Below are 111,329 nucleotides of genomic sequence, written 5' to 3' on the forward strand. Positions count from 1 at the left end.
CTCTAATTTTTTCCCTTCTGCAGTATTTAGGTGGCTGTTTTTAAGATTTTGTTAGTCATTTCAATAAGTTAGTTATCTGCATTTCTTGTCTGGTACCTCTCTTGCTAAGAAATACCAATAAATACAAGAAAGGGGGATGCACTTATGGAACAATCTATGTCTGTTGAAGAATTAGTTTTTAAGCTTCAAGAGGTAAAAACTACAGTAGAAGAAGATCTTCTTCAGAAACTGAATGTTTTGGGTCTTGGTATTGGTTATAAAGAAGTAGGCGGTAAAGAAACTACGGATTTGTGTATCCACATCTATGTTGAGAAAAAAATTCCTCAAAAAGATCTTCCTGCTGAAGCCCTGATTCCGGATAACTTGGAGGGTCTACCTACAGATGTCATTGAGGTAGGTCTCATTGAAGCTCAAAGCTATACGGCTTGTGTGCGGCCGGCCAGGCCGGGATACAGTATCGGCCACTATCGGATTACGGCCGGCACCTTTGGCTGTCTGGTGAAGAGCCGGTGTTGTTCTGGAGTCTATATTCTCTCTAACAATCACGTCCTGGCCAACTCCAATAATGCCCGTCCTGGCGATCCCATTCTGCAACCGGGTCCTTATGATCGTAAGCCATGTGTTCCCCGGATGATTGCTCGTCTTGTGGCCTTTGTGCCCATCCAATTCGGCAAGGGTTCCTATAACTTAGTTGATGCTGCCATCGCTAGACCGGTGGACCACCGCTATGTAATCCCTTATCTACCCAATGGCCAGATTCCCCAGGGCACGACTGTAGCCCGGTTGGGGATGAAGGTCTTCAAATTCGGCCGCACCACCCAATATACCACCGGCCGAATCAGAGGGATCGATGTCACTGTAGGGGTTAGGTATGGAGCAGGAAAGGTTGGCTATTTTCGCAATCAGATCCTAACTACCAATATGTCCAAGGGAGGTGATTCGGGTTCCCTGCTTCTTTCCTCTCAGGGGCAGGCGGTAGGTCTTCTTTTTGCCGGCTCCTCAGCAGTGACCATCCACAACAACATTCACAATGTTTTGATCGCCTTAGGGATCGATATCTTAGGTACTTAAAAAACAATCAGGAAAATTCAAAAGAAGGAGGAGATGATGGAACTGTTTGATAAGACCTTTTTGGATGAAATCTCAGAGAAAGAGGTCTCTGAAGAGATTGCCCAGACCGAAGAGGCCCTGGCCACCAAGAGGGCTCAGGCCCAGGAAACCGAGACTGAGATGATGGAGCTCGTCCGGCATCTTAAGTTCAAACCAGAGGCCATTGAGGCCGAAGTCCAGAAGGAGAAAGAATTTGCCGCGGCCAAGGTCCAGGAGGCTGAAGATACCTTCCAGCTCAGGGGACAGGAGGATATATGTCTTGAGACCGTAGGGGAAGAGGTCCTTGATCAACTCGTCTTGGAGAGCAATCTCGTCGGTGGAGGGGCTCCCGGGCACTATCTAGATGTGACCCCTTATCATTTCTGGTGCAAGGTTTATCCCCACAATGAAGGCGGAGTGACGCGCGGGAGTTGTTCGGGAGACCGGGCGGCCCGGAAGATGTTTCTCTATGCTCAGGCCCAAGGAGACGGCCTAGGTTGGACTGATGACAACGATGTGACCACCTATGGTAAATTTTTCTACGCCTTCTGGCCCCGAAAGATCGGTTCAGTGAGGGTCCTGGTACCGGTAGTCACTAGAGGTTGGTATCGGATTCGTTCCAATGACAAATGGTGGAATTCCAAGGAGGCGGCGGTGGATCTACGGATATCAGTAAGGCTTTTTCAGAACTACTGGGGGCCTAAAGTAGAGAGGCAACTTTTCCGTCAGGCCGACGACAACATAAACGAAAGCGGACGGATTGATCTCTATCAGGCCCTTTATTCGGCCTCTATGGCCGTGGGGGCCAATAAATGGGTCATTGTTGAGGTAAGTTTGAGACTCCGAGTGGAGACCGAGGGCAGTGGTTCCTTGGCCATTTTGAGCTTTCGCCACCCGGATTGTATTTTTATCCCTTCGGTGAGATTTGATTTTGCCTGAACCCTGCGGAGGAGGAGGTGGGTTAGGCGGGAGGGATGAATCCCTCCCGCCTTTTTGTTTTTTTTTAATACAACTAAGAGAGGCAAAGATGAAAAGAGAAGAGATAGAGCTCATCCTTAACCAGTTGATGGAAAAAGGAGAGATCATTGGCTACGAGATCCCTCTTAGAGACAGAGATGTAGGTGTCAGAATCTTAATCCCTAAAGAGAGTCCTGGCCTTAGAGAACGTCTGAAAATCCTTCTGCCTGGGGTCAATTTTAGTCTGGAGATTACCGGTCCCATCGAGGCCCTTTGATCCTTTGTCCTGTTAAGGGAGAGACTTTCCTGGTATCTTGGCTTTGTTCTGGAGGCCAGGATGCTAAGGAATATCTCTTACCTGAAAGCCCAGCTTTCTCGTCTTGATGGTCGGGGATACAAGGCCTATCGGGACCTTGAGGGAGGCTATATCTTGGCCCCTGGCCTTTGTTTTTTTCTTGATCGAGTCCAAGGAGATCCGTTTGCTACCCCCAGTCGAGCCAGGATAAGGCTTGAGATGGCCCGGGCAGCTTTTCCCGAAGGCCTCTGGAAGTCTCGGGTGAGAAGGGTTGCCCTTCAGGACTACCTTCTTCGGGCCTTTGCTCGAGAGTTGGCCCGCCTTTCACGGCCCAGAGGTACCGGAGGAAGTGGTCTTTATCGGGTTGATGCCGGGGCTCAGGAGGTCATCTATCGTTCAGGGTGTCTAATTAACGAGGATTTTGTTGAGATGCGCTTTTTTATGGGACTTCCGGCCGCCGGTCGGAGAATCCTGGGGCAAGTGGCTCTTTCCATGATTTTGGAGGAGATTCCTCAGGCCGCTCGTTGCCTCCGTTACTCCTTCCATGAGGCCTCCGAGGTGGAGAAATTCGTGGATCTCATCGATGATATCGAATATATCCGCAGCCAGTTGGAGGATCTGGGCCTGGTGGCCTTTGTCGGCAACGGAGCAATCCTGCCAAGGCGCTCTGGGGTGGATGATCGTCCCCTTGAGGAAGGGGCCGTGGCCTTCAGAAGTCCGCCTGAACTTGAGATCACCGTTGAGACTAAATATCACGGCTCCCTCTCTGGTATGGGCCTACCTCAAGGGGTTACTCTTATCGTTGGCGGTGGTTTCCACGGCAAGACCACCCTCCTTGAGGCACTTTCTCGAGGAATCTACCCCCATATACCTCAAGATGGCCGTCAGTGGGTAGTCACCCATCCTCGGGCTGTCAAGGTCCGGAGTGAAGACGGCCGCTATATCGCCGGTGTAGATATTTCGCCCTTCATTGTTGAACTGCCTATGGGACGATCAACCACCTTCTTTAGCACTGAAGATGCTTCGGGTTCGACGTCTTTGGCCGCGTCCATTATGGAGGCCTTGGAAATGGGAGCCCGAGTGCTTTTGATAGACGAAGACACCGCTGCGACCAACTTTCTCATCCGGGATGCCCGGATGCAGGCCCTCATCCCTCGGGAAAAAGAGCCGATTATTCCCTTTGTCGATAAGGTCCGTCTGCTTTACCGTGATTATGGAGTCTCCACCATCCTTGTCCTTGGGGGTTCAGGAGACTATCTCGATGTTGCCGATCGGGTCATAGCCCTAGACAACTACAGGGTCTATGATCTTACCACTCGGGCAAAGGAGATAGGGCGTCTCTTCCCCAGTCGGCGTCAGCCAGAGGGAGGAGAGACCTTTGGCACTTTGAGGTTCCGTTCTCCCAGGCCGGAAAGTTTTCGGCCCCGAAGAGGGCGTCGGGAGAGGGTTAAAAGTCGTGGTCTTCGGGAGATCCTCTTTGGGGAGGAGATCATTGATGTTTCTTTGGTGGAGCAACTGGTTGATGATTCTCAGGCCCGAGCGATAGCCGAGATCATCCGTTACTATGGGCGATATTTAGCCAGAGAGGGGTTGAGTCTGAGGGAGGGGCTGGAGACAATCCTGACCCGGATAGAGAAGCAAGGTCTGGACATCCTTACAGGGACTCCAGCCGTAGATCTGGCCCTCCCCCGGGGCTTTGAAGTGGCGGCGGCCATCAACAGATTAAGGAGCCTTAAGGTCCGTCAGCTTACTGACTAAGGCCTCTAAAATTCACGGTTCCGATCTCTTCAAAGGGACGCCGTCTTAGCCGATGGGGTAAGGCCAAGGTTTCAGCCATCTTGATGTCTTCTTCAGTGATTTCTTCTCGTCCATAAAAGGCGGCATGGGCCCGGGCTGCCTTGACTACCGTAAGGTCTGCCCGGTGTCCGTCGACCCCCAGGGTGACGATCCTTCGGGCAATCTCATAAAGGATCTCTTGGGAAGGTTCTATTTTCCTTATAATCTTGCGGGCCGTATGGATTCTTTCTGAAAGGACTTTGTTCTCTGAAGCAAACTGGCGGCAAAAGCCTTCAGGATCGGCCTCAAAGGCAGCCCGACGTTCCATGATCAGAACCCGTTGTTTGGGGTCTTTGAGCCCTTCCACGGTTACGCAAAGGCCAAAACGGTCAAGGAGCTGAGGTCGAAGCTCCCCCTCCTCAGGATTCATAGTCCCCACCAAGACAAATCGGGCCGCGTGGACGAAGCTGATTCCCTCACGTTCGACAAAATTGATTCCCATGGCCGCGGCATCCAGAAGAGTATCAACCAGATGGTCGTCGAGGAGGTTGACCTCGTCCACATAAAGAATGCCCCGGTTAGCTGCAGCCAAAATGCCAGGTTCAAAACGTCTCTGGCCACTTTTCAATGCAGCCTCGATATCCAAAGTTCCGACGACTCGATCTTCTGTGGCCGAAAGGGGGAGATCGACCACCCAGATCTTACGGCGTGTACGGGGCAGTTGCCCTTGGCCTTGAAGCCTCTCCTGGCACTCCTGACAGAGGTGCTCCAGGTCATCGGGATCACACTGGAAAGGGCAACCTTCGACGACTTCTATCTCCGGCAAAATATCGGCTAGGGCCCGGACTACGGTTGATTTTCCGGTTCCCTTCTCCCCTCGGATGAGAACTCCACCGATGGAGGGATCGATAACGTTTAGAATAAGGGCCAATTTCATCTCTTCTTGGCCGACAATGGCTGCAAAGGGATATATGTAACGCTTCATCATGCCTCCCTTTAAACTCAATTCTGTCTGGCTATTCTGGCTATTTCCTCGGCTCTCAAAGCCTCAGGGGTAAAATAGCGTGCTGAAAGGATGGCGGCCAATCTGCGGGCCATCTCTAGGCGGATACTTCCGACTTCGGTGTCGATGACCACGAATTCCACTTGGGGAAAGGTCTGGCTAAGTCTTTGGGCAAGGGTCTCAACCTCAAGGCGGGGATTTTCTCCAGTAAGGCTTACATTTCCCCGACCGTCGGTGATGAGAATCACAGTAATCTTGAGATCTGGATCCTGGCGCAATTTCTGCCGCAGTAGCTCTCCTAATCTGGCCAAGGCAGCCGAAAGAGGGGTCGAACCTCCAACAGGCAGGGTCTCCAGAAGCCGGGCAGCCAGCTCTACCGAGTTTGTCGGGGGCAGCACCAATTGGGCCTCCTGGCCTCGAAAGATCATAAGTCCTACTCGATCACGGTGCTGATAGGCCGACAGAAGAAGGCTCAAGATGGCCCCTTTGGTCTCAGTCATCCTGGCCTCTGCCCCCATGGAACCAGAGCCGTCGAGGCAGAAAAGTAGGAGATGGCCGGTCTTTGTCTTCCGCAACTTCTGGCGAAGGTCTTCCTCCCGGATGATTAGCTTCCCCTGGCCCCTGGAGACCTGTCTGATGGCTGCTGCCCGAACGGTGGCGGCAATGGCCAGATCTCGTACCGGCCCCTTGGGAATTACGGCCCGCACAAAGCGTCCTCGGGGGAGTTTGTTAAGGGTACTTGAACGCCTTCCAGTCCGGGCTACCCGTCTTCTCCGGTCACTTTGATCCCCAAAAGACCTGACCCTGAAGGGGTTCCCGACCTTGAAGACTTGATCCTGGCTATCCTGTCCTTGATGCTCTTTAGGCTCTTGAGGTGGCAGAAAGTGGGGAGCTTCTTCGCCTCTGCCTTCTCCTTCGGCCTCCTTGGGAGGTCTGTCTTGAGAGGCCTCAGGCCTCAGATCTGGGGTTTGGTCTTGCCTTGTCTTTGAAGGCGAGGCCTGGGAAAGGATCTCTTGTTTGTCTTTGGGAGGGGTTGATCTGGCTTCGGCCTCCCGTCGGCGGTGTCTTAAGACCATCTCGGCCACTGCTTCAACGTCTTCGTATTTGACTTCAAGACGCCCCTCAAGGGCGGCTCGGGCAGTAGCTGCTGTCTGGAGGATAAGATCGGCCCTATGTCCAGGGACATTATTCTCCCGGCAGACCTCGGCGATAAAGCTCCGGATGTGCCGAGGGATGGCCACAGAGGGATATAGGTTTCGGGCCTCCCTGATCCTGTTTCGGAGCTCAGCCTCTTTTGATTCATAGGCTTGGCTAAAGGATAAGGGATCTTTTTCAAAAAGAAGCCGGCGCCGGATGATCTCAGACCTCAGGCCTGGATCCTTCTCCCCTTTTACACTTACACAGAGGCCAAAGCGGTCCAGAAACTGCGGAGAGAGTTCCCCTTCCTCCGGGTTCATGGAGCCGATGAGGATGAATCTTGCCGGATGGACAAGGCTTAAAGATTCTCTTTCGACAATATTGATTCCATTTTCGGCAACATTCAAAAGGCCGGCAACTAGGTGATCCTCGAGGAGATTAACCTCATCGATATAGAGAACGCCGTGATTGGCCCGGGCTAAAAGCCCGGGGCGAAGACATTTCCGCCCTTCTTTTAGAGCTTTATCTAAGTCAATGGCTCCAAATAGGGCGTCATCGGTAATAGAAAGGGGCAGATTGACAAAAGGAGCTGGCCGCCAAAATGATCCCTCGGAACGACAATTTGTCGGGACCTTACATAGGTGACATAATGGATCATGGCCGCTGGAGCCAAAGGGACAGCCCTTGATGACCTCTACCTCTGGTAGGATTCTGGCGAGGGCCCTGGCTGCTGTAGACTTCCCTGAACCTTTCTCACCCCGAAGAAGAACCCCAGAGACCGCAGGGGAGACTGCCGCCAACATCAACGCCAGCTTCATCTCTTCTTGGCCGACAATGGCTGAAAAGGGATATGTCTTCTTTAAGATAGCTTTCATCTCGTTGTTGAAACTAAGGCATACTAATTTTTCAAAAATAACATAAAGGTCGCCTCCTGTCTCCGGTCTGCCTTTGAGGAAGAAGAGCTAAAATCTTTTCAAAAATCAATTGGCAGAGGCGCTCTGGGTGTCTAACTTGTCTGAGACAAGAGGTGGAGAAACCAAGTGAAAGGGGGACACAATGAAAGAGTTTTCCATCCTCATTGGAGGGCAGGCCGGAGACGGGATCCGTCAGGCTGGAAACACAGTAGCCAAGCTTTTAAACCGCTTGGGTTATCGTATTTTTTTCTATGATGACTATCCATCCCTTATCCGAGGTGGACATAATTTTTCCATCATCCGGGCCGCCGAGAAAAAAATCTTGGCCCATCGAGAGCGGGTTGACCTTATTGTGGCCCTTAACCAGGAGACCGTGGAGAGACATCGTTGGCGTCTGAAAGAGGGAGGCACCATCCTCTTCGACGCCCAAAAGGTCAAGGCCGAAGGGGTGGGGGTGGATTTTAGGGCCCTGGTTAGGGCCCATCAGGGAGCCCCTATTATGCGTAATACTGCCGCCATTGGGGCCTTGGCCGGGTTTTGGGAGATAGACTGGGAGGTAGTCTCTGGGGTCATAGAAGACACCATCCCTAAGGCCCTGGAGACCAATCTTCAGATTGCCCGAAGCGCTTACGAACAGACCGTTGGCCTGGGGCTCAAGGTTGATCCTCTGAGCGCTTCTCCTGTTCCCCTTCTTACCGGCAATGAAGCCATCGCTTTGGGGGCCGTCCAGGCCGGGCTGAATATCTACATCGCTTACCCAATGACCCCGGCCTCAAGCATCCTCCACTATCTGGCCGCCCATGAGGAGGAGCTTGGAGTGGTCACTGTCCATCCAGAAAGCGAGATTGCTGTGGCCCTCATGGCCCTGGGAGCAGCTTATGCCGGGGCCAAGGTTATGGTGGGCACCTCTGGTGGGGGATTTGCCCTTATGACTGAGGCTGTAAGCCTAGCCGGCCAGGCCGAGATCCCCATCGTCTTTGTAGAATGTCAGCGGGCCGGGCCGAGTACTGGTGTCCCAACCTATACTATGCAGGCAGACCTTTTCTTTGTTCTCCATGCTGGTCATGGGGAGTTTCCTCGGCTGGTGGTGGCTCCGGGGGACCTGGAAGAGGCCTTTTTCCTTACCGGACTGGCCCTCAACTTGGCCTGGAAGTTCCAGATCCCGGCCTTTGTTCTTTCTGACAAACACCTAAGTGAAAGTACCTTTAGCTTTGAGGCTTCTCCAGAGGACCTAAGTCCTGTAGGCCCTCTTATCTCCGAGGAAAGGCGGGGCTATCGTCGCTATCTCCGGACCAAAGATGGTATCTCTCCCCTTCTTTTTCCGGGAACACCAGGGGCGGTAGTCAAGGTGAGCTCTTATGAACACGATGAGTTCGGGATCACTACCGAAGATCCCGAAGAGATTTCGCGGATGCAGGCAAAACGCCTCCAGAAGGCAAGGGCCCTAGTTAAAGAGCTAGAGGGCCATGAACTCCTTAAGGTCTATGGAGACCCCGAGGCTGAGACAGCCATTTTGTGTTGGGGGGCAACCAAGGGAGCCTGCATAGAGATAGCCAAAGACTTGGGGCTTAAGATCATTCAACCCCTTGTCCTTGAGCCCTTTCCTGGGCTCTTACTCAGGGAGGCCCTTAAAGGGACAAAGAAGGTCATTGCTGTTGAGGTCAATGCTACCGGGCAACTGGCCCAGTTAGCAAAGGCCCACGGTCTGGTGGTGGATGAGACGGTTCTCCGTTATGACGCCCGGCCATTTACTATTGAATCCTTAAAAGAGGCCTTGGAGGAGGTGCTCTGATGGAAAGAAAAGACCTCAAAACCTATGCCGTAAACACGTGGTGTCCTGGCTGTGGCAACTTTGGGATCCTAAACGCCCTTTTCCAGGCCTTGGTCGAACTGGCTGAAGAGGATGGGCTTCAACCTCACCGGGTGGTTTTAGCCTCAGGGATAGGTTGCCACGCTAAGATCGTCGATTATGTAAACATAAACAGCTTTTATTCCCTTCATGGCCGAGTGCCACCGACCATCTCCGGGATCAAACTGGCCAATCCCGAGCTAGTGGTTATCGGCCATGCCGGTGATGGTGATGCCTATGGGGAGGGGATTGAACATCTCATCTTTGCTGCCAAGAGAAATATTGATCTTACCTTTATCGTCCATAATAATCGGGTTTATGGTCTGACGACCGGCCAATTTACCCCCACCAGTCCAACCGGTTTTAAGGGGCGCTCCACGCCCAAGGGGAGCCCAGAGGAGCCCTTTAATCCCTTGGAATTGATGCTTTCTGCTGGGGCCACCTTTGTTGCTCGGGCCTATTCGGCCAGAATAAAACACCTTACGGCCCTCATTAAGGCGGCCATAAGACACCCGGGGTTTGCCTTTATTGATGTCCTTCAGCCCTGCTACACCTTCTTTAACACCTATGATTACTACAACGAGAGGGTCTATGAGCTAGGTGAGGAGGAACATAACCCCTTTGATTGGGAGGCGGCCTTTCTTCGGGCCAGGCAGTGGGGTTATGGTCTGGGAGAAAGGATCCCTATCGGCATCTTTTACCGGGTGGAAAAACCAACCTATGAAGAACGTCTGCTCAAAGGAAGAGTTCCCGTAAAGATGACCCCTCATGGGGTCTCGTCCCTCCTTAAAAAACACATCTAGAACAAAAGAGGGGGATACTTCCCCCTCTTTTTAGTTTCTAATCCTACCTTACGACTACGGTAGTCATATCGACCCCGGTGTTTCCTGTAGACGGATCAAAAGCGTAAATGATGAACTGATAGGCTCCGGGTTCGGTAAGAGAGACATCGGCCTGGTAGTAGTTGGTCTTTCCTGAGAACTTGAGGGGCACCGTCCTGTAAGGGTGGCCATTTTTCTTGACGATAGCAGCGACCTCATAGGCCTCAGGATTCCAGAAAGTATTGGGGGACACCGGACAACCACACATCGGGGTCACGGCAGCCACTAGACTGAGGGTCGTCGGGGCCTTTAAAAAGGTGTGGGCCGGCGGATTGGTTACCCGAACGACAAATCCCGGAATCTCAAGGATGATTCCGTCTCCCAGGATGTCTTTCCCTGGGATGACCCAAGTAGTCACCGTGGCTCGGGCCATGGCTTGAGGTTGGCCATAGGGGGCCAGCACCTCGATCTCGATTTTGCGAGGCTCCTCAATATCAAGTACGGCCTCAAAGCCGGCAGTGAGGTCATCCGTAAGCCTCATCCCCCGGACGATGGGTGTAGTCATGAGAAGTTTGGTGTTGCCGGTGGTTCCTTGGATAACACCTTTACTCAAGATTTCTCCGGTGTGGGCGTCTCGAATGGTCACCAAGGCTCCCCCCATAGAGGTACCGATAAACTTTGCATCCTTGGCTCTGGCCCTTATGATTACTTTCGTCTCCTGGGCAAAAAGACTGCTTACCATGATGAGGAGAAGCGCTAGACTCAAAATCATGGCCTTTCGGGGCATGTTCTTCCTCCTTTTGAATTTCTTAAGGTCTGTACTAAGTAAGATCCTCTGAGGAAAAATGCAAGGAATTCTTGTTCCCTGGCATAGAGAGGCTTTGCAGAAAATACTAATATTTGCTAGGAAAGGCCCATGTCGGTGGCTAAAAACCTTCTCTTGATGGTAGCTATCTTGGCCGTCCTCTCGGTAGTCTTCTGGTTTACCAGGGAAAGGCCCCAGGCCCTCAATGTAGTTGTTGTTGGGGAGCTTCGGGAACCGGTGGCCCAAGTCCTAGAAGTCTTTTCAGAGAAGGCCTCCTTAGAGGTTCACCTAGAGGCACTTTCTTTTAAGGAGGCCCTCAAAGAGGCCCAAGAGGGCTCCTTTGATCTTCTCTGGGCCGACAGTCCCCTTTTGGCGATAAGGTTAAAAAGGCTTGATCTTCTGGAACCTTACATCCCTCCTGGCTTTGATGAGCTTGTTGCTCAGGCCCGTGATCCTGAGGGATATTGGTTTGGGGTGGCCGCTGATCTCAAGGTTTTGTTGGTTCATCGAGGGCTCGATCCGGCTCCTTCAGGGATAGAAGACCTTTTGGATAAAAATTGGCCAGCCCGGGTTGCCTTACCAGCCCCGGATCAGCCAGGGGGCAAACTCTTCTGGGAGGCCCTAGGGCTCATACTTGGTCCCAGGACCTTGGAGGAGGGCCTGATTCGACTCAAGAACCAGGGGGCCCTCTTTCTTGACCGCGAAGGAGATATTGCCCGGGCCCTGGTCAGTGATCGGGCCCAGATAGGGCTTTTGGGTCTCAAAGAGGCCTTTGTGGTCCTCCAAAAAGGGGGGCCCTTTCGCCTGATTCTGCCCGATCAGGGGAAACTTTCCCTGGGGGCCTTTGCTGTTTTTTCCACGGTTTCTTTGATTAAGGACACTCCCGCCCTTCCTCTGGCTAGGCAACTTTTGGCTTGGCTTATCTCCGAGGAGGGACAAAGGGAGCTCATTAGGGCCTTTGAGGTCAGACTTCCTACCCGCAAGGGGCTATCAGGCCCTAGGGAGCTAAAGCCCCTTTCTCTTATTGATCTGATGCCAGTTGCCTGGGAGAAGCTGGCTCCCCGTTAGTCTCTTCGCTTTCGTAGGCCTCGATTATTCGCTGAACAAGGGGATGTCGGACCACGTCTTCTTTGCTGAAGTAGATAAAAGAGATACCTTCTACGTTTTTGAGGATCCTTGCGGCCTCTATCAGGCCTGAACGTCGGCTATCAGGAAGATCTATCTGGGTGATGTCCCCAGTAATAACGGCTTTAGAGCTGTAACCCAATCGGGTAAGGAACATTTTCATCTGTTCGCTGGTGGTATTCTGGGCCTCATCCAGGATGATGAAGGCGTCGTTTAAGGTCCGGCCCCGCATGAAGGCCAGGGGGGCCACCTCAATGACCCCCTTCTGGATAAAACGGGAGGCCTTTTCAAAGGGAAGCATATCATAGAGGGCGTCATAAAGGGGCCGCAGGTAAGGGTTAACTTTTTCAGCCAAATCTCCAGGGAGGAATCCCAATTTTTCGCCGGCCTCTACCGCCGGTCGGGCCAAAACAATCCTTGAGACCTCGTTTTTGATCAGGTAGGCAATGGCCATGGCCATGGCCAAATAGGTCTTTCCGGTTCCAGCCGGTCCGATACCGAAAACGATATCATACTGCCGGATGGCATCTATGTATCGTTTTTGGGTAAGGCTTTTAGGAGTGATTACCCGCTTGCCTGAGCTAACAAAGACCGTATCCAGAAAGACGTCTTTGAGGCGGGCCTGAGGATCTGCCGAAATAATCCTTATGGCGTATTCAACATCGTTAGGATAAAGGGGGTAGCCTTCTTTAAGAAGGCCGTAAAGCTCCATACAGGTCCGGCCAGCCAAATCGGCATCAATGGGATCTCCACTAATGGTGACTTTATTCCCCCGGACCTTGATGTTGACATTAAGGGCCTTCTCAATCACCTTAAGGTGGGCGCCCTGTTCGCCATAGAGCCAGCGGGCCAGAGCGTTATCGTCAAGCTCTCTTTCGACAATGGTAGCTTTAGTGTTTTCTCTAAGTTCCATAAACTTTTTGAGGCTCTCTGTGGCCTCCAACCTCCGTTTTTTTTGAGATATTTTTTCGATCTTTTTTTACGTTTTTGTGAATAAATTATAGCCGATCTGCTCTAAAAATAAAGTTAGCGAGCCACTTATTACGGAGGTGGGTATGGAGGGATATGCGGTAATCATGGCCGGGGGCAAGGGGACAAGATTCTGGCCTCGGTCGCGAAGGGGGCTTCCTAAACAGCTTTTGCCCATCGTGGGCTCAAGGAGTATGCTGCGTCAGACGATTGATCGTCTTCTCCCTCTTTTTCCCCCGGAGAGGATTCTCCTTATTACCGGGGTCGATCTGGCCGAGGCCGTGCGGGCCGAAGCCTCGGAGATCCCCTCAGAAAATTTTCTAATAGAGCCCCTGCCACGGTCAACAGCAGCCTGTGCCGGATGGGCTGCGGTCCATATCCTAAACCACTGTGGGGATTTACCTATGGCCCTTTTGCCTTCTGATCATCTCATCGAGAAGGAGGGAATCTTTCGGGAGATTCTAACCAAGGCCCTTCTCTTGGCCCAAGAGACCGACTTTTTGGTTACCTTAGGGATAAAGCCGACCCGGCCAGAGACAGGCTATGGATACATTGAAATGGGCGGGGCCCTGGAGAAAGAAGGAGCCTTTAGGGTTCAGGCTTTCAAAGAAAAGCCTGACCGACAGACGGCTGAGGCCTATCTTTCAACGGGGAATTTCCTCTGGAACAGTGGCATGTTTGTCTGGCGCCCTTCGGTGATTATGGAGGCCATCAGGAACCTTATGCCAGCCCTCTATCAGGAGCTTATGGCTATCAAGAGGGCCTATCAGAGTCCGGATTTTGAAAGTCTTCTGAAGACGGCCTTTTCAGCCATGCCCTCGCAGTCTATCGACTACGGGATTATGGAAAAAGCCTCAAATGTGGCCGTCATCCCGGCCGATATTGGCTGGAACGATCTTGGGAGCTGGGAGGCCCTCTATGAGATCTCGGCCAAGGACGAGGATGGCAATGTCCTCTCCCCGGGCATTGTCGCCCGAGGTGTCCGGGACAGCCTTATCCAGGTGTCCTCTGGGCAGATTGTGGCCGCCATCGGGATTGAGGGGATGGTGGTCGTAGTGGAAGGCGACGCCATTCTTATCTGCCCCCGGGAGAGACTCCAGGAGGTAAGGGGGGTGGTTAAGGAGTTGGAGAAAAGGGGGCTTAAGGAGTTTCTCTAGGGGCAGTTTCTTGCCCTTCTAAGGGTTTTAGGATTAAGGTCGGCAACTTAAAGGCCCTTTTTACCACTCCCAGGATTCCAGAACCGATGGATGTCGGTGGAAGAGGCCAGACATTAGGATCGTTGAGGGGGCCTTCCACCTTTACCGGAATGGAGATAAGGACCTTTTTTTTCCCCGTAAGGACAAAGCCCAGGATGGGGATCTTGCTAACAATGCTATCGATAGTCTTAAGAGGGGCTACCAGGATTTCTAGATCAGCCTGGGAGGTGAGGAGATTTATCTTGCCCTCGGCAAAGATCTTCATTGGGCGACCGTCGATAGCCAGATAATTTATCTTTAAGATTCCGTCTTTAAGTTCAGCCTGCCCATCGATTTTCTCGTAGGCAAATCCTTCTTTTACCAGATCAGGAAGCCCGCCGCGGAAGATCTCCAAAGGGTTCAACAGAGTGAAGAGCTTGGAGAGAAGGCTTAGCCGATAGATTCGGCCTTCAGAGGCAGAGAATTGAAAATTGCCCTGGGATTCTTCGGCCAAGGGGTTTTCTTTTCCGCGAGCCTCTAAGTGGCCGCTAAGATCAAAGCGACCCTCAAAAAGGTGTTGTTCTCCGGCCAGACAAAAGGCCAGCTTTTCAAGGTCGGCCTGGTGGGCCGAAAGGTCAAAGGCCAAGTCAGCCATCTTTGAGGGAAGGATTTTTATCTTCCCCGAAAGAAGAACTCCACAATAGGTAGCCTTCTTGAGCTGGATAAGAATCTCTTGGCCCTCCATAAATTCCAAGGTTCCAGAGACATCGTCAAACACCCGATCCGAATGATAGATAAACTGCGGGGTGGCAAAGCTGATCCGGCCAGCAACCGGTAGCTTCCGTCTCTGACCTGGAGAGCTCAAAAAGCGCCTTTTGAAAGCCGGCCAGTCAAACTTTGGGGTCAAAAAGTCGAAATCGAACCAAAAGATCCCCTCCCGGATCTCCAGCCATCCGCTGGCCTGGAAGCGGTTCTCTGGGGTGGCGGCCACCAGATCTTTAATGGTGATCCGGGATCCACTGGCCTCAAGGGCTAGATGATCTAACCTAAGGGGAACCTTGAGCCCCAGGAGCCGACGAAGCCTATTGAGGTGTATTTCTCCTTCAATGATGCTCTGACCAGGTTCAGAAAGATTGATCCGGGCTTTGAGATCGCCGAAGATAGTTCCATTAAGGATCTGGTTCTTCTCCAAAAAAGTCTCGAGCAATTCTCCGTCAGCCTGACCTGAGAGCCTAAGTTCAAAGAAGGGTTCCCCCCGGTTGAGTCTAAAAGAAAGCTCTATTTCTTTCTGGGGTGAGGAGAGACAGAGGCGGAGGATTTCAAAGACCTTGGGGTCAGATAATAGCCTCAAGTCAAGGATTACTCTTTTTCTGGCTGCCAGAAGGTGGAGTTCGGTTTTGTCGTTAAGGTTTGATACCAGGGAGAAATCCCTAATGCTTAAAGGCGTTCGGGGAAAAATCTCCTTGGGAGCCTTGGAGAGTTTGAAGATCCAGGCAGCCAGAGGGCCTCTGAGGACCCCTTTGCCCGAAAGCCGCAATTCCTTTATGCCTTTTAAGGGCTCAAGGAGGATTCCTTTTACCTGGAGGTCACTTTCTAGAAATTGACCCCGGGCTTTTTTGATAACCAAACGCTGGGGAGAAAAATTAAAGAGTCCCTCTTCTACGTGAAGATCTGCCGGGAGTTTAGCGATATTTATCCTTGTCTGCTCAAGAGTGCCTGAAAGCTCAAACTTAAGGCGATCGGGGTCTTTGAGAGGCCCCCTGATACTGGTCTTTATCCGGGCTTGGCCTTCGGGAAAGCGAATCCTTTGAGCCAGAGGTTTAAAGAGGGGTTCCTTTTGGACCCAGGCGTCAAGCTCTGGGAGGAAGACCTTTGAAGATAGGTTGGCCCTGATCAAGAGCCCTTTAAGCCTGAGGCGCCCTGAACTCTCCTCAACCACACTCTTGCCCAGGGCCCCAGAGACCCCTTCCCACCAGATAATCCCTTCTCGATAGCCAAAAGATCCCTGATCAACCCTGATAGGATAGGGCAGACGGCGATGTCTAACCCTAGCCTTTATCTTTCGGGCCTCAAAGACCGGAATGACCTTTTTCCGCGTACCCCGAAGGCTCAGGGAGACATAAGCCTGGCCCTGGGAGCGGTAGAAGAGATCAAGGTGGTGCCTTAAGGGGCCTTTCTTGACGAAACGATGGACAATATCGTGAACTTCTTCCAGCTGGCAAATTCCTTGAAGCTCGAGATTAAGGGGCCCCCTTGAGTCTTTAAGAGCAATCTCAACCTTGGCCTCAAGGACTCGGCTCCTGCCGATCTGGGCCGAAAGGCCATCAGCCCTGAGAATAGCCTCCCTGAGGTTCAGCTCCCCCTGGCCTTTTTCAATCTTAAGGCCAGAGTGGGGCAGGATTACCTGAGCCTCTTTGAAACTAGTCTGGAGTTTGATCCTGGAGATGTCTTTGAGAGTCTGGAGATCTGGGGCCCTTTCACTGATTTCAAGTTCGGTGGCCATCCCCCCACGGACAATCTCAAAGAGCCTCTTGACACTTCGGTATGACCCCAGAAGATCAAGGGCCACAGTCCTTAAAGTAGAGACGTCTATGTCCTGGCCAGAGAAACGGTAGCCGACTTCTCGGCCTGGTTGATACCAGAACTCTCCCTCTCCCAGCAGGCGGGGATAATCAAGTTTTAAAGAGATGATCCTCAGGCGAAAGAGGTTTTCTTTCCTGGTGGCCCAGCCTTCAAAGTGGCCACAGCGGATGGCATATTCCCTTTGGGGGAGCCGATAACAGGGGATGCTTCCAGAAAAACCGACCTCGAAAGACTTAAGCGATTCCAGGTTTAAGGTCAGCCTGAGATTTAATTCGGCCTCCTTGGGTTGAAAAGGTATCTTTTGAGGGGGGCTTACAGGCAGGAGATGAAGTTTTAGGTTGGAGACCTCTACCCGGCCATCAAGGCCTCCGCTTTCATTGATCCTCAAGGAAGCTTCGGCCCTTTCAAAGAATGAGCCTTGCATCTGGGCCTCAAGCAAGCCTTGGCCCTGTCCGGTCCTTAAGGCCCCAGAGATCGACTTAAGCTGGGCCAGCCTCTTCTTTCCCCGCCAGATGGCAACCTGACCGTCCTTGACCTCAAGGAAGGCAGAGGTGGCCAGGATGCCGGCTAATTCCCTCTGCCAAGGACTTTTTCTTTGACTTTCTTGGAGGAAGATCTCCACCCTGGGAGACTCCAGCTTAATGCTTTCAAAGAGTAACTCTCTTTTAAAAAGTCCCCATAGACTGAGCCTGATAGAAAGACTCTGGATGTCGGCCTTAAAGCGTCCTGACTCTAGGATCAGGGAGGCTATCTTGGCCTGAGGGCGAGGTAAGATTTGAATCTTAAGGCTCCCGATGGCAACTTGGGTTTTAAGCCTTGTTGAGAGCTCCTGGGAGATCCTCCCCCGTATGGGTTTTAGGTCAATGAGATGGGGTAAAACCAGGGCTAGAGCCAAAACAAGACCCACTATTAAGGCAGCTGTGGCCAGAAGCCATCTATTAAGAATCTTCATTTACAAACCTTTTATGTTATGGGGGAGAGCCTTCTTTAAGACGACGTCTTTCAGTATCTCGGCGGATCTCTTCCAGCTTTTCAAGTTCAAACCGAAGCTGTTTGATCCTCTCTTCGAGAGCAATGTTTCTCTTCTTAAGAGAGGAATTGGCCTTTTGGCTATTTTTAAGGCTTTGATGACAGCTTTGGGCCTCTTTCTGAAGACGAAGGTATCTATCTAAGAGGATATTTTCAGCCGGAAGCCTCTGTCTACACGATGTGGAGCGCAGGATATCAAGATAGCGATCCCTGTTTTTTCCTTTAAGGACAAAGAGATAAAAGGCCGCCCGACACCGGTAATCCTCTTTGTTGAGAAGATCCTCTAGGATGGCCTGGGCCTCTTTGAAATTTTTAGAAGAATACTTAGCCTCAAAAAGGGCCCACCCTTTGAGAACTTTAAGACGTGGTTGAATGGCCTGGTTAGACCTAGGGGCGCAGGAGGAGATGATCAGGAATAGGGCAACTCCAGCCAAAAAACGGTACCCTTTCCGGATACAATGGCTACCTTTTCTTCTGGCGGGCTCTCTAGCCAAATCCGGCCTCCTTGGGCGAGGATAAGTTCCCTGGCGATTGCTAGCCCCAGGCCACAGCCGTCTTTATGACGCAGGGCCTGGACCTGGTAGAACTTGTCAAATACCTTTTCTCGCTCTGTGGCCGGGATCCCTAAACCGGCATCAACTACTCCGATCCTCAACCACCTATGCCTATGTTTATCATAATAACTAGTGACAACAATGTTTATTTTTCCTCCTTGCGGGCTGAATTTGATGGCGTTGTGGATAATATTCATCAAGGCACGGAAAGTACGGTCAGCATCGATGAGGGCCTCTTCTAGGTCTTGGGGGGCAATGACCTCAATGGAGATCTCTTTTTCTTTGGCCGCTGGTAAAAGGGTATTGCGGACCTCTCTTATCAGTCGGAGGGGGTTATGGGGGTGTTTTTCCACTGGAATCAATTTGGCTTCCAGCCTCGTCAGGTGAAGGAGGTCATCGATGAAACCATGGAGCCGGGAGATTCCCTCATCGATGATCTCTATCAGCCTTTTTTGTTTGGGATTAAGGGGGGCGACATCCAGGTCAAGGAGAAGACTGGCCGCCTCTTTTATGGAGGTCAGGGGAGTCCTTAATTCATGGCTAACTACAGAGATAAACTCCGACTTAAGAGTATCGAGTTCCTTTAGCCTTCCGGTCATCTTATTGAAGGCCTGGGCTAGTTGCCCCAGTTCGTCTTCAGCCAGCACCGGAATGATATGGTCGAACTGGCCTCGACCGATGGCCTCAGTGCCTTTTTTAAGGGAGTCTATGGGACGCTTGATGTACTTGTAAAGAAACCAAGGGGCCAGGAGGGCAAAGACTAAAGCTACCAGAAAGGTAAAGAAGGTGATCTTCCGGTCTCGGGAGGTTTTCTCAGAGATGCGGGCTGCTTTAGTTCTGATGTCTAGACGTATGGATCTTTCGGTCTCGGCCAGAAAATGGCTCATCTGGCTGACCCGTTCCTTGACCTCTTCTTCTCGTCTGATCTCCTGAGGGCTGAGACTGGCAGGGGGGCTTTTGGGGAGCTCTCTTTTTACCTCTTCGGCTAGGTCCTTTAGACGCTCGAGACTTTCTTCCAGCCTCCGGCAGACCGTCCTTGCTCGAGGGGGCCCTTTGTCTTTTATGATGGTCAGTCTGTCTTTGAAGTCATTGGCCAGAGTAATTAAGGTCTGGTAGGCGTCTTCTTTGTAAAGGGTCACCAGACGTCGGCCTTCGGCCTCGATAGAAGGTAAGAGCCCTTTTAGGTACTCGATGGTAGTGGTCAACTCGACGTCTTCCTGGGCTAAACTTACGGCCAGACCTTCTAGCCTGCTCAGAGAATAAAGAGATACAGCGCAGGGCAAAAAAGTGATAAATAGAAGGATGATATAGCCCAGACAGAGTTTGTGATAAAGGCTTAGGTGTTTGAAGTAAGGTTTCATAATTAATCCCGTCAAAGGCTCTGTGGCTTTAAATTTTTTTAAATGGAGAGATCTATGGCACAAATGTTGCCAATAAAGAGAAGCAAAAACAACTCCAAAAAGAAGAGCCGCAGGATGGAGAAGAAAAGGCGTATCTTATTGGTAGATGATGATCTCAATATCTTAGAGGTCTTGAAGATGCGTTTGGAGTTTAAGGGCTATGAGGTGGTCGCCGTTAGCGATCCCGAAGAGGCCTTAGATCTTTTCCAGGAAGAGGACTTCGATGTTGTTATTACTGATCAGCGAATGGATCGAATGACCGGTTTGGAGTTGATGCTTGAGTGTCAGAAGGTTGATCCAACCATTCAGGTCATTCTTTTTACAGCTTATGGATCAATTGAGCAGGCTGTGGAGACAGTGAAGGCGGGGGCCTTCTCCTATGTGACCAAACCGGTTGACCATCGGGACTTGGCCCTCAAGATAGAAAAAGCCATTGAAAAAAGGGACCTCCTCCGCCAAGTAGCCAATCTCAAGCAGCTGGTGGTAGAGAAGTTTATCTTTGAGGATATGATTGGAGAAAGCCCCAAGATGAAGGCTGTCTTTCGGCAAATTATGGCCGTAGCCCCCACCGAAAGTACGGTGACCATCTACGGAGAATCAGGCACCGGCAAGGAACTAGTGGCCAAGGCCATTCACGTCCATAGTCCCCGAGCCAAAGGTCCTTTTGTGGCCGTTAACTGTGCGGCTATTCCGGAGACTCTTCTTGAGGATGAGCTTTTCGGCCACCTAAAGGGGGCTTATACCGGGGCCGTAGGCTCCAAGGTGGGGCTTTTTGTTCAGGCCCATCGAGGGACCCTTTTTCTCGATGAGGTGGGGGAGATGAGTGAGGCTATGCAGGCCAAGTTGCTCCGGGTGGTAGAGACCGGGGAGGTCAGACCCTTAGGTAGTGATCAGACCAAAAAGGTTGATGTTCGTCTGATTGTGGCTACCAAAAGGGATCTCAAACAGATGGTCGACGAAGGTCGATTCCGGGAGGATCTTTATTATCGGATCCACGTGGTTCCTATTCATCTTCCACCATTGAGAGAAAGGCGTGAAGATATTCCTCTCCTTATGAGGCATTTTTTCGAAAAGTTTTCCCAAAAAATGGGGAAAAGAATTGAGACCATTGAGTCTGAAGTGGTTGATCTTTTTGTCTCCTACCATTGGCCGGGAAATGTCCGCGAACTTGAAAATCTTATTGAATATCTCACGGCCCTGGCTCCAGGGAAGGTGATCAACAAGGCCATGCTGGCTAACACTCCTCTTCTTCAGGAACAGGTTCCGATAGAGCTTAAACCCCTAAGGGAGGCAAAGGATCAGTTCGTCAAAAGGTATTTAGAAGATCTCTTTAGATTAACCAAAGGAAATGTTAGTCGGGCGGCTAGATTAGCGGGATATTATCGGGCCGACTTCTACAAACTTTTCCAAAAATACGGCCTTGATCCCAAAAAATACCGCCATCGCTCTCAGGCTCTAACTGTAGGTAAGGACCTACGTAAAAGCTAAGCCCTGAAGGGATATCCATACAAAAATAAAACATGGACTGGTCTGGAATCTTGGATTCTTTGGAGAGCCTGATTGGTTATTATCAGGCCCTTGGTTTTAGGGACCTCCCTCAGGGGAAGGCCTTAAGGGGTTTTCTGATGGAAGATAAGTCCAGCCTTCCGGGAACTCTGGCAGAGTTGAGGGCTCTTGTTGGGAGATGCCAGCGTTGCGAACTCCATAAGACCCGGACAAACATCGTCTTCGGAGAAGGGAATGAGTCCGCTCGCCTTCTTTTGGTAGGAGAGGCTCCAGGCCGGGATGAGGATCTTCAGGGAAGGCCTTTTGTGGGGGCTGCTGGTCAACTTCTCACCCGGATGCTTAAGGCCATCGAACTTGGAAGACAAGAGGTCTATATCGCCAATGTCCTCAAATGTCGCCCCCCCAGGAATCGTAACCCTCGTCCTGAGGAGATCTCGGCCTGTTTCCCCTATCTTGAGAGGCAGATTGAACTAATCGGCCCTCAGGTGATTGCCTGCCTGGGAACCTTTGCCGCCCAGACTATTCTTAGGGTCAAGGATCCGATCAGTCGCCTTCGCGGTCGGGTGTTTGAGGCCTATGGAGCCAGGGTAATCCCTACCTATCACCCAGCCTTTCTTCTCTATAATCCAAGATTTAAAAAGGCTGCCTGGGAAGATCTAAAGCTCATAAAAAGGCTCCTGGAGGAGCTGGCCTGATACTTCTTCCCTGAAGGCCTCTTTGACCCTATTATATTGATCAATGCGCAAACTCTTTTTGAGAAAAAGAATTAGCGGGTTGGGCCCATCCAGGCTTGTCAAAAGAGGCCGGTTGTGGATAATAGGGTTGTTTTGGCTCTTAGCTGCTCTTGACCCCTTTGGGGCCTGGGCTACTCCCTCGCCCCTTTACCTGATAAAGATCGAGGGGGCCATTGATCCCATAACCAGCGAATTCATCATTTCCGCCATCGAGACCACCTCTGTCTCCGGAGGCCAAGCCCTTATTATTCGCCTGGACACCCCTGGGGGACTTGTTTCCGCCACCAGGGAGATAATTAAGGCCCTTCTTAACAGTCCAGTTCCAGTAATCGTCTATGTGGCTCCCTCTGGGGCCCGGGCTGCCTCTGCCGGAACCCTGATCACCATGGCAGCCCACATCGCCGCCATGGCTCCAGGGACAAACATTGGTGCGGCCCATCCTGTCTCTCTGGGGGGGCCAAAAGAAGATAAAAAAATGGCCGAAAAGGCCGTCAATGACTTGGCGGCCATGGCCCGGGCCATTGCCTCTACCAGAGGGCGAAATGCCAAGTGGGCCGAGGAGGCCGTTCGGAAAAGCGTTTCTATTACTGAAGAGGAGGCCTTAAGACTCAAAGTTATCGACCTGATCGCCAAAGATTTGGGGGACCTTCTGGAGAAAATCAATGGTTGCGAGCTAGAGGTCTCGGGAGGGCGCAGAGTTCGACTGGAGACCAAGGCTGCCACCCTGATCCCCATTCATCAAGGTTTAAGGGAAAGAATTTTAAGGGCCATAGGTGATCCCAATATTGCCTATATCCTAATGATGATTGGTTTGGCGGGTCTTTATTTTGAGCTTTCTAATCCAGGGACTATCTTCCCCGGGGTGGTTGGTGCCTTGGCCTTGGTGCTGGCTTTTTTTGCCTTTAAGGCCTTGCCAGTAAACTATGCCGGACTGATTCTTATTCTCCTGGCCGGGATTTTTTTCTTCTTGGAAATAAAGATCACCAGCTTTGGCCTTCTGGCCCTTGCCGGTTTAATTGCCCTGACCCTGGGCTCCTTGATGCTTTTTTCCAAGGCTCCAGGGGTGGGGATCTCCTGGTCTGTGCTTTGGCCAACTCTTATAGGAGTAGGGGCCTTTCTTTCTATACTTACTTATCTGGCGGCCAAGGCTGTTCGTTCTCCTCCGCAGACCGGAGCCGAATCCCTGTTAGGGGCCGAGGGAAAGGCCCTTTCAGAGATTGGCCCTGAAGGAGGGCAGGTCTTTGTCCACGGAGAGATCTGGCAGGCTGAAAGTGATCATCCTGTTGCTGCTGGAAGTAAGGTCCGGGTCTTGGCAGTAAAGTCACTGACCCTTAAGGTTGAAGAAGTAAAATAAATCCTTAATTAAGGAGGTTTGGATGTCTATCTCCTTTTCTTTCCTTTTGCTTCTGCTGATCCTTTTTCTCTTCAGTGCCATCAGGATCCTTAATGAATATGAACGGGGAGTTGTCTTCCGTCTGGGGCGGGTCATTGGGGCCAAAGGGCCAGGACTGGTGATAATCATCCCGGTAATCGATAAAATGCGCAAAGTCGACCTGCGGACTGTCACCTTGGATGTGCCTCCTCAGGAGGTCATTACCAAGGATAATGTTTCGGTAAAGGTGAGTGCAGTGGTCTATTTTCGAGTCCTGGATGCTAACCGGTCCATCATCGAAGTTGAAGACTACTTTTTTGCTACCAGTCAGCTGGCTCAGACCACTTTGAGAAGTATTTGTGGTCAGGCTGAACTCGATGAACTCCTTTCCGAAAGGGAGAAGCTAAATGCCAAGATACAGTCAATTCTCGACCAGGATACCGAACCCTGGGGTGTTAAGGTTAGCAAGGTAGAGATCAAAGAAATTGATCTCCCTGATGAGATGAAACGGGCGATGGCCAAGCAGGCCGAGGCCGAACGAGAGAGACGCTCCAAAATCATCAACGCTGAAGGCGAACTTCAGGCCGCCCAAAAACTCTCTGAGGCGGCCCGGATCCTCTCTGAGAGTCCGGCCTCTATTCAGTTGCGTTTTCTACAGACCCTAAGGGAGGTAGCTGCCGAAAACAACTCTACCACCTTATTTCCTATTCCTATAGATCTCTTCCGGCCTTTTATTGAAGGTTCAATGAAGGCTTCAGGGACGGAGGTGATGTCAGATGGAGGTAGAGGCACGGAGCAGGCTTCTTCTTGAGCCTGTAGGCCGTCCGTTTGATGATTTCCCCCTGGATGAGTCTCTTAAGAGCAATCTTAAAAAGAGTGGTTTTCTGCGGACGACAGTCTTCCAGGACTTTTGTCTTCCCCATCTTCTAGAAGAGGGAGAGGATCTTCTTGTTGAGGCCCCCCGAGGCAGTGGTAAGGCTACAGCCTACCTTCTGGCTTTAATCCAGCACCTTTTAAAAGAGGGGGGGATAGCCATTGTCCTGGTGGCTTCTGAAGCCCGGGCCTTGGCCCTCCTTAAAGAGGCCGAAAAGCTGGCCCAAGGGACTGGTCTTTTACTAGCTTTCTTCGGCGGGCCTAAGGAGGAACTCTCTCAACAGATGAGACGACTTGAGGCCGGCGTCCATCTCCTTCTCACTACCCCTGCTTGGTTGAAGAAGATCTTTAAGTGGCGTCTCCTGGATCCCTTAGCTGTCAAGGCCTTGGTGATCGATGAGCCAGAGGCCATGTTAGATGATCTGGCCGGACTTATCGGGCGTCTCCCCAAGGTAAAGACTATGGTCTTCCTGAGTCAGGTTTCCTACGAGGCTGTAGCCCTGGCCCATAGATTTCTTAAAGATCCACTGGAGCTTTTCTGGGGGCGGAGACGCCCTGGAGTCCAGGGCCTGCGCCTTCGTCTCTATCATGTCAGCCAGAAAGAAAAATTTGCCCTTCTTTTAAATCTCCTGAAGGAGGAGAGGGGCCAGAGGGTGGTTATCTTTGCCGCCAATGAGCTAGTGGCCAAAGCCTTGGCTGGTGATCTTCAACGTCGAGGCTATAGGACCTTTGTCCTCCTTCCAGATCTTGGCCCACAGCGGCGGTTGGAGATCATTCGTCAGTTTAACTCCCAACGGACAGCTGTTCTGGTTACCACTGATGCCAGTTCCGCTTACATGGAGCTTCTAAAGACTAAGTTTATCATCAATTATGATCTTCCCACTAGCGGCGAGGAGTTTCTCCTTCGTATCGGGGCGTTGGCTGTCGGCTCGCTGGTCATCAGTCTTTGTGACGAAACCGGGGCCTTTAGCCTGGAGGAGATAGAGGCCTCCCTGGGGCGAAAGATGAAGATTGCCTCCGTATTTCCTAAGGAGGGCCGGAGGCGCTCCAGAGCCTCTTCCACATTTCCAAGGCGTCAAGGCCACTTGGATAATAGGCCTTTATCCGCCTGATACTCCTGTAGCCTGCTTGTTTGAAAAGAGCAATAGCCCGGCGATTATTAACACCAGTGTGAAGTCTAAGGGCCAGAAGCTTCTGCTCCCGGGCTCTTTCTTCCAGCTGGCCCAAGAGGATCCTTCCCAGCCCCTGGCCCCTGGCCTCTGGGATCAAAGCGATGGCCATTAATTCGGCCACTGGCAGCCACGGAAACCAGACAAAGGGGCCGAGCATTCCAAAGCCGAGAAACTTCTTGTCCCTTTCCAGAACAAAGGTGGCCACAGTCTTCTGGCCAAACCACTGGCCAACAATGCGTCCATAGGGTCCATATGGGGCAAAAGCCTCTCTGGCAAGTTTCACTATGGCTTCAAGATCCGTTCTTCTAGCCAGACGTAGTCGGAGGGAGCCTTCTTTAGGTTGGGAAACCATTTTAAGTATGCTAACTAAGAAAACCAACCTAATAAAAATTTACTTAAAAACATAAAGTCGGAGATAGGTCCTATGATCCAAAAGCTCTTTGTCCTTTGGGTCCTTGTTTTCCTTTCTCTCCAAAAGGATGTTCAGGCTGCAGGATTTGTCAACCTTCTCCAGGGGGCTGAGGCGGTGGCCCAGGCTAATGCCTTTGTGGCTCAGGCCGATAATGCCTCAGCTGTCTTTTATAATCCGGCTGGGATTGTCTTTATCAAAAGGCCTCAGCTTTATACCGGGGCCTCAGTAGTGGCTTCAAAGATCCAATACGATGGGCCTATCGACGAAGATACGGTAGACCGGATTCAGGTGCCCCCTTTTTTATATTTGAGCAGTCCTATCAACCCGAAGGTGGCCTTTGGAGTGGGATTTTATTCCCTTTATGGTCTCGCCACTGTCTGGGATACTAACTGGCAGGGACGTTACATTACCACCTATTCAAAGCTGACCACCATGGTAGCCAATCCGGCGTTCAGCCTTAAACTGGCCCCCAATCTCTCTATAGGAGCTGGGTTTAACATAATCTATGCTGACTTGACCCTGCGTCGAAAGCTTTGGTTTGGCCAGTTGGGTCTCTCCGACGGAGAACAGTATCTAAATGGCGACGACTGGGGCTATGGTTTTAACCTTGGGCTTCTTTATCGATGGGGAAAGCTCTCCCTGGGGATTGCCTACCGAAGTAAAGTCCATCTTCGTTTTAAACAGGCTGAGGCCCGCTTTGAGACCCCTTCGGCTCTTAAGGCCTATTATCCTGATACCAAGGCCACCGGAGGCCTTACCCTTCCACCGATGCTCACCGGAGGGGTCGCCCTCTATCTGTTCCCCAGGACTATCCTGGAGTTTGACCTTACCTGGACAGGCTGGTCAACCTACGAAGAGATGAAGATCGTCTTCCAAGACCCTCTAGGACCTCCAGGCAAGAGCACCAATGTCTTTGTTCAGCCCAAAGACTGGAGGGATGTTTTCGCCTACCGCTTCGGTTTGAGGCATCAGTGGGGCCATTATACCCTTTTGGCCGGCTACAGTCTTGACCAAGGCCCGGCACCAAGCAAATACCGTGATCCTCAACTTCCGGATTCCAACCGGCGTATTCTGGCCTTCGGGCTCTCAGTCCAGCCCCGGGAAAATTTTCGTCTCTCTCTGGCCTATAATTATATTTTTACCCGTTGGGCCCCTAAAGAAAATGAGATCTTATCAAGGCTTCCCGAATCCCTTAGAGCCAACGGAGATTATCGAATAAGGATTCACCTTTTCACCTTGGCAGTAAGTCTTTATTTCTAGAAAAATTCCTCATTAAGTGGACTGAAACGTAGAAGGGTCTCCATTCTAGGATTTATTCCCAGCCCCGGCTCCTTGGGTACAGGGGCCCGTCCTTGAGGGGCAAAATCAACCCTTTCCTTGATGATATCCTCCTCAAGGAGCCAAGGGCTGTAACTTCCCTCAAGGAAAAGGACTTCATCTAATAAAACGGCCAGATGACGGCCGGCCATGGCCAGAATACCTGTTTCGCCTACGTGGCAACCGATCTGGGCCTTGAGGCCGGAGGCCTTGGCCAGGGACCAGAGGGCCAGGGTTTTTCTTATCCCCCCGCATTTAGAGAGCCTGAGATTGAATACCTGGCAGGCATTTTTTTCAATGAGCTTTAAGGCATCGTCAAGATCAATCAGAGATTCGTCGACGATTACGGGCACCAGTCCGCAGGAAGATACTTTCTGAAGGCCCTCCAGATCCTGGCGGGGGCAAGGCTGTTCGAAGGCGATCACACCATATGGTCGGACCTTTTCTAGAAACTCTAGGGCCTCTTGGCTGCCGAAGGCCCCATTGGCATCAAGTCTTAGACGGCAGTGGGGTAGGCTCTGGTGTACCCGTCTGACCATTTCTTCAGCCCCAGGAGCAACCTTTATCTTTATTTCCTTTATGGCCCATTTGCGAGCGGCCTCTGTAAAAAAGGCGAAGGTCCTCTCGTTGGTAAAGGGGAGGACTAGACTGTAGATGAGTTCCTTGGTCCGAGGGGCCAAGCCAAAGAGTCGCCAGAGGGGATCTCCCCTCTGGCGACTCTTTAGGTCAAGGAGGGCCGTCTCAAAAGCGCAAATTACTGAAGGAAAGTTTTGGAGAGCAAGACTGTTTACAATTTGGTCAAACTCTCCAGGCGAAGAGACCCTTTTTTCAACAATGGCCCTGGCCAGCCGTCGAGCCATTTGATAGGCTTCTTGAGGCTTTTCTCCAGTGACATACTCCCGGGGACAGCCTTCTCCCAAGCCGGTCAGCCCATCTTCTTCCCAGATGACGATCAAGCTTTCTGTGCTTTTTCGGCTGGCCAGGCTATGATCTACCGAAAGCCTAAAGGGTAGATGCAGGCGATAGAGTTTTAGGCGCATAGTAATCGTCCCAACGAATGTAGTCTTTGAGTTCCTCCACGGCCTCAGGCCACTGATACCATTGTTCAGGATATTCCAGAATATATTTTTCTAAGGTGGCCAAGGCCCGGGGGGAGATCTCCACGGCCTCCATCCCATCTGCTAGAGGTTCGAGGCAGAGGGTGTAGCCATCGGGTTCTCTTTTCATCAGGCCCAAGATTACCGGACACCGAGCCCGCCGGTAAAAGATATCTAGAGTCCGATCTTGGGGAACCTGAGCTCCCAAAAAATAGGTGTAGCGATTAGGATAAGGTCTCCAGTGTTCAAATTCATCGCATTCGGTGATCAATATATAGCCCTTCTTGAGGACACCGATGGCCTTGGTGGCCACATTGCCTTCATTGGCGTCGATTATCTTGACTCCCATTCTTTTTGCCCTCTGGCTGAGCGCTCTTTTTAGTTCGGGCCTTTTGAAGCGGCAGATAATAGCTACCTTATAGCCTAGGAGGGCCAGGGAGAGGGGCAGGAACTCGACAGCCCCAAAATGGCCGGTGACGAGGATTACGCCTCGGTGAGAGCCTATGGCCTTATCAAGGAGATGTTTCCTTGAGACCTTAAGCCGGGGCTTAAGGAAGGAAATCATCTCGGACAAGGGACGATAGCCGAGAAGTAACTTTTCGAGATAGTGTTCAAAGATTCCCAGGTAGGTCTTAAGAACATATACGGGTAGAAGCTGGGGCAGAGGTCTGGAGCGGGTAAGGTAGCCTAAGCCCATGATCACGTTGCGCCGGGTCTTCTCTTTTAGGCCAAGGAAGATAAATCCCAAGAGTCGGAGATAAAAGCGGTAGAGCCCCAAGGGCAGGTGCCGGATGAGAAAGACATTTATCGGATGCTGAAAAAAGACACTAATGTTTAGTTTTTTTAAACCAGATACCCACATAACTAAACCTCCTTTGGGGATTTTGCCTGTCGAAGACTTTTGGGTTGAACGACGACCAGATTAGGGGGAAATACTAGGAATTTTTACCTATTTCCCCCTAAAAACACTTTATTATCCACCCTTACGTCTTTATATCGTCTTCTAGAGATTTTTTTTAACGTTTCTTTTGGATTTCTTTGTTGGAATTTTTTGGAGTTTGTTGGGCTTGCCTCTGGTGGAGCGTGTTTCCTTATAAGTGAGATTCTTGGGGATGCATTGCCGTGGTGGGGATTCTATTCACTGTGTTGACAAAGCCTTGACCGCTGATTAAAAAGGATCTGGCCGGGACGTGGCGCAGCCTGGAAGCGCACCTGCTTGGGGTGTAGGGGGTCGGCGGTTCAAATCCGCCCGTCCCGACCATCTAAGTCAGCAAGGGCTCTGGCTGTTTGGGCTTACCAAACAGTTATGAGCCTTAAATTTTGTTTAAAAACCGGGCTTAGGCCTGGGGGGAGGTGAACCATGGCAGTGATGGCTCCTGTCTGTCAGCTTGAAAAGCTACCCACCCAGGAGGCCCATTCGGCCCCCAGTTGTTACATTAGTACCCATCTGCTTATAGAGATGTGGCATTCCCCTTTCCATCTTCTGGCCGATGCTGGCAAGGTTGAATTGGCCCTGCAGTATGCCGGTGGGGAAGATGGAGAGGTTATCAGTTATCAGTTCAATCCCTATGGGGTCTCAGCCAAGGCTACCTTTGCCCAATCCCATATTTTTATCCATACCTGGCCGGAGAATGGCTATGCGGCCATTGATGTTTTTGCCAGCAACGAAGAGGAGGCCTATCAGGTCTTTGAACGGCTCAAAGAGGCCTTCCAGCCCCAATATGTCCATGCCCTGGAGATGAAAAGGGGACAATTAATCGAGTTGGAGGAGACTTGACTGACTTCTGGTGGTCAGAAAAAATTGCGCCGGGTTATCTCCACCGCTACGAGGTTACGCCTCTATACGAAGAACGGACACCCTATCAGCATTTGTTAATCCTCAAAAGCAAGTTTTGGGGGCGTCTCCTCGTTCTGGATGGTGTCGTTCAGCTGACGGAAGGCGACGAATTTATCTATCACGAGATGCTGGTCCACGTCCCCATGACAGCTCTGCCCCATTCTCCTAGTTCGGTGCTCATTATTGGTGGTGGAGACGGAGGTAGCCTGCGAGAGGTCCTCAAGCACCCCTTTGTGGAGCGGGTAGTTCAGATTGAGGTTGATGAGGCGGTCTTTAGGGCCTGCCAGAAGTATCTCCGTGATATCTCTGGGGACTTCGGGGATCCGAGGGTGAGGCTTATCTTCGGAGACGGGGCTGCCTATCTCTCTTCGGACGAGGTCAGGAAAGCCCCTTTTGACGTCATTCTGGTTGATTGTACAGACCCGGTTGGGCCGGCCATGGCCCTCTTTGAAGAGAAATTCTATGAAAGTGTCCGTGAGGCCCTGTCACCTTCAGGCATTATGGTTCAACAGGCCTCTCTTCCTCGGACAATACCTCAGGTAATGCCCATGACTTTCAGGAGGACCAAACGAATCTTTTCCCAGGTAGCCATATATCGGGCTCCTGTGCCCACCTATGGTGACGAGATAGCCTTTGTGATCGCTACCAAATCCGAGGTCAATTTCCGCCTTCCCCAAAGGCAATACCGGGGTCGTTATTATAATCCTCAAGTTCATCAGGCCTCTTTTGCCCTGCCTAGCTGGTGGCAGGACATGCTGGACCGTGATTGACAAGGGGTAGCCTAGATAGGCGAGATGTCTGAAAGTTCCTCTCAGGTGGGGCTCTCCAAGGGCCGAGAAATAGAGTCTCAGAGCTTCTCTATCATTAGAGATCGCCTCCGGAAGGTATTGCCTTCAGGGCCAGAAGGTGAAGTAATCTTGAGGGTTATTCACGCCACGGCCGATTTCGATTTTGCCTCCTCTCTGCGTTTTCATCCTCAGGCCATCTCTTCTGGCCTTCAGGCTCTAAAGACTAGGGCTCCAGTTTTCTGCGATGTTCGGATGGTTGAGGCCGGGATAGCCCCCTCTGCCCGAACCCTAGGGATAAAAACGGCCTGTTTTATCGATGATCTTCAGGTCATTGCCCGGGCCAAGGCCCAAGGGGTTACCCGAGCAGAGGCAGCTGTGGAGGTGGCCTCTGAGAAATCCTGGGGAATATGGATTGTTGGTAACGCACCAACAGCCTTGTTAAAGACGATAGAGCTCATAAAGTCTGGTCGCCTCCGGGTTGATTTGGTGGTAGGAACTCCAGTTGGTTTTGTTGATGCCGCTCGGGCCAAGGCTATCTTGAACCAACAGGATTTCCCTTTTATCACCTCTCTGGGGGAAAAAGGTGGCAGCCCTGTGGCCGTCGCCATTGTAAATGCCCTCATAAGGTTAGCCAGATGAAAGGGCTGGAGGCCGTAGAGATAAGCATCTTTGACCGTCTCTTCTCGGCGGTGGCTGAGGAGATGGGTATTGTTCTGCGCAAAAGCGCCTTTTCAGCCAACATCAAGGAGCGCCGTGATTTTTCTTGCGCCATCTGCGACGTCCAGGGACGTTTGGTGGCCCAGGCAGCCCATATTCCGGTCCATCTAGGGGCCATGCCGGCGACTATGGCCGCTCTTCTTAATTCCCTCCAGTTTGCCCCTGCTGACGTGGTTATCACCAATGATCCCTATGCTGGGGGAACTCATCTTCCTGATATCACCTTGGTCAAGCCGGTCTTCTGGAAGGGAGAAGGTCCGGTCTTTTTTCTCCTCGTTCGGGCCCACCATGCCGATGTTGGAGGTAAAACTCCAGGATCTATGCCTCTGGCCACTCATATTTCTGAAGAAGGGGTCCTTATAAGACCTCAGTATCTTTTAAGACAGGGAAGGCTGAACGAGGGGTTCCTCTCCTGGTTTTTGGGGCAGGTCAGGAACCCTGCCGAACGCCGGGGAGATCTCACTGCCCAACAGGCGGCCTTGAGCAGGGGGGAGATGCGTCTGGAGGAGATGATCCGCCGCTATGGAATCGAGACACTTCTGTCCAGAGTAGAGAGCCTTCTTCACCATGCCCAGACCATTATGGAGGCCACCTTGGCTGATATTCCCGATGGCCATTATTTCTTTGAGGACTGTCTGGATGATGACGGACTTGGGCGAGACCCGGTGAGGATCAAGGCTCGGGTCTCCATTGATGGTTGTCGAGCAGTGGTTGATCTTTCTGATTCTGATCCTGCAGCAAAGACCGGGATTAATGCCGTCTCTAGTGTTACTTCAGCAGCGGTCTACTATGTCTTCTTGTCTCTGGCTCCAGAGGAGATGCCTATAAACGCTGGGGCCCTTAAGCCTATTAGGGTGATTACTCACCCTAATACAGTAGTCGATGCCCAGTATCCCAGCCCTGTGGCCGCCGGCAATGTGGAGACCTCCCAGCGCATTGTGGATGTCATTCTGGGAGCCCTGGCCCAGGCAATCGTTGAGAGGATCCCGGCTGCCAGCTGCGGATCCATGAATAATGTGGCTATGGGCTTTAAAGGGCTTACCTATTATGAAACCATTGGAGGGGGTATGGGGGGGCGTTTTGGGGCTCCAGGACTATCTGGAGTCCACACCCACATGACTAATACCCTTAATACCCCTATTGAGGCCCTGGAGCAGACCTACCCTCTTTTGGTGGAAAGATATCAGTTGAGGGATCGATCCGGGGGGCGGGGCAGGTTTCGGGGAGGGGACGGAATCATTAGGGCCTATCGTTTTCTCCAACCGGCCCAGATAACAGTCCTTTCTGAGAGAAGACGTTTTTCCCCCTACGGTCTAGCCAATGGTGGGTCGGGCAGAAGGGGACGTAATGTCTTTATCCGCCAAGGCAAAAAGAAAATTCTCCCCGGGAAGGTCCATCTTGAGGCCCTTCCCGGAGATATACTTGAAATTCACACCCCTGGAGGAGGGGCCTGGGGGACTAAGACGTAGCTTGTTCAGGGTTTACCGTCAGGACAGGCACCGGTGAGATCTTAAGGACCTTCTCCGTGACACTTCCAAACAGGGCCTTTTCTAGACCCTTGCGCCCATGGGTAGCCATGACAATGAGATCTATATCATGCAGTTTGGCAAAGGTGACGATCTCTCCGGCCGCATCTCCCTTGGCGATATGGGTTTCGTAATTGCTGAAATCCCTGAGGTTGTCTTCGACAAAGCTTTCCATCTTTTTGGCTGCGGCCTCTTCAAGCTCCTTTTCAAAGGAGGCTAGGCTGACATGGGCTACCGGAATACTGGCATAGCGGGAGAGGTCCTCTACTACATAGAGAATGTAGATTTTGGCTCCCAATTTTTCGGCCAGATATAAGGCGTAGGGCAGGACCTTGGCTGAGGCCGAGGTAAAGTCCACCGGGAAAAGAATTTTTTCAATCTTCATGGGAACCTCCTTTCTTGAAATTAGCTTTTTCTCCTGACAGACTGTTATTAACTTTGTTAGTCTATAAAGCTCAAAAAATGCAAGGAGTATTTATGCCAGCTAAAATTGTTGATCTACACACACACTCTACTGCCTCTGATGGAACGTTAAGTCCTGGAGCGCTGATATCAATGGCCAAAGACATAGGTCTTGCGGCCTTGGCCCTCACTGACCACGATACCATAAATGGGCTGGCCGAGGCCGAGGAGAGTGCCCGAAGATTGGGGATAGAGTTTATCCCCGGGGTGGAACTCAGTGCTCTTTATGAACGGGGCACCTTGCACATTCTGGGCTACTTTCTGGATTACAACTCTTCTTCGCTCATCACCCGTCTGCGCAAGCTCCAACAGGCCCGGGCCGAACGCAATCCCAAGATTATCCAAAAACTTCAGGCCCTAGGGATTGACATCACTATGGAAGAAGTAGAGGCTATAGCTAGTAGCCAGATCGGTCGGCCTCATATTGCTAGGCTTCTAGTAGAAAAACGGGTTTGCCGAGACATTAATGAGGCCTTTGATCGCTTTCTTAAGGCCGGAGCAGCGGCCTATGTTCCTAAAGAAAGACTTTCAGCCCCAGAGGCTATCGAACTTATCCATCAGGCGAGGGGGCTGGCGGTTTTGGCCCATCCCATCACCCTCAACATCTCCCGCCCAGAGGCCCTGAAGGCCTTCGTGAAAGGCTTGGTAAAGGCTGGTCTTGACGGTATTGAGAGCTATTATTCTGATCATGATGAGGCCTTCGTGGGCCTCTGTCAGGAGATCGCCGAGGCCTTTGATCTAGTAGAGACCGGGGGGACCGATTTCCATGGGGCCAACAAACCCCATATCAAACTAGGTTTTGGAAGAGGGAGTCTTCGGGTGCCTTATGAGGCCGTAGAGGCCCTCAAAAAATGTTGGCAAAGGCGTTATAGTGGAGAAAGACAATGACGATAAAAGATTAAAAGATGCCAGGGGTAAAGAGTGGCTAGGTATCGTTTCTATCTTTATGAATTTGGTCTTCCTTATGAGTCTCGTCTGAGACGCATATTAAAGGCAGTGGTGGTGGCCTGTGCCATCATCATCTACCTGGGGACGATCTTCCCAGACAGTCGGCTTTCCTGGGTAAGGTATCTTCAAGGGGTAAATTTTACCCGGGCCGGCGCCCCTGTCAGACATGGTCTAGAAGAAATTAACCGTCGGCTGCCCCATTTTGACCTCTCCTCTATCGGGTATCTTCTCCCTTGGCGTCGCTGAAGTTTTTTGATCTGGCTACCATTACTGATGGGCCTCTTTTGTTGACGGGGCCTTTTTTTTCGGGTTAAACAGGAGGGCAAAGGCTTTCCCAGGTGGTCTTCATGCCAGACAAAGAGGCCTTTTTCTCCCCTTTCTCCGCTCTGAAGGAACTGATTGACCGGGATTCACTACCTTCTCTTGATCGTATCCTTCCTAAGCCGGCTCAGGACGAGGTTGAAGATGAGGCTTTTTTTCGGCAGGCCATGGTAGACGTTAAGCCTCTTTCAGTCAAAAAGAAGACTTTTTGGCGGTCTTTGAGGCCTTCTTCAGGGGTCTCTAAAAGAAGTCATCAGTCGGGGCCGATCGATTTTTTTCATGCCGGGCTCAGGGTTGAGGATCTGCCGGAGTATATTGAAGAACTCGTCTACGGGGAACATCCCTTAATTCTGGCCTATCTTCGCCAGGGAGCCTTTTCTCCTCAACGTCATCTCGACCTCCATGGTTTGACCGTGGCCGAGGCCCAAGAGGCCTTAGACGAGTTTTTACACCAGTCTATATCTGTTGGCTGTCGTTGCGTCCTAATTATCCATGGCCGGGGCCTCTCCTCTCCCAGGGGGCCGGTTCTCAAAGGCAAGATCAGACAGTGGCTTACCCGTGGTTTCTGGCGACGTTATGTAATTGCCCTCTCCAGTGCCCGTCCCTGTGATGGGGGGCCGGGAGCCACCTATGTCCTTCTGCGCCGGCGACCAGCCAGTAAAAAAATCCGGCGCCGGAGGCGCCGGAGGTGAGGTTGCCTAAACACGGCCTCAGTCGGGTCTTCTTGGTTGGCCCTCCTTGCTCAGGGAAAACCACGGCCATTAAGGCCTTTCTGCAGGCTTATACTGCCAGGGTCTGGGGTTTTTATACCGAAGAGGTCCGAGGCTCCAAAGGAAGGCTCGGTTTTGACATCGTTACCCTTGATGGTCAGAGATTTCCTTTGGCCCGACGAGGGGCCCCAGGGCCCAAGGTTGGGGCCTACGGTGTCAATATCGAGGCCCTAGAGGCGGTGGTCGTCCCCCTGCTCAGGGGGGCCCCAGAGGGGGTTCTCCTGGTCGTAGACGAGATAGGTAAGATGGAGCTCAAGAGTCAGGCATTTGCAGAGGCCATTGAGGCCATCCTTGAGGCTCAAAGGCCCCTTTTGGCCACCTTGGGTAAGGGAAGGGATCCCCGATTCAAGGTCTGGGCCACTCTGCCCAGGGCCCTTTATGTTGAGGTCAACGAGATGACCAGAGATGTTCTGCCTCGCCGCCTTCTGGCCGAATTCAAACGATCCGGGGTGCTTCTGGCCTTCGAGGGCATTGATGGTTCTGGTAAGAGCACCTTGGCGGCGGCAGTGGCCAATAGGCTAAAAAAAGAGGGGCTGGAAGTTGTTCTTACCAGAGAACCTACTGAAGGCCAGTATGGCCAGCGAATTCGAGATCTTCTCTCCCAGACCAAGCCTTCCCCAGGGGGACTTTTAGAGCTTTTTCTTCTCGATCGCCTAGATCATGTAAAAAACGTTATCCTTCCAGCCCTTGAGGCCGGAAAAGTTGTCATCACCGACCGCTATTATTTCTCCACTCTTGCCTACCAAGGGGCCCAGGGCTTTGATCCTTTTTGGCTTCTTCGGCTCAATCAGGCCCTAGCTCCTTGTCCAGATCGGGTCTTTATCCTGGAGCTTCCCCTGGAGGAGCTATCAAGACGCATCTCTAACAGGGGGGTTCTGGATAGCTTTGAGATGAATCTGCATTTTCTGAGGAAAGTGGCGGTCAACTTTTCTCGTCTGAAAGAGGGGTATATCGTCCACCTTGAAGCCACCCGTTCCGTGGATGATTTGGTGAATCAGGTCCTGAAAGAACTCTACCGAGGGGGCATTTTATGAAGATTTTTGTGACCGGGGGCACGGGCTTTGTGGGCCGGGCCCTTCTTAAGGCTCTTTGCCAGAAAGGTCACTCCATTTTGGCCTTAGTGAGACCTGGCTCGGAGAAGAAGATTATCCCCGGGGTGGAGATAGCCCTTGGCAATGTTCTTGATCCCCCAGCCATTTTGGCCGAAAGGATGGCTGGCTGTGAGGCTATCATCCATTTGGTAGGTATTATTCGGGAATTTCCTGGAAGGGATATCACCTTTTCTGCCCTTCATGTTCGGGCTACAGAACACATTGTTTCCGCTGCCCATCAGGCCGGCATCAAAAGATATCTTCACATGGCCTCCTTAGGGACTAGGCCTGAGGCCACCTCAGCCTATCACCAGAGTAAATGGGCGGCGGAAGAGATTGTTCGCTCCTCGAATCTGGAGTGGACCATCTTTAGACCTTCGGTGATCTTTGGCCCTGAGGATTCTTTTGTCAATTTGCTGGCCGAGATGATTCGCAAGGTTCCCCTGGTGCCCATCATCGGAGATGGAACCTATCGCCTCCAGCCTGTAGCCGTAGAGGTAGTAGCCGAGGCCTTTAGTCTGGCTCTAGAGATGCCGGAGACAGTGGGTAAGGTCTATGAAGTCTGTGGCCCTGAACCTCTTAGCTACAACACAATAGTGGATCACATCGCCCAAGCCATGGGGAAGCGGGTTTTGAAGATCCACCTTCCGGTCTTTTTAATGAGGCTTTTAGCTTCTCTTCTAGGGCGGTTTGCCTTCTTCCCCCTTACGGTGGATCAGATCACCATGCTTCTTGAAGAAAACGTCTGTCAGGATACAGAGGCCTTCTATCAAACCTTTGACCTGCCTAAAGTGACCTTTAAGGAGGGCATTCAAAGGTATGTCAATGGTTAGGCTATTCAGAGTCAAACTCTATGGAGTTGTCGCGGATGATCTCTTTGACGTTTTCAAGGGTGTAGAGGACATCGTGGACCGTTGCCTGGGGGAACTCCTCACAGAACTCATCGATGGTCATCAGAATGCGCTCGGTGAGATCTTCAAACTGCTCTACGGTAAGGCTTTGGGCCGGCTCGTCGGCCAGAAGCCTGTCCAGATCGATTCCGTGGTAGCGAAGAAGCTCTTCTTTGATCTGCTCAAGCCGTCGAGCCCGTCCTCGTTTGACCCTTTCCCTATCGGTGATAGAGATTACCTTAGACATACTATAAATGTAGCCCCTTATTCTGGGGAGGACAAGGGTTAGACCAGGTAGGCCATGACTTCGTCAGCCAAAAGCCGCCCCTTTTTGGTCAGCCGAAGTCGTCCTTTATTGAATTCTAGCAGTCCTACCTCCATAAATTTTTTAATTTCATCTCTGTAGTAAGAGATCGGGTCTATCCCGAAACGGTCTTTAAGGTCTTGCGGTCGAATCCCCTGGGTTAGCCTCAGGCCGAGGATCACGGTCTCACGAAACCGGGCCTCTTTTTCCAGGTGTTCTTTCCTTCGCAGGGGAGGCCTTCCGGAGGCCAGTCTCTGACAATATGAGGTCAGATCCGGAAGATTTTCTTCACGGGTGCCTCCAAGATAAGAAACAGCCCCTGCCCCTAGGCCAAGATAGGGATTATTGCTCCAATAAATCAGATTGTGGCTACAGTAGCGTCCTGGACGGGCATAATTTGAAATCTCATAGTGTTCGAGGCCAAAAGAGGTGAGAAACTCTTCGATCCGAAGGTAAAAGACGGCCACAAGCCCTTCCTTAAGGGGTTGGATCTTTCCTAGGGAGACCTGTCTGGCCAGAGGGGTATTTTTTTCTATGGTTAGTTCGTAACAGGAGATGTGTTCTGGATCGAGGTTTATCAGATCGTTCAGATCGTCCTCAAGATCTTGGAGGTCCTGTCCGGGCCAACCAAAGATGAGATCCAGGTTAAGATTCTTGAATCCAGCCTTTCGGGCGGCCTCAACAGCCTGTAAGGCCTCCTGAGGGCTGTGGATCCGGCCAAGGATCTTAAGCCCTTTGGGCTTCAAGCTTTGGAGGCCGAGGCTGATCCTGTTGATCCCTAGGCTCCAAACCTCCCTAAACCAGATCTCTGATACGGTTCCAGGGTTGGCCTCAATAGTCACTTCGACCGAGGGGGAAAATTTATAGGTTTTATAGAGGGCCGAAAGGATTGATTCCAGTTCTTGGGCCCGGAGAAGGCTCGGAGTTCCGCCACCAATGTAAATAGATCCAAAACAAAGCCCTTGGGGGATATCTTCTCGTCGGAGTCTGATTTCCTCAAGGAGAGCCTGAAGATATTGTCTTCGGCTTACAGGGGACCTCTTTAGAGGTAGGCTAAAGAAGTCGCAGTAGGGACACTTGTGGCTACAGAATGGTATATGTATATAGATTCCAGCTTTTTCGGGGGAGGAATTCTGGGCCATGGTTTCTGATAAAAGACTTATGGAACAGCTTAAGAAAAAAGTCCAGGAGGAGCTAGCCTCTCGAGAGATCCAGGTGACCGAATTCTGGTTGGAAGAACTTAATCGGATCTACGCCAAACGTAACCTCACTCTTGAGGCCCTTCGGGAAGAGATCCGTTTGTTGATCGAGAAGATGAAGAATCGACTTCGGGTCGTCAAAGCGGGCCATCTCTAAGCAGCGGCTTTTTCCAGAAGGTCGGCAAAATTCTCTGGTAAAATCTTGGGCAGTCGTTCCAGAAGAAGTTCTTTAATGGCCTCAGGGGTGGCCAGCCGCAGGGTCTCGCGGGCCAGCTCTTGGCAGTCAGAGACCTTGAGACAACGGATTAGTTTTTTTACCCGGGGGATGGAAAGGGCATTCATCGAAAGTTCGTCCAGCCCCAGGCCCACCAACAGGGGGACATAGAGAAGCTCTCCAGCCATCTCCCCACACATGCCCACCTCTATGCCGCTTTCGTGGCCGACTTCGGTGACCTGTCTGATCATCCGGAGAATACCTGGATGAAGTGGTTCGTAGAGATGGGCTACGTGTTCATTTACCCGGTCAATGGCTAAGCTATACTGGATGAGATCATTAGTACCAATGCTAAAGAAATCCACCTCTCGAGCCAGAATATCGGCAATGGCGACTGCTGTCGGCACTTCAATCATGGCTCCGATGGGAATCTGGGGCAAGGGAAGTCCCTGCTGACGAAGCTCTTCGGCCACCTCAGAAAGTAGTGCTTTGGCCTCCAGGAGTTCTTCCAACCCGGAGACCATGGGGAACATGATCCGGAGTTTCCCATGGATACTGGCCCGGAGAATCGCCCTAAGCTGGCAACGAAAAAGATCTTGTTCCTTAAGGCAGAGCCTTATGGAACGAAGCCCCAGGGCCGGATTGGTCTCTTTGGCCTGGGGAACCCCCTTGGCAAGCTTGTCCCCACCGATGTCGAGGGTCCTGATAGTAACCGGGAAGGGGGCCATTCTTTCAACCACCTCTTTGTAGACCTGATAGAGTTCTTCTTCTCCTGGAGGAGTGATTCGGTTCAAGTAGAGGAACTCGGTTCGGAAAAGGCCCACTCCCTCGGCACCATGTTCAAGGATTACCGGAATCTCTTCCAGGAGTTCTATGTTGGCCTTGACTTTAATTTGCTGACCATCAAGTGTTTCTGCCGGCAGATGGGCAGCCCGGACAATTTCTAAACGAAAGCGTTCAAATTCATCCCGCAGCCCTTCATAGCGGGCAATCTCCTCAGAAGAGGGTTCGATTATTACCAGTCCTTCAAGACCATCTACGATGACAAAACTGCCGCTTGAGACCAAATCGGTGATCCTCTCAAGCCCCACTACTGCTGGTATTCCCAGAGATCGGGCCACAATGGCTGTATGGGAGGTTCGGCTACCCATATCCGTAAGCAGGGCCAGGACTCGGTCAGGTTTCATCTGGATGGTGTCAGCCGGAGAGAGATCGTGGGCGACAACAATAGCTTGATGAGGGATATTGGTCGGATCAGCTGGTTTGGCTCCAGTGAGGATGCCCAGGATACGGTCAACTACATGTTGGACATCCTGATAACGGTTGCGAAAGTACTCGTCTTCAATGCCACTGAAGACTTTTTCGATCTCTCTCAAAGCCATTACCAAGGCCCATTCGGCGTTGATTCTCTCCTGTCGAATAAGGGAGAGGGCCCTATCGATAAGGAGGGGATCATTTAAGATTAGGAGATGGGCATCGATTATTGAAGACTGGCCGAGGATTTCCCCTGGAATTTTGTCTTTTATGGCCTTGAGCTCGTTTAAGGCCTGAGAGATGGCTGTCTTAAGCCTGGCGACCTCAAGTTCAAGTTCCTCCTCATTGCTTAAGGGGCGTTGGACGACCTTTATGCGCCCTCGGTCGATGAGGAAGACCTCTCCGATGGCAATACCTGGAGAGGCTCCGATGCCTTTTAATTTAATGCTCCCTTCTTTCATTATTCCTCACCAAATTTTTGGTCTACCAGGGCCAAAATGGCCTCTACGGCCTCTTGGGCATCCGGCCCTCGGGCTACGACCTCAAGGCTTGTCCCTGGAGGACAGGCCAGGGTGAGGATATCAAGGACGCTTTTCGCATCTGCTTGGTGCCCGTCCCTGACTAGGAATACCTGGGCCCGATAATTACAGGCCAGCTTAGCCAGTTTGGCCGCCGGTCGGGCATGAAGCCCTAGTTTGTTGTTGATAACAAAAGAGCCCCGAACTTCCATACTTTAAGAATTCTTTAGATCTAATCCGATAAGGCACGAAAAGGTTATCCTGGGATGAAATGACATCTCTGGGTGACCTTTGCTACTATTAAGATGTTTTTAACTATTCTACATTACCATTGACTCGACCGGCGGCAATAGGTAACCAATCTTAATATCCTTTGCCAGGAAAGGTTTCTTAATCCAGGGGTTAGGTTCTTAACTTAAAGGGGTGGCTGTGAACATTATCGCGAGGCTGGGCGCTTTTAGTATTAAGGTGGTGGAACACCTCGGGGGTATGGCTATCATGTTGATCCAGGGGCTCCTGTTAACCTTCTCCCCCCCCTTCAGGATCCGGAATTTCTTTAAACAGATGGAGTTCATCGGGGTCAATTCGGTGCTGGTGGTTATTCTTACGGCCCTCTTTTCGGGGATGGTGCTAGCCCTTCAGGGCTATTACGGTTTTCGTAAGTTTGGGGGCGAGAGCCTTCTGGGCGCCACGGTTGCCCTTTCGCTGACCAGGGAGCTAGGGCCAGTACTCACTAGCCTCATGGTCACTGCCCGAGCCGGCTCGGCCATTGCTGCCGAACTTGGTACCATGAGGGTTACCGAGCAGATTGACGCTCTGGAGGCCATGGCCGTCAACCCCCTTCACTATCTGGTAACTCCCCGCCTTTGGGCTGGGTTCCTCATGGTTCCCTTGCTTACGGTAGTGGCCAACGTCGTCGGAATAGCTGGTGGTTATTTGGTGGGAGTAGTGATCCTCAACATTGATCCTGGGGTCTTTGTCAACAAAATGGTCGAACTGGTAGAGCTCTCCGACATTACCAATGGCCTATATAAGGCTACGGTTTTCGGGGGCCTGCTGGCCCTGGTTGGCTGTTATAAGGGGTATCATGCCCGTGGGGGAGCAGAGGGTGTCGGTCGGGCGACCACTGAGGCCGTGGTCATCTCTTCGGTTAGCATCTTGATACTGGATTATATCCTTACCTCGCTCCTGTTTTAGGTGGAATCTATGATCAAGATCGTTAATCTCTGTAAATCCTTCGGCTCCCAGCAGGTCTTAAGAGGACTTAATCTGGAGATTCCCAAGGGCAAGATCACCTTCATTATGGGGCAGAGTGGTCAGGGGAAAAGTGTGCTTCTTAAGCACATAATCGGCCTTATGCGGCCTGATTCCGGAAAGATCCTTATAGATGGTTTAGATATTACCAGCCTTGGCCTCAAAGAGCTTTATAGGGTGAGAAAACGCTTTGGGATGCTCTTTCAGGATGCAGCTCTCTTTGACTCCATGACCGTTGCCGAAAACGTGGCCTTTCCCTTAAGGGAACATACCCGTTTGTCTGAGGGCGAGATCTGGAAGAGGGTTGAGGAGAAACTCTCCCTGGTTGGTCTTCTGGAGGCCGCGGATAAGTTGCCCTCTGAGCTCTCTGGGGGGATGAAAAAGAGGGCCGGTCTGGCTCGGGCCTTGGCCCTTGACCCGGAAATCATCCTCTTCGATGAACCCACTACAGGCCTTGACCCCATTATGACGGCTTCCATCAACCAGCTCATCAAAGAGAGTCAGCAGATCCACCGACTTACCTGTGTAGTTATCAGCCACGATATTCCCAGCGCCCTTAGCATTGCTGATAAGATTGCCATGCTCCACGAAGGGGTTATCATCGAAGAGGGAGATCCCGAGGCCATTAAGCAATCCTCCCACCCCTTTGTGAGACGTTTCTTTGAGGGGTTGCCGGAGGGAGAAGGAGGGGTGTGAAATGACAGCCAGACGTTCAAATAGTGGGGCGGAGATAAAAGTCGGTATTTTTGTCTTGGTGGCCCTTTTATTGTTGGGCTATTTAAGCCTTAAACTTGGTGAAGAGACGGTTTCTCCCAAGAAGGCCTATGAGATAAAAGCCCTTTTTGACGATGTCTCCGGCCTAGTAAAGGGAGCTCGGGTGGAGATGGCCGGGGTAGAGATTGGCCGGGTTCGAGACATCCATCTTAAGGATTCAAAGGCTGAGGTGGTCATGAACATCTACTCTGGGGTCAAGATCAGAGAGGACGCCACGGCTATGGTCCGGACAAAAGGGGCCCTAGGGGACAAATATATTCAGATACGCCAGGGGAGCCCTCAATCCCCGATCCTTCCGCCTGGAGGCCTCATTGCTAAGACCATGTCTACCAAAGATCTTGACCAGATCCTCACCCAGGTTGGTCCGGCCATTGAAGACATCCGTTCCATTACGGCCGGATTAAGGGAATTACTTGGCTCTGAAGAGGGAAAAAGCAACCTTAAGGAACTGGTAGCCAACCTCAAGGATGCCTCTGCGTCCTTTAAAATCATGGGAGAAAAAATCACCAAAGGGGAGGGGACTCTGGGTAAACTCATCGTAGATGATGAACTGTACCAGCGGGCTAATCAACTTATAGCCAGGCTGGATAAAATCGCCGCTGATATTGAGGCTGGTCAGGGCACCTTGGGCAAACTCTTGGCCGATGAGAAACTTTATGATGAGACGACCGAGGCCTTTGCCAATCTCAAGGAGGCTGCTCAGGCCATTCAGGATTTGGCTGCCAAGATTGAATCCGGCCAGGGCACCCTTGGCAAGCTGGTCAGTGATGATTCCCTCTACAACGAGACCCATGATTTGGTGAAAAACCTTAACCAGATTGCCAAAGATCTCCGGGCCGGCCAGGGTACTCTGGGCAAACTCCTCACAGACGATTCCCTCTATTATGAGGCTAAGAAGACTCTGCGTAACGTTAACAAGGCCAGTGCCAACCTCCAGGAACAGATTCCGGTGACCATCCTGGGGACTCTGGTGGGGACGGCGGTGAGATAGTGCGGACAATCCTCTGGATTCTGGTCTTTGTGGCCTTATATCCCTCGGCTCTCTGGGGGCAACCAAAAAAAAGAATCAACTTCTCCCCTCTTTTTTTCTACCAAAAAAATGAAGAAACCGGGGCCGAGGAGACAGAGATTCTGGGGCCCATCTGGTATTCATTTAAAACCAAGACGGTCTCAGGATGGGCCTTAAGGCCGCTTGTGTCCTTTTGGAAGAATCCAGAGAAGATCGAGTGGCACTTTATCTATCCCATCTGTCGTTACTGGAGAACCGAAGAGCGACACCGTTTTATCTTCATCCCTCTCTTTGCCACTGATTTTGATGCCAAAGACAAGGAAGAGTCTGCCCCCAAGCACCGCTCCTTCTTTCCTGTTTTCTGGGGACGTGATGTCCAGGGGAGAGGCTATTGGGGGATCTTTCCCCTCTACGGAAGAATGTATTCTCGGGCTGGCAAAGACGAGATCCTTTTTGTCCTCTGGCCTCTTTATACCCGCTCGGTTGATGAAGGTAACGTCACCACCACTTGGCTTTGGCCGTTCTTTGGTAAAACCGACGGGCCAACAGAGACTGGTCGCCGTCTTTGGCCGGTGTATGGTTACTATGCCCGTCAGGGAGAGTATGAGAAGAGTTTTTTCCTCTGGCCATTTTTCTTCTTTGAGAAACTTGATCTCTATGAGGAGGTGCCTCGGCAACGGCAGATGTTTTTTCCCTTTTATATCCGGGAGCAGACAGCCTCAAGCCGCAAGACTACGGTACTATGGCCCCTTTTTACCTTCTACAACGACAAGGGCCTTGGGTATCGTCAGTGGGATCTTCCTTGGCCATTTTTCCAGTACGCTCAAGGCCCGGACAGGAGTAGCCGTCGTCTTTGGCCCCTCGTCGGCCGAACGGATACCGAAGAAAGTCACAGTCATTTTTTCCTCTGGCCTCTTTATACATATTACTTTGCCGAGGATGAGTCTGGCGGTCGGGAAACAAGGCGCTTCCTGCTCCTTTCTCGCTTTCATCGGGAGTGGGACGATTTTGGCCATTTCCAGCGGGCCAGTAACCGTCTCTGGCCTATCTTTCGTTATGAACGTCGGGCCAACGGTCTTGAGTATCTTTATTTCCCGGCCATATTTCCCTTTGATGATGAAGGATTTGAGCGTAACTGGGGGGCCCTCTTCAGGCTCTTTGAATGGATCAGAGATCCTCAAGGCTACAGCCGGACCAAGATCTTTTGGGGAATTATTCGCTACGACAGTGGCCCTGATTGGAGTTTGACCGAACTTTCCTTCCTCTTCCGTCTAGAAAAGCACCCTCAAGGAAGTCGCTTTTCGATACTTTCAGGTCTTTTTGAGATTGGGCGGGATCAAGGGCGTTTGCACTTGAAACTTTTCTATCTTCCGGTTTTTTAATCCCCTTATGGATGACCTTCTTCCTTTGGTACGCCGGCCCAGCCGTTATCTGGGGACAGAGATCAATGCCTGGCATAAGCCTTGGGATGAGGCCCAGCTTCGGGTCTGTTTGATCTTTCCTGACCTCTACGAACTGGGGATGTCCCATCTGGGTAGCCAAATCCTTTATCTCATCCTCAACAGCCGTAGCGGTTTTCTGGCCGATCGGGCCTATTGCCCCGACCGAGATCTTGAGGGGCTTCTTCTTAAGAGTAAAAGACCTCTTGTTTCCTGGGAACACCGGCGTCCTCTGGCTGAGTTTGACATTCTAGGAATCAGTCTTCCCTACGAACTTTGCTACAGCAATATCCTGACCATCCTTCATCTGGCAGGGATTCCCTTCAGGGCCGCCGATAGGCCTTCACCCTTTCCCCTCATTCTGGGAGGAGGATCGGCGGCGGTCAATCCTGAGCCAGTGGCCGAGTTCTATGATGCCATCATTATTGGCGATGCCGAAGAGGCCATCCTGGAGGTGGCCGAGATCTGTCGAAGGTTCAAGAAAGAAGGAGGCTCCAAGGAGGACCTCCTGGTGGCTCTCTCCACGGTCAAAGGGCTTTATGTTCCCCTACATTTCAGCCCCCTTTATGAAGAGGACAGGTTTCAGGGGGTGATTCCTGCCTTTGAGCCGCAAGTCAAAAGGCGGGTTATTCCCGATCTGGATATCATCTCTTATCCCTATCGGCCCCTGGTCCCTTTTGTAGAGACAGCCCACGACCGTTTGGCCATTGAACCTTCTCGGGGCTGCACCAGGGGGTGTCGTTTCTGTCAGGCTGGGGTCACCTATCGGCCGGTAAGGGAAAGGTCTCCTCGGCGGATAATTGAGCTCATTGAGGAGGGGCTCAAGGCCACTGGCTGGGATGAAGTCTCCTTGCTTTCCCTCTCTACCGGGGATTACAGCTGTCTTGAGCCATTGATCAACTATCTCATGGCCGTCTATTGTCCCCGACGGGTAGCCATCTCTCTCCCCTCCCTTCGGGTAGGGACCCTGTCTGCGGCCATCATGGAGGAGATCCGAAAGGTCCGCAAGACCGGTTTTACCTTAGCCCCTGAAGCTGGTTCAGAAAGGCTTCGCCAGGTGATCAACAAGGACATCCGAGAAGAAGATCTCCTGGCGGCAGCTTCTGAGGCCTTTCGGCTGGGTTGGAGCCATATCAAGCTCTATTTTATGGTGGGGCTTCCCACGGAGACGGAAAAGGATGTTTACGAGATCATTCGTCTGGCCAAGGAGGTACGAAAGGCTGCCCATCGGGGCCGGAGAGGTCAGGTGACGGTCAGTGTGGCCACCTTTGTTCCCAAACCCCATACTCCCTTCCAGTGGGAAGCTCAAATTCTGCCTGATGAGGCCGCGGCTAGGATCAGAATCCTCAAGAGGGAGCTTCGAGGGAAGGGCTTCAGGGTTAAGTGGCACCAGCCGGAAATGAGTTTTCTGGAGGGGGTTTTTTCCCGAGGTGACAGACGACTGTCTGTCCTTGTCGAGGAGGCTTGGAATCTGGGAGCTAGATTGGATGGGTGGAGTGACCATTTTGATCTCACCCTCTGGCAAAAGGCCGCCTCAAGAAGGGGTATTTCTCTGGAGGATTATCTCCGGGCTCGTCACTTAGAAGATCCCCTGGCCTGGGAACATCTAGACATGGGGGTCACCAAGGACTTTCTTCTCCGGGAAAGGGAACAGGCCCTTAAGGCCAGCTATAGTCCTGATTGCCGTTTTGGTCGCTGTCTTAAATGCGGAGTCTGCCAAGGCCAAGTGGGTCTTCGTTTGGATAGGGACTGTCGGCTACCACCGCCTCCGCCGTCTCCACCTAAGACAGAAGGACGTTTTGCCTATATTGTCTATTATCAAAAGCTGGGTCCAGCCCGTTTTTTAAGTCAGCTCGAATTAATGCGGGCCATTCACCGGGCCTTAAGACGGGCCGGGCTACCTCTTTCCTTCACCGAAGGCTTCCATCCTCTTCCGCGTCTTTCCTTTCCCAGGGCCCTTCCGGTAGGTATTGAAAGCCTTAAGGAATGTTTTGTCATGGAGCTGACGGAGCCCTTGGAGGCCCGAGACATCCTCAGGACTTTGGCTCCCCAGTGTCCTAAGGGAATTAACCTCCTGGAGGTTAGGCCCTGGGAGCTAGGACGGCAACCGCCTCAAGAAAAGGAGTTTTTCTTCCGGGTAGAACTCCCCGAAGGTCTTGATCCGCTTCCGGCTATTGAGGCCTTTTCGAATCACAAGACCTTCATGATTGAGAGATCTCGTAAAGGAAAGATCCAGAAGATTGACCTCAAAGAATACGTAAACCTCCTTGAGGTCCGGAATGGGGTGCTCTATTTAAGTCTTCGGACGCCTTCTCAGGGGGGGATCCGGATCGATGAGGCCCTTTCGGCCATCCTGGGGGTAGATCTGGCAGAGGTTATCCTTTTCCGGATTGTCAAGGTTTCTTCTTGGTGATTACAGCTGCTGGTTTTGAGACTAAGTAGCCCCTTTGGGGTCTTCTTTCGGTAAGATGCTCAGAGAGCCTTTTGATGCCGTCGGTCTTTACATATTCTTGGGCTTTGGCCAGAAAACGTCTGGCCTCACCCACTTTGCCATCTCGGAGATATTCCCCAGCTCGCTTTAGGATGCTAGATTCTCGCTGTTTAAGGCTGGCTCCCCGATCGATAAAGACACCAGGGGCAGAGATGAGTTTTTCTACCTTTGGAGACCGGCAAAGGGGGCAACTTGGGAGCCTTTCCCCAAAACGCTGAAGTACCTCGAAGACCTCTCCGCAGGAAAGACAGCAGAACTCATAGATCGGCATGGTCTTTACCCCTGTAGGTCTTTTTTGGGGAAAACTTATTCTCCTTCTCCTATAGCTGCAAGTCCGATCCTTCTTTGCCGAGGTCAAGTAGCTCCAGCCGATAGGGAGCCCGGGGGTGGTCTGGTGAAGGTCCTTGAACGATGACAGCATATCCCTTTCGAGGGCCGTTTTGACGACACCAGGCCTGGGCGTAGGGCCTCCAGTCAGGAGGGCGCTTGGCTACGTGGACAGCAAAGACGCCATAGCTGAACTGGAGATGGCGACAGGTGGCTAGTGAGGGGCTGAAGGCCACAATCCAGACCGGTAACCGGAATCTGGCTACTCTTCGAGCTGTGGCCCCGCTTTCAGTGGGGGTGATGACCAACCTTGTGGGAAGGCGATCAACGGTGAGGTATATGTTCAGGGCGATGACCTCTTCGACTGAGGTCTTCTTCCGGGGCAGGGATTCAAAGTCTCCCCACCAGGCAGAGAGCCTTTTGAGTTCGGCTTCGGCACTTCGGGCGATTCGGGCCATCATCTCTACTGTTTCAACCGGATAAACGCCGGTAGCCGTTTCTTCAGAGAGCATCAAACAGTCTGTACCGTCAAATATAGCATTGGTAACATCTGTGACTTCAGCTCTAGTGGGTCGGCTGTTCTCGGTCATGGATTCAAGCATCTGGGTGGCGGTGATAACCGGTTTAGCCGCTTTTTGGGCCCGATAGATAAGCTTTTTTTGGACGATGGCGATTTCTTCAATGGGGATTTCCACCCCCAGGTCTCCCCTGGCGACCATGATACCGTCAGAGACTGTCAAGATAGAATCTATATTGCGGACCGCCTGGGCCCGTTCGATCTTGGCAATGATGAAAGGACGGTAGCCAAGATTAAGGGCGTGGCTTCGGATAAGGGTAATATCTTCTCCTGTCTCAACAAAGGAGACACTTATGGCCTCAACCCCTTCTTTAAGGACAAAGGAAAGGAGTTCAAGGTCTTTGGAGGTAACGGCCCTGATGCCCAGATCTGCCCCGGGTATATTGAGCCCTTTATGAGAACGCAGACATCCTCCTACCAAGACTTGGCAGATGACTTCTTCTCCTAGGATTTTCTCCACCCGGAGCTGAACAAAACCGTCATTGAGGTAGATAATCTTTCCAGGGGCGACCACTTGGGGGAGGCGGGAGAACTCTATAGGGATGATTTCCCTCGTTCCCAAAATCTTACGGGTGGTCAGGGTAAGCCTTTGTCCTTTTTCCAGCTGTGTGGGCTCTTTTTCCAAACGACCGATTCGGAGCTTGGGGCCGGGAAGATCGGCCAAGATAGTCAGGTCTCGCCCGACGGACTGGGCCGCCTTTCTCAAAACCTTGATGGTCCTTCGGTGAGTTTCTTTATCCCCATGGGCCAGGTTGATTCTGGCGATGTTCATTCCCTTCTGGAGCATCTTCTTTAAGATTTCTTCTTTTTCGGAAGCTGGGCCTATGGTGCAGACTATTTTTGTCTTTTGTCGGGGAAACTTCATCGTTTTCTCCTTGGCAATAATTTTTCTTCTCTGTAAAAGCTTAAACCTAAGTCCTAAAGGTGACCAATGTGTGTCGGAGGAAAGATGAGACTTTTTTTCTTAACGACCCTAATACTTGCCTTCTTGGCTTTCTGGGATGGGGCCCTGGGGCTTGAGTTGTATCTCAGAGGGGGCGATCGATTTACCGGGGAGATCATTGGTATAAAAGGGGAAAACGTCCTCTTTAAGACCCCTTATGGCACGTTGAGTATTCCTCAGACAGAGATCTTAAACACCGAGGTTTTGGGGGCCGAACGTCCCTCTGATGTCCGTTCTTGGAAAGCCCGGTTCTCCTTAGGGGTTGAACTTAACTCCGGAAACACGGATTATCAAAGTTATCGGGCCATGGCTTCTCTTATGAAGAAAGGCCGGAGCTCTCGCCTTGAGGCCGAGGCCCTTTATGAATATGCTCTTTCTGAAGGCTCTACTGATAAGGACCGATTTCGGGGAGATTTTTTCTTTGATCAGGGGCTCACTCCCCGTCTTTTCTTTTTTACCAAGGATCTTCTGGAGATAGATCGTGAGGCCGATCTTGATCTCCGACTTCAGGGAGGAACTGGTCTGAGCTATTATCTCTTTGGTCCTGGAGACAACAGGCTCCAGCTCCTCTTCGGGGCCAGCTTTGATTATGAAGACTATAAGGCCCAAGGGGCCTATCTAGTAACCAGGGCCTTGTTGGGATTTAAGGGGGCCCGGCTTCTGGGGCGTTTGGGCCTTGAAGGTGAGGTTAGCTACCAACCCAAGTTCAGCCAACCAGAGGACTATCAGTTTGATGGACGTCTACGGTTAAGCCTTCCCATCCTTCAATCCCTCCAGTTTTCTCTAAGGCTTGAGGATATCTACCGGAGCCGCGTTCCAGAAGGGACCAAGAGAAACGATCTCAAAATTCTTTCCACTCTGGATTGGCTATTAGAATTCTAGACTTGACAGATGGAGGCTTCGGTCGTCTAGTTTTTATCTATGCCTACGGCTTTGGAAATCTTTAAGACCCTTCCCCGGACAAACTGCAGGGAATGTGGGCAGGCAAGCTGCTTGGCCTTTGCCACAGCGGTGGCCTCTGGGGTGGCGGATCCCAGGGCCTGTCCCTATTTTGAGGTCGAGAAGTTCCCCGATCTCCTTGAAGGAAAAGAGCCCCATGATCAGCTCCTGAAGATTCTTGAATATGTCCGCTCAGAGGTTACTGATCTTGATCTATCCCAGACGGCCTTAAAGGTTGGAGGAACCTTTGATGAGGGTTGGTTGAGTTTTCCTTATCTGGGAGAGGTGGTCCGAATCAGACCCGATCAGATAGAAACGGCTTCTGGCTACAGACTTGATCCTCGGGATCAGATCCTGCTTTATAACTACCTGCGTTTTGCCAAAGGAGACTCTCCTTCTGGGCAATTTGTAGGACTTGAGGCCTTTCCCAATTCGGTGGCCAAAGTGGCCACTCTCAGGCGCTATGCTGAGGACCCCCTGGCTGCGGCCTTCTCCGGGGTCAAGTCATCCTTGGAGCGGGTCTTAAAGAGAATTTATGCTGAAGACTGGCCAGGGGCCCAGGCCGACATCTCCGTCCTGGTGCCCGCCCTTCCTCGGGTGCCGCTGGTTGTGCTTTTTTGGGATAGGGATGAAGAGGAAGGGTTTTCCGCCCGGGCCAAGATCCTCTTTAATCAGACAGCTTCTTCTTATCTGGACCTTGAATCCCTGGTCTTTCTGGCCGAACGGTTGAGCGAACGTCTCAGAGAGTTGGCTTAGTCAAAGATGGCTACCAGAGGGGTGTGATCCGAAGGCTTCTTCCAGCCCCGGGGCTCTTTGTCCACAAAACAGTCCACCAGCCTGTCTGCCAAGGGGGCAGTGATCCAGATATGGTCAAGCCTCAGGCCCCGGTTGGCTTTGAAGGCCTGGAACTGATAATCCCACCAGGTATAGATGCCCCCTTCGGGGTGTTTAAGTCTCAAGGCATCCTTGAATCCCCAATCCTTTAAGACCGTTATGGCGGATCGCTCCCGCGGGTGGAAACATATCTGGCCATCAAGGAGTTCCGGATCATAGACGTCCTTTGCCTCGGGAGCAACGTTGAAGTCTCCAGCCAAGACTAAAGGCTCTGAGGGGTGATGATGAACCTCCAGATACTCCCGAAGTCGATAGATAAACTCCAGTTTGTAGAGAAAATAATCAGAACCTACTTGACCGCCGTTGGGAATATAGACAGAGATAACCCGGATGCCAAAGACTGTGGTGGCGATTATCCTTTCTCGGGCCTCTTCGTCCTCGGACTCCGGCAGACCAATCGCCGTTTCTTGGGGACGATCGCGGCTGACAATGGCCACTCCATTCCTTCCCTTTCCTCCAGCGTGGACGGCCCAATAGCCAGCTTTCTCTAGTTCTCCAAAGGGAAAATCGGGATCCTCAACCTTGGTTTCTTGAAGGCAGACCACCTCTGGCTCCCTGAGCCTGAGCCATCTCAGGAGATGATCCCGTCGCATCCGGATGGAATTGACATTCCAGGTGGCCAGTTTGATCATCCCTATCACCTCACCGATTCAAAACAAAAATAGACTTTTTAGAGGGCAAGGTCAAAGAGTAGAATTTTTCTTTACAAAGATCAATTCTTGACGATAAAATAAAAATCAATTTTTTGTCAGGAAAAAGGGGGGCTACCATGTGTATGGAGGTAAGTCTCAGGTGTCATTGTGGGGCCAAGGAGGCCTCTTTTAATCTTAGAGACAACATCATGACCAGGGAAGTAATCATGAGGCTTTATTGTCCGGCCTGTTCTTCAGAGGTTAATCTAGATCGAGAACGGATGCTCTGGGACAACGGCTGGATCATCGAATACGATATGGATCTGGCTAGGTTTATGGCGGTCTCCAAACTGGGGCTACCACCTGAAGAGATTACCCCAGAGTTTCTCTTTGATCAGGGTTATGCTACCTGGAAGGAGTTTTATCCTGGAGAGCTTGAGGACATCGAAGAAGAAAAGGAGGCCATTGTAGCCCTTCTGAAGGTAGACCCTCAGAGATATTTTCGGGAGATCCGTGATTGGGCCAATGCTCGGATGCGCCGCCTGAGGGCTGAAGGTTGGCGAAAGGCCCAGACCGTTTAATTTTTTCTGGCCCTTAGGACCTCCAGGGGATATGTAAGAAATGAGTTGAGCGAATACGTCCTTATCGGTCTTTCGGCTATTGTTGGTCTGGGAGTGGCCGCACAATGGGTGGCCTGGAGGTTCCGTCTCCCTTCTATCCTTTTGCTCCTTGTCCTGGGGCTCCTGGCCGGTCCGGTCTTTGGTTTTCTGGATCCTCAAGGACTTTTGGGAGAGGCCCTCTTACCCCTGGTCTCCCTTTCGGTGGCCATTATCCTTTTTGAAGGAGGCCTAAGTCTCAGATTATCTGAGATCAGACATACCGCTCAGACTATAGGGCGTCTGGTTACCCTGGGAGCCATAATCTCCTGGTCACTGACCTTTGTCGCCGCCCGTTTCATCCTCGGTCTCTCCTGGTCAGTAGCCCTGCTTTTGGGGGCTATTCTGGTAGTCACCGGTCCTACGGTCATCCAGCCTCTACTTAAACACATTCGTCCCACCGGTAGGGTGGCCTCGGTTCTTAAGTGGGAAGGAATTGTTATTGATCCCCTGGGGGCCATGTTGGCTGTTCTCGTCTTCCAGGCCATAACCGCCGCCGAGGCCTCTCAAGTCCCCTGGGGGGCCCTGTTAGGGGCCCTCAAGACCTTTTTTTTGGGGGGATCGGTAGGAGCGGGTTGTGCGGCTGCCTTGGTCCTCATCCTTCGTCGCTATTGGATCCCTGACTTCCTTGAAAACGCCCTTATCCTGATGATGGTCATCGGGGCCTTTACTTTCTCCAACCAACTTCAACCAGAATCTGGTCTTCTAGCAGTGACCATCATGGGGATATTTCTGGCCAATCAAGGGGCAGTAAGTATCAGGCATGTGGTTGAATTTAAGGAAAATCTCCGTACTCTGCTTATCTCCAGCCTGTTTATCATTCTGGCGGCCCGTCTTCGCCTAGAAGAACTTCTTCAAATCTCCCGGGCCAATGTCTTCTTTTTGTCCACAGTCGTTGTTTTGGTCCGTCCTCTTTCGGTACTGGCGGCCACTTTTTTCTCAGAACTGAATTGGCGGGAACGGGCCTTTCTCTCCTTTATGGCTCCGCGAGGCATTGTTGCTGCTGCCGTAGCCTCGATCTTCTCCCTTGAGCTTTCAAAGAGTGGTTTTGTCGACGGAAGGTATTTGGTGCCTATAGTCTTTCAGGTAATTGCGGTCACAGTGGCCCTCTATGGCCTTTTCTCCCCCCTTGTGGCTAGGCTTCTAAAGGTGGCCCAGCCGGATCCTCAAGGGGTGCTCTTTGTCGGGGCCCATGCCTTTTCCCGACATCTGGCCGCTGCCCTGGAGGAAGAGGGGATCAAATGTCTTTTGGTCGACACCAACTGGGTCAATATAGTGGAGGCCCGACAGATGGGGCTCTCTACCTTCTACAGTAGCATTCTTTCCGGCTGTGTTCTGGATGAGATCGGTCTTGAGGGTCTGGGGCGACTCTTTGCCATGACCTCAAACGATGAGGTCAATTCTCTGGCGGTAATCCATTTTGTCGATGTCTTTGGGCGGGCCGAGGTCTATCAACTCCCTCCGGGAGGCTATGGTTTTGGTTGTCCTGAGCCGGTATCTCTTCACCTTCGAGGGCGCCTTCTCTTCAATAAAGAGGCCACCTATTTTCGAGTAATGTCCAGGTTGGCCCAGGGGGCCCGGATAAAGAAGGGCCGGGTAGAAAAGGCCTTTAAACTTCCCAAAGGAGCCTGGCCCTTGGCGATCATCACCAGGGCCGGAAAACTTCAAGTCTTTACCGTTGACAGCCGTCCGGAACCAAAACTCGGACAAGTTCTCATTTGGCTTGAGGATTAGGAGTAGAATTCCTGAAGGATCCTTTCTGCAACCTTAAAGGTCTGGAGATGGAGCTCAACCACGGTGTCTGCTGGCCGGCTGTAGCCCCCTCCCAGGGTAATAGCCACGGGGATCCCGGCCATGGCCAGCTCCTCCAGAACAAGTTCATCCCGTCTTCGGAGTCCCTCTTCACTTAGGGCTAGGTCCCCCAAGGGATCATCCAGATAGGGATCTACTCCAGCCTGATAGAGGACTAGCTCAGGGTCATGTTCAAGGACACGACCAAGCCCTGATTCAAGGATCAGGAGATATTCTTCGTCTGTCGTTCCAGCCTCCAGTCCAATGTCAAGGTCGCTCTTTTCCTTAGGCCAGGGATAAAGCCTTTCCTGATGGATGGAAAAGGTGAAAACCGAGGGATCATTGCTGAAGAAAAAGGCAGTTCCATTTCCCTGGTGAAGATCAAGATCTACAACAGCCGCCCGCTTGATGAGCCCCTCTTTTTTTAGACAGGCCACAGCAAAGGCCAGATCGTTTAGATAGCAAAAACCCTCAGCATGATCGGGATAGGCATGGTGGAGCCCACCGCCAAGATGAAATCCCAAGCCCTCCTCAAGGGCCAGTTTGGCGGTCAATAAGGTCCCACCGCACATAATTCGGCTTCCCTCAACCATGGAGACGTTAAGAGGAATCTCTGAGAAGGCCGTTCGGGGGCTTAAGCGAAGTGTTTTTAAGTCTTCTAGATAGGCCGGATCATGGACTAGGGAAAGATCCTCCCAGGAAGGTGCCTTCGGTTCCAAGACCACCAGCCCTTTTCTTTCCTCTTGGAGACGCCTGAAGAGGAGAGGATATTTTTCCGCCGGGAAGACATGTTCCCCCCAGTCCATGGCATAGAAGGGAGAGTAGACTACTTTTAGCATGGCCTCAAGCTAGCGCCTCTTAGGTCTTAAACCGGTCGACCGCTCTAAAGAGGGCCTTAGCCAGTTCGTTTAGTTGATTGGCTGCCTCCCTGGTCTCCTCTGCTATTTGGGAGGCCATGTTCACTGCCTCACTCATAGATTGGGCATTCTCTTTGACCTCTGCACTGGCTTCAGCGGTGTCTCGGATGTTCTGGGTGATTTCATTGATGGTGACGCTCTGTTCTTCAGCAGCTCCGGCAATAGAGTTGGAGATATCGTCAATCTCTGTAACCGTCTGGCTGATGCGTCCAATGGCCTCTACGGCTGCTTGGGTATCGGCCTGGATGTTGGAGACAATTTCGGCAATCTCTTCGGTGGCCTTGGCCGTCTGCCGGGCCAGTTCCTTGACCTCGTTGGCCACCACTGCAAAGCCTTTTCCAGCCTCTCCGGCCCGGGCAGCCTCGATGGTAGCATTTAGGGCCAGAAGATTGGTCTGTTCGGATATCTCGTTAATGACCCTAACTACCTCGCCAATCCTCTGGCTACCTTCCCCTAAACGGTTGATAACCTCTTGGGTCTCCTCAGCCTTGTTCCGGGCCTCCCGGGTGATTTCTGTGGTTTTGAGGATATTTCTAGTGACCTCCTGGACGGCCTCACTCATCTGTTCAGCGGCACCGGCAATTTCTTCTACCCGTTGGGCGATGTTTTCAATGCTGTTGACCATGTTGGTCGTCTTGGCGTTCATCTCTTGGGCCCGCTGGCTCAAGAGGCCACCCCGGTCTTTAAAATTTTGAGCCTCTTCATTGATAGAATTCGTCTCCTGACGAATGAGGCCGATCAGATCCCTTAACCCTTCTTTCATCTTTTGTAGGGCCTGGGCCAGACGTCCTATTTCGTCTTTGTTTTCCTTACGAAGAAAATCGGTCCGGAGATCACCAGAGGCGATCTTTTCTGCTGCCTGGATAAACTGCTCTATGGGACGGCCAGCTATTCGAAAGATTATCTGATGAACGAGAAGGGCAATTATTATTAAGGCCAGAAGGGAGCCGCCGGCCATAATTAAGGCATTTTTCCTCAAGGCAGCTAAAGCCTCATCCAGAAAATATATAATTTCAAAGGCTCCGTGAACCTCTCCAGCTCTCCAACCTTCCATCCTTGCTCCGGTAAGGTCAAGACCTTTTCTGTTGCCCCAAAGTTCATAGGATCTTTGAGGGTCACCATGACATATAAGGCAGTCTTCCGTGAGCCGGATGGGACGGAAGTAACGAAGGGCCGGGCGGAGGCGACCGGTGGTCGGATCCGGGTAGTGACCCCGGACAACGATCTCTTCTTTATTAGAACTCATCAGCTCTTTGAGTACTTTGGCCTCAAGCTCATCGGGGGCATTCTTAGGGTTTCGAGGTTCAAACTTGGGAACCCTGAGGATATAGCCTCCGTCTTTAGCCCCTTGATCCAAGACCTTAATAGCATTTAAGACCGGCACAACCTCGACAAAGCGTTGGCGTATCTCTTTGAGTTTTAGAAAGTCTCCACTTTTTTGGGCCATTAAGGCCTCGGACTTAAGGCGTTCTAGATAATCTTTATAGACTCCCTTCTCATGGGTTTTGGCTACGTGTTTGCGGACGTTTTCAGCCTGGATGACTAATTGCCTGGCCGAAAGGCGATATCCGTCAAGGATGGTTCGCCAATGCTGATATGACGAAAAGGCCACGATAAATCCCACCAGAATAGCTATCGCCATCAGGATACTGAGGAGCAGTTTGGCCGTGAGAGAAAGGCCTCTCTTGAATTTCATCTCTAAGACCTCCCGGGTTTGTCTTCCTTTATTTTTCGGTCAATTGACCTTAAAAGAGAAGATCGACAAATATGTCGAGATGTTCGACAAAAAAGTAGAAGAGATGTTGGCCTAAGACCTATTTGGGCCTTTAAGCAATGGTTTTTTCCCCCTTGGGGCCCAGGGACTAAAAGGCACGGAAGTTGCTCTATCCATCAAAGATGGTCCGGACCATGGTAATCAAATAATCCCTGTAAGGAGGTTTGAGGATGAAGAGATGGTTTCTCGTTTTCTTGGTGGGAATGTTGGCCTTGGGGAGTCTTGTCTGGGCTTCAGGGGTGAAGTCTTTTCCGCCGGATGGTCAGTACAGTTGGTCTCCGGCCAATGCCCCGCAAGGGGGAGAGACCTCGATTAAGGGGCAAGTGTTGGAAATAACCCCGCCAGTGGCTAAAGTCCAGACGGATCAGGGGCAAAGTTATAATGTCCGGCTGGGGCCTGTCTGGTTTTGGAGGAAGAACAATTACCGACTCAACGTCGGGGATCAGGTAGAGATAGTCGGCTACAGGCAGGGGAACTTGATCTTTCCTCAGACGATTAAAGTGGGGGATCAGGAGATCAGGCTTCGTGACGCCAGAGGCCTTCCCCTTTGGCGTCATGGAGGCTGGGGGCCATGCCGCTGCGGTCATGGTCCTTGTCAATCCTCGGCCAACTAATCATTCCCTGAGGTATGGGATTCCTTCCCAAACCTCGTTTTTGGCTAGGGTTGAGTCTAGGAGTCCTTGTCCTCTCAACCCTGGCCTATCTTTGGGTCCTGCGTCACGATCTTGAAGTTCATCAGCGTCTTGACGCCCGGGCCATTCATCAGCTGATTACCAATCGTCTCCTTGGGCACCTTGAACTAGCGAACATGTTACCTCCTTCGGCCCCCTCCTACCTTCGGAGCCTGACTTGGCTCACAGATGAGCTCCAAGGCCAACCCTTTTTGTACGGGGTAATGGTTTGGGGTGATAAGGGGATCTTTTTCAACAGTTTTCCCGGGGGCAGGGGACCTTTTGACCAGAGACCAGAATGTCCCTTTGAGCGTGAGGTGGGCGGAATCTTTTATCTTTGCCAATCAATAACCCTCTGGCCGGACAAAGAGCTCTTTGTTCTCGTGGGGGTAGAACAGTCTTTCAAGCAAGAGGTCTGGCGGGAGGGGCTCGTTCATGGAGGCATTATCCTGGGAGGGGGAATCTTAGTTCTGTTAGGTGTAGGTCTGTATTTAGAGAGACTCCAGCGCCGCAGTGAGTTGTTAGAGGCCAGACTGGCAGAGAACCAAAAGCTGGCTACAGTGGGCAAAATGGCCTCCCTTTTGGCCCATGAGATTCGCAACCCCCTTAACACCTTGAGTATGGGGATCCAGATGCTTCGGGAACTGGGGGGAGTCCGGCCGGAGATCCTTGAGCGGATGGATCGGGAAGTCAGACGCTTGGAGACCTTGGCTGGAGAGTTTCTATCTCTGGCCCGGGGGATCAGGGTTAGGCCTTGCTTGGTCCGTCTCAAGGATCTTCTGGCCTCCTTTCTTCCAGCTTTGATCCTTTTGGCAGAAATGAAGAGGATTAAGCTCAGGGTCTATTTGCCTGATGGAGAAGGGGCCTTGGAGGCCGATCCTCGTTGGTTGTCTCGGGCCCTGGAGAATCTCCTTCGCAATGCCCTTGAGGCCACTCCTGAAGGGGGTGAGGTCAGTCTCCGGATCTACTTAGAGGCAGAAGATATGGTTTTTATGATTCAGGATAACGGTCCGGGGATCGCTCCCGAGGATAGAAAGCGCATATTTGATCCGTTTTTCAGTCGCAAGCCGGATGGTTTTGGCCTGGGGCTTTTTATCGTTGAGCGCGTCATTCAGGCCCACGGCGGCAGTATAGATCTAGAGAGTCAACCAGGCCGAGGGGCCCTCTTCAGGGTTAGAATCCCCAGAAAGGGATCAGGCAATGGTTAAGATACTTCTCATTGAGGACGATCGAGATCAGCGCCAGATGCTGGCCGACTATCTCTCTTTAAAAGGCTACGAGATCAAAGAGGCTGGTTGTGCCCAGGAAGGATTGGATCTTCTTGAGTGGGATCCAGACGTTGTCCTTCTTGACTATCTCCTTCCCGACAAAGATGGACTTAGCCTCCTTGAGGATATCAAGGTCAAGAATCCATTAAGTCAGGTCATTGTCATTACGGCCTTTGGCTCCATTGAGAAGGCGGTTTTGGCCATGCGTCGGGGAGCCTTTCACTATCTCACTAAGCCTGTCAACCTTGAAGAACTCCTTCTGTTAATAGATCGAGCTCTTAAAGAGATCCGTCTGGTGCGGGAGGTAGAGCTTCTAAGGCAAAGGCTTAAGGAACTAGCTGTTCCTGAGATACCGGGAATTGTGGCTGAGAGTCAAGCCATGAAGGAGGTACTCCGTTTGGTCTCCAAAGTGGCGGCCACCGAGGCCACTGTTCTCATCCTCGGGGAATCTGGTACCGGCAAAGAGATTGTTGCAGGGCTTCTCCACCGGCTTTCTCCCCGTTCAAAGGGGCCTTTGGTGAAGATAAACTGTGCGGCCATCCCTGAAGGACTCCTTGAGAGTGAGCTCTTCGGCTACGAGAAGGGGGCTTTCACTGGGGCCAGCCGGAGTAAGCCCGGTTTTTTCGAACTTGCCCATCAAGGGACCATCTTTCTTGATGAAATTGGCGAGCTTCCTCCTGCTCTTCAGGCCAAACTCCTCCGAGTCCTCCAAGAAAAAACCTTTTCTAGGATCGGGGGCCTTAAGGAGATTAGCGTCGATGTTCGGGTAGTTGCCGCTACTAATCAGGATCTGCAGAGGATGGTCAATGAAGGTCGATTCCGGGAGGATCTTTTCTGGCGCCTTAATGTCTTTGCCATCAGATTACCTCCCCTGCGGCAAAGAAAGGAAGATATCGTGCCGTTGGCTCGGCATTTCCTTAGAAGTTTTGCCCAAAAATATGGCAAAGATCTTCGGGATCTCAGCCGAGAAGCCCTGGAGGTTCTTTTGGTCTACGAGTTTCCCGGCAATGTCCGGGAGCTTGAAAACATTATCGAGCGGGCCGTTATCTTAGCCGAAGGTCCTGTAGTTACCCTTCAGGATCTCCCCCACCACCTAGCCAAGGGCCAAGTCCCCAAGGGGTTAGATCGCTCCCTCTGGGAGCTCCCCCTGCCTCTGGCCGTAGAACACCTGGAGCGCCAAAGGATCAAGGAGGCCCTCAGCCTGGCCAAAGGGGTCAAGACCAAGGCAGCGGAGATCTTGGGGATCTCAGAGCGAGTCCTCCGTTATAAACTGGAGAAATACGGCCTCAGCTAGCACCAGTATATCGGGGATGTCCCTTGAAACCTTGGCAGAGATAGATCCGAAAGATCCTCTGGCGGCCAAGACCAAGATCTATACGGATTTCCTTAAGAAAGGCTATCTCTCTGAAGACTTCTTTTAGATCTTCGGGGACTTGGTCTTGTTCTCTTAAGACCAGTAGGGCATTACGGTCGATTAGCTCCCTAGGCCAGGGCCAAAGTTCGTACTGGCTCCTAACAGAGCGCTCCTTTCCGGCCCAGCGATAGACTACTGGTTGCCCTTCCATGTAAAAAGCAAGTTCACTGACGATTTGTCTTTTAAGAGAAAGGACGAAGGCCTGGGGATGGCCATCTTTGATCCGGCTCATCTCTTCTCCCAGTTCCTTCCAACCCTTAAGCTTCAAGGTTGGGTCAAGGTGGGCCCAACCTTGAGGCAGTTGCCTGATGACCTCGGGTAGGTAGTAGGTCAGGCCGCAGAGTAAGGCGCCGAGGATAAGCCCCAGAAAATAAAGACGCCTTATCCTTCCTGCCTGCCGACGCCATCTGGTCCTTAAGGCGAGCACACTGAGGATTACCAGGGATGAAAGGTAAAAAGGGCCTGGCCAATTGGCATTTATCTCCCGAAGTATTGACAGGCCAGTGACTCCCCCCAGAGGCAAAAGGGAAAAGAGCCCCAGGTACCGCAGACGGGGATCCCGCCAGAGAATTCCTTTCTTGAGGGCGGCGATAGCGGTGTAGATAAGGAGGCCAAAGATGATCGGGCTGATGACCAATGCCTGCCCTCCGACGAACTCTAAAAAACTTTTGGGAAACTCAACCCCTTTGACCTCAAAATGATGGGCTGTATGGAAAAAGGTTACCCAGTTGTGTCTGGCGTTCCAAAGGAGGTTGGGCAGAATAAGGACTCCGGCCACAAGACCTGTGGCATAGGGGCCGGGGTGGCCAAGAAGGTGTCTTTTTTCGGGAGACAGATAAAGATAAAGAAGCAGTAAGGGATAGAAACCGACCATAGTTTGCTTGGAGAGTAGCCCTCCTCCGAGGATAATCCCCAGAAACACAAACCAAAGAAGGCGCTCTCTTTCGATGGAAATCCAGCCCACAAGGAGAGCCAAGGCCCAGAAGAAGAAAAGTGGCGGATCAATGGTCATGAGGAAGGAATAAACGGCAAAAAGGGGAATGGCCGCGGCGACAAAGGTGGTGTAAAGGGCTAGACGTCGGTCTTGGGGAAATAGACTCAGGGAGAGGAAGTAAAGAGAGACGATCACTCCTGTTCCTAGGTAGACGGCCGGAAGCCTTACTGCATAGGCCGTAGATCCCAGGTATTTGGTGGCCACAGCCATAAGCCAGGCCACCATGGGGGGTTTGCTATAATAGCCCCAGGCCAAATGTCGAGACCAGTCCCAATAATAGGCCTCATCAGGAGAAAGGTCAAAAGGAGCATGGCGTAGGTAAGTAAGCCTGAAGGTGAAAATAACGAGGACAAAAAGCCCAAAAGGAGTGAAGAGCTCGTCGAGAAGCCGCTTCATTTCTTCCTCCTCAGCCAGAAGAACCTGCTCAGGCCCCAGACTGCCAGGGCCAGCCCACCGCCCAGAAGGTAGCCGGCAAGGACATCAAGAGGATAATGATGGCCACCGTATATTCGGGAATAGCCGGTAAGCAAGGGAACCATAAGGCTTAAAGGGGCTATCCGGGGAAAGACCAGGGCCAGATAAAGGCCGGCTGCAGCGGTATTGGTGGCATGACAGGAGGGAAAGGCATAACGGCCTGGTCGCTCGATAGGGGCCTTAATAAATCGCCAGTCTCCCCCTTTGCGGAGGTAGAGGTGATCCAGGGTACAGTAGGGACGAGGACGTTTAAAGAAGGGCTTGGCTACTTGGCCACAGATAAAGTCGGCTCCGGCCACCAGGACCACGGCCACCAGAGCCGCAAGGATGGCCCGACGTCCGTAAAATAGGGTCGCCAAGGCTGATATGGCCACAAAGGCGGCGATGATAAAGGTCTGGCTGGAGAAAAGCGGCATCAGGTGATCCAGAAGCCAGTGGCGGGAACCGTTTATTAGGTAAAAGAATTCGATATCTATCGACATGATTCCTTGTGTATCTTAAGGGCCTCTTTGCCCCTTTCGTGTTGACCGAAGAGATAGACGATTCCTCCAATCGCCCCAACTACCAATGAGACCCCGAAGGCAAGAATCCCCAAGGCCACCCCCAAGGCTGGGTTCTCCCCCAGGTGTTTGAGGAAAAAGGCAAAGCCGCCTTCGCGTATTCCGATACCACTTATCGAAAGTGGCAGGCTACTGGCTACAGAGATAAGGGGGACGACGACCAGGTAAAAACCGAAGCCATAAGGGAGCCCCAGCCCTTTGCCCAACATCCAGTGGAAGGTGATCACCAGCAGCTGGACAAGAACACTGAGGAGATAGGCCTCAAGGAAGACCAGTCGATTCCGCCAGAAGGCAAATATGTCTTCTGGGAAGCTGGGGAAGAGACGGCGGATTATCGAACTTAGGAGGGGAGCTGCCAGAAAGATCAGATTGCCTCCAGCCAGAACCAAAAAAAGGGGCCAACGTCCAGCGGCGGGGACGATGTCTGGCTTCAGTAAAAAACCGCCAAGAGAAAGCCCCAGTATGGCTCCAAGGCCAAACCCCCGGTCTCCGACAATGCTGTAGCTGATGCGTAACTTGCCTTCCTGTCCTTTTGAAAGCAGATAGGCCTTGATAACGTCTCCTCCGATAGCCCCAGGCATAAGGAGATTGAAATAGGAACCAACGAAATAGTAGCGCAAAAGGAGTCCATAAGGAGCCCTTATCCGAAGTGAGCTGGCTAGGACTTGCCACCTTCTGGTAGAGAGGACTTGGGCTAGGATAAAAACCAACGCCGCTAAGGCAAAAAGATGAGGGGGAAATCCCTTTAGGGCCCGACCCAGGGTCCGAAGATCTATCTGGTGGATGAGCCAGACAACGGTTCCTAGACTGACCAGGGTTCGGAAGATGAGTCCAGCTCTCAGCTTCACTCGATAACCTCGCGGACAGTATAGATGGGTTTGCCTTGACTTTCGTGATATGTCCGGATGAGGAGCTCAGCCAGAAGGCCGGTACCAAAAAGATTAACCCCGGTAATGATGAGAAGGATACCCAAAAGAAGTAGAGGTCTACCACCGATATCTTCGCCGAAGAAAAGCTTTCTGAAGGTCAGATAGGCTTCAATAAGTCCTCCGGTAAGGATCATGCCTCCGCCCATAAGGCCAAAGATGTGGAGCGGTCGGGTGGCAAATCTTTTAAAGAAGAGCATCAGCAGAAGGTCTAGAATTACTCGATAGGTGCGGGAGATTCCGTATTTGCTTCGGCCAAGCCGTCGAGGATGGTGTCTGACCGGGACCTCAACAATTCTTGCTCCATAGAAACTGGCCAACACGGGAATAAAACGGTGAAGCTCTCCGTAAAGGGAGATGTTTTTAACCACCTCCCGTCGGTAGGCCTTAAGGGAGCAACCGTAATCATGGAGCCTTACCCCCGTGGCCCGACCGATGATCCAATTGGCAACAAATGAGGGTAGCTTCCGGGAGAAGAAGGGATCTTGACGATCCTTGCGCCAGCCAGAGACTACGTCGTAACCTTCTTCAAGGCGGGTAATAAGCATGGGGATATCAGCTGGATCATTCTGGAGGTCTCCGTCCATGGAGACGACAATCCTGCCCCGGGCGTAGTCAAAACCTGCCGCCATGGCTGCACTTTGGCCAAAGTTGCGCCTAAAGATGATCACCCTTAAGAAGGGGTACGATTTTTTAAGATCCTTTAAGATCTTAACGGTTTTATCGGTGGAGCCATCGTCAACGCAGATGACCTCAAAACTTCTTCCTAGTGGTTCTAAGGCCTCTTTGATGCGGGCCAGGAGCAGGGCAACGTTGTCTTCCTCGTTGTAGAGGGGAATGACCACAGAGATGTCTATCTCTTCAGTCATGGATAAAGGTCCTCCTAGCGCCGTGGCTTCTGGGCCGTAGGTGGAAGTAGCCCCGCTTTGACAGCAATCTCAAGCTCTTCTTCTTCCCGGATGACCTTGAAGATTACCGTATCTCCTGGCCTTTTGTTGGTCATAGCCTCGACTATATCCAGGATGCGAGAGACCGGGCGTCCGTCTATCCCGACGATAACATCTCCGCCGAGGATGACCTCCTCGTTGCCGAATTTGATCAACCTCTCTCCCCCGCGGAGTCCGGCCCGGGCAGCAGGGGATCCCTGGATGACCCTTTCTATCATTACTCCTTTGGATACTTTAAGACCGAAGAGATTGGCTAGGCGGGTTGAAAGCTCTATTCCGAAGAATCCCAGCCAAGGTCTGACAGCAAACCCCTGGGATATAAGCTGGGGGATGATCCGTTTGGCCACATTGGCCGGTATGGCAAAACCGATGTTTTCCGCCCCTCGACCGAGCATGGCCGTGTTTATTCCGATTACTCGACCGCTAGAGTCAAGGAGAGGGCCACCGCTTGACCCGGGGTTTATGGCGGCATCTGTCTGGATGATGTTGTGGGAGAGCTCCAGAGTGGGGCTGGGGAGAGATCGATTTAGGGCACTGATCACCCCTACGGTAAGGGTATTGTCAAGTCCATAAGGATTACCAATGGCCAGTACTTTCTGGCCAATGATGAGTTGATCCGAATCTCCGAACTCAAGGGGGGCAATATCTTCCTTAGGCTTTATCTTGAGGACAGCCAAGTCGGTTTCTGGATCTGTGCCGACGATCTGGGCCTGGTAGCGATTTCCGGCCCAATCAATGACATTGATGACAAAGGCAGCATCAATGACATGAAAGTTAGTGATGATATGGCCATCTTTGTCCAGAAAAAATCCTGATCCTAAAGTCCTGAGGGGGCCCTTGCCCCCTGTTTTGTCTGGATCCTTAAGACAATCGATGTGGACCACTCCCCGGGTGGCCTGTCTGTAAACAGAAATGGTATTTTCTTCGTAAGGGGTCAGGGACCAGGCTCGGGAGACAATAGAGAGAAAAATCAGCATCAAGACATAAACTTTTTTGCCCATAGGGTTATCCTTGTTTTTTTTTGAAAGGGGAAAATTCTGCCTCAGACTTACCCCAGCCCTCAAGCGCTGTAAACCCTGAGCCTCTGGGCATATCTTTTAAGGCGACTAACCTCTTCCCAGTCTATGGGATTGAGGCAGGGGAGAAGAGAGTTGTTCTGGAAGAGGGGTTCCTCATCTATAGGGTATCGGGCCCGGGCAAGGGCCTCTTCCCAGAGGGCTGTCCCCGGGATGGGGGAATATTCGGCCAAATAGGGGGCAGCCCCACAGGAGGCCACGAACTCGAGTGACCTTCGGACCTCATCTAGAGGCTGGCCGGGAAGCCCCCAGAGGATATAGACCCCGATTTGGTGGCCATGAAAGCCGGCCTTCTTAAGAGCCTCTATGGCCCGGGGAAGATCAGCCGTGTTTACCTTACCATCTAGAGCCTCGTGCCTTCGGTCTTCGACCGTCTCAAACCCCATCCTCAGGGTAACAAAGCCGGCTTTCTTGAGAAGATTGGCCACCTCCTGATTGACCAGACGGACATGGAAGGCATTAGGGGTATGGAACCGGACCTTAAGACCCAAGCGACATATGTACTCTAGAAGTGGCCCCAGATGTGTCTCAAAATCTACCAAGAGGGCATCGTCGTAGAAGGCAAAATCTTGGACTCCAAACCGTCTATGCCAATAGAGGATCTCTTCGAGTACATCTTCTGGCTGGCGGCGTTCAAACCTGGGGAAAAGAAGCCTTGAAGCACAGTACTGGCACCGAAAGGGGCAACCTCGAGTGGTCAATAGACATACATAATCAAGTCGGGGGAGGAGATCAAAAGAGGGATAAGAGGGAATGAATTCTTTCTGAGAGCTCGGGGGGCCGATGAGATCAATAACCAGTCTCTCAAGCCTCCCTTCAGCCGGACCGCTGATGACAAAATCTGCCCCTGAGACTCTGGCGTGTTCCGGCATGAGGCTGGCATAAATCCCCCCCAAGACGATGGGTACTCTGGGATAGAGGCTCTTGATAAGGGAGATAGTTTCCCAGACTCCAGGATACCAGTAGGTCATAAGGCTGGTGACCAGGACAAGGTCTGGAGCCCCAGCAGAGAGGAACATCTTCTGGGCTAGGTGATAAGGGAGCCCGTAGCGGGCAAAGCTTCGGGGGACATCGGTCAATGGAACCGGTTTAGGAAGAGGGGTGCGGAAATAATGTCCGGTACCGAATCTTTTCCGTTTGGGGCGCATAGGAAGACCTGGATGGCTATAGTCAAGGAGATCAAAAAATCTCACCCGATATCCCTGGCGCCTCAGTTTGGTGGCCAAAATGAGGAGCCCTAAAGGTTTGGCCCAAAGATCAAAGGCCGCAAAATCGTAGATCCAGGGATTTATCAGCCAGATTTGGGGATCTTCGGGGATCAATACCTTCATTAGGGGCGTAAAATATTCGGTTTTCTTTGATCTTGCCGTAGCTGGGGCTTTTAGCTAACATGATGCCACATTTTATCCCATGATTAGAAAGTTTTCTCTAGAGTAATAGCTTATTAAGGCGGAGAGGCCATGAAGATAGTTGCCATTATTCCGGCAAGGTTTGCTTCTACCCGCTTTCCCGGAAAGCCGTTGGCCGAACTGGCCGGCAAACCAATGATCCAGCATGTCTATGAAAGGGTTCTGGACAGCCCGGTGGTCTCCCGGGTGGTAGTGGCCACCGATGATGAACGGATAGCCGAAGGAGTGCGCTCCTTTGGAGGAACGGTGGTCATGACCGACCAGAAGCATCGCTGTGGCACCGAAAGGATTGCCGAAGCGGCCAATCTCCTGCGTCTTGACCCCCAGGACATCGTGGTTAACATCCAGGGCGATCAACCTCTTCTGGCTCCTCCAGTGGTTGAAGAGCTGGTCAAACCTCTTCTGCTTGACGGAGATCTGCCTATGGCCACTGTGGCTACTGTCTTCAAGCGGGAAGAGGATGTCTTTGATCCTAACCGGGTCAAGGTGGTCCTTGATCGACAGTCGCGGGCCATTTATTTTTCCCGATCCCCTATACCCTATTTTCGAGCCCCAGGGAGCCGGCCCCGTTATCTCCGACATATAGGCATCTATGCCTATCGACGCTGGGCTCTAGAGGACTTTGTCGCCCTTCCGGAGGGGGAGCTTGAGGCCTCGGAGAAATTAGAACAACTCCGGGCCCTTGAAAATGGCTGGAAGCTGGCCGTGGTCATTACCCGTTACGAATGCCCAGAGGTTGATACCCCTGAGGATTTGGCCTACGTGGAAAGACTCCTTAAGGAAGCTACTCCCATTCGATAGTGGCCGGTGGTTTGGAGGAGATATCATAGACCACCCGGTTGACCCCCTTGACCTCATTGATGATTCGATTAGAGAGTCGGGCCAAAAGATCATAGGGTAGTTTGGTCCAATCGGCAGTCATGGCATCAAGGCTATCGACTACCCTTAGAGCAATTACGTATTCGTAGGTTCGTTCATCACCCATGACCCCGACGGTCTTTATGGGGAGGAGGACAGCAAAGGACTGCCAGACCTTATAGTACCAGCCAGAGCTCTTCATCTCCTCGGTGACGATGGCGTCGGCCTGACGCAGGATCTTCAGACGTTCCTTGGTAACCTCTCCGATGATCCGAATAGCTAGCCCTGGCCCTGGGAAGGGTTGTCGCCAGATGAGTTCATAAGGCATTCCTAGTTCTTTGCCCAGCTCTCGGACCTCATCTTTGAAGAGCTCTTTTAGAGGCTCGATGAGTTTAAGCCTCATGCGTTCCGGGAGGCCGCCTACGTTGTGATGGCTCTTGATAGTGGCTGAGGGCCCCCGGTAAGAGATGCTCTCGATCACGTCAGGATAAAGGGTCCCCTGGGCCAGATAACCTACGGCACCGATCTTCTGGGCTTCGGCCTCAAAGACCTCAATGAAGGTGTGGCCAATGATCCGCCTTTTTTCTTCCGGATCAGTTATCCCAGAGAGCCGAGAGAGGAAAAAATCTGAGGCGTCAACATAGCGGACTTCAAGTTGAGAGCCCCGGAAGAAGTTAAGTACCGTCTCGACTTCACCTTGGCGCAACAGTCCATTATTGACGAAGATACAAACCAGCCGGTTCCCTAAGGCCCTGTGGACCAAAAGAGCAGTCACTGAGGAATCAACCCCTCCGGACAGGGCACAGATGACCCTCTCTTCTGGCCCTACGGTTTGCCTAATCTGCTCCACGGCCTCCTGAACAAAGGAGGCCATGGTCCAGGTAGGCTGGCAGGCGCAGACTTTGAAGACGAAGTTGGAAAGGATATCACGGCCGATCTCTGTGTGGGCCACCTCAGGATGAAACTGGACTCCAAAGAGCCGCCGGGACTCATCACCCATGGCCGCAATCGGCGAGTTTTCACTTTCGGCCATCCGAATGAAGCCAGGAGGCATTTCCTCAATGCGGTCTCCATGACTCATCCAGACCTGGTAAGTCTTTTCAGGCGAAAGACCGGCAAAAATATCCCTGGCCTCAAGGATCTTTAGTCTGGCCGGACCGTATTCCCTCTTTTGGCTGCGTTCTACCCGCCCACCAAGGAGGTGGGTCATCAGTTGCATCCCATAGCATATCCCCAAGATTGGGATCCCCAGTTCAAAGAGGGCTTGGTCTGTCTGGGGGGCCCCTTCGTCGTAGACACTGGCCGGCCCCCCAGAGAGGATAATACCCTTGGGAGCAAAGGCCTTTATCTCCTCAAGGGAGATATTACAGGCCCTGATCTCCGAGTAGACGCGGAGCTCTCTTACCCGTCGGGCAATGAGCTGGGTGGTCTGGGAGCCAAAGTCAAGGACGAGGATCTTGTCGCCTGTGGCCATCTTTACTCCTATCTTCCTAGAGATCTAGCCATCTCTACCAGACGACGGACCCGGTCTTCAATAGGGGGATGGGTAGAAAAAAGCCTCATCAGGGCCTCTCCGGAGAGCGGGTTAACGATAAACATCTGGGCCTGGGCCGGATTGACGTGCATGGGAACCCGACGATTCCATTCCTCAAGCTTCTTCAAGGCACTGGCCAAGGCCATGGGACAACGGCAAATCTTGGCCCCGGTGGCATCGGCCAGATACTCCCGGCTTCTGGAGATGGCAAACTGGATCAGGGCAGCAGCGATGGGAGCAATGATCATCATCGCCAGGGCCCCAATAGTTCCTCCCATATCGTCTTCTTCGTCCCGACGGAAGCCTCCGAAGATCAGGGCCCACTGGGCCATCTGGGCTAGATAACTTATGGCTCCGGCGATAACCGCCGCGATGCTGCTGATAAGGATATCGCGATTTTTAATGTGGGCCAGCTCATGGGCCAGAACCCCTTCGAGCTCATCCCAATTGAGGATCTGAAGGATGCCCTCGGTTACAGCTACTGCCGCATGGGACGGATTGCGTCCTGTAGCAAAGGCGTTTGGGGTCTGGGTCGGGATAATATAGACCCTGGGTTTAGGGATCCCGGCTGACCGGGCCAACTTTTCTACGATGGCGTGAAGCTCCGGGGCCTGGGTCGCTGAGACCGGCCGGGCACCACTCATTGCCAAGGCCAGCTTGTCACTGAACCAGTAGGCAAAAAAGTTCATCAGGCCGGCAAACACCAAGGCGATCATTGCCCCTTGGCGCCCCCCGATGGCCTGGCCAACGACCAGGAAAAGACCGGTCAGGGCCGCTAGAAGAATAAAGGTCTTAAATATGTTGCTCAGACCGCTCATAAGGATCCCTCCTGTCTTTTGGGTTTGCGACGACCATAAATTTATGGTCTTCTGTTTCAGATTGCAACAAATATCGGCTTTAAAAAGGCTAGCTTTCGAGGGGGTGGAGATCAAGAAGAAGGGTGCCGTCGTCCCGTTGGCGGAGGAGGATGGGGCTGGCATTGGCTACTTTGACCTTCCGGTAGTCCGAAAGAGGCCTTCTCTGGTAGTGGAGGACGAGGCATCGAATAGTTGCCAGGTGACTAACCAAGAGGACGCTTTCTTGCCTGTGATAGGAGGCAATTTTTTCTACGCTAACCACAGCCCGCCTTTGAAGATCCTTCAGGCTTTCGGCTCCTTTAAGCCTGAAGAGATGGGGGGTCTTTTTCCAGAGAGGATAACCAAGCTCAGGCCGCCCTTTAAGGTAGGTTTTAGACTTTCCATCCCACATAGGAATTCTGATCTCCCCCAGGCCTTCTTCTATTTTAAGAGGGACTTGAGGGAAGAAACTCTGGATTATTTTGGCTGTCTCTATGGCCCTGGCTACCGGGCTGGTGTATATAGCCACAATTTCTTCCCCGGCCAGCCGTTCAGCAGCCTCCTGGGCCTGAAGCCTTCCCTCTTCGGTCAGAGGTTCGTCTGTCCAGCCGGCAAAGATCCCCTCCTCATTGGCCCGGGTCAGACCGTGTCTTAAGAGCCAGATCTTGGCCATCTTTTTATTTATTACTTTAAGAAGGTTAACAGTAAAAAACAACAATTAATATACTTAAAATTTTATTAATGATAAACTACTCGGAATCTCTCCTCCGGTCAAGATCCATTAGACCAAAAGATTGTGCCAGAAGATAACGATCTATGTCATAGAAATTTCCTATTTTGCTTGATCTTCAAGGTTTCGTTTTTAAGCGCAATAGCTGACTGATAGCTATCTTTGCGTTTCAAATGAGAACAAAAAAGAAACCTGTGGAGTATATAATAATGAAATTAAAATATTATAACCTGGCAATAGATCGCATAAAATTCAAGTGAAAAAAAGTACTAGACTTTTTAGGATGCTAATATTATAAGAAAAATCCAAGCTTTAGCCTTGTTTCTATCAAAAAACTTTAAGGAGGTAGCTGTATGTTTAAAAAGGTCTGTCTTACGTTGTTTTTCTTGCTCTTGTTTCCGGCAATGGTCTGGTCCGTAGAGGTCTATCGAGAAGGAGACATGTCCTTCCACGTGGGCTTCTGGGGACAGGCCTGGTATCAGTATGTCGATGATTATCGTGATACCAACAATGACGGTAAGGGTGATGAGTCTCTCAACGATTTCATGACCCGTCGGGCCTATTTCTACGTCAAAGGGATTATTAATCCTTGGTTCAGTTTCTTCCTTCATTATGCCGGCGATCGTCTTGGGCAGGACGGGCTAGATAACCCCAGCGTTGGCCTTGGCTCAGGCCTAGCCCTGAGGGATGGTTGGATTACGGTCAAGCTTGCCGGTGATGCTCTCATGCTTCAAGCTGGCCGTATGTATGTCCCCTTCACCCGCAATTATGGAACCACCTCCACCAAAACTCTTCTGACCACTGATCTTGACTGGGGTCAGGGTGGGGTGCGTAGCGGCATTTTTTATCCTAGCAAGGTCGGTCGGGATGATAGTGTCACCCTCTGGGGAAATCTCTCTGGGGGTAAGTTTCAGTATCGCCTGATGATTGGCGAAGGGGTTGAGAGCAGCTCCTTAAATCCTGAGGATAACCTCCGCTTTGCCGGTCGGGTCTCAGTTTCGCTTTTTGATCCCGAGACTGGCTGGTTCAACAAAGGCACCTATCTGGGCAAAAAGCGGGTCCTGTCCATCGGAGCCGGCTTTGACTATCAAGAGGATATCAATTTTTCAGCAACCAAGATCGATGACTATTCTGCCTGGACGGTGGATCTTTTCTGGGATCAGCCTCTTGGAGCTGGGGCCATTACGCTTGAGGCCGCCTATATTGATATTGACAACTCGGCCAATGGTGTGACCTATACCTACCTCAGTTCCGGTGATGATGCTTCTATTGTCTCTCTAAAGGCCGGCTATCTCCTACCCGGTAAGGTGGGAATTGGTCAATTCCAGCCCTTTGTCCACTATCAGAACTTTGATGTCGATAAAGAAGACGATACCGACGTCTATGGATTCGGTTTTAACTACTATATTAAGGGGCTAGCCAACAAGATCAGTGTGGACTTTACTTTTGTCGACCAGGATAGCGAATCTGGATCTGTCCAGGATCACTTCATCTTTACCTTCCAGATAGCCGCCGGTTTTTAGACCGGGGATAGGGAGAGCCAAAAGGGGGGTTTGAGGGGGCCAACGGCCCCCCCTTTTTTATTAGCGGATTTCTATTTCGGCCGGGGTTATGATTTGCTCTTTTTCTTCGGATAAAGGAGGACTTTTAATCTCTAGATACCGCCAGCCTCTATGACGCAAAATACCCTTGAAGGGAGGCTTACCCTGGACGTTTCCAGTGAGCCTTATGGCCGAGGGGTCAAAACCCTCTTCTACGGTTACCTCGGCTCCCTCCTGTCCCTCGACTACTGGGGCCAGATGGACCATTTCGGACAAGGCAGATTTGAGCCCCCTGTGGATCACCCTTACTGCTGCTCCGATCTGGGCATCATCATAACGGTCAAGGTCTTCGCTTAAAAAATCAAGGAGCCGTCCCTCCCTTTGGAAGGTAGCCAAGACTTGAGCAATCACAGCCTCTGGAGATGGCCCGACGGCTTGGGGGCTAACTGTGTCCTGAGGCGGTGAAGGTTTGGGCTCCTGACTTGGGGGAGGTGGTTCTTTGGTTGCCTTCGGTGGGGAGGAGCGCACAAGACCGTAAAGAAGACAACCCGTGGCCGGAGGGGTGGCCACGATAAGAACCAGAGCCCAAGGAGGAAGTAGTTCTTTAAAATAATAACCGAGCCCTGCCATAACGGCCGTAAGGAGGGCAAAGGCCACAAAGATCTTGAACCCCAAAGCACTGTTGTGATGATTCATTCGGATATCCCTGGATAGTTTTTTTGAACCTCTAAGTTTTCCTAGCGGGTCAATATATACCTTCTCGGGGGCTCAAGTCAAAGCTTGCCAAGGGCCGGCTTACTCGGTATATAGCAGGCGCGTTTTGGGGATATTTGTTTAAAGAATTGGTCCTAAAACTTCGGGGAGGAGAATATGAGAGTCTGCGAGATCTGCGGCAAGAGACCTAGAACTGGTTGTAACGTCAGCCACTCCAACCGTCACACTGGTCGCTGGTGGTATCCGAATCTCCAGCGGGTGCGGGCCGTGGTTAATGGAAGAACTAAGCGGATTCGGGTCTGTACCAGGTGTCTCAAGGCCGGCAAGGTGGTTAAAGCCGTCCGCTAGGAAAAACGCCTCTCTGCCTTGAGGACTCCACTTACCTGCCGGACATTAGATAAGACCTGATTGAGGTGATCTCGGCCGGTGACCTCGACCACAAAGATAAAACGGGCCTTTTTGTCTGGAGTAGTGGTCACTTCGGCCTTGACTATATTGGCCTCAGAGGAGCTGATAGCGTTGGAGACCGAGGCCAGCATTCCTTTCTGATCCACAGTGATGACTGATATCTTGGCCGGGTGAACACCATCGGTACCCTGGATGTCCCAAGAAACATCGATCTTTCTCTCTGAGTCAACATGCTGGAGATTGGGGCAATCTACCCGATGGACAGTGACTCCCCGGCCCCGGGTAATGTAACCAATAATCTCATCTCCGGGAACAGGTTGGCAACATCGAGCCAGCTTGATCAGCAGATCTCCAGTACCCCTGACCAGAATACCCCCCTTGCCTTGCCGTTTAGATGGTTTTTCGAGAATGGGCCTCTCCTTTTCCCTCTCTTGGCGGGCCAAGATCTTGCCCACTACCTGAGAGGCCGAGACCTTGCCAAAACCTACCCCGATAATTAAGTCCTGAAAGCTTTTGAAGGAGAACTCCCTGGCGATATTTTCGGCCTCGGGAGAGTCAGCAAACTGGCTGAAGTCCAGACGGTGTTTCCGAAACTCCCTCTCGCACAGCTCCCGGCCCAGGGCCAGACTCCGGGCCTCCTCTTCTTTTTTCAAGAAGTGTCTGATTCGGGCACGGGCCCGGCTGGTCTTGACGTATTTGAGCCAGTCTCGGCTTGGACGAGCCTGGGCACTGGTGAGGATCTCGACCATGTCTCCGGTTTGGAGTTTATAGCGGAGGGAGACAATCTGGCCATTGACCTTGGCCCCGATGCAATGGTGACCTACTTCGGTGTGGATGGCATAGGCAAAGTCAATGGGGGTGGCTCCTTGGGGGAAGACCTTGACCTCTCCCTTGGGGGTAAAGACATAGACCTCATCGGGGAAGAGATCCAGACGGACAGATTCTAAAAACTCCTTCGGGTTCTGGAGTTCCTTTTGGAGTTCTACCAGGCGCTTTAACCATTCGAACTGGCCAGACTTACCAGAAAGGATCTTTCCCTCCTTGTAGAGCCAATGGGAGGCAATCCCTTCGTTGGCGATCCGGTCCATCTCTTCGGTCCGGATCTGGATCTCCATCCGTTCCCCATAAGGTCCGATGACTGTGGTATGAAGTGATTGGTACATATTGGGTTTGGGAAGGCTGATATAGTCCTTAAAGCGGCCGGGGATGGGTTTCCAGAGGGAGTGGACCACTCCCAGGGCCTCATAGCATTCCTTAACCTCTTTGAGGATTATCCGGAAGCCGATGATGTCGTATATCTGATCAAGCTGATCGATGGTCAGCCCCTGACGTTCAAGTTTGCGCCAGATGCTGTAAAGATGCTTGCGGCGGCCCAGGATTCGTCCTTTGAGTCCATGAAGAGCCAAGGTGTGTTCGAGGATCTCTTTGACCTCCTCTACAAATGACTGACGTTCAGTAATCATCTGCTCTACGGCATCGCGGAGTTGGCGGTATTCATCGGGATAAAGATGACAGAAAGACAGATCTTCGAGTTCTCTTTTCATCCAGTCTATTCCTAAGCGAGCGGCCAGGGGAGCGTAGATGTCTAAGGTCTCCCGAGAGATCTGGGCCCTTTTGCCCTCCTTCTGGTACTCAAGGGTGCGCATGTTGTGGAGTCGATCGGCCAGCTTGACTAGGATAACTCGGATGTCCTTGGCCATGGCCAGAAGCATCTTCCGGAGGTTCTCGGCTTGTTTCTCTAACTTGCTGGCCAAGGGCATAGCCGAGATCTTGGTCACCCCGTCAACGATACCCGCAACCTCTTCTCCAAATAAACGTCCGATTTCCTCCAGGCTGGCACAGGTGTCTTCCACGGTGTCGTGAAGAAGGCCGGCAGCAATAGTGGGAAGGTCAAGCCTCATCTTGGCCAAGGTATAGGCCACGGCCAGGGGATGGGAGAGATAGGGTTCTCCGGAGAGCCTGGTCTGGCCCTGGTGGACCTTGGCCGAATAGACATAGGCCTTCTCTACCAAGGTGGTCTCTGCCTTGGGAAGATAAGTGTGGATCTGATCAAGGATATCCGAAAAACGGATCATACAGAAAAGTTAACCCCAATTGGCCAAAGAGTAAAAGGGCTCTTAGCCAAGAAATGATATTTTACCTCTGGAGAGGTCTATCTAGTCTTGTCTGCTTTGAGGGCTTCTTCAGACAGAGGGAGTTTCTTCATTAAGTAAAGTTCTTATCCTGGAGGCTGCCTCTGAGACAGACACCAGCTGAGTCTCTCCTGTGGCCCGTTTTTTGATCTCTACTAGGCCTTCTTTGAGCTTCTTGCCGATGGTCACCCTCAATGGGACTCCAATGAGGTCTGCATCTTTGAATTTGACCCCCGGGCGTTCATCTCGGTCATCAAGGAGGGTGGGAACACTGTTCTGGAGCTCCTGATAGAGGTTTTGGGCAGTTTTAGAAATCTGATCGTCTTTTATGTTTACCGGAACGACGATAACCTTAAAAGGAGCAATGGGAACGGGAAAAATAATGCCATTTTCGTCGTGGTTTTGTTCAATAGCGGCAGCTACTGTTCTGCCTACGCCGATTCCGTAACACCCCATGATCAGGGGCCTTTGCCGACCTTGGGCATCAAGAAAGGTTGCCCCCATGGCCTGGCTGTATTGGGTTCCCAGTTTGAAGATATGGCCGACTTCAATTCCCCGAATGATCTCAAGGCCTTCTCCGCATTGGGGGCAGGGGTCACCGGGGACGACGTTTCTCAGGTCTGCAAAGGTCGGAGTGGGGAAATCCCGACCGAGGTTGACGTTCAGATAGTGAAAATCGGCCTCATTGGCCCCAGTGACAAAATTTTTAAGCCCGGCTATTGCCTTATCAGCAATCATTTCGATCTCCAGGCCTACGGGCCCAGCAAAACCAACAGGTGCCTTGGTGACCTTTTCGACTACTTCTACTGGAGCCATCTCTAGGACTTCGGCCTTTAAGGCCTTTTTAAGTTTAACCTCATTTAGTTCATGGTCTCCCCTGATGAGGACGGCCACCGGACGGCCATCGGCGAGGTAAATCAAGGTCTTGACAATCTCCTGGGGAGTTTTTCCAAGGAATTCAGCTACCTCTTCTGCTCGATGGGCCCCAGGAGTGTGGACTTTTTCCAGCGGAGCCTTTTTGCCTTTGGGGGCATGAGGAGTGGCGATCGCCTCGGCAAGCTCGATATTGGCTGCGTAGTCACACCGGGAGCAGACAGCGATCAGATCTTCACCGGTGTCTGCCAGGACCATAAATTCATGGGAGGCATGGCCTCCAATGGCTCCAGTATCGGCGGCCACAGCCCGAAATTTGAGTCCACAACGCTTGAAGATCCTCTGGTAGGCTTCATACATGGCCTCATAACTGGCCTCGGCTCCGGCCTCATCGGCATCAAAACTGTAGGCATCCTTCATAATAAATTCCCGGCCACGCATAAGGCCAAACCGGGGCCTTATCTCATCGCGGAACTTTGTCTGGATCTGATAAAGGGTGAGGGGGAGTTGACGATAAGAGCGTACCTCCCGGCGGACTAAATCCGTGATGACCTCTTCGGCCGTGGGAGCCAGACAAAAATCATGTTCCTTGCGGTCCTTGAAGCGCAGAAGTTCTCGGCCATATTTTTCCCACCGTCCGGTCTCTTGCCAGAGTTCCGCTGGCTGGACCATAGGGAGCAAGACCTCTTGGGCCCCGGCACGATTCATCTCCTCACGGATGATGGTCTCCACGTTACGTAGGGCCGCAAGGCCATAGGGCAGATAGGAGTAAATCCCCGAGGCCAGCTTGCGAATCATGCCCGCCCGGAGCATCAAACGATGACTGACAACCTCGGCTTCGGCCGGATCTTCGCGAAGAGTAGGCAGAAAATAGCCGCTAAGACGCATGGGAACCTCCTCTCTTTTCCTCAAGGAGCTTATCCACTTCATCAAAAAAAGCCTGTAGTATCTCGGCCTCTTTGACCTTTCGGATGACCCTCCCCCGCCGGAAGATTATCCCTACCCCTCGGCCCCCGGCCAGCCCGATATCGGCCTCTCGGGCCTCTCCTGGACCATTGACCACGCAGCCCATGACGGCTAACTTAAGGGGAGTATCTACCCTGGCGGCCCAGCGTTCTACCTCTTCCGCAATGGCGAAAAGGTTTATTTCGCACCGGCCGCAGGTGGGGCAGGAGATGATCTCTGGCCCTCTTTCCCTGAGTCTGAGGCTGCGAAGGATCTCATAGGCTACCCGGACTTCCTCTGTCGGATCCCTGGTAAGGGAGACCCGGATGGTATCTCCTATGCCTTCGGCCAGAAGTATTCCCAGAGCCACCGAGCTTTTTACAGTCCCAGCGATGAGCCCCCCGGCCTCGGTAACCCCTAGGTGAAGTGGAAAGTCACTTTTTTGGGAAAAAAGTCTATAGGCAGAGATGGTTGTCCAGACATCAGAGGATTTCAGGGAGACCTTGAGGTTTTCATAGCCAAGATCCCCGACAACAAAGTCAAGATGCCGCAGGGCACTTTCAACCAGGGCCTCAGCCGTCGGTCCACCGTAAGCCTTAAGGAGATCCTTCTCCAAAGAGCCGGCATTTACCCCTATCCGGATGCAGACTCCTTGATCTTTGGCTACGGCGATAATTCGGGCCACTTTCTCGGGGCCCTTGATGTTCCCAGGGTTTATCCTTAGACCTTGGACTCCGGATTCTATGGCCGCTATGGCCAGACGCCAGTCGAAGTGGATATCTGCAATGATTGGCAGAGGAGACCGGGAGGAGATCTCTTTCAGGGTCTGGGCCGCCCTCTCGTCAGGGACAGCAACCCTCACTATCTCACAACCCACCTGAGCTAAGTGTTCTATTTGTTTAAGGGTGGCTGAAGGGTCACGGGTATCGGTATTAGTCATCGACTGAACGACAATTGGAGCCCCTCCTCCAATCTTGACAGGCCCTAAGGTTATCTGGCGGGTTTTTCTCCTTTTAACCATATCTTCGGATAATACTGGTCCGCTGGGGGCTGTCAACACGATCCAGGAGTGGGCTTGTAGAGAATGCCCTTCTCGGATAATACTGGTAAAATTTTATAAATTGTGGCTACAGCTTAAAGCATTTGCCATAGAGGAAGTAAAAGGGTATCCAATGGCCCTGGAGGATAGAACATGCATCCTAAAGAAAGACTTAAAGAAATTATCCGTCTGCTTCCCAGGTTTTTGGCTCTTATTGTTTCCCTTATGAGGGATCCCCGGGTCTCAAAGGCCGATAAGGCCATTTTGGGGGCAACGGTGGTCTATCTGCTTAATCCTGTAGATCTGATCCCAGATGCCATTCCCTTTGTCGGCTTGGTGGATGATATTTATCTGGTAGCTCTTGCCCTCTTGCGCCTTCTCAACCGGACCGACGAATCTGTCTTGCGGGAACACTGGCAGGGGGAACCTGATATCATTCCCCTGGTCAAGAAGGCGGCAGATCTGGCCGTCTGGTTTCTTCCTTCCCGGGTACGTCAAGCACTTCTGGCCAAAATTGAGGTGACTTAGTGTTGGATCTCCGGCAACTTCAGGTCTTTGCCAAGGTTTACGAGAAAAAGAGTTTTTCCCGGGCGGCAGAAGAGGTCTTCCTTACCCAGCCTACGGTCTCTGGTCACATCAAGGCTTTGGAAGAGTTCTTGGGAGTACGTCTCTTTGACCGACTGGGACGTGAAGTCCTGCCGACTAAGGCCGGTGAGATCCTCTATCCTTTTGCCAAAAGGGTCCTTTCATTGGTCAGTGAAGCCGAAAGAGAGATCCGCCTCTTTCTGGGGGTGGACAAGGGCCGTCTGGAAATAGGCGGAAGTACCATTCCCGGCCAGTATATCCTTCCTGGCCTAGTGGGGGCCTTTAAGAAGAGCTATCCGGGTCTGGAACTAAAGCTCCTTATAGGAGATACTCGTTCAGTGGCCGAGGCTGTTGCCGGAGGGGCGATTGAGTTGGGGATAGTCGGGGCCAAACTCTCTGCCCTGGAGGAGCTCTCTTTTGAGCCTTGCTGTGAGGATGAGCTGGTTCTGGCTGCCTCATCTTCCTTCAAACTTAATGAGCCCCTTGAGACCGAAGACCTTCCGCAGCTTCCCCTGATAATCAGAGAGGCCGGCTCAGGGACTAGACTTACGGCAGAAGAGGCCCTTAAGGAAAAGGGGCTTTCTCTGGCCCAGTTTAAGATCGTAGCCGAAATGGGATCCACCGAGGCGGTTAAACAGGCCCTTAAGGCCGGTCTAGGGGTAAGCTTTATCTCCCGGCGGGCCATAGAGGAAGACCTCCACTCCGGGAGACTAAAGATAGTCTCGGTCAACGGGCTTTATGTTCGCCGGAAATTTTATCTCATCAGACATCGGGCCCGCAGCCTTTCTCCGGCAGCCGAGGCCTTTATTGAGTTTTTGAGAAAGGAGCAGCCAAATGTCCAAAGGGCTTGAGCTTGATCTGCCCTGTGGGATTCGCTTTGAGATTGAAAATCTGGTCCTGGATCTAAATGGAACCCTTTCTCTCGATGGTCAGTTTCTCCCCGGGGTGCCTGAACGCCTCAAAAGGCTGGCTGAGATCCTCAATGTCTTCATCCTTACGGCGGATACTAACCAAACTGCCGGGCAGATGTCTCCAGAGGAGTTGGGGGTGATGGTTCGAGTACTTGAGCCTGGACGGGGCGATATCCAGAAACTTCGTTTTATCGAGGAGTTGGGCCGGGAGAAGACAGCAGCTATCGGTAACGGTTACAACGACATTCTTATGCTTCGAGAGGCAGCTCTGGGGATCTGCATCATTGGTCAGGAAGGGGCCTGCAAAGAGGCTCTCCTGGCCAGCGATGCCGTCTTTCGCGATATCAGGGATGCCCTTGATCTCTTTTTGAATCCCCAGCGCCTGGTGGCCACCTTTAGACGATGAAGAGATTGACTGCTAAAGTCCGGGCCTCTGGTTGAGCGGCCAAGCTTGGTCCGGGGGACCTGGCCGAAATACTGGCTGATCTGCCTCTTCAGACCCATCCGGACCTTCTGGTGGGCCTGGAGAAGGCCTCTGATGCCGGGATCTTCCGGCTAAGGGATGATCTGGCCCTTGTTCTGACCCTTGATTTTTTTACCCCTATTGTGGATGATCCTTATCTTTTTGGCCAGATTGCCGCAGCCAACGCCCTCTCTGACATCTACGCCATGGGAGGCCAGCCTCTTTGTGCCTTAAACATTGTCTGTTTCCCTAAAGAAGAAGATAAGGCCGTCTTGAAAGAGATCCTTAAGGGAGGGTTAGATAAGATCCACGAGGCTGGGGCCTTTTTGGTTGGGGGCCACAGTGTCGATGATCCCGAGATCAAGTACGGCCTTTCGGTAACCGGGGTAGTTCATCCGCAACGCTATCTGAGCAACGCTAGGGCCAAGCCCGGGGATGTCCTCTTTCTAACCAAACCGTTGGGCACCGGCATCGTTGTCACGGCCATTAAGGCCGGAATGGCTTCGGAGGCCGCCATCTTGCAGACCACAGAGGTTATGAGGGCCCTAAACAAGGCTGCCTCTGAGGCTATGGTGGAATTTTCCCTGGAGGCGGCCACGGACATAACCGGCTTTGGTCTGGCTGGCCATGCCTTGGAGATGGCCGAGGCCAGCGGGGTAACCATTGTTCTCTACGCCCAGAAGGTGCCCATAATTCAGGCCGCCCTGGAATATCTCCATCTAGGCCTAATCCCTGAAGGGGATTATGCCATCCGTCGTTTCTGTGAGAAAAAGGTAGAAATAGACCGGGCAGTACCAAGGGAACGGCTTGATCTCCTCTTTGATGCCCAGACCTCCGGGGGGCTCTTGGTCGCCTGTCCCAGAGAAAAGGCCGAGTCTTTTCTTGTTCGTCTTCTAGAGAAGGGAATCTTTGAGGCCAGTATGGTGGGCGAGGTGGTTGATGGCCCACCTCGCCTTATTATCCGGCCCTAATCTAGGGAGATTCAGAGGGGAGGAGGGGTTTGATGTCCCTTTCTAGCTGGGATTCGGGAATAAATCCCAGATACTTCTTGACGATACACCCCTGGCCATCAATAAGAAAGCTTGTCGGTAGCTGATAGACATTGTCGTATTCGGCAATGGTCTTCTCATCGGCGATGACCACCGGATAGGTAATCCCGGCAAAGCGGACAAAATCTGGCAGGATTCGATAGGGTCGAGTATCGACGGAGACCCCGATGACGATAAAACCTTGCTCTTTGTACTTTTCATAGACGTCCACAAAGCCAGGGATCTCCATACGGCAGGGGGGGCAATAGGTAGCAAAGAAATTGACCAAAATGACCTTGCCTTTGAATTGGGAAAGGCTTACCTGATTGCCATCTATGGCTTGGAGGCGAAAATCATAGGCCTTACGGCAACCAACTGATCCTTGTACCAGAGAATAAGAGAGAAGAAGGGCCAAAGTGACCCCGAAGACTAATTTGGCGAAAGACTTCATCTGTTAAACCTCCTAGATAGACTCAAGCTTTTGGATCTCTTGAAGCAAGATTTTTACCAGACGATCAAAAAGCCTCTTCCCTTTATTTGAAGAAGCCTTGGATGGATCCCCCCAGACCCCACCCGGCCAATAGCGCCGCTTGTCCCTCACCAGGAGAAGACCTGGTAGAGTCGGATACTCGGCTGGGCTACTTCCCTTTACCCAGTCAGGACGTAGCAGGGCCATAAGAGAGGTCTCGAATTCACCAGCATGGGAATCATCTGGGGTCTCAAGCAGGTCTTTGGCACCGGCACTTATGAGGTCAATGATGGTGGCCACAAGGATTCTGGACTCCGGATGTTCTTCCTGAAAGACCTCGGCAGCATCAAGAATAAAGGCCTTGTGGGTCTTGCCGGCGTGACCAGAGACAAGGGCAAAGAAACGCAATCCCTGATCATAAAAGGAAGAAAGCAGATCATGGGTGATCTGCCAAAGCGTCTGCCCCTTGATGGTTACCGTTCCAGGATGGTCTTTGGTAGAGCGACACAGACCGTAGTACACTGGTGGGGCCACGAAAAGGGGGTACTCTTGGGCCACACCCTTGGCGATCTCATAGATCTGGATGGTATCTGTCCCTAAGGGAAGATGCTGGCCGTGTTCCTCAAGAGAACCAAAGGGAATGATTACCGTCCTGGTCTGTTTAAGACCTTCTTCAAATTCGATCATAGTGAGGCCTTCAAGGAGCATGGCCTAAGGTTACTTTTGGTGTCCTGGGCTGTCAATGAGGGGCTAAATATTGCCTGGACCGATGCAAAAATTTCTCCTTATTGGTCCCGGTTATTGGACTCCAGCTCTTTGGGCCGGTAATTTTCCCAAAAATCTGGACCCTCTACAATGAAGGAGGCATTTATGACCAAACTCATTGACTGTCGAGGTTTGGCCTGTCCTCAGCCGGTTATCAGGACCAAAGCCGCCCTGGAGGAGATTCCGGCAGGAGAAATTGTCGTTTTGGTCGACAATGAGGCCAGCCGAACCAACGTCTTGCGCTTTGCTGAGGGCCAGGGCCATGAGGTGGAGATCTCCGAGAAGGCTCCCGGTCTCTGGGCCCTACGGATTATTAAGCGGCCAGGGGAGGGGTATCCGATCCCGGATGAGGAGATTCGCTGCGAGCCACAGAGCCCTTCGACCTACGTCGTAGCCCTGACCTCGGATGTCATGGGGGCTGGAGATGAGGTCTTAGGACGTATTCTTATCCAGGCCTTTATTAAAACCTTACCTGAGGTCTCTCCTCCACCCCAGGCGGTGATCTTTTACAACCGAGGGGTATTTTTGGCCTGTGAAGGCTCAGAGGCCCTGCCAGCCCTTAAGTCCTTAGCAGAAAAAGGGGTGGAGATGATTGCCTGTGGCACCTGTCTCGATTATTTTGGCCTCAAAGACAGATTGGCTGTTGGCCGGGTGGGGAATATGTTTGAGATCATCTCTCTTTTCAGCCAGAATCGGGTCATCCGTCCATGAGGCAGGTTGTCTACGCGGACAATGCGGCCACTTCCTGGCCCAAACCTGATGTCGTAGTTGAGGCCACGGCCAAATTCCTACGGACTTGTTCGGCCAGTCCCGGTCGGGCCGGTCATCAGATGGCCTTAAAGGCCAGCCGGGTCATCTTCGAGGCCCGGGAGGAATTGGCCGCACTTATCGGGGCTCCTTCCTCTGAGCAGGTCATCTTTACTAAAAATGCCACCGAGGCCCTAAACCTAGCCTTGTTTGGACTGCTTCGTCCTGGGGATTTGGTCATTACCACCTCCATAGAGCACAATGCCGTAGCCAGGCCTCTTTACTATCTTCAACAGACCCGCGGGATCAAGCTCCTTAGGTGTCGGTGCCATGAAGATGGCTCTCTGGATTTTGGGCATCTCCGGGATCTTGTCTCTTCCTGGTCTCCTCGACTGATTGTCATCAATCATGCCTCAAATGTTACGGGGACTATTCTGTCGGTGGCCGAGGTGGCTGAGCTGAAAGGTGAAGCTCTGCTCCTGGTTGATGCTGCTCAGACCGCTGGGGTCCTGGACATCGATGTCTCCTCCATGGGAATAGACCTTTTGGCCCTCACCGGTCACAAATCCCTCTTGGGGCCTACGGGAACTGGGGCCCTCTACCTGGCCTCTGGCCTGGAAGAAAATCTTGAACCCCTAGGGCTTGGGGGGACAGGTAGCCGTTCAGAATCCCTGGAGCAGCCCCTTTTCCTCCCCGACCGCTTTGAAAGTGGGACTCCCAATACCGTAGGGATTGCCGGATTGCTGGCCGGTCTTAAATTCCTCAAACAGGAGGGTTTGGCCCGGATAAGGACCCATGAACAAGGCCTCACAGGCCTTTTTCTTGAGCGTCTTTCGCCCATCTCCGGGATTACTATCTATGGACCCTGTGATCCCCAACTTCAAACAGCCGTGGTTTCTATTAATGTTGCCGGAATGGATCCTGCTGAGGTGGCCTTGAGGCTGGATAGAGACTATGGGATAGCTGTCCGGGCCGGGCTTCAGTGTGCCCCCTGGGCCCACCAGACCATTGGCACCTATCCCCAGGGTACAGTGCGCTTCTCTTGGGGCTATTTCAACGAACTTTCAGATGTGGAGGCCGCAGTGCAGGCCCTGGCAGAGATAGCTAAAAAGAGATGAAGTTTGCGGCTGTTTTTCCCTCTATTCACCATGTTTTAAAGGCCGAAAAAGTTCTTAAATCCCAGGGAATTCCTGTAGAGCTAGTTCCTATTCCTCGGGAGATAAGTTCAGACTGCGGTATGGCTCTCTCTTTTGAGGGGGATCCGTCTTTGATCCATCCTCTGCTTCGAGAGGCTGGCCTTAAAGAGATGAGCTTCTTCCGTCGTTACCAAGAGGTTTGGCATCCGGTTTTGTTTAACACTTCTAAACAAAAATAAGGTTGCTTTTTCTCTGAAAGACCTTATTTTTTGGGCCGTGGCCGAGAAGATAGTCTGCCAGAATAGAAAAGCCCGGCATACTTACAACATTGAAGAAACCTTTGAGGCCGGGATCTCGCTCTTGGGGACAGAGGTTAAGAGCCTTCGGGACGGTCGGGCTAACATCAATGAGGCCTTTGCCCGCATTGTAAATGGTGAAGTTTACTTGTATAATGCTCATATCAGTCCTTATCCTCATGCTCATGAGGCTGCTTTTCTGGATCCTACGCGGACGAGGAAATTGTTGCTCCACCGTCATGAGATCAGGCGCCTGTTAGGCAAGGTTAAGGAAAAGGGCTACACTTTGGTGCCGCTGAAGATATATTTTAATCGGCGGGGCTTGGCTAAGGTGGAGTTGGCTTTGGCAAAGGGCAAGAAGATCCATGATCGACGGGAAACAATCAGACGGCGAGAGGAAGAGAGGGAACTCCGCCGTCGTTACAAGGGTAAGATTAAGTAATCTGCTCTTTTAAAACAAATTTTTGGTCCTCGCCGGCTCCTTTTGGTAGGGGGCGATGTGGGCTCGACGGGGGTGTCGAGGTCTAGGCTGGCGTGCCGGGGACCTGCCGCCTCGTTAAAAAAGGCAGGGAAAAAATAAGTGCCGACTACGACTACGCTCTGGCTGCCTAAAGAATAAGGCAGCCCGTCCTTCCAGGGTTTGCCCGCGTCCCTGGAAGCGACGTCGGTGAGCGGGCTGGCCAAAAGGGATGCCTGCTCCCTTTTGGTGAGAGTCTTGCAGGCTAGGTGGTCGGTCGGCCCGCCTGGGGGAGGCTGGCCACTGAATTTCAAACCCAGGCTACGCACGTAGAGGTCTAGGCTGAAGCACTCTCGGACGGGGGTTCGATTCCCCCCGCCTCCACCAAACTTCCCCTTAACCCCCTTTTAAAAACTCAAAAAATAACCCTCAAGAGTTTCCCTTTTTGAGGGGTATTTTTGTTTCCTCTTTTCAAGAATTCCCGACCTTAAAGGTCAAATTTTTCTTTACAATCTTTTAACGGTTTTTTAACCGAAAATCTTCTTTATCTAATAGAAATTTCAGTAAAATTAAATATTGACTTTTCTGGTTCTTAAGGGGGCTTTGGTGTCAAAAGAGGCCGATCTCCAGGACATCCGTCTAGAAGGAGAACAGAGATTTATCAGGGCAGAGGTCTTTGATGTCCTTCCTGAGATGGTCCTGGTGGTTGACCAAGACCGGCGGGTTCTGGCGGCCAACCGGGCTGCCCAGGTAATCGTTGGAGCAGCTTTGAAGCTTGGTTCTGTGCGCACGGGAGAGCTTCTTGCCTGCCTTAATGCCAAAGGCCCCGGAGGATGTGGCTACAACTCCTTTTGTTCCTTCTGTCTAATCAAAAATGCCCTTGAGGAATGTCTGGAGACTGGCGAGCCCATCATCAACCGCGAGGGGATGATGATCCTTGAGGAGCAGGCAGAGATCAAGATACAAAATTTCCTTCTTAACTGCCTACCTTTTGATCTGGCCGGCAAAAAGGTGGCCGTATTGAGTCTTTCGGACATCACGGAACTCAAGACCATGGAGGCCCAACGTTACGAACAATTAGAAAGGCTCTCTCTCATTGGCTCCATGGCTGCCAGCCTTGTCCACGATCTTAAGAATCCCCTAACCGGGATCTCCGGATTTGTGGAACTGCTGAAGAGCCGATGTTCAGATGAAAGGCTTCAGAATCTCTGCCAGAAGATAGAATTGGCCTTGGGTAAGGTCTTTGAGGTCATTGATAATATTCTTCTGGTGGCCTCTGGTCGCAAGGAAATTCCCCTTAATCTCAATGAGGTAGAACTTGCTTGTTTTCTTGAGGCCCTTGTGGCCGACTCCAGACTCTCCCATCCCGTCTACCTGATCCTCAATTATCAGGGCCCAATCCTGATAGATGAAGACAAGATGCGTCAGGTCCTCTGGAACCTTCTTAAAAACGCCGACGAAGCCCTGCAGGGAAGGCCAGAGGGACGGATTGATATTTTTTCTTGGCCCAGCGGTGAGGACCTTATCCTCTGTGTGGCCGACAATGGTCCGGGTATCTCCCCGGAAATAAAAGGCAAGATCTTTCTTCCCGGGCAGACCTATGGCAAGGTCAATGGCCGCGGCTTTGGCCTCTTTGGAAGCAAAAAGATTGTTGAGGCCCACGGGGGGCAGATGTGGTTTGAGACTTACATCGGTAAGGGAACTAAATTTTTTATTAAGCTCCCCATTAGAGGCCATCCTTCCTCTTAAGCCGAGGCCTCTCTGTCAGAATTCCTTTTAGAAGCTGGTTGCAAAGGGCTTTATCGTAGAGATACATGATATGTCCTTTACCTTCTCCAGCCAGCCTCTTCAAAAGACCGCTTTGCAGAAGCCCGATGTTCATGGCGTCCATGAGGGCTTCGTCGTCTTTGAGGACTTCAGGGGCCTGGGAGTAGGCCATGGCCCAGGGTGGAATTATGGCTCCCATGGAATTAAGGGTGGTGAGTAAAAAGGAGATAGTCATCATGGCCCCGGTATCTTTACCTACGGCAATGGCTGAGGCTACCTTCCCTTCCAGGTAGCTGTATCCTTCAATATGGGCCATGTTTTCCAGAGAGGTCATTCGGTCAAGGAGATTTTTCATCGGGCCCGAGACATTGTACCAATATATGGGACTGGCAAGGATGAGTCCATCGGCCTCTCGAATCTTGAGGAGAACCTCTTTACCAAAGTCTTCAAAGATACAGGGAAAGCGGCAGGACCTTACGTCATCAGAGACACAGCCAGCGCAGGGCTTGATCTCCCCATCATATAGCCAGATGAGCTCCGTCTGACATCCTTCGTATCTGGCAGCCTCAAGAGCTAGCCTTAATAAAAGCTGGGTGTCTCCGTAGGGACGAGGGGAGCCGAGTATCCCTAAGATCTTGGCCATGTTCTCCTCCTGGTGAGCTTTTCATCTGATCCGAAAGGCAAAAATAAGCATCCATGGCCTTTTCTCAACATTTTTCTCCTCTCAGCCGAAAAAAGATGCGTGCTAGCCAAAGTTATCACGGCCACGGTTTTAGGAATTGAGGCTCTGCCAGTAGAGGTGGAGGTAGATCTTTCTCCCGGACTTCCGGCCTTTAGCATTGTTGGCCTTCCCGACGGGGCTGTAAGAGAGAGTCGAGAGCGGGTTAAGGCAGCTATTAAGAACTCAGGTTATCCTTTCCCTAGTCAGAGGATAACCGTCAACTTGGCCCCGGCTGACCTCAAAAAGGATGGAACCGGGTTTGATCTTCCCATTGCAGTGGGACTTTTGGCTGCTCAAGGGCTTCTCCCCCAGGAGGGACTCAAGGATTGTCTCCTGGTAGGTGAACTTTCCCTGGATGGCGGACTTAAGGGGGCCCGAGGATTGTTGCCGATGGCCTTTTTGGTAAGAGACAAGGGGCTCTCGGCCTTGGTGGCCCCGGAGGCCAATGCTTCTGAGGCTGCCGTCCTTAAAGAGATTCGGGCCTACTCAGGGGCAAGTCTTGCCGCGGTAGTGGAACACTTCTCCGGCCAGAGGTCTCTGCCTCTGGCCAAGCCCAAGAGGGCACTAGAGGAAGGCTTTGAGGAAGATTTTGCCGAGATTATCGGCCAGCTTCCCGCCAAGCGGGCCCTGGAGGTAGCCGCAGCCGGGGGCCACAACGTGCTCATGATTGGTCCGCCGGGCTCTGGCAAGACAATGCTCTCCCGAAGGCTCCCCGGGATTCTCCCCCCACTGACCGAGGAAGAATCTCTGGAGACCAGTCGCATCTATAGTGTCGCCGGACTCCTTGAAGAAGGAGCCCTGATTCGGACTCGTCCTTTCCGTAGCCCCCATCACACTATCTCTGACGCTGGTCTGGTCGGCGGTGGAACCATCCCCCGGCCAGGGGAGCTTTCTTTGGCCCACAATGGGGTTTTGTACCTTGATGAGTTGCCGGAGTTTCACCGACATGTCCTTGAGGCCCTAAGGCAACCCCTTGAAGAGGGGCGAGTGACTATTTCCAGGGCCTCCATCTCGGTAACCTATCCGGCCCGGATCCAACTTCTGGCCAGCATGAACCCCTGTCCTTGTGGACATCTAGGAGACAGGCGGCATCCTTGTACCTGTAGTCCCAGAGAGATTGCCAGATACCGATCTCGGATATCTGGTCCTCTGCTTGATCGTATTGACATTCACCTCGAGGTTCCGGCAATCCCGGTGGAGGACCTCTCTAGAGGCCTAGGGGCCGAGTCTTCAGAGGTCATAAGGCAGAGGGTGCTTGAGGCCAGAGAACGTCAAAAAAGGCGACTTAAGACCTGTGGTCTTATGCTCAACTCTCAGATGGGCCCGCGGGAGATGGCCAAGTTCTGCCAACTCAAGGCCGAGGCCCAAGGTCTCCTTGATAAGGCCGCCCGGCATCTGGGGCTTTCGGCCCGGGCCTATCATCGGATCATCAAAATCGCCCGGACCGTGGCCGACCTGACCGGGGAGGAGAAAATTGACACTGTCCATATCGCTGAAGCCATTCAGTACCGCAGTCTGGACCGCCGTCTCAGCGGTCTCCAACCTTAGAAGGTCAACGAGAATAAAGAACGGGATGGATCTTTTTCTCCCACCAGACCGCTACCTGATAGGCCCACGGCCGGGGCACCCCTAATCTCCTTAGTTTACAGAAGACGTGGAGGCTGTTTAGATGATGGCAAAGAAGGCTATGGATTCGGCGTCCCATGGCTTTTACCCCCTTCCCTGGGAGTCCTTCCTTATATCTTTTATCGGCATAATTTGGTTCCAATCTTCTTTTAAAAAAAATTTCTTGCAAAAACTCGGCCAATATCTCAAGCTATATCCATGCTTCTGGCAATAGATATTGGCAATACCAACATCGTGGCTGGTCTTTTTGAAGGTGAAAGGTTGGTAGTTGATTTTCGTTTGCGCACAGAGCATGATCTTACCGCCGATGAAATTGCCCTTTCCCTCAAGGGCCTGATGTCTTTAAGGGACCTTGATCTGGCCTGTGTTACGGCCATGGTTATTGCCTGTGTCGTTCCTCCTTTGGTCTGGCCCTTCAGGGAATTTGGGAGGCGTTATCTAGGGTGCCCGGTTTTGGTGGTAGGGGAGGACGGTCAGCCGGGGATTGCTGTTCTCTATGATAGCCCTTCAGAGATCGGGGCCGACAGGCTTATAAATGCTCTGGCTGCCTGGAGGCAATACCGTTGTGCCCTTATCGTCGTTGATTATGGAACGGCGACCACCTTTGACTGTGTCTCTGAGGCTGGAGAGTACCTCGGAGGGGCTATTTCTCCGGGGCTGGCCCCGGCAGCTGAGGCCCTCTTTGTCAAGGCGGCCCGACTCCCCAAAGTGGAACTTTTCTCCTATCCTCATCGGGCCATTGGTAAAAACACTATGGAAAGCATGAGGGCTGGGTTGATCCTGGGATTTGCTGCCCTTACAGACGGCCTTATCGAGAGGCTGGAGGCCGAGATGGGGCAACGAGCCAAGATTATCGCCACCGGAGGCCTGGCTCCGATTATGGCCCAGTATAGCCGGCGGATTGAGATTGTCCGTCCCCATCTGACCTTGGAAGGGTTAAGACTCTTTTATGAATACAATCGGTCCTCTTAGATCCAGGGAACCCCTTGGGATCTTCTTTCCTTCTAGCGCTCCTCCTCAACGGGGATTTCTGAGCGGCCTGAGATTGTTGGAAACATTGGGTAACCCTTTGGTATTGCCCCCTCCGATTCGTCCTTGTCGTTACTTGGCTGGTTCTGATAAGGATCGTCTGGCCCAGATAGACTATCTTCTTAAAGAAGGCCTGCGGATCTTCTGGGCCGCCAGAGGGGGCTACGGAGCCATAAGACTCCTCGGTCAGATTCCCTGGGAAAGGCTGGCTAAAAGGCAGGTCTTGATTATTGGCTTCAGCGATACCACCGCCCTTCTGAACGCTGCCTTGGCTCGGATCGGACTTCTCGGGCTTCATGCCCCGGTGGTGGCCACTCTGAACTTGACCTCTCTTGAGGCCCTGAGGGCCTTAGGTCAGGTCCTTCTTTCCGGTATCTTGCCAAGCCTTTCAGGTTATCCCCTGCGGGGTGGCCAAGCTGAAGGGACGCTTATTGGCGGTAACCTGACAACTTTTGTCAGCCTGATCGGAACCCCCTTTCTGCCCCAGACCAAGGGGGCTCTCCTTTTCCTGGAGGAGATCGGCGAGGCCCCTTATCGGGTGGACCGTTTCTTTAACCAGCTTCGCCTTTCCGGGATCCTTGAAGAGATATCGGCCCTTCTTCTGGGGAATTTTGCCTTCTGTGGAGAGATAGCCTGGGACCTTATCTTGGAGATTGTCCCTTCGGGATTGCCGATTATTGCCGGCCTTCCGGTAGGCCATGGGGCTGAAAACTTTCCCCTTCTTATCGGGGGGAGATATCGGGTTGTGGTCAAGGAAACTGAGGCCCGCCTGGAGCCCCTGTAGAGTTTTTGGGTTAGAGGGCCTAAAGTCTACCGATAGTAGTCCAAGAGGGGCGGATTCCGCCCCTCTTGGTGAGGCGTTGGTTTGTTGTTCTTACTGGTTGAGGAGAGGTTTTCCCTCGTAGGTGATAGACTTGATTATCCTTTCTGCCTTTTTAACCACCATCTCCGGAAGGCGTCCGTAGAGCAGGGGTTCGTTGTATTCCTGGGCCTCATGGATACACCACCAGAGGAGATTTACTAAGGCCTTGGCCTTTTCGTAGGAGTGGCCTTTGTAGGCCTGTTCCTGATAGACAAGCAGCCAGGTCATGGCCGAGATGGGATAGCCTTGAGGGGCCTCGGTGTTGGTCAGGGAGCAACGGGTATCGTCCGGGATGTCATCAATATTGGCGGCAGCACTTATAGCAGAAAGGGTGGGTTTGATAAAGTTTCCAGCCTTGTTTTTGATGGCCGCTACGGCCATGTGACTCTGTTCAGCATAGGAGACCTCGACATAGCCGATGGTCCCCGGGATCTGGAGAACAATGCCAGCCACCCCCTGGTTACCCTTACCTCCGATCCCTGTAGGCCAATTAACAGCCTTGCCCCGGCCGACCCTTTTGGCCCATTCGGGGCTTACCTTGCTCAGATAGTCCGTAAAGACGTAGGTTGTTCCCGAACCATCTGAGCGGTGGGCAACCATAATGGAGAGTTTGGGGAGCTTAACCCCAGGATTTAGGGCCACGATGGCCGGATCGTTCCATTTTTTTATTCTTCCCAGGAAGATGTTGACGAGGACCTCGGGGGTAAGCTTAAGCTCCTTGACCCCGGGAACGTTAAAGACCACGGCCACTGCCCCCAAGGCTGTGGGGATGTGGACGATCTTACCCGGGGCCTTGGCCAGCTCCTCCTCGCTCATGGGAGCGTCAGAGGCCCCGAAATCCACGGTCCGGTTGATAATCTGACGGATCCCTCCTCCGGAGCCAATGGCCTGATAGTTGATCTTTATGCCGGTTTTTTTGTGATAGACGTCAAACCACTTGGAATAAAGAGGATAGGGAAAGGTGGCCCCTGCACCAAGGAGTTCGACCTTCTTGGCCTCGGCTTGAGGGCTGACTAAGGCTAGAAGCATAAGTGTTGCCCAAAGGATCAGAAACAATCTCTTCATGGAAACAACCTCCTCCTGTTGAACTTGCCTATAAGCTAGTTTTAATGCCCCGTTTTTTCCAGCCTCCTTGATTTCTTAAAAGGGCGGGGGTGGCCGGGGCGGGAGCCACCCCCTTTTTGAGGAGAGCCAGGAGGCGAGGGTCCCTTAGAAGCTTACCTGGTAGACCACCTGAATGCGGTAGTCATTATCAAGGCCATTGTTCAATTTTGGAAGTTTTTTCAGGCCACCGTTGTTGCGTTCATAATTTACCCATTCGTTAACCAGAAGGATCATATTCTTCTTGTAGACTTGATAGGCCAAGCCAATCATGTAGAGATCATACTCGTCGTCTCCCCGGCCAGCGGTCCAGAGGTCGTCATCATCAGGGTCAAAATTGTCATAGCGACCGAAGAGATGGAGCTTTTCCTTGAAGACTGGCAGGGTCACATCGGCAAAGATGGACCAGAGCTTGGTATCTAGGGCATTGCCATTTGGATCTACCCATTTGCCGGAGTTGTTGCCCTCAGAAGTACTGTACTCGGCGGTAATAACAAACCAGGTGTGCTGATAGGAGACCATGAAGAAATCTACGTTGTAGTCAGGGTATTCTTGGTTCCAGCTCCTAAGACTGGTATTGGCGCTGACAGCTCCGGAATTATATCCACTGGAGTAGTTTTGCGCTGGGGTATTGTTTCCCTCACCCCGGATAAAAAAGTAGCTGAACTGAAGGCCGGCCAGAGGCAGAGGCCCCTGGGTAAAATCTCCAAAGGGGCGGATGGTAATCCGGCCCTCAATGGCCTTGTTCTGGTTGTTCTCTTTGGCGTGGTAGCCCCCACCGTTCATAACCGAGAACCACCAGGATCCATACCGACCATCGTAGTGATCGAAGACGGGGTAGTGGGTAGAAAGCTCCCGGACGTAGTTTTTATCAAGCCGGCCACCGAAATAGCCTCCCACTGATACTCCTACATCGGCGGAGTTAAAAGTCCCGGCTCGTTCCCGGGGCATGGTTCCCTGGGCCCGATAAGGATTGATGTGTTCCTGGAAGTCAAGCCAAGGGAAGTGGCCCTGGCCGGCCTCCATCTTGATATCGGTGAGAAAGCCTATCGAGGGGAGCTTAAAGCCAGCATAGGCATATTTTATGCGGACGTTAAGATCACCGTTGTCATCCAGATGAACGTCTGGAGTCATTCGAAAGCTGAGCCAGTCGTTGATCTTCTTTTTAAAGTTCAGGTAACCTCTGGTGATGGCGAACTTGTTGTAAGACTCACCACCTTTTTCTCCGGCCGAATAGTCGATGTAGGTCAAGGTTCCCAATTTGACCCCTCTGAGCCCTTTAGGCAGGGAGACTTTGGTCGATTCTTTCTGGGCTACCTTCTTGGCGATCTCTCTAGTTTTCTGCTCCTGAAGGATCTTTTCCTTCCGGGCCTCTTGAAGGATCTCCAGGGCTTCTTCCTGGGAGAGTATTCCCTTGTTGACCAGGATTCTCAACAAGGGATCATCAAGCTGGTAGGCCCAGGCCGGGCTACTGAGGATCAGAGCTAAAAAAAGGACCAACAGCACTCTCATGGAAGCACCTCCTCCTGTTTTGAAGTTTTTTTGACGACTGCTTGAACGGCCAAGTTCAAGACTGGGCCCAATCTAGAGGAGGGCTGTGGCAGAATAGTGGAGAAAGATTGACAAAATGGTGACAAATCCTTTTCAGGACCGGGGCAGGATTATATGGAATGCTGCTCCCCCCGAAGGACGGTTTTCGGCCCAGACCTGGCCTCTGTGGGCCTTGATGATCTGGCGGACAATGGCCAACCCCAGACCGGTTCCCCGGCGGCGGTCTCGTTCGGCCTGATAAAAGCGTTCAAAGATCCTCTCCAGGGCCTGGGGAGGGATCCCTGGCCCCTGATCAAGGACACTTATTTGGAAGAAGCTCCCTTTTTCTCTGAGATGGATCTCTATCCGGGAGCCTGCGGGGGAAAACTTTAGGGCGTTGTCCAGGATGTTAACCAGAGCCTGGATAAGGAGATCCTCTTGGCCTTCAAGGCGGCCTTCGGTCTCCATTTTAGAGACAAGAACGATATCTTTGACCTCAGCTTTAGCTGAGACCGTCTCTAAGGCCTGCTCAACGATTTCTCTTAAGATGAGAGGCCTTTTGTTGCGAACCCCTTGGCTCTCAAGGCTTGAAAGGGTGAGCAGGTCTTTTACTAGTTTGCTTAAATGTTGGGTGTGTTTGAGGATGATTTTTGCTGAATGGGCGATGAGCTTGTCCTCAGAGTCGGCCTCGATGATGGTCTCGGCGTAGCCGGCAATGGCGGTCAGGGGTGTTTTTAGCTCGTGGGAGACGTTGGCCACAAAGTCCTTGTGGATGGTCTCAAGTTTTTTGAGCTGGGTAATGTCCTCAAGGGTGAGAATTCCCAGGTCCTGCTCATGAATCAGTCTGGCCAAAAGATGGCCTCGTCCGGTCCAGCTTGGATCAAGCTGGAAATTACGGCTTTCCCTCTGACCCAAGGCGGAGACAAATTCCGGCTTCCGGATAATCTCTCGGATATTGCGCCCCTGGATATCAGGGGCAGGAAGGAGCCGGGAGAAGGCCCGATTGGCGTAGAGGATTTTGCCCGAGTGGTCAAGGATGGCCAGGCCTTGGCTGAGGTGTTCGGCAGCCTTGACAAGGCTGGCTTCGGTCTTCCCTTCGGTAGAGGGCTGAGGTGGAGGCTTGTGTTGAGAGGATCTAGGGCCTTTTCCCTTTTTAAGGAGCAAAAGGCCGGCTCCGACTCCCAAGGCTAGACCCAACAGAAATTCAATCCCGGAAACGATAACCTACCCCCCAGACAGTTTCGATCAGCTCGGCCGAAGGGCCAAGCTTCTTCCTCAGTCTTCTAATATGGGTGTCCACAGTCCGGGCGTAGCCCTCAAAGTGGTAGCCCCAGACTTTATCAAGGAGGACCTCCCTGGTCATGACTCGGCCTCGGGCCCGGGCCAGAGTGGAGAGAAGACGGAATTCGGTGGCCGTGAGTTTTATTGGGCGGCCCTCAACCAAGACCTGATGCCTGGTCTCATCGATGGTCAGCCCCTCCAGGTGGATAATTCCCTCTGAGGTTTCAGGGAGTCGGGCCCTTTTTAAAACGGCCTTAACCCTTAAGACCAATTCTCGGGGGCTAAAGGGTTTGACAACATAGTCATCGGCTCCGAGCTCAAGCCCTAAGACCCGGTCCATCTCTTCTCCTTTAGCCGTGACCACGATGATGGGCAGGCTCTGGTGTTCTGGCCGGAGTTTGAGACGTTTGATAATCTCCAGGCCGTCGATGTCCGGAAGCATTAGATCAAGGAGGAGAAGGTCAAAGGGGCCTTGATCCAGAGCCTCTAAGGCGGCCTGGCCGGTCTCACTGATGAGGGTCTCCAGACCGGCCTTGTGGAGGTGGAGGGCCATGAGATCAGCGATGTCCTTTTCGTCTTCAACAATGAGGATCCTGGGCATAGCAGCCTCCCTGTTTTAAGGTGGCCAAGGTAGTGGCTCCTCCGGGCTAAGCCAGAAATCATAAAGGTGTCGGGCTCGGATTTCTGGCAGAGAATACCTGAGGCCAATGAGGCAGGCCGTGCAGTTGGTCAGAACCAGACAGCCCTCAGGAAGGCTGTCCCGTCGTTCTTGGGCCAAACTGCAGGTAAGATCTGGCTTTAAAAGCGGCACGAGGCCTCCGTGGCCGCAACAGAGACTTTTGCTGGGAATGAAGGAGGCCCCAAAGGCCTGGCGGATCCTTTGGACAAAGGTCTTCTCGCCTCTCGGGCTAAAGCGCAGATGGCAGGGCAGGTGGATGGTAAAAAGGGGGACCGATTCTCCTTGGGGGGGCGGAAGGAGTTCAGTAGGGTCAATGATTCGGCTGGCCAGCCCTCTGGCGACTTCTCGTTCTCCTGGGGGGAGGAGGTCGGGATACTCTTTAAGGGTGGCCGCACAAGAGACACAAGGAGTGATGATCAGCTTGGCCCCTGAGAGGGCCTTTATGTTCCTTCTAGCCAGCTCTCGGGCCTGCTCTTTTAGCCCAGCTGAAAGGAATGGGAGGCCGCAACAGGTCTGATCCGAGGGCAAAAAGGCCCGAGGACGAAGAAGCTCAAGGAGTCCGTAGCCAGCCTGGGGGTAGAGATAGTTCCCACCACAGCCGGAAAAGATGGCAATTTCTTGGGGAGAGTTGGCCCCTTTTTCTTGAGCCCACTGAATCAGAGGAGGATGTTTGATCTCCGGAGGGCTAAGACCGGTCAGCCTAAGGACCAAGCCAGATCCTTTGTTAAGCAGTTCAAGAAGTCCTTCCTTGGCCGCATCGTTTACAAGGAGACTGAAGACAAAGGCCAGGGTCTCTTTAGCCAGAGTCTCTTTGCGTACTAGACGAACGACTTCTGGGGGGTTTGTTCCGCTGGGGCACCTAGTCTTGCAGGCCCCACACAGAAGGCAGGTCATAAATGGCTCTTCAGGAGGGGCGGACATAAAGCGGACAAGGGCCATTCGGCCTCTAGCCACCCAGGTCTCCCGGCCTGTTCGGCGATACACCGGACAGACGGCTTCGCAGGCTCCACAGAGGCTACAGAGCTCGGCCAAATTCTCAGGGCTATTGGGGTAAAAGTCCTTCTTCTCGGAGCCAAGTGGCAGTTTCTTCATCTTCTGGATATTCCTTTGCCCGAAGAAGATAGAGCCTATGGCTTATAGCCTCAAGCTCCTTTTGATGAAAGGTAAGAGTGATGATTCCTACAGACTTTCCCTTGGGATGAGGCCTGAAGATGAAGGTCTTCTCGACTTCCTCAGGGCGATAGAGCTGGATTCCCGGGCCACTGTCTAAGATAAGACTGATTCCCGGGATCTCATCGGCCAGGTCCTCGTCTCCATCTTCACCAAGGTTGGCCAGACAGACAATGAGATTAGCCCCTTCTTTTTGGAGACTGGCTACCGCTTGGCGGGCGGTCTTCAGGGGGTCAAGGGCCCGGAGGCCTTCTTTTTGAACTGGGGCAGTAAGGGCAAAGAAGCCGATTTTTATCCCTTCAATCTCAACGATCTTAGTCCGGCGGAAAAGGATCTGACCTGATTCATTGGCAAGATTGGCCGAAAGGAGGGGAACCTTGATGGCTATATTTTTAAGCTCTTCCAGCGGAATTCCCAAATCCCGACGCCCGAGGCCAATGGCCACATAACCCAGTTGTCGATAAATTTGGGCCAGGGCCCAGGCCTTCCTCCGAGCCATGCCCAATTGGAGGGGGCTTAAGGTCGGCCAGAAGGCCAGGCTGTCTCCGGCATCAACAAGAATGACATTTTTCCTGGTGGTCTTGATCTTCTTGATGAAGGCGACCCGCCGGGCCAAACCACCTACTAAAACCCCCTTTCAGGTGTAACAGGGGGCCACCTCTCCCCAGGTCTTACCGGTATAGACCAAGGTGATCTCCGTGGCCCTTGAGGGGTCAGAGGAACCGAGACAGATGAGGGCCAGGATCAGTCCCAAAAGTACATTTTTCACCCTTCGTCACCTCTTTCTACGAATTTATCAAGCCACCAACTAGCCCAATCCGTCTCACAGATGGCCTCGGCTAGGCGGCGGCCCTCTGGGGTCTTGATCCTTCGGCGGACGAATTTGATCCAGCGGGGGGCATAAGGGTTGCCTAGATCCTGTTGTTCTTTGAGGGAAAGGAGCATGTCTAGTTGATCGGCATCATGGGCTAAGAGAGCCTCTTTGGTCTGGGATTCCTGATACTCGGTGAGCAATTCCTTGAGCTTGTTCCCAAAGGGCAGCTCCCGGGTGAGATCATCGGTTGCGGCTCTCTCGTCAACCTGGCCATAGAGTTTATTGAGGGCGTTTAGATCTCCGACCCGGGCCTCAAGGAGATCATGGAGGAGGCAAAGGGTGATCAGCCGGCAGGGGTCAACCTCCGGGGTCATCTCCGAGAGGACCAATCCAATAATGGCTGTGCTGTAGCTGTGGGCGGCGACGTTTTCTTCCCCGGTTCCCAGATACTGGTAACCAGTCCTTGGGGTCCGTTTAAGCATGGCGGCCTCAAAGAGAAATTTGGCCAGCCGGTGGTCAAGACTCATCTTGCCCTTCCTCCTACCTTTTGGGCCCAGATTACCACGAAATTCTCGAGCCTCAGGTGCCCGAGGGATGACAGCCCTTTGAGGGCCAGATCGGTCTCTGGAAGGAGAAGATAAACCTCTGTCAGGCTGTCCAAATCCTGGCCTCGGGCCTGCTCCAGAAGACGATAAAGGGCATAGGGATGAAGGCCCTTAAGATCCGGGAATCCTTCCAGATTTTTTTTGAGGGCCGGGAAGACCTCTTTGACAAATACCGGATAGCTACCGAGGGGAGGCCTAAGCAGACCTTCTTGAAGGAGACAAGCGGCCTGGATGAGGCGCCTCAGGTAGGTGGCCAGGGCGGCCAAGATCTTAAGGGGGGGGAGCCCTCCGCGTTCGAGGAGGCGAGAAATAGTCTTGAGGGCCTCTTCGAGGCGTCCGGCACAGATGGCCTCGCCTACTCCCAGGAGCGACTCCTCCTTGATGATCGGAGTGAGTTCATCGACTAGGTCCCTGGAGATGGTCTGGGAGTCGGTAGCCAGGGCCAGCTTTTCCATCTCGGTGCTGAGGGCAAAAAGATCCTCTCCGATCCTCTGATAGAGGAGTTCCAAGGCCTCGGGTTCGATGGTCTTCCCCAAGGAGGTGGCTATTCGGAGAGCTTCCTCTCTCCAGAGGAGCCTCTGGTCCGGACGTCGGCCTCTTCTGGGGGCAGAGAGGGATATTAGGGCTCCCTTTTTTTCGGCGGCCTTGAGGAGAGAGGCTTCAGGGTCTTGGAGGTAGATGATCAGAGACTTGTCCTGGCCTGCCCCGGCAAGGATCATTTGCCCTAGTTGCCTCTGGGCCTCAGGGCTTAAAGGAAACTCCAGACGCAAAAGATGCTTGAGGCCCAGAAGAGAGCCTGCTGAAAACTCGGCCCAGAGATCTTCCTCCTGGGTGATCTCTTTGAAGGTAAGACCCTGGCCCAAAAGCTGACGGGAAAGCTCCCTCTGCCTCAGGCGGCAAAGGGCTTCATCCCCGGTGAAGAGATAAACCGGGGCAATACGTCCCTGACGGGCCAGCTCCAGCAGACGCCCCCATCTTTCCCCTTTAAAGGTGGGCATTAGTGCTCCTCGGAAAGTATCCTAATCCCTTTGTAGACATAGTGAAGGCCGGAACAGATGGTCGCTGTGGCCGTAAGATAGACAAAGTATCTTAATCCCGGTCCCCCGCCATTATAAAGGGCTAAGGCCACGGTGGCTATTTGAAGACAGGTAGTGGCCTTGCTGATAAGAGAGGGCTTTATTTCCACCTGGCTGCGAAAGATAAAGATAATCACCACTCCAAGCATGATGAGAACATCTCGGGAGATCACTAGCACTGCCAGCCAATCCGGAAGAAAGCCGGTTACAGCCAGGGTGACGTAGGAGGTCGAAAGGAGAAGCTTGTCGGCTAAAGGGTCCAGGACGGCTCCCAAGATGGTCTGCTGCTTGAGACTTCGGGCCAGGAGCCCATCAAGACCATCACTTATCCCAGCGGCCACAAAGACCCCCAGAGCCTCCTCCCTATAGCCCCGGAGGAGGAAGATGACAAAGACCGGAACCAGGAGGATCCTCAAAAGGGTGATCAGATTAGGGATGTTCACATTCTAAGAACCTCCGGGCCATTTCTATAGCTGTTCGGACCTTGGTCGGAGATAACCATTTGATTTCTCGGTCGGCCTTAAACCAGGTAATCTGCCTTTTGGCATAACGTTTGGTTTCTTTGGTGATCTCAGCCACGGCCTCCTCAAGGCCTATTTCCCCCTGGAGATGGGCTATTATCTGGCGGTAGCCAATGGATCTAAGCGGTTTCAATTCGGGAGAGAAACCTCGGGCCAGAAGTCTTCTTACCTCTTCGACCAGCCCCTCGTCGATCATCTTTCTGGTCCGTTCTTCGATACGCCGGTAGAGCTCTTCTCTTGGAAGGATGAGACCGATCTTTAGAGCTCGATAACGGGCGGAGGTGAAACCGTGTTCTTCCCAGATTTGGCTGGCCGGTCGTCCAGTAAGTTCGTAGATCTCCAGAGCCCTTAGGATGCGGATGCGGTCTGACGGAGAGATCCTAGCTGCCGCCTCGGGGTCAAGATTCCTTAGACGCTCATAAAGGTTGGCCAGGCCCTGGATTCGACATTCTCGTTCGAGTTTCTTTCTTACCGGATCTACTTCTCCTTCAAGGGGGGCCAAGCCATAGAGGAGGGCCTTGATATAGAGACCAGTGCCCCCGACCACGAGAGGAACACGGCTCCTTGAGGTTATTTCGAAGATGGCCTTTTGGGCCAGTTCGGCAAACATGGCGGCATTAAAGGGCTCATGAGGTTCAAGAATGTCTACCAGGTGGTGGGGAACCTGAGTCCGCTCTTCGAGGGTCGGTTTGGCGGTTCCGATATCAAGATGGCGGTAAACCTGGAGAGAGTCAGCTCCAATGATCTCCGCCGGGATGGCCTGGGCCAGCCTGATGGAAAAAGAGGTTTTTCCTACTCCTGTAGGGCCGCAGATGACAATGATTCTAATCATTTCCGTCTAAAAAGACGCTCTAGATCTTCTTTGCCGAGCCGGGCCATTGTGGGGCGACCGTGGGGACAGTAATCAGAAGGATATTGTTCGCTTTGGCGAAGGAGTTCTTCCATCTCGGCGAGGCTCAGCCGATCTCCGGCCTTGATAGCCGAACGGCAGGCCAGAAGGGAGAGGATTTCGTGAAGCAGAGAGTCCTCTTCCGGGAGTCCATCCTGAGAAAGTCTTTCCAGGATCTCTACGGTGGTCTGGGAGAGGGTCTCTCGGAGAAAACCCCGTGGCCAGGCAGAGATGGCTATTTCGGCTGGTCCATAGGCCCGGGCCTCTATGCCTAGGCGGGCCAGAAAATCGCGTCCCTCTTCGAGGGCCTCGATAAGTCTTGCCGGGGCCTCAAAGATGATCGGAAAGAGGAGAGGCTCTGCTGGAAGCCCTTCGGTTTTTAGCCCCTGGCGGAGTCTCTCATATAGAATTCTTTCATGGAGGGCATGCTGATCAAAGATAAGGAGTCCTTTTTCGTCTTCACAAAGGATATAAGTGGCCAGGATCTGGCCCAGGGGGTGGGGCTTAGGTGGGGTCTGGTAGTCAAAAAGACCCTCGGCGACAAGGGGCTTGGCCAACCGGCTGGATGATGTTTTCGGGGCCTCAAGGGGGATGTCTGCTTCTTGAGTCTCGGGGGGAGAGAGGCCCCCTTTGGGGTGGTGGTCAGGGTCTATCTTTAGGAGGCGATGACGGATTGCCTGGTGGATGAGGCCAAAGACCTCTCTTTCTTTCCGAAAACGGACCTCGAGTTTGGCCGGATGGACATTAACGTCAACCAGCTCCGGAGGTAGATCAATAAAGAGGGCCCCCGCTGGATAAAGACCGGCCATAAAAAAGCCTTTGGTAGCCTCCATAAGAGCTCTGGAAAGTAAGGCTGCCTTAACCGGTCGCATTAAGACGAAGAAATAAAAGGCCCGGAGATCTCGGCGGGCCTTCTCTGGCCGGCTGAGGTATCCCCAAATCTGGAAAGGGCCTTGCTGGGCCTCAAAGTCTAGGAAATCCTTTTCGGCCAGACCAACCAAGCGGGCCAGCCGGCGGACAAGAGGTTCTTTGTTGAGGGCAAGAAGCTTCCGCCCCCCGCTTTCTACCCGGAAACCTACTTCCTCGTGGGCCAAAGCTAGGGCTCGTATGGTCTCAAGGACGTGGGCAGTCTCAGCCCGGTCACTTTTAAGAAAACGCCTTCTGGCCGGAAGGTTGGCAAAGATATCGGCGACTTCAACCGTAGTTCCTTCCGGGGCCCCGGCTTCAAGAAGAGGACCTTTCTGACCGAACCGGACTTCTATTCTGCCCCCCAAGGAGAATCCTCTGGGGCGAGAGACAATAGTCAGTCGGGAGACAGAGCCGATTGCGGCCAAGGCCTCTCCTCGGAAACCCAGCGTTCTTACTCTTTCCAAGTCTTCATCAGAGCTTACCTTGCTGGTGGCATGGCGTTCTACTGCCAGGGGAAGGTCCTCGGGCTCAATACCTTCACCATCGTCGCTGACTCTAATCAGGGCCTTTCCCCCCTTCTCAAGGCAGATGTCTATCCTTCTGGCCTGGGCGTCAAGGGAGTTTTCGACAAGCTCCTTGACTACTGAAGCCGGCCGTTCCACCACCTCTCCGGCAGCAATCTTTCGGGCCACTTCCTCCGAAAGGAGCCTAATTCTCCCCATAGAGGCCCTGGAGTTTGCTTTCGATGTGGACGTCTATCCAGTGAGGATCCCACCATTCCTTTGGGTCAACGAAGATCCCCTGGATAAGCATGGCATAGTGGAGGTGATCACCTCCAGCCAGACCGGTCATCCCGGTCTGGCCGATAATCTCTCCCTTTTTGACTTTTTGCCCTGGCGAGACTCTCATACTGCTTAGATGGGAATACATAGAGAAAATTCCCTGGCCATGGTCGATGATTACCGTGTTCCCATAGATGCCCAAATAGTTGGCAAAGACCACCCGACCGGTATTGGCCGCTGGTACTGGGGCGTGGGCCACTGAGGCCAGATCGATGCCCAAGTGGTATTGCTCGTCGATCTTCCGGCCTTTGTAATAGTAATAGCGGTGGTCGGCAAAGGTAGACCTGGTGGCTGAACGAGGCAACCTTAAAAACGTTCCTTCCCAGAGCCTTTGGGGAAGGGAATCCTGGCAGATTTTTTTGATCTGCTGGTTGTTTTCTGCCCGTAGGTCGCGGTTGATCTTCAGAAAGACCTCGATCAGGCTTTGAGCCGAGAACTGGGGATAACGATTGAGGAATTCGGGCATCTTCCGGGAGAGAAACCGATCACTGATGTTGATGCGGTCCCGTTTGAATTTCGTCGGTCGGGCCCGGAAGTTGAGGGGAATTTCGGTCTCATTGCCAGCCAGATCTCGGGCCCGGATAGCCAGCTTCCCCGGATTGCGCATGTTGTAAGGAAGGGCAATATAGCTGACGTAGAGCCCGTCTTTGTCCGCATAGCCCTTAAAGAAAAGCTTTCCTAGGACCACTCCCTGGAGGCTTACGGGTTCTTCTAGTTTGTAGACCACAAGATTTGCCCCTCCTTGCCGGATATTATGAGTAAATGAAAGAGGGATAATTCGGGGAGGGGTGAGGTCTATCTGGATCTTTTGACTCAGCTGGGCCACGTTTCCTTTGAAACCTCCGCTCCAGGAGCCATCCCAGACAAGGATGGTTATCTCTGCTTGGCCTTCCCTGAGGCCTAATTTTTCAGCCGACAGCCGAAGGTGGTAGGTTTTCTCCTTAACGATTCCTCCCTTGAGGGCTGAGACTGGATAGGTCTCCGAGAAGATGTTCTTTTGGCGTTTGCCCTGACTGATGAGCACTGTCACCTTACGCAGGCCGTTCTTGTCATCTTGGACGGTAAACTGGAGCTCAAGTTGGCGACCGACCACTTCGGGGATCTCGGCCCTTACCTTCGGGGGGCTGCCTTCAAATTTCATGAAGAAGAGGGCCGTCGTGCCGCCAATGACTATAAGGAGTACAACTATGACCAAAAAACCCAATACCTTTTTCACCCTGAAGCCCTCCTCATTCTGAAAAAAAGCCTTATCTCCTCTAAAGAGGCAGACATAATAACAGAAAATACCACTTTTGGCCTCGGTAAGAACAGACTTTGCCCTTAGAGCCGGGGAGATTTTTTCCGAAAAAGATAATCATGGAAAAGACCATCAAGGCCCTGGTCCTTATTCTTATCTTGGGCCTGACAGTGGCCTTTAAGGTCCCTGAGATTCCCAGGGTTGGCCCTTTTAAGAAAGAGGCCTATCCTTCGAAGCTTCTTTCTAAAGTCCAAGAGGCCATTGTCGAGGCCTTTGTGGCTGGAGCAACCCGCTATAGCCGAGAGTCTTATGAACAGGCCATCTATTTTTGGTCCCGAGCCCAAGAATACCTTAAAAATAAAAATTATTCCCAGGCCAGGAGATATCTCCAGAAGTCTCAAAGTTGGGCCCAGAAGGCCTATCAGGAGGCTATAAACAAAAGAAAGGAGCTTCTTGAGCCCTGTCTGAAAGAGGCCCTTCGTCTCCGAGAAGATCTGGCCAATCGTCGACTTCCAAAGGCTGAACGACTGGAACTCCTTCTTAAGATCTCTGACCTTGAGGCCGCCTGTCGGCTGGAAGCCTTTGATGAGGCCCACGATCTGGCCCAGAAGATTGCCCAGAAGCTCAACCAAAGTTCCTGACAAATCTGACCTTTGTCCCGCGGTCGGCCTCTTTTTCGACCCAGAAATAAGCAGGAACCATCTCCCGAAAGGCCTCAAGGTGAGTGATAAGACCGACGATTCGTCCCTCCTCCAACATGCGCTCAAGGACCTTGGCTACCTGTTGCTGGAGATCGCTATCCAGGCTTCCAAAGCCTTCATCCACAAAGAAAAAATTGATGGGCCGGGCCTTCTGGGCCTGGATATAGCCGGATAGCCCCAGGGCCAGACTGAAGGAGACCAGAAATCTCTCCCCTCCAGAGAGGGTTTTTACCGAGCGGGTAATTCCTGAGGCCAGATCATGGATGGTCAGGTTGAGATCCTCATCCGGGGCAGCCAGGAATAGGCGGCCAGAGGACAGATCTTCAAGAAGCCGATTGGCTAACGAGACGATCTGGGCCAAGTAGAACCGGGCCGCAAACTTAACCAGGGCTTTGCCCTGGATGAGCTTTTTGAGTTCCTGGGCCAGTTCAGCCTCTTTAAGGGTCTTTTTTTCCTGGAGCAAAAGGGCCTTTTTTTCTTCTATTTCCTGGAGGAGACGCCGGCGTTCGGCCCGGATTTCCCCTTCCCAACGGCTGATCCTTGTCAGGGCAGCCTCGATCATTTTGAGCCGCCTCTCTGTGATCAGGGGTTCACCGGGAGGAAGCCTCTGGCCTAGATGCCCGAGGCGGGGCTCGGTCTCCCGGAGTCTCTCCGTGACCCAAGAGAACTCTTCCTCGAATGATCTTATTTTAGCTTCGATCTTTTCGACCTCCTCTGCTCGCAGGATAAGTTTGAGAAGTTCTTGGGCCGGGCGGCGGTATCTGACCTCAAGAGCTTTGATTTCCTCTTCAAGGATTCCCTTTTCCCTGACCAGGGCCTCAATCTTTTCGGTTGTGCGGGCCAGTTTGACCTCCAGGGCCTGGACTTCTTCCCGCAGACCTTGGACTTCTTTTTCGTAGGCTTCGTGTCGCCTTTTAAGGCTCTGCCGCTGGTTCTCAAGCCTCTTCAGAGCCAGGTCCGGATCTTCCCCCTGGGTAAGCTCGTTTATTTCTTCCTTGAGGCCCTGAAGCTCTTGTTCGAGAGCCTCAAGACGTCCATCTAGGGCTTTAAGCCTTCCAGACAGCTCAGCTTCTTTCTTTCGGAGTCCATCCATCCGTTGCTGATGCTGGTTCTGTTGGCCCAGGACTTTGGTGAGTTCTTCCCTTAGATCCCTTTCTTCCTGTTCCCGTCGCTGGAGGGTATTCCTCTCCCGGTTGAGGTCAGCCGTGGAGATCAGAGGGGGAAGACCGGCCCTTTCGGAAAGAGCGACCTTTAGTTTGGCTAGTTCCTCCTTTAGGGAGCGGCCCTCTTCAATTAGGACTGACAGCTGGGCCTCTTTTTGCTTAAGTTTATCAACCCTTAGGAGGGCCTTCTTGAGTTGGTCTTCTTTGGTCCTGAGTTCTTTAAGTTTACGCCTTAAGTCCCAGAGAACCCCTTCAGCTTCCTCCGGGCTAGCCGGTTGGGGGTGTTCTCGGGAGCCGCAGATTGGGCATGGTCTTCCTGGACGGAGTCCTTGAGATAGTTCCCCGATCAACTGGGCCGTCTTTATATCAAGATTCAGTTGTTCTCTTTGTTTTTGGAGCTCTTCAATCCTTTGGCGGACCTTCTCATCGAGATCCCGGATCCCATTGAAGGTCAGCCTCAGGGTCTGGGCCAGCTCCTTGGCCTCCTCACGGATGGCCTCCTGGAGCTCTTTTCCGTTTTTTCTCTTTTCCTTTAGCTTTTCTTCTATAGTCAGGGCCCGATCAAGTAGGCCAGACCTGAGGTCTTCAAGGAGTTTCCTTTCGGCTTCCTTAAGACCTTTGTGGGCCAGAAGGCCTTTAAGATGATTACGTTTTTCCTCAAGGGCTTCGATGGTAACTAAGGCCTCCTTTAGCTCCTTCTGTATAGCCCCCAAGGAGTTTTGGACCATCTTCAGAGATTCTTGGGTTCTGTGGGCCTCTTTGGCCTTTTCTTGAAGACGTCTCTTGAGGTCCTGGGCCCGCTTAAGACGCTCATAGACAGAGCTTATCTCCTCAAGAGCCTGCTGATACCCTTTCCTGAACCGTTCGAATTCTGCTTCAAGACTCCGAAGTTGATCTTTAAGTTTGGCAAGCTTTTCTTGAAGGGCTTTTTTTTCCTCTTCGGTCTGCCTCCACTCCGGGTCGATTTCAAGCCACCTGCGGAGAGATTTTTCGGCCGGAGCTAACTCCCGGGCTAGCTGCAGACGTCTTCTGAGGCCTTCTATCTCTGGGATCCTTTTACTTAAGTCCTCAAGCTGTTCTCTAAACCCTTGGGCCTCAGTGAGCAGGCGAGAGAGCTCCTTTAGCCTTTGGAGTCGGTCGTTGAGGGAGTCCTTCTGGGCCTTGAGTTTTTTTCTTCCATGGGCCCAGGCCGCCTCCCGACGTTTAAGCCTCTCCAGAGCCACCTCGGTAGCTCCGGCCAGGGCCTCAAGACGAGATCTTATGATCTCAAGGGCCTTTGAATGTCTCAAACACTCTTCTTTGACCCGTTCAAAAAGGGGCTCCCCGAGCCGTTCCAGATCGAGAATACGGCCCAGCATCCGGGCCCTCTCCTCCGGCCTCAAGAAGAGAAACTGGTCAAATTTTCCCTGGGGTAGGACGACCATCCGGGTAAAGTCCTCAAAAGTCATCCCCAGAATTTCTCCCAGCCTCTGGCTGACTTCTTGATCCTTTTCGGCCGTCTCTTGGAATTGACCCCCGAGGAGTTCCATCAGCAGAACCCGGGAGCGCCCCTGGCGGGGGATGGTCCGGGAGATCCGGAATTGTTCTCCTGAGACCTCAAAGGTAAGCTCTACAGAGATAGCCTCAGAGAAGGGGTTGATGGCCTCCTTTAAGGAACGCCCCAGGCGGTCGATGCGTCCGAAGAGGGCCAGGGTAATGGCATCAAGGATGGTTGATTTGCCTCCTCCGGTGCGTCCAAAGATGCCGAATATCTGGGCCTCTATGGCCGGGGTAAAGTCCAGAACCACCTTTTGACGATAGCTGTGGAGTCCGGAGATGACCAGTTTAAGAGGTTTCATTGGCCGTCCAGGATAACCATCATTCTTATTGCCCGAATATTCTCCCTTACCGCCATTTTGATCAGAACGCTACCTGGCAAGGGGTGAATTACGGTGAGGGTCTCAAGGAGCTGGTGGTTTTTGACCGGTTGATACGCCAAGGCGGCTTTGTAGCCCCCCCCTTCAAGTTCGGCCAGGGTTTTATCCTCGGGGACGGACGGATGAGCGATAATAGGTATCTCTTTGGCCCTCCGGATGGCCTCTTTTAGGCTAAGGTCTAGGGGGAGGGCGGCCAGAGTCATTCTCGGTCTGGCCACGGTGGTCAGAAGGGCTGAGGGCCGGCGTCTGCTAGGGGGCGGAGTGCTTTCTGCCTCTGGGGAGGCGGGGCCTATGACCTTACTGATAGGCTCAAATCCCATAACTCCGCCTTCTATGTTTTTGCCCTTAAGGAGAGAATTTATTTCGCCTCGGCCGGTCCCATCAGGGGCAATGACTACTGCCTGGGGGACAAGGATATAGCAGTCAACCGCCGGGAAACGACCAAATCCGTGTCTGATAGTCGTCTGCCACTTGTTCTGGGCTGAAAGATATATAAGATGAATTTGGTGAGTTCTCTCAAGCCTTATAACCCTTTGAGAAAGACTGTCCAGTTTTCTCTTAATGGCACCTAGATCCTCTTTGAGTGTTTCTTTAAGTCTGGCGACCTCTTCTTTAAGGGCCTCAAAGGCCCGGCTCAGCCGTTCAGTCTCTTCGGCTATCTCTGGAAGGGAGGCCACCATTGGAGGGGAGAAAGACTGGTCTTTCTGCCATCTTCCCCCCTGTTCTTTGAGAGCCACAAGAGGAACCAGGCCTTCCCAGATAAGATCCTGCCAGCCGGCTTCGTCCTGGGGGATAGGGGTCAAAATGAATTCGTAGACTTCGCGGACCCGATTGTTAGGACATTCCTGGGGATCGCAGGCCGAAGGCGTCGGTTCCTCAGGGCAGTCTTTGATCCGAACAAAAAGCCCCAGATGTTTAGCCCCCTGGGGCAAGGTAAGGTTGACGACCAAGGAGTCATCATCGCTCTGGACGATAATCTCCCGACCCTGGGCATCGAGGGCCAGTCCGGGGCTTATCTTGAAGCGCATCGTTCCCTCCACGACTCTGAAGTCCCGGACCTCAAGGCCCCAGACTATCCCCAGGCCGTGGAGGCTATGGTGGCAGAGCTGATGTTTGGCCCGGAAATAGCGTTGTTCGGTGATAAAATCCCTTACCGTAAGAAGTTTGCCGTAAAAATAGGCATTTCTTTCGAGCCCTCGGGGAAAGGCCTCCAAGATTTCCGGAAATCTTTTTTCTCTGGCCATAGGGAAACCTCCTCTAACTTAGGTAGCTGTCGAGCCCGAGCCAGGCCCGTTCTTCAAGGCGGCCTCCGGGCTCGCGATCTTCAAGACCTCCAGTAAGACCCAGGGCACTTTTGCCAATCACCGGCCCCTCAGAGGCCAAGATGGTGTTAAGACCAAGAATCAAGGGCTGGCCGAGGAGAAGAGATGGCCGAAGATGATAGATCTTGGCCTTTACCGCCAGGGGGCTCCAGTCCCTGATCAGGGACTGGAGGGTTTCGAACTCCTCGTGGCTGACCCGATGGTCGACAAGAACCACAAAACTTGCCATCTCTCGTCCGAAAAGCTCCACCCAGTTAGGGGCTTCAAAGTCCTCTTGGGAGACCTCCAGCCATTGGAAGGCCTCGATCAGAAAGGCCCTCTCCGGGACCATCTTGGCCAGAGTCTCTTCAATGGCCGTTCGGGTACCCCTTAAGGGATAGAGCCTGGGGACAAGAGTCAGGGCCCTTTGGATATCTTCTGGGGATTCGGGAGAGATGTTGAGCAACCCGGCCAGATAGAAGAGTATCTCGGGCTCATCGGTATCTGGGGAAAGCCTTTCTGGCCAGGATTCAATGGTCTTTAGGAACTGGCTATAGATGACCTTAAAGGGGCCAAGAAGATCCTTAAGGAATTGATATGTCTCTGGATCTTCGCCATAGATGGCTGGAAGATATTCCAGCCATTCGGCCGCCGAGGGGATAAGAAGGATTTCTTTTATCTGTGAGGACGAGGCCTCAATGGGATCAAGGTAGAGCCTAAGCTCAAGGCGCCCCTTGATCCCTTCGGGTATAGGTAGACAAGGCCCTAGGACCGAGGTTTTCTTAAACCCTTTTCCCATTTCATCAAAAAGCTCGTATTCCAGTCGGAGACCCTTGGGAGCCACCCGACCTCTGACAAAAATTATCTTTCCTGCAAGCTCTCGGGCTTGAAAGACCTTGCTAGCCATACCAGAACAATATTGGGCCTGAGCCTTTAGTCTGAAGAGCTCCTGGCCTTTAAGGAGATAGATTTCATCTTTCAGGCCAAGGAGTTTAGGGCTGTCTCCAGGGGGAGTTAAAAGGGGATAGGCCCGGTCGGCGATCCAGATCTTTCCTTCTTTGAGAAGGATTTTTTCTTCTCCGACCGTCAAGGATCGAAGACCGGGAACGGACTCTTCCTTAAGGAAGGCTCCGTCTTCCAGACGATAAGAGAGGAGTTTTTCCTCCTCAAGGCTGAAGACAAAAAGCCTTGTCCGCCAGATAAAGGCTTGGTGGGCACGGGCCCTGAGGGGAGCTTGCCAGCGGAGCTGGTAGGTGTCTCGGCAAAGACACCGGATCGTTCTATCCTCAAGGAGATAAAAGGCCCTTTCATCGGCACAAATGGTCCGGGCTCCCCTGAAGAAAGAGGCACCAGGGAGGGGGAGCTCTTCGGCCTCAGGAAGACTTAAGACAGAGAGCCCTTCGGCTCTGAGAACAAGAAGTCTCCGGCAGGGCAACATAAAGGCATCGATTACCCCTTCGAGCCTAAGGAGCGGTTCTTCCTTAAAGGCCGTCTTTTTCTCTAGGCAAAGACCACCTGATTCTAGTACCAGGCCGCTAAGTTTGAAGTCTTTTAAGGGAATATGGGTTATTTTTCCCACCAACAGACCTCCTCTCTGCCTCTCATCCTGATGAGCCGGAGTTCTGAGAGCCTAAAGAAGGCCCCGGGGGCTGGCAGGATTCGGGCCTCTTCCTTTCGGCCCGTGGGATCGGGGCGTAGCCGAATGGTGCCGACTCCGTCTATGCCCGAGGTATCTTCCAGGATGGCCACGGCTTCGGAGTAACAGAGAGCCCTTCCTGGGGGCCAGCCTTGGCCCTTAAGGCCTCTTGACGGGGAGAGATATTCAGAGAATCTCTCTACGGCCTCCTTCTCGATGGCCTTAAGGCGGGAGCCTTCTTTTAGGACTATCCGGGCCTCAATGCTGAGCCCAGTGTAGCGTGGGGGCTCTACTTTAAGCCTCAGGGTTATGGGTCTTAGAGGCTCAAGGGCCCGGGTCAGGCTTCGGGCCAGATCTTCAGAGAGCTCGCCCTTTTTCAAAATGGGGATGGCTGAGACCAGACGCCTGTCAGGATCGGTGAAGAGGTGGACCCTGAGGACCTCCTCCTTCCCTTTGGTCTCGATCTCAAGAAGACGGCCAACTAAGGTCTTAAGATCTTCGGGGACTACCCCGCTTTGGGCGGCGAA

General features: G+C 52.3%; 106 protein-coding genes, 1 tRNA gene and 1 other RNA gene (1 of these 108 running past the window's edge). 54 read left to right on the forward strand and 54 right to left on the reverse strand.

What is annotated here, in order from left to right; genetic code table 11:
* Positions 1–144 precede the first annotated feature (144 nt).
* The 4 genes from ACXJJX_RS09880 to ACXJJX_RS09895 all read left to right on the forward strand — a co-directional run bounded on the left by ACXJJX_RS09880 (position 145) and on the right by ACXJJX_RS09895 (position 4,099).
* Complete coding sequence (locus tag ACXJJX_RS09880) at positions 145–1,071, forward strand: trypsin-like peptidase domain-containing protein (protein ID WP_456434431.1); 927 nt, start codon at positions 145–147, stop codon at positions 1,069–1,071.
* A 33-nt stretch (positions 1,072–1,104) separates the two neighbouring features.
* On the forward strand, positions 1,105–2,028 hold the full coding sequence (locus ACXJJX_RS09885; RefSeq protein ID WP_456434432.1) for a hypothetical protein: 924 nt from the start codon (positions 1,105–1,107) through the stop codon (positions 2,026–2,028).
* An 88-nt stretch (positions 2,029–2,116) separates the two neighbouring features.
* Positions 2,117–2,323, forward strand: a complete 207-nt coding sequence (locus ACXJJX_RS09890; RefSeq protein ID WP_456434433.1) for a hypothetical protein — start codon at positions 2,117–2,119, stop codon at positions 2,321–2,323.
* Positions 2,324–2,383: 60 nt separating this feature from the next.
* Positions 2,384–4,099, forward strand: coding sequence for an ABC-ATPase domain-containing protein (locus ACXJJX_RS09895; protein ID WP_456434434.1), 1,716 nt, complete (start codon positions 2,384–2,386; stop codon positions 4,097–4,099).
* Here the strand turns inward: ACXJJX_RS09895 and ACXJJX_RS09900 are convergent.
* Both ACXJJX_RS09900 and ACXJJX_RS09905 read right to left on the reverse strand, forming a co-directional pair.
* The gene (locus tag ACXJJX_RS09900) at positions 4,089–5,102 is read right to left on the reverse strand and encodes a magnesium chelatase ATPase subunit I (protein WP_456434435.1); all 1,014 of its coding nucleotides are present in this window, start codon (positions 5,100–5,102) and stop codon (positions 4,089–4,091) included. The two genes, ACXJJX_RS09895 and ACXJJX_RS09900, sit on opposite strands and share 11 nt — an antisense overlap.
* A 17-nt stretch (positions 5,103–5,119) precedes the next feature.
* Complete coding sequence (locus ACXJJX_RS09905; protein ID WP_456434436.1) at positions 5,120–7,132, reverse strand: ATP-binding protein; 2,013 nt, start codon at positions 7,130–7,132, stop codon at positions 5,120–5,122.
* 181 nt (positions 7,133–7,313) lie between these two features.
* Here ACXJJX_RS09905 and ACXJJX_RS09910 point away from each other — a divergent pair, with 181 nt between their 5' ends.
* Positions 7,314–8,963 (forward strand): 2-oxoacid:acceptor oxidoreductase subunit alpha, encoded by a 1,650-nt coding sequence (locus ACXJJX_RS09910; protein WP_456434437.1) that lies wholly within the window; start codon positions 7,314–7,316, stop codon positions 8,961–8,963.
* Positions 8,963–9,823, forward strand: a complete 861-nt coding sequence (locus ACXJJX_RS09915; protein WP_456434438.1) for a thiamine pyrophosphate-dependent enzyme — start codon at positions 8,963–8,965, stop codon at positions 9,821–9,823. Before ACXJJX_RS09910 ends, ACXJJX_RS09915 begins: the two co-directional genes overlap by 1 nt.
* A gap of 43 nt (positions 9,824–9,866) precedes the next feature.
* Here ACXJJX_RS09915 and ACXJJX_RS09920 read toward each other — a convergent pair whose 3' ends face one another.
* Positions 9,867–10,628 (reverse strand): hypothetical protein, encoded by a 762-nt coding sequence (locus ACXJJX_RS09920; RefSeq protein ID WP_456434439.1) that lies wholly within the window; start codon positions 10,626–10,628, stop codon positions 9,867–9,869.
* 129 nt (positions 10,629–10,757) lie between these two features.
* Here ACXJJX_RS09920 and ACXJJX_RS09925 point away from each other — a divergent pair, with 129 nt between their 5' ends.
* Positions 10,758–11,714 (forward strand): ABC transporter substrate-binding protein, encoded by a 957-nt coding sequence (locus tag ACXJJX_RS09925; RefSeq protein WP_456434440.1) that lies wholly within the window; start codon positions 10,758–10,760, stop codon positions 11,712–11,714.
* Here the strand turns inward: ACXJJX_RS09925 and ACXJJX_RS09930 are convergent.
* On the reverse strand, positions 11,668–12,684 hold the full coding sequence (locus ACXJJX_RS09930) for a PhoH family protein (protein WP_456434569.1): 1,017 nt from the start codon (positions 12,682–12,684) through the stop codon (positions 11,668–11,670). The two genes, ACXJJX_RS09925 and ACXJJX_RS09930, sit on opposite strands and share 47 nt — an antisense overlap.
* A gap of 142 nt (positions 12,685–12,826) precedes the next feature.
* Here ACXJJX_RS09930 and ACXJJX_RS09935 point away from each other — a divergent pair, with 142 nt between their 5' ends.
* Positions 12,827–13,897, forward strand: a complete 1,071-nt coding sequence (locus tag ACXJJX_RS09935) for a mannose-1-phosphate guanylyltransferase (RefSeq protein ID WP_456434441.1) — start codon at positions 12,827–12,829, stop codon at positions 13,895–13,897.
* On the opposite strand, the gene ACXJJX_RS09940 is transcribed toward ACXJJX_RS09935, so the two are convergent.
* The 3 genes from ACXJJX_RS09940 to ACXJJX_RS09950 are packed head-to-tail and all read right to left on the reverse strand — an operon-like array spanning position 13,881 to position 19,442.
* Complete coding sequence (locus ACXJJX_RS09940) at positions 13,881–17,450, reverse strand: YhdP family protein (protein WP_456434442.1); 3,570 nt, start codon at positions 17,448–17,450, stop codon at positions 13,881–13,883. The two genes, ACXJJX_RS09935 and ACXJJX_RS09940, sit on opposite strands and share 17 nt — an antisense overlap.
* A 16-nt stretch (positions 17,451–17,466) precedes the next feature.
* The gene (locus ACXJJX_RS09945; RefSeq protein ID WP_456434443.1) at positions 17,467–17,961 is read right to left on the reverse strand and encodes a hypothetical protein; all 495 of its coding nucleotides are present in this window, start codon (positions 17,959–17,961) and stop codon (positions 17,467–17,469) included.
* A complete protein-coding gene (locus ACXJJX_RS09950; protein WP_456434444.1) occupies positions 17,937–19,442 on the reverse strand; it encodes a HAMP domain-containing sensor histidine kinase in 1,506 nt (501 codons plus the stop codon). Before ACXJJX_RS09950 ends, ACXJJX_RS09945 begins: the two co-directional genes overlap by 25 nt.
* Before the next feature lie 114 nt (positions 19,443–19,556).
* On the opposite strand from ACXJJX_RS09950, the gene ACXJJX_RS09955 reads away from it, so the two are divergent.
* The 5 genes from ACXJJX_RS09955 (at position 19,557) to ACXJJX_RS09975 (ending at position 25,078) form a co-directional block, all read left to right on the forward strand.
* Entirely contained in the window at positions 19,557–20,969 is a 1,413-nt protein-coding gene (locus tag ACXJJX_RS09955) for a sigma-54-dependent transcriptional regulator (protein WP_456434445.1), read from the forward strand.
* Between the two features lie 137 nt (positions 20,970–21,106).
* The gene (locus ACXJJX_RS09960; protein WP_456434446.1) at positions 21,107–21,682 is read left to right on the forward strand and encodes a uracil-DNA glycosylase; all 576 of its coding nucleotides are present in this window, start codon (positions 21,107–21,109) and stop codon (positions 21,680–21,682) included.
* Positions 21,683–21,809: 127 nt separating this feature from the next.
* On the forward strand, positions 21,810–23,075 hold the full coding sequence (locus tag ACXJJX_RS09965) for an NfeD family protein (protein ID WP_456434447.1): 1,266 nt from the start codon (positions 21,810–21,812) through the stop codon (positions 23,073–23,075).
* 22 nt (positions 23,076–23,097) lie between these two features.
* Entirely contained in the window at positions 23,098–23,904 is an 807-nt protein-coding gene (locus tag ACXJJX_RS09970) for a slipin family protein (RefSeq protein ID WP_456434448.1), read from the forward strand.
* Positions 23,870–25,078, forward strand: a complete 1,209-nt coding sequence (locus tag ACXJJX_RS09975; protein ID WP_456434449.1) for a DEAD/DEAH box helicase — start codon at positions 23,870–23,872, stop codon at positions 25,076–25,078. Before ACXJJX_RS09970 ends, ACXJJX_RS09975 begins: the two co-directional genes overlap by 35 nt.
* Here ACXJJX_RS09975 and ACXJJX_RS09980 read toward each other — a convergent pair.
* The gene (locus ACXJJX_RS09980; protein WP_456434450.1) at positions 24,993–25,490 is read right to left on the reverse strand and encodes a GNAT family N-acetyltransferase; all 498 of its coding nucleotides are present in this window, start codon (positions 25,488–25,490) and stop codon (positions 24,993–24,995) included. The two genes, ACXJJX_RS09975 and ACXJJX_RS09980, sit on opposite strands and share 86 nt — an antisense overlap.
* 72 nt (positions 25,491–25,562) lie before the next feature.
* Between ACXJJX_RS09980 and ACXJJX_RS09985 the strand changes: the two genes are divergently transcribed.
* A complete protein-coding gene (locus ACXJJX_RS09985; protein WP_456434451.1) occupies positions 25,563–26,810 on the forward strand; it encodes an OmpP1/FadL family transporter in 1,248 nt (415 codons plus the stop codon).
* On the opposite strand, the gene ACXJJX_RS09990 is transcribed toward ACXJJX_RS09985, so the two are convergent.
* On the reverse strand, positions 26,807–27,907 hold the full coding sequence (locus ACXJJX_RS09990) for a mandelate racemase/muconate lactonizing enzyme family protein (protein ID WP_456434452.1): 1,101 nt from the start codon (positions 27,905–27,907) through the stop codon (positions 26,807–26,809). The genes ACXJJX_RS09985 and ACXJJX_RS09990 overlap by 4 nt on opposite strands.
* Positions 27,870–28,826: a lysophospholipid acyltransferase family protein gene (locus tag ACXJJX_RS09995; protein WP_456434453.1), complete on the reverse strand. Its 957-nt coding sequence runs from the start codon at positions 28,824–28,826 to the stop codon at positions 27,870–27,872. Before ACXJJX_RS09995 ends, ACXJJX_RS09990 begins: the two co-directional genes overlap by 38 nt.
* 322 nt (positions 28,827–29,148) lie before the next feature.
* On the opposite strand from ACXJJX_RS09995, the gene ACXJJX_RS10000 reads away from it, so the two are divergent.
* The 5 genes from ACXJJX_RS10000 to ACXJJX_RS10020 all read left to right on the forward strand — a co-directional run bounded on the left by ACXJJX_RS10000 (position 29,149) and on the right by ACXJJX_RS10020 (position 32,775).
* Positions 29,149–29,225 (forward strand) — tRNA-Pro (locus ACXJJX_RS10000).
* A 99-nt stretch (positions 29,226–29,324) separates the two neighbouring features.
* Positions 29,325–29,741 carry an adenosylmethionine decarboxylase gene (gene speD, locus ACXJJX_RS10005; RefSeq protein ID WP_456434454.1) on the forward strand — a complete coding sequence of 139 codons (417 nt, stop codon included), beginning with the start codon at positions 29,325–29,327 and terminating at the stop codon, positions 29,739–29,741.
* Entirely contained in the window at positions 29,738–30,571 is an 834-nt protein-coding gene (gene speE, locus ACXJJX_RS10010) for a polyamine aminopropyltransferase (protein WP_456434455.1), read from the forward strand. The genes speD and speE overlap by 4 nt, the downstream gene beginning before the upstream one ends.
* Before the next feature lie 24 nt (positions 30,572–30,595).
* Positions 30,596–31,228: a precorrin-8X methylmutase gene (locus tag ACXJJX_RS10015; protein WP_456434456.1), complete on the forward strand. Its 633-nt coding sequence runs from the start codon at positions 30,596–30,598 to the stop codon at positions 31,226–31,228.
* Positions 31,225–32,775: a hydantoinase B/oxoprolinase family protein gene (locus ACXJJX_RS10020; RefSeq protein WP_456434457.1), complete on the forward strand. Its 1,551-nt coding sequence runs from the start codon at positions 31,225–31,227 to the stop codon at positions 32,773–32,775. Before ACXJJX_RS10015 ends, ACXJJX_RS10020 begins: the two co-directional genes overlap by 4 nt.
* Here ACXJJX_RS10020 and ACXJJX_RS10025 read toward each other — a convergent pair.
* A complete protein-coding gene (locus ACXJJX_RS10025) occupies positions 32,765–33,217 on the reverse strand; it encodes a universal stress protein (protein WP_456434458.1) in 453 nt (150 codons plus the stop codon). The two genes, ACXJJX_RS10020 and ACXJJX_RS10025, sit on opposite strands and share 11 nt — an antisense overlap.
* Positions 33,218–33,309: 92 nt before the next feature.
* Between ACXJJX_RS10025 and ACXJJX_RS10030 the strand changes: the two genes are divergently transcribed.
* From ACXJJX_RS10030 to ACXJJX_RS10050, 5 genes are all read left to right on the forward strand, one after another.
* Complete coding sequence (locus ACXJJX_RS10030) at positions 33,310–34,182, forward strand: PHP domain-containing protein (RefSeq protein ID WP_456434459.1); 873 nt, start codon at positions 33,310–33,312, stop codon at positions 34,180–34,182.
* Positions 34,183–34,215: 33 nt separating this feature from the next.
* The gene (locus ACXJJX_RS10035) at positions 34,216–34,488 is read left to right on the forward strand and encodes a hypothetical protein (protein ID WP_456434460.1); all 273 of its coding nucleotides are present in this window, start codon (positions 34,216–34,218) and stop codon (positions 34,486–34,488) included.
* Positions 34,489–34,589: 101 nt separating this feature from the next.
* Entirely contained in the window at positions 34,590–35,255 is a 666-nt protein-coding gene (locus tag ACXJJX_RS10040) for a Smr/MutS family protein (protein WP_456434461.1), read from the forward strand.
* A complete protein-coding gene (gene tmk / locus ACXJJX_RS10045) occupies positions 35,252–36,367 on the forward strand; it encodes a dTMP kinase (RefSeq protein WP_456434462.1) in 1,116 nt (371 codons plus the stop codon). Before ACXJJX_RS10040 ends, tmk begins: the two co-directional genes overlap by 4 nt.
* Positions 36,364–37,257: a complex I NDUFA9 subunit family protein gene (locus ACXJJX_RS10050; protein WP_456434463.1), complete on the forward strand. Its 894-nt coding sequence runs from the start codon at positions 36,364–36,366 to the stop codon at positions 37,255–37,257. Before tmk ends, ACXJJX_RS10050 begins: the two co-directional genes overlap by 4 nt.
* Position 37,258: 1 nt before the next feature.
* Here the strand turns inward: ACXJJX_RS10050 and ACXJJX_RS10055 are convergent, their stop codons facing one another.
* Together ACXJJX_RS10055 and hemW are read right to left on the reverse strand one after the other, a co-directional pair.
* The gene (locus ACXJJX_RS10055) at positions 37,259–37,561 is read right to left on the reverse strand and encodes a hypothetical protein (RefSeq protein ID WP_456434464.1); all 303 of its coding nucleotides are present in this window, start codon (positions 37,559–37,561) and stop codon (positions 37,259–37,261) included.
* Positions 37,562–37,599: 38 nt separating this feature from the next.
* Positions 37,600–38,760: a radical SAM family heme chaperone HemW gene (gene hemW / locus ACXJJX_RS10060; RefSeq protein WP_456434465.1), complete on the reverse strand. Its 1,161-nt coding sequence runs from the start codon at positions 38,758–38,760 to the stop codon at positions 37,600–37,602.
* Here hemW and ACXJJX_RS10065 point away from each other — a divergent pair.
* A complete protein-coding gene (locus ACXJJX_RS10065) occupies positions 38,759–38,974 on the forward strand; it encodes a hypothetical protein (protein WP_456434466.1) in 216 nt (71 codons plus the stop codon). The two genes, hemW and ACXJJX_RS10065, sit on opposite strands and share 2 nt — an antisense overlap.
* Here the strand turns inward: ACXJJX_RS10065 and ptsP are convergent.
* Both ptsP and ACXJJX_RS10075 read right to left on the reverse strand, forming a co-directional pair.
* Complete coding sequence (gene ptsP / locus ACXJJX_RS10070; protein WP_456434467.1) at positions 38,971–40,746, reverse strand: phosphoenolpyruvate--protein phosphotransferase; 1,776 nt, start codon at positions 40,744–40,746, stop codon at positions 38,971–38,973. The genes ACXJJX_RS10065 and ptsP overlap by 4 nt on opposite strands.
* Positions 40,746–41,015, reverse strand: a complete 270-nt coding sequence (locus ACXJJX_RS10075; protein WP_456434468.1) for an HPr family phosphocarrier protein — start codon at positions 41,013–41,015, stop codon at positions 40,746–40,748. Before ACXJJX_RS10075 ends, ptsP begins: the two co-directional genes overlap by 1 nt.
* 217 nt (positions 41,016–41,232) lie before the next feature.
* Between ACXJJX_RS10075 and ACXJJX_RS10080 the strand changes: the two genes are divergently transcribed.
* From ACXJJX_RS10080 to ACXJJX_RS10100, 5 genes are read left to right on the forward strand one after another with little or no spacing between them, the layout of a single operon-like run.
* Positions 41,233–42,000, forward strand: a complete 768-nt coding sequence (locus ACXJJX_RS10080) for an MlaE family ABC transporter permease (protein WP_456434469.1) — start codon at positions 41,233–41,235, stop codon at positions 41,998–42,000.
* A 9-nt stretch (positions 42,001–42,009) separates the two neighbouring features.
* Positions 42,010–42,753: an ABC transporter ATP-binding protein gene (locus tag ACXJJX_RS10085; protein ID WP_456434470.1), complete on the forward strand. Its 744-nt coding sequence runs from the start codon at positions 42,010–42,012 to the stop codon at positions 42,751–42,753.
* Between the two features lies 1 nt (position 42,754).
* The gene (locus tag ACXJJX_RS10090; protein ID WP_456434471.1) at positions 42,755–43,822 is read left to right on the forward strand and encodes an MlaD family protein; all 1,068 of its coding nucleotides are present in this window, start codon (positions 42,755–42,757) and stop codon (positions 43,820–43,822) included.
* Positions 43,822–45,222 (forward strand): hypothetical protein, encoded by a 1,401-nt coding sequence (locus ACXJJX_RS10095; RefSeq protein ID WP_456434472.1) that lies wholly within the window; start codon positions 43,822–43,824, stop codon positions 45,220–45,222. Before ACXJJX_RS10090 ends, ACXJJX_RS10095 begins: the two co-directional genes overlap by 1 nt.
* 7 nt (positions 45,223–45,229) lie before the next feature.
* Positions 45,230–47,692, forward strand: a complete 2,463-nt coding sequence (locus tag ACXJJX_RS10100) for a TIGR03960 family B12-binding radical SAM protein (protein ID WP_456434473.1) — start codon at positions 45,230–45,232, stop codon at positions 47,690–47,692.
* On the opposite strand, the gene ACXJJX_RS10105 is transcribed toward ACXJJX_RS10100, so the two are convergent.
* Positions 47,673–48,041: an FmdB family zinc ribbon protein gene (locus ACXJJX_RS10105; protein WP_456434474.1), complete on the reverse strand. Its 369-nt coding sequence runs from the start codon at positions 48,039–48,041 to the stop codon at positions 47,673–47,675. The genes ACXJJX_RS10100 and ACXJJX_RS10105 overlap by 20 nt on opposite strands.
* Positions 48,042–48,090: 49 nt before the next feature.
* Complete coding sequence (pyk, locus tag ACXJJX_RS10110; RefSeq protein ID WP_456434475.1) at positions 48,091–49,539, reverse strand: pyruvate kinase; 1,449 nt, start codon at positions 49,537–49,539, stop codon at positions 48,091–48,093.
* An 84-nt stretch (positions 49,540–49,623) separates the two neighbouring features.
* Between pyk and ACXJJX_RS10115 the strand changes: the two genes are divergently transcribed.
* Positions 49,624–50,499, forward strand: coding sequence for a DUF481 domain-containing protein (locus ACXJJX_RS10115; RefSeq protein ID WP_456434476.1), 876 nt, complete (start codon positions 49,624–49,626; stop codon positions 50,497–50,499).
* 39 nt (positions 50,500–50,538) lie between these two features.
* Positions 50,539–51,312 (forward strand): DUF3786 domain-containing protein, encoded by a 774-nt coding sequence (locus tag ACXJJX_RS10120; RefSeq protein ID WP_456434477.1) that lies wholly within the window; start codon positions 50,539–50,541, stop codon positions 51,310–51,312.
* Here the strand turns inward: ACXJJX_RS10120 and xth are convergent.
* On the reverse strand, positions 51,309–52,082 hold the full coding sequence (gene xth, locus ACXJJX_RS10125; protein ID WP_456434478.1) for an exodeoxyribonuclease III: 774 nt from the start codon (positions 52,080–52,082) through the stop codon (positions 51,309–51,311). The genes ACXJJX_RS10120 and xth overlap by 4 nt on opposite strands.
* 137 nt (positions 52,083–52,219) lie before the next feature.
* Here xth and ACXJJX_RS10130 point away from each other — a divergent pair, with 137 nt between their 5' ends.
* Together ACXJJX_RS10130 and ACXJJX_RS10135 are read left to right on the forward strand one after the other, a co-directional pair.
* Positions 52,220–52,663 carry a hypothetical protein gene (locus tag ACXJJX_RS10130; protein WP_456434479.1) on the forward strand — a complete coding sequence of 148 codons (444 nt, stop codon included), beginning with the start codon at positions 52,220–52,222 and terminating at the stop codon, positions 52,661–52,663.
* Between the two features lie 45 nt (positions 52,664–52,708).
* Complete coding sequence (locus tag ACXJJX_RS10135; protein ID WP_456434480.1) at positions 52,709–54,472, forward strand: cation:proton antiporter; 1,764 nt, start codon at positions 52,709–52,711, stop codon at positions 54,470–54,472.
* Here the strand turns inward: ACXJJX_RS10135 and ACXJJX_RS10140 are convergent.
* Together ACXJJX_RS10140 and ACXJJX_RS10145 are read right to left on the reverse strand one after the other, a co-directional pair.
* On the reverse strand, positions 54,469–55,368 hold the full coding sequence (locus ACXJJX_RS10140) for a histone deacetylase family protein (RefSeq protein WP_456434481.1): 900 nt from the start codon (positions 55,366–55,368) through the stop codon (positions 54,469–54,471). The genes ACXJJX_RS10135 and ACXJJX_RS10140 overlap by 4 nt on opposite strands.
* A 19-nt stretch (positions 55,369–55,387) precedes the next feature.
* Positions 55,388–57,142 (reverse strand): methyl-accepting chemotaxis protein, encoded by a 1,755-nt coding sequence (locus tag ACXJJX_RS10145; protein WP_456434482.1) that lies wholly within the window; start codon positions 57,140–57,142, stop codon positions 55,388–55,390.
* Positions 57,143–57,390: 248 nt separating this feature from the next.
* On the opposite strand from ACXJJX_RS10145, the gene ACXJJX_RS10150 reads away from it, so the two are divergent.
* Genes ACXJJX_RS10150 through ACXJJX_RS10160 form a run of 3 tightly spaced genes read left to right on the forward strand, consistent with a single transcriptional unit; the run spans position 57,391 to position 60,453 of the window.
* A complete protein-coding gene (locus ACXJJX_RS10150; protein WP_456434483.1) occupies positions 57,391–57,834 on the forward strand; it encodes a MamS/MamX family magnetosome protein in 444 nt (147 codons plus the stop codon).
* Between the two features lie 14 nt (positions 57,835–57,848).
* Positions 57,849–59,099, forward strand: a complete 1,251-nt coding sequence (locus ACXJJX_RS10155; RefSeq protein ID WP_456434484.1) for a sensor histidine kinase — start codon at positions 57,849–57,851, stop codon at positions 59,097–59,099.
* On the forward strand, positions 59,092–60,453 hold the full coding sequence (locus ACXJJX_RS10160; RefSeq protein WP_456434485.1) for a sigma-54-dependent transcriptional regulator: 1,362 nt from the start codon (positions 59,092–59,094) through the stop codon (positions 60,451–60,453). The genes ACXJJX_RS10155 and ACXJJX_RS10160 overlap by 8 nt, the downstream gene beginning before the upstream one ends.
* Here ACXJJX_RS10160 and ACXJJX_RS10165 read toward each other — a convergent pair.
* From ACXJJX_RS10165 to ACXJJX_RS10190, 6 genes are read right to left on the reverse strand one after another with little or no spacing between them, the layout of a single operon-like run.
* Entirely contained in the window at positions 60,446–61,963 is a 1,518-nt protein-coding gene (locus ACXJJX_RS10165) for an ArnT family glycosyltransferase (protein WP_456434486.1), read from the reverse strand. The genes ACXJJX_RS10160 and ACXJJX_RS10165 overlap by 8 nt on opposite strands.
* Positions 61,960–62,523: a phosphatase PAP2 family protein gene (locus tag ACXJJX_RS10170; protein WP_456434487.1), complete on the reverse strand. Its 564-nt coding sequence runs from the start codon at positions 62,521–62,523 to the stop codon at positions 61,960–61,962. The genes ACXJJX_RS10165 and ACXJJX_RS10170 overlap by 4 nt, the downstream gene beginning before the upstream one ends.
* On the reverse strand, positions 62,514–63,449 hold the full coding sequence (locus tag ACXJJX_RS10175) for a lysylphosphatidylglycerol synthase transmembrane domain-containing protein (RefSeq protein WP_456434488.1): 936 nt from the start codon (positions 63,447–63,449) through the stop codon (positions 62,514–62,516). Before ACXJJX_RS10175 ends, ACXJJX_RS10170 begins: the two co-directional genes overlap by 10 nt.
* A complete protein-coding gene (locus ACXJJX_RS10180) occupies positions 63,446–64,396 on the reverse strand; it encodes a glycosyltransferase family 2 protein (RefSeq protein ID WP_456434489.1) in 951 nt (316 codons plus the stop codon). Before ACXJJX_RS10180 ends, ACXJJX_RS10175 begins: the two co-directional genes overlap by 4 nt.
* 14 nt (positions 64,397–64,410) lie before the next feature.
* Complete coding sequence (locus ACXJJX_RS10185; protein ID WP_456434490.1) at positions 64,411–65,475, reverse strand: S1C family serine protease; 1,065 nt, start codon at positions 65,473–65,475, stop codon at positions 64,411–64,413.
* A gap of 59 nt (positions 65,476–65,534) precedes the next feature.
* The gene (locus ACXJJX_RS10190; protein WP_456434491.1) at positions 65,535–66,881 is read right to left on the reverse strand and encodes a B12-binding domain-containing radical SAM protein; all 1,347 of its coding nucleotides are present in this window, start codon (positions 66,879–66,881) and stop codon (positions 65,535–65,537) included.
* A gap of 129 nt (positions 66,882–67,010) precedes the next feature.
* Here ACXJJX_RS10190 and kdsB point away from each other — a divergent pair, with 129 nt between their 5' ends.
* Positions 67,011–67,760: a 3-deoxy-manno-octulosonate cytidylyltransferase gene (gene kdsB / locus ACXJJX_RS10195; RefSeq protein ID WP_456434492.1), complete on the forward strand. Its 750-nt coding sequence runs from the start codon at positions 67,011–67,013 to the stop codon at positions 67,758–67,760.
* On the opposite strand, the gene guaA is transcribed toward kdsB, so the two are convergent.
* From guaA to ACXJJX_RS10210, 3 genes are all read right to left on the reverse strand, one after another.
* A complete protein-coding gene (gene guaA, locus ACXJJX_RS10200; protein ID WP_456434493.1) occupies positions 67,744–69,291 on the reverse strand; it encodes a glutamine-hydrolyzing GMP synthase in 1,548 nt (515 codons plus the stop codon). The two genes, kdsB and guaA, sit on opposite strands and share 17 nt — an antisense overlap.
* 8 nt (positions 69,292–69,299) lie before the next feature.
* On the reverse strand, positions 69,300–70,169 hold the full coding sequence (gene htpX, locus ACXJJX_RS10205) for a zinc metalloprotease HtpX (protein WP_456434494.1): 870 nt from the start codon (positions 70,167–70,169) through the stop codon (positions 69,300–69,302).
* Between the two features lie 88 nt (positions 70,170–70,257).
* Positions 70,258–70,860, reverse strand: coding sequence for a histidine phosphatase family protein (locus ACXJJX_RS10210; RefSeq protein WP_456434495.1), 603 nt, complete (start codon positions 70,858–70,860; stop codon positions 70,258–70,260).
* 410 nt (positions 70,861–71,270) lie between these two features.
* Here ACXJJX_RS10210 and extI point away from each other — a divergent pair, with 410 nt between their 5' ends.
* Positions 71,271–72,440, forward strand: coding sequence for a selenite/tellurite reduction operon porin ExtI (extI, locus tag ACXJJX_RS10215; protein WP_456434496.1), 1,170 nt, complete (start codon positions 71,271–71,273; stop codon positions 72,438–72,440).
* Between the two features lie 60 nt (positions 72,441–72,500).
* Here the strand turns inward: extI and ACXJJX_RS10220 are convergent, their stop codons facing one another.
* Positions 72,501–73,154, reverse strand: coding sequence for a DUF2760 domain-containing protein (locus ACXJJX_RS10220; RefSeq protein WP_456434497.1), 654 nt, complete (start codon positions 73,152–73,154; stop codon positions 72,501–72,503).
* Between the two features lie 174 nt (positions 73,155–73,328).
* Between ACXJJX_RS10220 and rpmB the strand changes: the two genes are divergently transcribed.
* The gene (rpmB, locus tag ACXJJX_RS10225) at positions 73,329–73,520 is read left to right on the forward strand and encodes a 50S ribosomal protein L28 (protein WP_456434498.1); all 192 of its coding nucleotides are present in this window, start codon (positions 73,329–73,331) and stop codon (positions 73,518–73,520) included.
* On the opposite strand, the gene ACXJJX_RS10230 is transcribed toward rpmB, so the two are convergent.
* The 3 genes from ACXJJX_RS10230 to ispG all read right to left on the reverse strand — a co-directional run bounded on the left by ACXJJX_RS10230 (position 73,517) and on the right by ispG (position 78,551).
* Positions 73,517–75,655: a RelA/SpoT family protein gene (locus tag ACXJJX_RS10230; protein ID WP_456434499.1), complete on the reverse strand. Its 2,139-nt coding sequence runs from the start codon at positions 75,653–75,655 to the stop codon at positions 73,517–73,519. The two genes, rpmB and ACXJJX_RS10230, sit on opposite strands and share 4 nt — an antisense overlap.
* A gap of 108 nt (positions 75,656–75,763) precedes the next feature.
* On the reverse strand, positions 75,764–77,473 hold the full coding sequence (locus tag ACXJJX_RS10235; protein WP_456434500.1) for a proline--tRNA ligase: 1,710 nt from the start codon (positions 77,471–77,473) through the stop codon (positions 75,764–75,766).
* On the reverse strand, positions 77,463–78,551 hold the full coding sequence (gene ispG / locus ACXJJX_RS10240) for a flavodoxin-dependent (E)-4-hydroxy-3-methylbut-2-enyl-diphosphate synthase (RefSeq protein ID WP_456434501.1): 1,089 nt from the start codon (positions 78,549–78,551) through the stop codon (positions 77,463–77,465). Before ispG ends, ACXJJX_RS10235 begins: the two co-directional genes overlap by 11 nt.
* 171 nt (positions 78,552–78,722) lie before the next feature.
* On the opposite strand from ispG, the gene ACXJJX_RS10245 reads away from it, so the two are divergent.
* The 4 genes from ACXJJX_RS10245 to selD are packed head-to-tail and all read left to right on the forward strand — an operon-like array spanning position 78,723 to position 81,499.
* Positions 78,723–79,097: a YkvA family protein gene (locus tag ACXJJX_RS10245; RefSeq protein ID WP_456434502.1), complete on the forward strand. Its 375-nt coding sequence runs from the start codon at positions 78,723–78,725 to the stop codon at positions 79,095–79,097.
* Positions 79,097–80,005, forward strand: coding sequence for a selenium metabolism-associated LysR family transcriptional regulator (locus ACXJJX_RS10250; protein WP_456434503.1), 909 nt, complete (start codon positions 79,097–79,099; stop codon positions 80,003–80,005). Before ACXJJX_RS10245 ends, ACXJJX_RS10250 begins: the two co-directional genes overlap by 1 nt.
* Positions 79,989–80,471, forward strand: a complete 483-nt coding sequence (locus tag ACXJJX_RS10255; protein WP_456434504.1) for an HAD family hydrolase — start codon at positions 79,989–79,991, stop codon at positions 80,469–80,471. The genes ACXJJX_RS10250 and ACXJJX_RS10255 overlap by 17 nt, the downstream gene beginning before the upstream one ends.
* Positions 80,468–81,499, forward strand: coding sequence for a selenide, water dikinase SelD (selD, locus tag ACXJJX_RS10260; protein ID WP_456434505.1), 1,032 nt, complete (start codon positions 80,468–80,470; stop codon positions 81,497–81,499). The genes ACXJJX_RS10255 and selD overlap by 4 nt, the downstream gene beginning before the upstream one ends.
* A gap of 1 nt (position 81,500) precedes the next feature.
* Here selD and ACXJJX_RS10265 read toward each other — a convergent pair whose 3' ends face one another.
* On the reverse strand, positions 81,501–82,007 hold the full coding sequence (locus ACXJJX_RS10265) for a TlpA family protein disulfide reductase (protein ID WP_456434506.1): 507 nt from the start codon (positions 82,005–82,007) through the stop codon (positions 81,501–81,503).
* A gap of 12 nt (positions 82,008–82,019) precedes the next feature.
* Complete coding sequence (locus ACXJJX_RS10270) at positions 82,020–82,712, reverse strand: creatininase family protein (RefSeq protein ID WP_456434507.1); 693 nt, start codon at positions 82,710–82,712, stop codon at positions 82,020–82,022.
* A 183-nt stretch (positions 82,713–82,895) separates the two neighbouring features.
* Here ACXJJX_RS10270 and yedF point away from each other — a divergent pair, with 183 nt between their 5' ends.
* The 6 genes from yedF (at position 82,896) to ACXJJX_RS10300 (ending at position 87,175) form a co-directional block, all read left to right on the forward strand.
* Positions 82,896–83,501, forward strand: coding sequence for a sulfurtransferase-like selenium metabolism protein YedF (yedF, locus tag ACXJJX_RS10275; protein WP_456434508.1), 606 nt, complete (start codon positions 82,896–82,898; stop codon positions 83,499–83,501).
* Positions 83,498–84,655 (forward strand): aminotransferase class V-fold PLP-dependent enzyme, encoded by a 1,158-nt coding sequence (locus ACXJJX_RS10280; protein ID WP_456434509.1) that lies wholly within the window; start codon positions 83,498–83,500, stop codon positions 84,653–84,655. Before yedF ends, ACXJJX_RS10280 begins: the two co-directional genes overlap by 4 nt.
* On the forward strand, positions 84,652–84,912 hold the full coding sequence (locus tag ACXJJX_RS10285) for a putative Se/S carrier protein (RefSeq protein ID WP_456434510.1): 261 nt from the start codon (positions 84,652–84,654) through the stop codon (positions 84,910–84,912). Before ACXJJX_RS10280 ends, ACXJJX_RS10285 begins: the two co-directional genes overlap by 4 nt.
* A gap of 37 nt (positions 84,913–84,949) precedes the next feature.
* Positions 84,950–85,411 (forward strand): SsrA-binding protein SmpB, encoded by a 462-nt coding sequence (gene smpB / locus ACXJJX_RS10290; RefSeq protein WP_456434511.1) that lies wholly within the window; start codon positions 84,950–84,952, stop codon positions 85,409–85,411.
* Positions 85,412–85,459: 48 nt separating this feature from the next.
* Positions 85,460–85,813: a transfer-messenger RNA gene (ssrA, locus tag ACXJJX_RS10295) on the forward strand.
* A 219-nt stretch (positions 85,814–86,032) separates the two neighbouring features.
* On the forward strand, positions 86,033–87,175 hold the full coding sequence (locus ACXJJX_RS10300; RefSeq protein WP_456434512.1) for a two-component system sensor histidine kinase NtrB: 1,143 nt from the start codon (positions 86,033–86,035) through the stop codon (positions 87,173–87,175).
* On the opposite strand, the gene ACXJJX_RS10305 is transcribed toward ACXJJX_RS10300, so the two are convergent.
* Entirely contained in the window at positions 87,153–87,836 is a 684-nt protein-coding gene (locus ACXJJX_RS10305; RefSeq protein WP_456434513.1) for a flavodoxin family protein, read from the reverse strand. The two genes, ACXJJX_RS10300 and ACXJJX_RS10305, sit on opposite strands and share 23 nt — an antisense overlap.
* 99 nt (positions 87,837–87,935) lie before the next feature.
* On the opposite strand from ACXJJX_RS10305, the gene ACXJJX_RS10310 reads away from it, so the two are divergent.
* A complete protein-coding gene (locus ACXJJX_RS10310; RefSeq protein ID WP_456434514.1) occupies positions 87,936–89,462 on the forward strand; it encodes a YifB family Mg chelatase-like AAA ATPase in 1,527 nt (508 codons plus the stop codon).
* 4 nt (positions 89,463–89,466) lie between these two features.
* On the opposite strand, the gene ACXJJX_RS10315 is transcribed toward ACXJJX_RS10310, so the two are convergent.
* Positions 89,467–89,619 carry a hypothetical protein gene (locus tag ACXJJX_RS10315; RefSeq protein ID WP_456434515.1) on the reverse strand — a complete coding sequence of 51 codons (153 nt, stop codon included), beginning with the start codon at positions 89,617–89,619 and terminating at the stop codon, positions 89,467–89,469.
* 119 nt (positions 89,620–89,738) lie between these two features.
* Between ACXJJX_RS10315 and ACXJJX_RS10320 the strand changes: the two genes are divergently transcribed.
* Positions 89,739–90,512 (forward strand): type III pantothenate kinase, encoded by a 774-nt coding sequence (locus tag ACXJJX_RS10320; RefSeq protein ID WP_456434516.1) that lies wholly within the window; start codon positions 89,739–89,741, stop codon positions 90,510–90,512.
* Positions 90,490–91,353: a S66 peptidase family protein gene (locus tag ACXJJX_RS10325; RefSeq protein ID WP_456434517.1), complete on the forward strand. Its 864-nt coding sequence runs from the start codon at positions 90,490–90,492 to the stop codon at positions 91,351–91,353. The genes ACXJJX_RS10320 and ACXJJX_RS10325 overlap by 23 nt, the downstream gene beginning before the upstream one ends.
* Positions 91,354–91,443: 90 nt before the next feature.
* Here the strand turns inward: ACXJJX_RS10325 and pstS are convergent, their stop codons facing one another.
* From pstS to ACXJJX_RS10390, 13 genes are all read right to left on the reverse strand, one after another.
* Positions 91,444–92,496, reverse strand: coding sequence for a phosphate ABC transporter substrate-binding protein PstS (gene pstS / locus ACXJJX_RS10330; protein ID WP_456434518.1), 1,053 nt, complete (start codon positions 92,494–92,496; stop codon positions 91,444–91,446).
* 144 nt (positions 92,497–92,640) lie between these two features.
* Complete coding sequence (locus ACXJJX_RS10335; RefSeq protein WP_456434519.1) at positions 92,641–94,044, reverse strand: putative porin; 1,404 nt, start codon at positions 94,042–94,044, stop codon at positions 92,641–92,643.
* 132 nt (positions 94,045–94,176) lie between these two features.
* Positions 94,177–95,226: a sensor histidine kinase gene (locus ACXJJX_RS10340; RefSeq protein ID WP_456434520.1), complete on the reverse strand. Its 1,050-nt coding sequence runs from the start codon at positions 95,224–95,226 to the stop codon at positions 94,177–94,179.
* Between the two features lie 40 nt (positions 95,227–95,266).
* Positions 95,267–95,944: a winged helix-turn-helix domain-containing protein gene (locus ACXJJX_RS10345; RefSeq protein ID WP_456434521.1), complete on the reverse strand. Its 678-nt coding sequence runs from the start codon at positions 95,942–95,944 to the stop codon at positions 95,267–95,269.
* A 15-nt stretch (positions 95,945–95,959) separates the two neighbouring features.
* Positions 95,960–97,114 (reverse strand): (Fe-S)-binding protein, encoded by a 1,155-nt coding sequence (locus ACXJJX_RS10350; RefSeq protein ID WP_456434522.1) that lies wholly within the window; start codon positions 97,112–97,114, stop codon positions 95,960–95,962.
* Complete coding sequence (locus ACXJJX_RS10355; RefSeq protein WP_456434523.1) at positions 97,065–97,808, reverse strand: bifunctional UDP-sugar hydrolase/5'-nucleotidase; 744 nt, start codon at positions 97,806–97,808, stop codon at positions 97,065–97,067. Before ACXJJX_RS10355 ends, ACXJJX_RS10350 begins: the two co-directional genes overlap by 50 nt.
* Positions 97,809–97,829: 21 nt before the next feature.
* Entirely contained in the window at positions 97,830–97,961 is a 132-nt protein-coding gene (locus ACXJJX_RS10360) for a hypothetical protein (protein WP_456434524.1), read from the reverse strand.
* Complete coding sequence (locus ACXJJX_RS10365) at positions 97,958–98,533, reverse strand: HD domain-containing protein (RefSeq protein WP_456434525.1); 576 nt, start codon at positions 98,531–98,533, stop codon at positions 97,958–97,960. The genes ACXJJX_RS10360 and ACXJJX_RS10365 overlap by 4 nt, the downstream gene beginning before the upstream one ends.
* A complete protein-coding gene (gene holA / locus ACXJJX_RS10370; protein WP_456434526.1) occupies positions 98,530–99,609 on the reverse strand; it encodes a DNA polymerase III subunit delta in 1,080 nt (359 codons plus the stop codon). The genes ACXJJX_RS10365 and holA overlap by 4 nt, the downstream gene beginning before the upstream one ends.
* Positions 99,609–100,130 (reverse strand): CDP-alcohol phosphatidyltransferase family protein, encoded by a 522-nt coding sequence (locus ACXJJX_RS10375; protein WP_456434527.1) that lies wholly within the window; start codon positions 100,128–100,130, stop codon positions 99,609–99,611. Before ACXJJX_RS10375 ends, holA begins: the two co-directional genes overlap by 1 nt.
* Entirely contained in the window at positions 100,117–101,040 is a 924-nt protein-coding gene (gene miaA, locus ACXJJX_RS10380) for a tRNA (adenosine(37)-N6)-dimethylallyltransferase MiaA (RefSeq protein WP_456434528.1), read from the reverse strand. Before miaA ends, ACXJJX_RS10375 begins: the two co-directional genes overlap by 14 nt.
* Positions 101,037–102,728, reverse strand: a complete 1,692-nt coding sequence (mutL, locus tag ACXJJX_RS10385; RefSeq protein ID WP_456434529.1) for a DNA mismatch repair endonuclease MutL — start codon at positions 102,726–102,728, stop codon at positions 101,037–101,039. The genes miaA and mutL overlap by 4 nt, the downstream gene beginning before the upstream one ends.
* Positions 102,715–104,064 (reverse strand): M23 family metallopeptidase, encoded by a 1,350-nt coding sequence (locus ACXJJX_RS10390; protein WP_456434530.1) that lies wholly within the window; start codon positions 104,062–104,064, stop codon positions 102,715–102,717. Before ACXJJX_RS10390 ends, mutL begins: the two co-directional genes overlap by 14 nt.
* 140 nt (positions 104,065–104,204) lie before the next feature.
* Between ACXJJX_RS10390 and ACXJJX_RS10395 the strand changes: the two genes are divergently transcribed.
* Positions 104,205–104,726 (forward strand): hypothetical protein, encoded by a 522-nt coding sequence (locus ACXJJX_RS10395; protein ID WP_456434531.1) that lies wholly within the window; start codon positions 104,205–104,207, stop codon positions 104,724–104,726.
* Here the strand turns inward: ACXJJX_RS10395 and ACXJJX_RS10400 are convergent.
* The 4 genes in view from ACXJJX_RS10400 to ACXJJX_RS10415 are tightly spaced (at most 13 nt apart) and all read right to left on the reverse strand, a layout consistent with a single transcriptional unit that may run on beyond the window.
* Complete coding sequence (locus ACXJJX_RS10400) at positions 104,710–107,787, reverse strand: SbcC/MukB-like Walker B domain-containing protein (protein ID WP_456434532.1); 3,078 nt, start codon at positions 107,785–107,787, stop codon at positions 104,710–104,712. The two genes, ACXJJX_RS10395 and ACXJJX_RS10400, sit on opposite strands and share 17 nt — an antisense overlap.
* The gene (locus tag ACXJJX_RS10405) at positions 107,784–109,109 is read right to left on the reverse strand and encodes a hypothetical protein (protein WP_456434533.1); all 1,326 of its coding nucleotides are present in this window, start codon (positions 109,107–109,109) and stop codon (positions 107,784–107,786) included. The genes ACXJJX_RS10400 and ACXJJX_RS10405 overlap by 4 nt, the downstream gene beginning before the upstream one ends.
* 13 nt (positions 109,110–109,122) lie before the next feature.
* A complete protein-coding gene (locus ACXJJX_RS10410) occupies positions 109,123–110,745 on the reverse strand; it encodes a hypothetical protein (protein WP_456434534.1) in 1,623 nt (540 codons plus the stop codon).
* Positions 110,733–111,329 carry the 3' portion of a hypothetical protein gene (locus ACXJJX_RS10415; protein WP_456434535.1) on the reverse strand. It continues 273 nt past the right edge of the window, so the window shows 597 of its 870 coding nt (coding positions 274–870); the start codon falls outside the window, past its right edge — the gene reads right to left on this strand; its stop codon occupies positions 110,733–110,735. Before ACXJJX_RS10415 ends, ACXJJX_RS10410 begins: the two co-directional genes overlap by 13 nt.

The organism is Thermosulfuriphilus sp. (assembly GCF_054026695.1).

What these genes read in the sequence shown, in the direction of transcription:
- ACXJJX_RS10130 (WP_456434479.1), top strand. Translation starts at nt 52,220, where the DNA reads ATGTGTATGGAGGTAAGTCTCAGGTGTCATTGTGGGGCCAAGGAGGCC.
- ACXJJX_RS09925 (WP_456434440.1), top strand. Translation starts at nt 10,758, where the DNA reads ATGTCGGTGGCTAAAAACCTTCTCTTGATGGTAGCTATCTTGGCCGTC.
- holA (WP_456434526.1), bottom strand. Translation starts at nt 99,609, where the DNA reads ATGCCCACCTTTAAAGGGGAAAGATGGGGGCGTCTGCTGGAGCTGGCC.
- hemW (WP_456434465.1), bottom strand. Translation starts at nt 38,760, where the DNA reads ATGGCCCAGAATTCCTCCCCCGAAAAAGCTGGAATCTATATACATATA.
- ACXJJX_RS10020 (WP_456434457.1), top strand. Translation starts at nt 31,225, where the DNA reads ATGAAAGGGCTGGAGGCCGTAGAGATAAGCATCTTTGACCGTCTCTTC.
- ACXJJX_RS10285 (WP_456434510.1), top strand. Translation starts at nt 84,652, where the DNA reads ATGAAGTTTGCGGCTGTTTTTCCCTCTATTCACCATGTTTTAAAGGCC.
- ACXJJX_RS10320 (WP_456434516.1), top strand. Translation starts at nt 89,739, where the DNA reads ATGCTTCTGGCAATAGATATTGGCAATACCAACATCGTGGCTGGTCTT.
- ACXJJX_RS10400 (WP_456434532.1), bottom strand. Translation starts at nt 107,787, where the DNA reads ATGAAACCTCTTAAACTGGTCATCTCCGGACTCCACAGCTATCGTCAA.
- ACXJJX_RS10065 (WP_456434466.1), top strand. Translation starts at nt 38,759, where the DNA reads ATGGTTTCTGATAAAAGACTTATGGAACAGCTTAAGAAAAAAGTCCAG.
- ACXJJX_RS09980 (WP_456434450.1), bottom strand. Translation starts at nt 25,490, where the DNA reads ATGGTTTCCCAACCTAAAGAAGGCTCCCTCCGACTACGTCTGGCTAGA.
- ACXJJX_RS10105 (WP_456434474.1), bottom strand. Translation starts at nt 48,041, where the DNA reads ATGCCGATCTATGAGTTCTGCTGTCTTTCCTGCGGAGAGGTCTTCGAG.
- ACXJJX_RS09890 (WP_456434433.1), top strand. Translation starts at nt 2,117, where the DNA reads ATGAAAAGAGAAGAGATAGAGCTCATCCTTAACCAGTTGATGGAAAAA.
- ACXJJX_RS10025 (WP_456434458.1), bottom strand. Translation starts at nt 33,217, where the DNA reads ATGAAGATTGAAAAAATTCTTTTCCCGGTGGACTTTACCTCGGCCTCA.
- ACXJJX_RS09895 (WP_456434434.1), top strand. Translation starts at nt 2,384, where the DNA reads ATGCTAAGGAATATCTCTTACCTGAAAGCCCAGCTTTCTCGTCTTGAT.
- ACXJJX_RS10115 (WP_456434476.1), top strand. Translation starts at nt 49,624, where the DNA reads ATGAGACTTTTTTTCTTAACGACCCTAATACTTGCCTTCTTGGCTTTC.
- ACXJJX_RS10395 (WP_456434531.1), top strand. Translation starts at nt 104,205, where the DNA reads ATGGAAAAGACCATCAAGGCCCTGGTCCTTATTCTTATCTTGGGCCTG.
- ACXJJX_RS09885 (WP_456434432.1), top strand. Translation starts at nt 1,105, where the DNA reads ATGATGGAACTGTTTGATAAGACCTTTTTGGATGAAATCTCAGAGAAA.
- ACXJJX_RS09995 (WP_456434453.1), bottom strand. Translation starts at nt 28,826, where the DNA reads ATGTGGGTATCTGGTTTAAAAAAACTAAACATTAGTGTCTTTTTTCAG.
- ACXJJX_RS09920 (WP_456434439.1), bottom strand. Translation starts at nt 10,628, where the DNA reads ATGCCCCGAAAGGCCATGATTTTGAGTCTAGCGCTTCTCCTCATCATG.
- ACXJJX_RS10325 (WP_456434517.1), top strand. Translation starts at nt 90,490, where the DNA reads ATGAATACAATCGGTCCTCTTAGATCCAGGGAACCCCTTGGGATCTTC.
- ACXJJX_RS09960 (WP_456434446.1), top strand. Translation starts at nt 21,107, where the DNA reads ATGGAAGATAAGTCCAGCCTTCCGGGAACTCTGGCAGAGTTGAGGGCT.
- rpmB (WP_456434498.1), top strand. Translation starts at nt 73,329, where the DNA reads ATGAGAGTCTGCGAGATCTGCGGCAAGAGACCTAGAACTGGTTGTAAC.
- ptsP (WP_456434467.1), bottom strand. Translation starts at nt 40,746, where the DNA reads ATGAAAGAAGGGAGCATTAAATTAAAAGGCATCGGAGCCTCTCCAGGT.
- htpX (WP_456434494.1), bottom strand. Translation starts at nt 70,169, where the DNA reads ATGAGCGGTCTGAGCAACATATTTAAGACCTTTATTCTTCTAGCGGCC.
- ACXJJX_RS09985 (WP_456434451.1), top strand. Translation starts at nt 25,563, where the DNA reads ATGATCCAAAAGCTCTTTGTCCTTTGGGTCCTTGTTTTCCTTTCTCTC.
- ACXJJX_RS10120 (WP_456434477.1), top strand. Translation starts at nt 50,539, where the DNA reads ATGCCTACGGCTTTGGAAATCTTTAAGACCCTTCCCCGGACAAACTGC.
- ACXJJX_RS10255 (WP_456434504.1), top strand. Translation starts at nt 79,989, where the DNA reads ATGTCCAAAGGGCTTGAGCTTGATCTGCCCTGTGGGATTCGCTTTGAG.
- ACXJJX_RS10075 (WP_456434468.1), bottom strand. Translation starts at nt 41,015, where the DNA reads ATGGAAGTTCGGGGCTCTTTTGTTATCAACAACAAACTAGGGCTTCAT.
- ACXJJX_RS10180 (WP_456434489.1), bottom strand. Translation starts at nt 64,396, where the DNA reads ATGACTGAAGAGATAGACATCTCTGTGGTCATTCCCCTCTACAACGAG.
- ACXJJX_RS09930 (WP_456434569.1), bottom strand. Translation starts at nt 12,684, where the DNA reads ATGGAACTTAGAGAAAACACTAAAGCTACCATTGTCGAAAGAGAGCTT.
- ACXJJX_RS10405 (WP_456434533.1), bottom strand. Translation starts at nt 109,109, where the DNA reads ATGGCCAGAGAAAAAAGATTTCCGGAAATCTTGGAGGCCTTTCCCCGA.
- pstS (WP_456434518.1), bottom strand. Translation starts at nt 92,496, where the DNA reads ATGAAGAGATTGTTTCTGATCCTTTGGGCAACACTTATGCTTCTAGCC.
- speD (WP_456434454.1), top strand. Translation starts at nt 29,325, where the DNA reads ATGGCAGTGATGGCTCCTGTCTGTCAGCTTGAAAAGCTACCCACCCAG.
- extI (WP_456434496.1), top strand. Translation starts at nt 71,271, where the DNA reads ATGTTTAAAAAGGTCTGTCTTACGTTGTTTTTCTTGCTCTTGTTTCCG.
- ACXJJX_RS10145 (WP_456434482.1), bottom strand. Translation starts at nt 57,142, where the DNA reads ATGAAATTCAAGAGAGGCCTTTCTCTCACGGCCAAACTGCTCCTCAGT.
- mutL (WP_456434529.1), bottom strand. Translation starts at nt 102,728, where the DNA reads ATGGGGAGAATTAGGCTCCTTTCGGAGGAAGTGGCCCGAAAGATTGCT.
- ACXJJX_RS10090 (WP_456434471.1), top strand. Translation starts at nt 42,755, where the DNA reads ATGACAGCCAGACGTTCAAATAGTGGGGCGGAGATAAAAGTCGGTATT.
- ACXJJX_RS10040 (WP_456434461.1), top strand. Translation starts at nt 34,590, where the DNA reads ATGCCAGACAAAGAGGCCTTTTTCTCCCCTTTCTCCGCTCTGAAGGAA.
- ispG (WP_456434501.1), bottom strand. Translation starts at nt 78,551, where the DNA reads ATGGTTAAAAGGAGAAAAACCCGCCAGATAACCTTAGGGCCTGTCAAG.
- ACXJJX_RS10030 (WP_456434459.1), top strand. Translation starts at nt 33,310, where the DNA reads ATGCCAGCTAAAATTGTTGATCTACACACACACTCTACTGCCTCTGAT.
- ACXJJX_RS10245 (WP_456434502.1), top strand. Translation starts at nt 78,723, where the DNA reads ATGCATCCTAAAGAAAGACTTAAAGAAATTATCCGTCTGCTTCCCAGG.
- ACXJJX_RS10270 (WP_456434507.1), bottom strand. Translation starts at nt 82,712, where the DNA reads ATGATCGAATTTGAAGAAGGTCTTAAACAGACCAGGACGGTAATCATT.
- guaA (WP_456434493.1), bottom strand. Translation starts at nt 69,291, where the DNA reads ATGGCCACAGGCGACAAGATCCTCGTCCTTGACTTTGGCTCCCAGACC.
- ACXJJX_RS10150 (WP_456434483.1), top strand. Translation starts at nt 57,391, where the DNA reads ATGAAGAGATGGTTTCTCGTTTTCTTGGTGGGAATGTTGGCCTTGGGG.
- kdsB (WP_456434492.1), top strand. Translation starts at nt 67,011, where the DNA reads ATGAAGATAGTTGCCATTATTCCGGCAAGGTTTGCTTCTACCCGCTTT.
- ACXJJX_RS09940 (WP_456434442.1), bottom strand. Translation starts at nt 17,450, where the DNA reads ATGAAGATTCTTAATAGATGGCTTCTGGCCACAGCTGCCTTAATAGTG.
- ACXJJX_RS10155 (WP_456434484.1), top strand. Translation starts at nt 57,849, where the DNA reads ATGGGATTCCTTCCCAAACCTCGTTTTTGGCTAGGGTTGAGTCTAGGA.
- ACXJJX_RS09905 (WP_456434436.1), bottom strand. Translation starts at nt 7,132, where the DNA reads ATGAAAGCTATCTTAAAGAAGACATATCCCTTTTCAGCCATTGTCGGC.
- ACXJJX_RS10305 (WP_456434513.1), bottom strand. Translation starts at nt 87,836, where the DNA reads ATGGCCAAGATCTTAGGGATACTCGGCTCCCCTCGTCCCTACGGAGAC.
- ACXJJX_RS10140 (WP_456434481.1), bottom strand. Translation starts at nt 55,368, where the DNA reads ATGCTAAAAGTAGTCTACTCTCCCTTCTATGCCATGGACTGGGGGGAA.
- ACXJJX_RS10230 (WP_456434499.1), bottom strand. Translation starts at nt 75,655, where the DNA reads ATGATCCGTTTTTCGGATATCCTTGATCAGATCCACACTTATCTTCCC.
- ACXJJX_RS09880 (WP_456434431.1), top strand. Translation starts at nt 145, where the DNA reads ATGGAACAATCTATGTCTGTTGAAGAATTAGTTTTTAAGCTTCAAGAG.
- ACXJJX_RS10100 (WP_456434473.1), top strand. Translation starts at nt 45,230, where the DNA reads ATGGATGACCTTCTTCCTTTGGTACGCCGGCCCAGCCGTTATCTGGGG.
- ACXJJX_RS10235 (WP_456434500.1), bottom strand. Translation starts at nt 77,473, where the DNA reads ATGCGTCTTAGCGGCTATTTTCTGCCTACTCTTCGCGAAGATCCGGCC.
- ACXJJX_RS10350 (WP_456434522.1), bottom strand. Translation starts at nt 97,114, where the DNA reads ATGAAGAAACTGCCACTTGGCTCCGAGAAGAAGGACTTTTACCCCAAT.
- ACXJJX_RS10085 (WP_456434470.1), top strand. Translation starts at nt 42,010, where the DNA reads ATGATCAAGATCGTTAATCTCTGTAAATCCTTCGGCTCCCAGCAGGTC.
- ACXJJX_RS10160 (WP_456434485.1), top strand. Translation starts at nt 59,092, where the DNA reads ATGGTTAAGATACTTCTCATTGAGGACGATCGAGATCAGCGCCAGATG.
- ACXJJX_RS09935 (WP_456434441.1), top strand. Translation starts at nt 12,827, where the DNA reads ATGGAGGGATATGCGGTAATCATGGCCGGGGGCAAGGGGACAAGATTC.
- yedF (WP_456434508.1), top strand. Translation starts at nt 82,896, where the DNA reads ATGACCAAACTCATTGACTGTCGAGGTTTGGCCTGTCCTCAGCCGGTT.
- ACXJJX_RS10280 (WP_456434509.1), top strand. Translation starts at nt 83,498, where the DNA reads ATGAGGCAGGTTGTCTACGCGGACAATGCGGCCACTTCCTGGCCCAAA.
- ACXJJX_RS10220 (WP_456434497.1), bottom strand. Translation starts at nt 73,154, where the DNA reads ATGAATCATCACAACAGTGCTTTGGGGTTCAAGATCTTTGTGGCCTTT.
- ACXJJX_RS10050 (WP_456434463.1), top strand. Translation starts at nt 36,364, where the DNA reads ATGAAGATTTTTGTGACCGGGGGCACGGGCTTTGTGGGCCGGGCCCTT.
- ACXJJX_RS10055 (WP_456434464.1), bottom strand. Translation starts at nt 37,561, where the DNA reads ATGTCTAAGGTAATCTCTATCACCGATAGGGAAAGGGTCAAACGAGGA.
- ACXJJX_RS10015 (WP_456434456.1), top strand. Translation starts at nt 30,596, where the DNA reads ATGTCTGAAAGTTCCTCTCAGGTGGGGCTCTCCAAGGGCCGAGAAATA.
- ACXJJX_RS09970 (WP_456434448.1), top strand. Translation starts at nt 23,098, where the DNA reads ATGTCTATCTCCTTTTCTTTCCTTTTGCTTCTGCTGATCCTTTTTCTC.
- ACXJJX_RS10170 (WP_456434487.1), bottom strand. Translation starts at nt 62,523, where the DNA reads ATGTCGATAGATATCGAATTCTTTTACCTAATAAACGGTTCCCGCCAC.
- ACXJJX_RS10345 (WP_456434521.1), bottom strand. Translation starts at nt 95,944, where the DNA reads ATGCCCAGGATCCTCATTGTTGAAGACGAAAAGGACATCGCTGATCTC.
- xth (WP_456434478.1), bottom strand. Translation starts at nt 52,082, where the DNA reads ATGATCAAACTGGCCACCTGGAATGTCAATTCCATCCGGATGCGACGG.
- ACXJJX_RS10335 (WP_456434519.1), bottom strand. Translation starts at nt 94,044, where the DNA reads ATGAGAGTGCTGTTGGTCCTTTTTTTAGCTCTGATCCTCAGTAGCCCG.
- ACXJJX_RS10165 (WP_456434486.1), bottom strand. Translation starts at nt 61,963, where the DNA reads ATGAAGCGGCTTCTCGACGAGCTCTTCACTCCTTTTGGGCTTTTTGTC.
- pyk (WP_456434475.1), bottom strand. Translation starts at nt 49,539, where the DNA reads ATGAAGTTTCCCCGACAAAAGACAAAAATAGTCTGCACCATAGGCCCA.
- miaA (WP_456434528.1), bottom strand. Translation starts at nt 101,040, where the DNA reads ATGATTAGAATCATTGTCATCTGCGGCCCTACAGGAGTAGGAAAAACC.
- ACXJJX_RS09955 (WP_456434445.1), top strand. Translation starts at nt 19,557, where the DNA reads ATGGAGAAGAAAAGGCGTATCTTATTGGTAGATGATGATCTCAATATC.
- ACXJJX_RS10365 (WP_456434525.1), bottom strand. Translation starts at nt 98,533, where the DNA reads ATGAGTCTTGACCACCGGCTGGCCAAATTTCTCTTTGAGGCCGCCATG.
- ACXJJX_RS10185 (WP_456434490.1), bottom strand. Translation starts at nt 65,475, where the DNA reads ATGGGCAAAAAAGTTTATGTCTTGATGCTGATTTTTCTCTCTATTGTC.
- ACXJJX_RS09900 (WP_456434435.1), bottom strand. Translation starts at nt 5,102, where the DNA reads ATGAAGCGTTACATATATCCCTTTGCAGCCATTGTCGGCCAAGAAGAG.
- ACXJJX_RS10190 (WP_456434491.1), bottom strand. Translation starts at nt 66,881, where the DNA reads ATGAAGGTATTGATCCCCGAAGATCCCCAAATCTGGCTGATAAATCCC.
- ACXJJX_RS10315 (WP_456434515.1), bottom strand. Translation starts at nt 89,619, where the DNA reads ATGGGACGCCGAATCCATAGCCTTCTTTGCCATCATCTAAACAGCCTC.
- ACXJJX_RS09975 (WP_456434449.1), top strand. Translation starts at nt 23,870, where the DNA reads ATGGAGGTAGAGGCACGGAGCAGGCTTCTTCTTGAGCCTGTAGGCCGT.
- ACXJJX_RS10265 (WP_456434506.1), bottom strand. Translation starts at nt 82,007, where the DNA reads ATGAAGTCTTTCGCCAAATTAGTCTTCGGGGTCACTTTGGCCCTTCTT.
- ACXJJX_RS09950 (WP_456434444.1), bottom strand. Translation starts at nt 19,442, where the DNA reads ATGAAACCTTACTTCAAACACCTAAGCCTTTATCACAAACTCTGTCTG.
- ACXJJX_RS09915 (WP_456434438.1), top strand. Translation starts at nt 8,963, where the DNA reads ATGGAAAGAAAAGACCTCAAAACCTATGCCGTAAACACGTGGTGTCCT.
- ACXJJX_RS09990 (WP_456434452.1), bottom strand. Translation starts at nt 27,907, where the DNA reads ATGCGCCTAAAACTCTATCGCCTGCATCTACCCTTTAGGCTTTCGGTA.
- ACXJJX_RS10210 (WP_456434495.1), bottom strand. Translation starts at nt 70,860, where the DNA reads ATGGCCAAGATCTGGCTCTTAAGACACGGTCTGACCCGGGCCAATGAG.
- ACXJJX_RS09910 (WP_456434437.1), top strand. Translation starts at nt 7,314, where the DNA reads ATGAAAGAGTTTTCCATCCTCATTGGAGGGCAGGCCGGAGACGGGATC.